Source organism: Rhodococcus rhodochrous (assembly GCF_900187265.1).
Classification (GTDB): Bacteria; Actinomycetota; Actinomycetes; order Mycobacteriales; family Mycobacteriaceae; genus Rhodococcus; species Rhodococcus rhodochrous.
The window spans coordinates 3099533-3214875 of record NZ_LT906450.1; the positions used below are offsets into that span (position 1 = coordinate 3099533).

General features: G+C 69.8%; 108 protein-coding genes (2 of these 108 running past the window's edge). 32 read left to right on the forward strand and 76 right to left on the reverse strand.

Annotated features, from left to right (window positions below; all coding sequences use genetic code 11):
- The 6 genes from trpA to CKW34_RS14235 all read right to left on the reverse strand — a co-directional run.
- Window positions 1-711 carry the 5' portion of a tryptophan synthase subunit alpha gene (trpA, locus tag CKW34_RS14210; RefSeq protein WP_059381019.1) on the reverse strand. Its footprint begins 93 nt before the window's first position, so 711 of the gene's 804 nt are visible here — the first part of the coding sequence; its start codon is at window positions 709-711; its stop codon lies beyond the left edge, outside the window.
- A complete protein-coding gene (trpB, locus tag CKW34_RS14215; RefSeq protein ID WP_059381018.1) occupies window positions 708-1982 on the reverse strand; it encodes a tryptophan synthase subunit beta in 1275 nt (424 codons plus the stop codon). Before trpB ends, trpA begins: the two co-directional genes overlap by 4 nt.
- 112 nt (window positions 1983-2094) lie before the next feature.
- Window positions 2095-2904 carry an indole-3-glycerol phosphate synthase TrpC gene (gene trpC, locus CKW34_RS14220; RefSeq protein ID WP_059381017.1) on the reverse strand — a complete coding sequence of 270 codons (810 nt, stop codon included), beginning with the start codon at window positions 2902-2904 and terminating at the stop codon, window positions 2095-2097.
- A gap of 91 nt (window positions 2905-2995) precedes the next feature.
- Complete coding sequence (locus tag CKW34_RS14225; protein ID WP_059381016.1) at window positions 2996-3661, reverse strand: TIGR02234 family membrane protein; 666 nt, start codon at window positions 3659-3661, stop codon at window positions 2996-2998.
- Window positions 3658-5241, reverse strand: coding sequence for an anthranilate synthase component I (locus tag CKW34_RS14230; RefSeq protein ID WP_176569465.1), 1584 nt, complete (start codon window positions 5239-5241; stop codon window positions 3658-3660). Before CKW34_RS14230 ends, CKW34_RS14225 begins: the two co-directional genes overlap by 4 nt.
- 44 nt (window positions 5242-5285) lie before the next feature.
- Window positions 5286-6074: a dioxygenase family protein gene (locus CKW34_RS14235; protein WP_059381014.1), complete on the reverse strand. Its 789-nt coding sequence runs from the start codon at window positions 6072-6074 to the stop codon at window positions 5286-5288.
- Window positions 6075-6183: 109 nt separating this feature from the next.
- Between CKW34_RS14235 and CKW34_RS14240 the strand changes: the two genes are divergently transcribed.
- On the forward strand, window positions 6184-6669 hold the full coding sequence (locus tag CKW34_RS14240; protein ID WP_059381013.1) for a MarR family winged helix-turn-helix transcriptional regulator: 486 nt from the start codon (window positions 6184-6186) through the stop codon (window positions 6667-6669).
- A 27-nt stretch (window positions 6670-6696) separates the two neighbouring features.
- Here CKW34_RS14240 and CKW34_RS14245 read toward each other — a convergent pair whose 3' ends face one another.
- The 9 genes from CKW34_RS14245 to CKW34_RS14285 all read right to left on the reverse strand — a co-directional run bounded on the left by CKW34_RS14245 (window position 6697) and on the right by CKW34_RS14285 (window position 15374).
- The gene (locus CKW34_RS14245; protein ID WP_059381012.1) at window positions 6697-7980 is read right to left on the reverse strand and encodes an acyl-CoA dehydrogenase family protein; all 1284 of its coding nucleotides are present in this window, start codon (window positions 7978-7980) and stop codon (window positions 6697-6699) included.
- Window positions 7980-9113, reverse strand: coding sequence for an acyl-CoA dehydrogenase family protein (locus CKW34_RS14250; RefSeq protein ID WP_059381011.1), 1134 nt, complete (start codon window positions 9111-9113; stop codon window positions 7980-7982). The genes CKW34_RS14245 and CKW34_RS14250 overlap by 1 nt, the downstream gene beginning before the upstream one ends.
- Window positions 9114-9225: 112 nt before the next feature.
- Window positions 9226-9405, reverse strand: coding sequence for a tautomerase family protein (locus CKW34_RS14255; RefSeq protein ID WP_016935788.1), 180 nt, complete (start codon window positions 9403-9405; stop codon window positions 9226-9228).
- 56 nt (window positions 9406-9461) lie between these two features.
- Entirely contained in the window at window positions 9462-10232 is a 771-nt protein-coding gene (locus CKW34_RS14260) for a cutinase family protein (protein ID WP_059381010.1), read from the reverse strand.
- A gap of 80 nt (window positions 10233-10312) precedes the next feature.
- Window positions 10313-10675, reverse strand: coding sequence for a phosphoribosyl-AMP cyclohydrolase (gene hisI, locus CKW34_RS14265; protein ID WP_059381009.1), 363 nt, complete (start codon window positions 10673-10675; stop codon window positions 10313-10315).
- On the reverse strand, window positions 10672-11445 hold the full coding sequence (hisF, locus tag CKW34_RS14270; protein WP_016696031.1) for an imidazole glycerol phosphate synthase subunit HisF: 774 nt from the start codon (window positions 11443-11445) through the stop codon (window positions 10672-10674). The genes hisI and hisF overlap by 4 nt, the downstream gene beginning before the upstream one ends.
- On the reverse strand, window positions 11442-12284 hold the full coding sequence (locus CKW34_RS14275; protein WP_059381008.1) for an inositol monophosphatase family protein: 843 nt from the start codon (window positions 12282-12284) through the stop codon (window positions 11442-11444). Before CKW34_RS14275 ends, hisF begins: the two co-directional genes overlap by 4 nt.
- A 3-nt stretch (window positions 12285-12287) precedes the next feature.
- On the reverse strand, window positions 12288-13022 hold the full coding sequence (priA, locus tag CKW34_RS14280) for a bifunctional 1-(5-phosphoribosyl)-5-((5-phosphoribosylamino)methylideneamino)imidazole-4-carboxamide isomerase/phosphoribosylanthranilate isomerase PriA (RefSeq protein WP_059381007.1): 735 nt from the start codon (window positions 13020-13022) through the stop codon (window positions 12288-12290).
- Between the two features lie 72 nt (window positions 13023-13094).
- Window positions 13095-15374 (reverse strand): ATP-binding cassette domain-containing protein, encoded by a 2280-nt coding sequence (locus tag CKW34_RS14285; RefSeq protein ID WP_059381006.1) that lies wholly within the window; start codon window positions 15372-15374, stop codon window positions 13095-13097.
- Window positions 15375-15436: 62 nt separating this feature from the next.
- On the opposite strand from CKW34_RS14285, the gene CKW34_RS14290 reads away from it, so the two are divergent.
- Complete coding sequence (locus CKW34_RS14290) at window positions 15437-16423, forward strand: helix-turn-helix transcriptional regulator (RefSeq protein WP_059381005.1); 987 nt, start codon at window positions 15437-15439, stop codon at window positions 16421-16423.
- A 1-nt stretch (window position 16424) separates the two neighbouring features.
- Here the strand turns inward: CKW34_RS14290 and CKW34_RS14295 are convergent, their stop codons facing one another.
- The 11 genes from CKW34_RS14295 to hisD form a co-directional block, all read right to left on the reverse strand.
- A complete protein-coding gene (locus CKW34_RS14295) occupies window positions 16425-17213 on the reverse strand; it encodes an ABC transporter ATP-binding protein (protein ID WP_059381004.1) in 789 nt (262 codons plus the stop codon).
- Between the two features lies 1 nt (window position 17214).
- Window positions 17215-18846, reverse strand: a complete 1632-nt coding sequence (locus CKW34_RS14300; RefSeq protein WP_059381003.1) for an ABC transporter permease — start codon at window positions 18844-18846, stop codon at window positions 17215-17217.
- Entirely contained in the window at window positions 18843-19919 is a 1077-nt protein-coding gene (locus tag CKW34_RS14305) for an ABC transporter substrate-binding protein (protein WP_064059960.1), read from the reverse strand. Before CKW34_RS14305 ends, CKW34_RS14300 begins: the two co-directional genes overlap by 4 nt.
- A 78-nt stretch (window positions 19920-19997) precedes the next feature.
- Window positions 19998-21077, reverse strand: coding sequence for an isopenicillin N synthase family dioxygenase (locus CKW34_RS14310; RefSeq protein ID WP_059381115.1), 1080 nt, complete (start codon window positions 21075-21077; stop codon window positions 19998-20000).
- A 158-nt stretch (window positions 21078-21235) separates the two neighbouring features.
- Complete coding sequence (locus CKW34_RS14315; protein ID WP_059381114.1) at window positions 21236-21430, reverse strand: hypothetical protein; 195 nt, start codon at window positions 21428-21430, stop codon at window positions 21236-21238.
- A gap of 56 nt (window positions 21431-21486) precedes the next feature.
- A complete protein-coding gene (hisH, locus tag CKW34_RS14320; RefSeq protein WP_024101217.1) occupies window positions 21487-22122 on the reverse strand; it encodes an imidazole glycerol phosphate synthase subunit HisH in 636 nt (211 codons plus the stop codon).
- A 10-nt stretch (window positions 22123-22132) separates the two neighbouring features.
- Complete coding sequence (locus CKW34_RS14325; RefSeq protein ID WP_016696020.1) at window positions 22133-23290, reverse strand: MFS transporter; 1158 nt, start codon at window positions 23288-23290, stop codon at window positions 22133-22135.
- Window position 23291: 1 nt separating this feature from the next.
- On the reverse strand, window positions 23292-23447 hold the full coding sequence (locus tag CKW34_RS24475) for a hypothetical protein (RefSeq protein WP_016696019.1): 156 nt from the start codon (window positions 23445-23447) through the stop codon (window positions 23292-23294).
- A gap of 3 nt (window positions 23448-23450) precedes the next feature.
- Window positions 23451-24065, reverse strand: coding sequence for an imidazoleglycerol-phosphate dehydratase HisB (hisB, locus tag CKW34_RS14330; protein ID WP_006554074.1), 615 nt, complete (start codon window positions 24063-24065; stop codon window positions 23451-23453).
- Window positions 24062-25189, reverse strand: coding sequence for a histidinol-phosphate transaminase (locus CKW34_RS14335; protein WP_059381002.1), 1128 nt, complete (start codon window positions 25187-25189; stop codon window positions 24062-24064). The genes hisB and CKW34_RS14335 overlap by 4 nt, the downstream gene beginning before the upstream one ends.
- Window positions 25186-26508, reverse strand: coding sequence for a histidinol dehydrogenase (hisD, locus tag CKW34_RS14340; RefSeq protein WP_059381001.1), 1323 nt, complete (start codon window positions 26506-26508; stop codon window positions 25186-25188). Before hisD ends, CKW34_RS14335 begins: the two co-directional genes overlap by 4 nt.
- 121 nt (window positions 26509-26629) lie before the next feature.
- On the opposite strand from hisD, the gene CKW34_RS14345 reads away from it, so the two are divergent.
- The 4 genes from CKW34_RS14345 (at window position 26630) to CKW34_RS14360 (ending at window position 30597) form a co-directional block, all read left to right on the forward strand.
- Window positions 26630-27013, forward strand: a complete 384-nt coding sequence (locus CKW34_RS14345) for a helix-turn-helix domain-containing protein (RefSeq protein ID WP_059381000.1) — start codon at window positions 26630-26632, stop codon at window positions 27011-27013.
- 111 nt (window positions 27014-27124) lie between these two features.
- Complete coding sequence (locus tag CKW34_RS14350) at window positions 27125-28879, forward strand: PHA/PHB synthase family protein (protein ID WP_229582082.1); 1755 nt, start codon at window positions 27125-27127, stop codon at window positions 28877-28879.
- 108 nt (window positions 28880-28987) lie between these two features.
- Entirely contained in the window at window positions 28988-29413 is a 426-nt protein-coding gene (locus tag CKW34_RS14355) for a hypothetical protein (protein ID WP_059380999.1), read from the forward strand.
- Between the two features lie 65 nt (window positions 29414-29478).
- Window positions 29479-30597, forward strand: a complete 1119-nt coding sequence (locus CKW34_RS14360; RefSeq protein WP_059380998.1) for an alpha/beta fold hydrolase — start codon at window positions 29479-29481, stop codon at window positions 30595-30597.
- A gap of 37 nt (window positions 30598-30634) precedes the next feature.
- Here the strand turns inward: CKW34_RS14360 and CKW34_RS14365 are convergent, their stop codons facing one another.
- From CKW34_RS14365 to nadA, 5 genes are all read right to left on the reverse strand, one after another.
- Window positions 30635-30928, reverse strand: coding sequence for a DUF2470 domain-containing protein (locus tag CKW34_RS14365; protein ID WP_016696012.1), 294 nt, complete (start codon window positions 30926-30928; stop codon window positions 30635-30637).
- 108 nt (window positions 30929-31036) lie between these two features.
- A complete protein-coding gene (locus CKW34_RS14370) occupies window positions 31037-32479 on the reverse strand; it encodes a WS/DGAT/MGAT family O-acyltransferase (RefSeq protein ID WP_059380997.1) in 1443 nt (480 codons plus the stop codon).
- Window positions 32480-32677: 198 nt separating this feature from the next.
- Window positions 32678-33544 (reverse strand): carboxylating nicotinate-nucleotide diphosphorylase, encoded by an 867-nt coding sequence (nadC, locus tag CKW34_RS14375; RefSeq protein ID WP_059380996.1) that lies wholly within the window; start codon window positions 33542-33544, stop codon window positions 32678-32680.
- Window position 33545: 1 nt separating this feature from the next.
- A complete protein-coding gene (locus CKW34_RS14380) occupies window positions 33546-35117 on the reverse strand; it encodes an L-aspartate oxidase (protein WP_059380995.1) in 1572 nt (523 codons plus the stop codon).
- Window positions 35114-36145: a quinolinate synthase NadA gene (gene nadA, locus CKW34_RS14385; RefSeq protein ID WP_019289717.1), complete on the reverse strand. Its 1032-nt coding sequence runs from the start codon at window positions 36143-36145 to the stop codon at window positions 35114-35116. Before nadA ends, CKW34_RS14380 begins: the two co-directional genes overlap by 4 nt.
- Before the next feature lie 82 nt (window positions 36146-36227).
- Between nadA and CKW34_RS14390 the strand changes: the two genes are divergently transcribed.
- Window positions 36228-36938: an NUDIX hydrolase gene (locus CKW34_RS14390; RefSeq protein WP_059380994.1), complete on the forward strand. Its 711-nt coding sequence runs from the start codon at window positions 36228-36230 to the stop codon at window positions 36936-36938.
- Between the two features lie 15 nt (window positions 36939-36953).
- On the opposite strand, the gene CKW34_RS24480 is transcribed toward CKW34_RS14390, so the two are convergent.
- Together CKW34_RS24480 and CKW34_RS14395 are read right to left on the reverse strand one after the other, a co-directional pair.
- Window positions 36954-37094: a hypothetical protein gene (locus tag CKW34_RS24480; RefSeq protein WP_006554085.1), complete on the reverse strand. Its 141-nt coding sequence runs from the start codon at window positions 37092-37094 to the stop codon at window positions 36954-36956.
- 62 nt (window positions 37095-37156) lie between these two features.
- Window positions 37157-37786 (reverse strand): TetR/AcrR family transcriptional regulator, encoded by a 630-nt coding sequence (locus CKW34_RS14395; RefSeq protein WP_059380993.1) that lies wholly within the window; start codon window positions 37784-37786, stop codon window positions 37157-37159.
- 110 nt (window positions 37787-37896) lie between these two features.
- Between CKW34_RS14395 and CKW34_RS14400 the strand changes: the two genes are divergently transcribed.
- Genes CKW34_RS14400 through CKW34_RS14410 form a run of 3 tightly spaced genes read left to right on the forward strand, consistent with a single transcriptional unit; the run spans window position 37897 to window position 40069 of the window.
- Window positions 37897-38793 (forward strand): SDR family NAD(P)-dependent oxidoreductase, encoded by an 897-nt coding sequence (locus CKW34_RS14400; RefSeq protein WP_059380992.1) that lies wholly within the window; start codon window positions 37897-37899, stop codon window positions 38791-38793.
- Window positions 38794-38838: 45 nt separating this feature from the next.
- Window positions 38839-39486, forward strand: coding sequence for a maleylpyruvate isomerase family mycothiol-dependent enzyme (locus CKW34_RS14405; RefSeq protein ID WP_059380991.1), 648 nt, complete (start codon window positions 38839-38841; stop codon window positions 39484-39486).
- 16 nt (window positions 39487-39502) lie between these two features.
- Window positions 39503-40069: a DUF488 domain-containing protein gene (locus tag CKW34_RS14410; RefSeq protein ID WP_059380990.1), complete on the forward strand. Its 567-nt coding sequence runs from the start codon at window positions 39503-39505 to the stop codon at window positions 40067-40069.
- 61 nt (window positions 40070-40130) lie between these two features.
- Here the strand turns inward: CKW34_RS14410 and CKW34_RS14415 are convergent, their stop codons facing one another.
- The 3 genes from CKW34_RS14415 to bioB all read right to left on the reverse strand — a co-directional run bounded on the left by CKW34_RS14415 (window position 40131) and on the right by bioB (window position 41966).
- Window positions 40131-40664 (reverse strand): GNAT family N-acetyltransferase, encoded by a 534-nt coding sequence (locus CKW34_RS14415; protein WP_059380989.1) that lies wholly within the window; start codon window positions 40662-40664, stop codon window positions 40131-40133.
- An 88-nt stretch (window positions 40665-40752) separates the two neighbouring features.
- A complete protein-coding gene (bsaP, locus tag CKW34_RS14420; RefSeq protein WP_059380988.1) occupies window positions 40753-40953 on the reverse strand; it encodes a biotin synthase auxiliary protein BsaP in 201 nt (66 codons plus the stop codon).
- Entirely contained in the window at window positions 40953-41966 is a 1014-nt protein-coding gene (gene bioB, locus CKW34_RS14425; RefSeq protein ID WP_059380987.1) for a biotin synthase BioB, read from the reverse strand. Before bioB ends, bsaP begins: the two co-directional genes overlap by 1 nt.
- 161 nt (window positions 41967-42127) lie before the next feature.
- Here bioB and CKW34_RS14430 point away from each other — a divergent pair, with 161 nt between their 5' ends.
- From CKW34_RS14430 to CKW34_RS14455, 6 genes are all read left to right on the forward strand, one after another.
- The gene (locus CKW34_RS14430) at window positions 42128-42754 is read left to right on the forward strand and encodes a TetR/AcrR family transcriptional regulator C-terminal domain-containing protein (RefSeq protein WP_059380986.1); all 627 of its coding nucleotides are present in this window, start codon (window positions 42128-42130) and stop codon (window positions 42752-42754) included.
- A 42-nt stretch (window positions 42755-42796) separates the two neighbouring features.
- The gene (locus CKW34_RS14435; RefSeq protein WP_059380985.1) at window positions 42797-44086 is read left to right on the forward strand and encodes an SWIM zinc finger family protein; all 1290 of its coding nucleotides are present in this window, start codon (window positions 42797-42799) and stop codon (window positions 44084-44086) included.
- Window positions 44083-45483 carry a DUF5691 domain-containing protein gene (locus CKW34_RS14440; RefSeq protein WP_059380984.1) on the forward strand — a complete coding sequence of 467 codons (1401 nt, stop codon included), beginning with the start codon at window positions 44083-44085 and terminating at the stop codon, window positions 45481-45483. Before CKW34_RS14435 ends, CKW34_RS14440 begins: the two co-directional genes overlap by 4 nt.
- A gap of 77 nt (window positions 45484-45560) precedes the next feature.
- On the forward strand, window positions 45561-46649 hold the full coding sequence (locus tag CKW34_RS14445; protein WP_059381112.1) for an ATP-binding protein: 1089 nt from the start codon (window positions 45561-45563) through the stop codon (window positions 46647-46649).
- Window positions 46646-48847, forward strand: coding sequence for a DUF5682 family protein (locus CKW34_RS14450; RefSeq protein WP_059380983.1), 2202 nt, complete (start codon window positions 46646-46648; stop codon window positions 48845-48847). Before CKW34_RS14445 ends, CKW34_RS14450 begins: the two co-directional genes overlap by 4 nt.
- Window positions 48844-50001 carry a VWA domain-containing protein gene (locus CKW34_RS14455; RefSeq protein WP_059380982.1) on the forward strand — a complete coding sequence of 386 codons (1158 nt, stop codon included), beginning with the start codon at window positions 48844-48846 and terminating at the stop codon, window positions 49999-50001. Before CKW34_RS14450 ends, CKW34_RS14455 begins: the two co-directional genes overlap by 4 nt.
- A 36-nt stretch (window positions 50002-50037) precedes the next feature.
- Here CKW34_RS14455 and CKW34_RS14460 read toward each other — a convergent pair whose 3' ends face one another.
- Entirely contained in the window at window positions 50038-51642 is a 1605-nt protein-coding gene (locus CKW34_RS14460; protein ID WP_059381111.1) for an MFS transporter, read from the reverse strand.
- Window positions 51643-51754: 112 nt separating this feature from the next.
- Here CKW34_RS14460 and CKW34_RS14465 point away from each other — a divergent pair, with 112 nt between their 5' ends.
- On the forward strand, window positions 51755-52750 hold the full coding sequence (locus CKW34_RS14465) for an iron-siderophore ABC transporter substrate-binding protein (protein WP_059380981.1): 996 nt from the start codon (window positions 51755-51757) through the stop codon (window positions 52748-52750).
- Between the two features lie 29 nt (window positions 52751-52779).
- On the opposite strand, the gene bioD is transcribed toward CKW34_RS14465, so the two are convergent.
- The 3 genes from bioD to CKW34_RS14480 form a co-directional block, all read right to left on the reverse strand.
- On the reverse strand, window positions 52780-53478 hold the full coding sequence (gene bioD / locus CKW34_RS14470; protein WP_059380980.1) for a dethiobiotin synthase: 699 nt from the start codon (window positions 53476-53478) through the stop codon (window positions 52780-52782).
- The gene (locus tag CKW34_RS14475; protein WP_059380979.1) at window positions 53475-54614 is read right to left on the reverse strand and encodes an 8-amino-7-oxononanoate synthase; all 1140 of its coding nucleotides are present in this window, start codon (window positions 54612-54614) and stop codon (window positions 53475-53477) included. Before CKW34_RS14475 ends, bioD begins: the two co-directional genes overlap by 4 nt.
- Window positions 54615-54758: 144 nt before the next feature.
- Window positions 54759-56048: an adenosylmethionine--8-amino-7-oxononanoate transaminase gene (locus CKW34_RS14480; protein ID WP_059380978.1), complete on the reverse strand. Its 1290-nt coding sequence runs from the start codon at window positions 56046-56048 to the stop codon at window positions 54759-54761.
- Between the two features lie 150 nt (window positions 56049-56198).
- Here CKW34_RS14480 and CKW34_RS14485 point away from each other — a divergent pair, with 150 nt between their 5' ends.
- From CKW34_RS14485 to treY, 3 genes are all read left to right on the forward strand, one after another.
- Window positions 56199-58301 carry an acyltransferase family protein gene (locus tag CKW34_RS14485; protein ID WP_059380977.1) on the forward strand — a complete coding sequence of 701 codons (2103 nt, stop codon included), beginning with the start codon at window positions 56199-56201 and terminating at the stop codon, window positions 58299-58301.
- Between the two features lie 47 nt (window positions 58302-58348).
- Window positions 58349-60637: a glycogen debranching protein GlgX gene (gene glgX, locus CKW34_RS14490; RefSeq protein ID WP_059380976.1), complete on the forward strand. Its 2289-nt coding sequence runs from the start codon at window positions 58349-58351 to the stop codon at window positions 60635-60637.
- A gap of 83 nt (window positions 60638-60720) precedes the next feature.
- Entirely contained in the window at window positions 60721-63027 is a 2307-nt protein-coding gene (gene treY, locus CKW34_RS14495; protein ID WP_059381109.1) for a malto-oligosyltrehalose synthase, read from the forward strand.
- On the opposite strand, the gene CKW34_RS14500 is transcribed toward treY, so the two are convergent.
- On the reverse strand, window positions 63024-63536 hold the full coding sequence (locus CKW34_RS14500; protein ID WP_059380975.1) for a hypothetical protein: 513 nt from the start codon (window positions 63534-63536) through the stop codon (window positions 63024-63026). The two genes, treY and CKW34_RS14500, sit on opposite strands and share 4 nt — an antisense overlap.
- Complete coding sequence (locus tag CKW34_RS14505) at window positions 63533-63754, reverse strand: helix-turn-helix transcriptional regulator (protein WP_059381110.1); 222 nt, start codon at window positions 63752-63754, stop codon at window positions 63533-63535. Before CKW34_RS14505 ends, CKW34_RS14500 begins: the two co-directional genes overlap by 4 nt.
- A gap of 368 nt (window positions 63755-64122) precedes the next feature.
- Between CKW34_RS14505 and CKW34_RS14510 the strand changes: the two genes are divergently transcribed.
- Window positions 64123-65400, forward strand: a complete 1278-nt coding sequence (locus tag CKW34_RS14510; RefSeq protein WP_059380974.1) for an amidohydrolase family protein — start codon at window positions 64123-64125, stop codon at window positions 65398-65400.
- Window positions 65401-65475: 75 nt separating this feature from the next.
- Here CKW34_RS14510 and CKW34_RS14515 read toward each other — a convergent pair whose 3' ends face one another.
- Window positions 65476-65961, reverse strand: a complete 486-nt coding sequence (locus CKW34_RS14515) for a TIGR00725 family protein (protein WP_059380973.1) — start codon at window positions 65959-65961, stop codon at window positions 65476-65478.
- Window positions 65962-66084: 123 nt separating this feature from the next.
- On the opposite strand from CKW34_RS14515, the gene CKW34_RS14520 reads away from it, so the two are divergent.
- Window positions 66085-66498: a YchJ family protein gene (locus tag CKW34_RS14520; protein WP_059380972.1), complete on the forward strand. Its 414-nt coding sequence runs from the start codon at window positions 66085-66087 to the stop codon at window positions 66496-66498.
- Between the two features lie 10 nt (window positions 66499-66508).
- Here CKW34_RS14520 and CKW34_RS14525 read toward each other — a convergent pair whose 3' ends face one another.
- Window positions 66509-67180, reverse strand: coding sequence for a TetR/AcrR family transcriptional regulator (locus CKW34_RS14525; RefSeq protein WP_059380971.1), 672 nt, complete (start codon window positions 67178-67180; stop codon window positions 66509-66511).
- Between the two features lie 110 nt (window positions 67181-67290).
- On the opposite strand from CKW34_RS14525, the gene treZ reads away from it, so the two are divergent.
- Both treZ and CKW34_RS14535 read left to right on the forward strand, forming a co-directional pair.
- Window positions 67291-69039: a malto-oligosyltrehalose trehalohydrolase gene (gene treZ, locus CKW34_RS14530; protein WP_059380970.1), complete on the forward strand. Its 1749-nt coding sequence runs from the start codon at window positions 67291-67293 to the stop codon at window positions 69037-69039.
- Between the two features lie 87 nt (window positions 69040-69126).
- Window positions 69127-69399: a hypothetical protein gene (locus CKW34_RS14535; protein ID WP_006554117.1), complete on the forward strand. Its 273-nt coding sequence runs from the start codon at window positions 69127-69129 to the stop codon at window positions 69397-69399.
- Window positions 69400-69408: 9 nt separating this feature from the next.
- Here CKW34_RS14535 and ilvA read toward each other — a convergent pair whose 3' ends face one another.
- Window positions 69409-70728, reverse strand: coding sequence for a threonine ammonia-lyase IlvA (gene ilvA / locus CKW34_RS14540; protein WP_059380969.1), 1320 nt, complete (start codon window positions 70726-70728; stop codon window positions 69409-69411).
- A gap of 155 nt (window positions 70729-70883) precedes the next feature.
- Window positions 70884-71327, reverse strand: a complete 444-nt coding sequence (locus CKW34_RS14545) for a nitroreductase family deazaflavin-dependent oxidoreductase (RefSeq protein ID WP_059380968.1) — start codon at window positions 71325-71327, stop codon at window positions 70884-70886.
- Between the two features lie 138 nt (window positions 71328-71465).
- On the opposite strand from CKW34_RS14545, the gene CKW34_RS14550 reads away from it, so the two are divergent.
- Entirely contained in the window at window positions 71466-71693 is a 228-nt protein-coding gene (locus CKW34_RS14550) for a hypothetical protein (RefSeq protein WP_059380967.1), read from the forward strand.
- Window positions 71694-71912: 219 nt separating this feature from the next.
- Here the strand turns inward: CKW34_RS14550 and dnaE are convergent, their stop codons facing one another.
- The 5 genes from dnaE to lspA form a co-directional block, all read right to left on the reverse strand.
- Entirely contained in the window at window positions 71913-75449 is a 3537-nt protein-coding gene (gene dnaE, locus CKW34_RS14555; RefSeq protein ID WP_059380966.1) for a DNA polymerase III subunit alpha, read from the reverse strand.
- Window positions 75450-75487: 38 nt separating this feature from the next.
- Window positions 75488-76429, reverse strand: a complete 942-nt coding sequence (gene rarD, locus CKW34_RS14560; RefSeq protein WP_370670833.1) for an EamA family transporter RarD — start codon at window positions 76427-76429, stop codon at window positions 75488-75490.
- A 108-nt stretch (window positions 76430-76537) separates the two neighbouring features.
- Complete coding sequence (locus CKW34_RS14565; protein WP_059380964.1) at window positions 76538-77185, reverse strand: hypothetical protein; 648 nt, start codon at window positions 77183-77185, stop codon at window positions 76538-76540.
- Between the two features lie 3 nt (window positions 77186-77188).
- Window positions 77189-78097 (reverse strand): RluA family pseudouridine synthase, encoded by a 909-nt coding sequence (locus tag CKW34_RS14570; protein WP_016691814.1) that lies wholly within the window; start codon window positions 78095-78097, stop codon window positions 77189-77191.
- Window positions 78098-78111: 14 nt separating this feature from the next.
- Window positions 78112-78786, reverse strand: a complete 675-nt coding sequence (lspA, locus tag CKW34_RS14575; RefSeq protein ID WP_059380963.1) for a signal peptidase II — start codon at window positions 78784-78786, stop codon at window positions 78112-78114.
- 66 nt (window positions 78787-78852) lie between these two features.
- On the opposite strand from lspA, the gene CKW34_RS14580 reads away from it, so the two are divergent.
- Complete coding sequence (locus CKW34_RS14580) at window positions 78853-79809, forward strand: hypothetical protein (RefSeq protein WP_064059915.1); 957 nt, start codon at window positions 78853-78855, stop codon at window positions 79807-79809.
- 78 nt (window positions 79810-79887) lie between these two features.
- On the opposite strand, the gene CKW34_RS14585 is transcribed toward CKW34_RS14580, so the two are convergent.
- The 24 genes from CKW34_RS14585 to CKW34_RS14700 form a co-directional block, all read right to left on the reverse strand.
- Window positions 79888-80394 (reverse strand): WKL family lipoprotein, encoded by a 507-nt coding sequence (locus CKW34_RS14585; protein WP_033097609.1) that lies wholly within the window; start codon window positions 80392-80394, stop codon window positions 79888-79890.
- Between the two features lie 123 nt (window positions 80395-80517).
- The gene (locus CKW34_RS14590; protein WP_059380961.1) at window positions 80518-81825 is read right to left on the reverse strand and encodes a DNA polymerase IV; all 1308 of its coding nucleotides are present in this window, start codon (window positions 81823-81825) and stop codon (window positions 80518-80520) included.
- A 124-nt stretch (window positions 81826-81949) separates the two neighbouring features.
- A complete protein-coding gene (gene ileS / locus CKW34_RS14595) occupies window positions 81950-85108 on the reverse strand; it encodes an isoleucine--tRNA ligase (protein ID WP_059380960.1) in 3159 nt (1052 codons plus the stop codon).
- A gap of 261 nt (window positions 85109-85369) precedes the next feature.
- On the reverse strand, window positions 85370-85642 hold the full coding sequence (locus tag CKW34_RS14600; RefSeq protein ID WP_059380959.1) for a hypothetical protein: 273 nt from the start codon (window positions 85640-85642) through the stop codon (window positions 85370-85372).
- A 63-nt stretch (window positions 85643-85705) separates the two neighbouring features.
- On the reverse strand, window positions 85706-86554 hold the full coding sequence (wag31, locus tag CKW34_RS14605) for a DivIVA-like cell division protein Wag31 (protein WP_059380958.1): 849 nt from the start codon (window positions 86552-86554) through the stop codon (window positions 85706-85708).
- A gap of 151 nt (window positions 86555-86705) precedes the next feature.
- Complete coding sequence (locus CKW34_RS14610) at window positions 86706-86996, reverse strand: YggT family protein (RefSeq protein ID WP_006554132.1); 291 nt, start codon at window positions 86994-86996, stop codon at window positions 86706-86708.
- A gap of 156 nt (window positions 86997-87152) precedes the next feature.
- On the reverse strand, window positions 87153-87815 hold the full coding sequence (locus CKW34_RS14615) for a cell division protein SepF (protein ID WP_059380957.1): 663 nt from the start codon (window positions 87813-87815) through the stop codon (window positions 87153-87155).
- A 32-nt stretch (window positions 87816-87847) separates the two neighbouring features.
- Window positions 87848-88582, reverse strand: coding sequence for a YggS family pyridoxal phosphate-dependent enzyme (locus CKW34_RS14620; protein ID WP_059380956.1), 735 nt, complete (start codon window positions 88580-88582; stop codon window positions 87848-87850).
- A complete protein-coding gene (gene pgeF / locus CKW34_RS14625; protein ID WP_059380955.1) occupies window positions 88579-89325 on the reverse strand; it encodes a peptidoglycan editing factor PgeF in 747 nt (248 codons plus the stop codon). The genes CKW34_RS14620 and pgeF overlap by 4 nt, the downstream gene beginning before the upstream one ends.
- Window positions 89322-90557 carry a cell division protein FtsZ gene (gene ftsZ / locus CKW34_RS14630; protein WP_059380954.1) on the reverse strand — a complete coding sequence of 412 codons (1236 nt, stop codon included), beginning with the start codon at window positions 90555-90557 and terminating at the stop codon, window positions 89322-89324. The genes pgeF and ftsZ overlap by 4 nt, the downstream gene beginning before the upstream one ends.
- Window positions 90558-90819: 262 nt before the next feature.
- Window positions 90820-91593: a cell division protein FtsQ/DivIB gene (locus tag CKW34_RS14635; RefSeq protein ID WP_370670832.1), complete on the reverse strand. Its 774-nt coding sequence runs from the start codon at window positions 91591-91593 to the stop codon at window positions 90820-90822.
- Entirely contained in the window at window positions 91590-93158 is a 1569-nt protein-coding gene (gene murC, locus CKW34_RS14640) for a UDP-N-acetylmuramate--L-alanine ligase (protein WP_059380953.1), read from the reverse strand. Before murC ends, CKW34_RS14635 begins: the two co-directional genes overlap by 4 nt.
- A complete protein-coding gene (murG, locus tag CKW34_RS14645) occupies window positions 93155-94309 on the reverse strand; it encodes an undecaprenyldiphospho-muramoylpentapeptide beta-N-acetylglucosaminyltransferase (protein ID WP_059380952.1) in 1155 nt (384 codons plus the stop codon). The genes murC and murG overlap by 4 nt, the downstream gene beginning before the upstream one ends.
- Entirely contained in the window at window positions 94306-95793 is a 1488-nt protein-coding gene (gene ftsW, locus CKW34_RS14650) for a putative lipid II flippase FtsW (protein WP_059380951.1), read from the reverse strand. Before ftsW ends, murG begins: the two co-directional genes overlap by 4 nt.
- An 80-nt stretch (window positions 95794-95873) precedes the next feature.
- The gene (gene murD, locus CKW34_RS14655) at window positions 95874-97364 is read right to left on the reverse strand and encodes a UDP-N-acetylmuramoyl-L-alanine--D-glutamate ligase (protein WP_080968143.1); all 1491 of its coding nucleotides are present in this window, start codon (window positions 97362-97364) and stop codon (window positions 95874-95876) included.
- A gap of 2 nt (window positions 97365-97366) precedes the next feature.
- Complete coding sequence (gene mraY, locus CKW34_RS14660; protein WP_016693810.1) at window positions 97367-98446, reverse strand: phospho-N-acetylmuramoyl-pentapeptide-transferase; 1080 nt, start codon at window positions 98444-98446, stop codon at window positions 97367-97369.
- The gene (locus tag CKW34_RS14665) at window positions 98443-99984 is read right to left on the reverse strand and encodes a UDP-N-acetylmuramoyl-tripeptide--D-alanyl-D-alanine ligase (RefSeq protein ID WP_059380950.1); all 1542 of its coding nucleotides are present in this window, start codon (window positions 99982-99984) and stop codon (window positions 98443-98445) included. The genes mraY and CKW34_RS14665 overlap by 4 nt, the downstream gene beginning before the upstream one ends.
- The gene (locus CKW34_RS14670; RefSeq protein ID WP_059380949.1) at window positions 99981-101660 is read right to left on the reverse strand and encodes a UDP-N-acetylmuramoyl-L-alanyl-D-glutamate--2,6-diaminopimelate ligase; all 1680 of its coding nucleotides are present in this window, start codon (window positions 101658-101660) and stop codon (window positions 99981-99983) included. The genes CKW34_RS14665 and CKW34_RS14670 overlap by 4 nt, the downstream gene beginning before the upstream one ends.
- A gap of 206 nt (window positions 101661-101866) precedes the next feature.
- Window positions 101867-103699: a peptidoglycan D,D-transpeptidase FtsI family protein gene (locus tag CKW34_RS14675; protein WP_059380948.1), complete on the reverse strand. Its 1833-nt coding sequence runs from the start codon at window positions 103697-103699 to the stop codon at window positions 101867-101869.
- Window positions 103700-103770: 71 nt separating this feature from the next.
- Window positions 103771-104619 carry a cell division protein FtsL gene (ftsL, locus tag CKW34_RS14680; RefSeq protein WP_059380947.1) on the reverse strand — a complete coding sequence of 283 codons (849 nt, stop codon included), beginning with the start codon at window positions 104617-104619 and terminating at the stop codon, window positions 103771-103773.
- A gap of 3 nt (window positions 104620-104622) precedes the next feature.
- Window positions 104623-105570: a 16S rRNA (cytosine(1402)-N(4))-methyltransferase RsmH gene (gene rsmH / locus CKW34_RS14685; RefSeq protein WP_230823529.1), complete on the reverse strand. Its 948-nt coding sequence runs from the start codon at window positions 105568-105570 to the stop codon at window positions 104623-104625.
- Window positions 105571-105952: 382 nt separating this feature from the next.
- The gene (gene mraZ, locus CKW34_RS14690; protein ID WP_059380945.1) at window positions 105953-106384 is read right to left on the reverse strand and encodes a division/cell wall cluster transcriptional repressor MraZ; all 432 of its coding nucleotides are present in this window, start codon (window positions 106382-106384) and stop codon (window positions 105953-105955) included.
- 439 nt (window positions 106385-106823) lie between these two features.
- Window positions 106824-107243 carry a DUF3040 domain-containing protein gene (locus CKW34_RS14695; protein WP_059380939.1) on the reverse strand — a complete coding sequence of 140 codons (420 nt, stop codon included), beginning with the start codon at window positions 107241-107243 and terminating at the stop codon, window positions 106824-106826.
- A 173-nt stretch (window positions 107244-107416) separates the two neighbouring features.
- On the reverse strand, window positions 107417-107902 hold the full coding sequence (locus CKW34_RS14700; protein ID WP_059380938.1) for an SAV_6107 family HEPN domain-containing protein: 486 nt from the start codon (window positions 107900-107902) through the stop codon (window positions 107417-107419).
- Window positions 107903-108224: 322 nt separating this feature from the next.
- Between CKW34_RS14700 and CKW34_RS14705 the strand changes: the two genes are divergently transcribed.
- Genes CKW34_RS14705 through CKW34_RS14725 form a run of 5 tightly spaced genes read left to right on the forward strand, consistent with a single transcriptional unit; the run spans window position 108225 to window position 113245 of the window.
- Window positions 108225-108872 (forward strand): GNAT family N-acetyltransferase, encoded by a 648-nt coding sequence (locus CKW34_RS14705; protein ID WP_059380937.1) that lies wholly within the window; start codon window positions 108225-108227, stop codon window positions 108870-108872.
- On the forward strand, window positions 108869-110464 hold the full coding sequence (locus CKW34_RS14710) for a phytoene desaturase family protein (protein WP_059380936.1): 1596 nt from the start codon (window positions 108869-108871) through the stop codon (window positions 110462-110464). Before CKW34_RS14705 ends, CKW34_RS14710 begins: the two co-directional genes overlap by 4 nt.
- Window positions 110461-111339, forward strand: coding sequence for a carotenoid biosynthesis protein (locus CKW34_RS14715; protein ID WP_059380935.1), 879 nt, complete (start codon window positions 110461-110463; stop codon window positions 111337-111339). Before CKW34_RS14710 ends, CKW34_RS14715 begins: the two co-directional genes overlap by 4 nt.
- On the forward strand, window positions 111336-112058 hold the full coding sequence (locus CKW34_RS14720) for an LppM family (lipo)protein (RefSeq protein ID WP_080968141.1): 723 nt from the start codon (window positions 111336-111338) through the stop codon (window positions 112056-112058). The genes CKW34_RS14715 and CKW34_RS14720 overlap by 4 nt, the downstream gene beginning before the upstream one ends.
- Window positions 112028-113245 (forward strand): glycosyltransferase family A protein, encoded by a 1218-nt coding sequence (locus tag CKW34_RS14725; RefSeq protein WP_059380934.1) that lies wholly within the window; start codon window positions 112028-112030, stop codon window positions 113243-113245. The genes CKW34_RS14720 and CKW34_RS14725 overlap by 31 nt, the downstream gene beginning before the upstream one ends.
- Before the next feature lie 21 nt (window positions 113246-113266).
- Here the strand turns inward: CKW34_RS14725 and metF are convergent, their stop codons facing one another.
- A complete protein-coding gene (gene metF / locus CKW34_RS14730) occupies window positions 113267-114211 on the reverse strand; it encodes a methylenetetrahydrofolate reductase [NAD(P)H] (RefSeq protein ID WP_174479566.1) in 945 nt (314 codons plus the stop codon).
- Window positions 114212-114430: 219 nt separating this feature from the next.
- Between metF and CKW34_RS14735 the strand changes: the two genes are divergently transcribed.
- Window positions 114431-115343 carry the 5' portion of a polyprenyl synthetase family protein gene (locus CKW34_RS14735; protein ID WP_059380932.1) on the forward strand. Its footprint extends 134 nt past the window's final position, so only the first 913 of its 1047 coding nucleotides appear in the window; the start codon lies at window positions 114431-114433; the stop codon falls past the right edge of the window.

The following is a 115343-nucleotide window of genomic DNA, read 5'->3' on the forward strand; positions in this document are numbered from 1 at the left end:
CGCCGAGCCGACGATGACACCGTCTGCGTAGCCCGCGATCTCCGCGGCCTGGGCACCGTTGCGCACACCGAGACCGACACCGACCGGGATGTCGGAATGCGTGCGCACCCGGGCGACGATCTCCGGCGCGCGGTTGTCGACGCTGTCGCGGGCACCGGTGACGCCCATGGTCGAGGTGGCGTAGACGAAGCCGCGGCACTTGTCGAGGGTGGTCGCGAGGCGCTCGTTGGTCGACGACGGTGCGACCAGGAAGATCCGGCCGAGTCCGTACTTGTCGGCTGCGGCGATCCATTCCTCCGCCTCGTCCGGGACGAGGTCGGGCGTGATGATGCCGAGTCCACCCGCGGCCGCGAGGTCGCGGGCGAAATTCTCGACGCCGTACTTGATCACGAGGTTCCAGTAGGTCATCACGACCGCGGCGCCACCGGCGGCCGTGATCGCTTCGACGGCCGGAAAGACGTCGCGGACTCGGACGCCGTTGGCGATCGCTTCGAACGCCGCGTTCTGGATGGTGGTGCCGTCCATCACCGGGTCGCTGTAGGGGATGCCGACCTCGATGAGATCGCAGCCACCCTCGACGAGGGTCTTCATCGCCTCGACGGAGCGCTCGACGGTGGGATAGCCGACCGGCAGGTAACCGACCAGTGCGGCGCGGTTCTCGGCGCGGCAGGTCGCGAAGATCTCGGTCAGGCGTTCGTGCGGGGCGCTCACTGGGCTGCTCCTTCGGTGCCGGTCCGCTCGGCGGACTCGGACTCGGACTCGTCGGTCGGCAGGTAGCCGAACCACTTGGCGGCGGTGTCGACGTCCTTGTCCCCGCGGCCGGAGAGGTTGACCAGGACGATGGCACCCTTGCCGAGTTCGGGACCGAGCTTCACGGCACCGGCGACGGCGTGGGCCGACTCGATCGCGGGGATGATGCCCTCGGTGCGGCACAGCAGCGCGAAGGCCTCCATGGCCTCGCTGTCGGTGACGGCGCGGTACTCGGCCCGGCCGGTGTCGGCGAGCCAGGCGTGTTCGGGGCCGACGCCGGGATAGTCGAGACCCGCGGAGATCGAGTGCGATTCGATGGTCTGGCCGTCCTCGTTCTGCAGCAGGTACGAGAACGCGCCGTGCAGAGCACCGTGGGTGCCGCCGCCGATGGTGGCGGCGTGCCGTCCGGTCTCCACGCCGTCTCCCCCGGCCTCGCAGCCGACGAGCTTGACGGACGGGTCGTCGATGAACGGGTGGAAGATGCCGATCGCGTTCGATCCGCCACCGACGCAGGCGACGACGGCGTCGGGCAGGCGACCGGTGAGCTCGCGGATCTGGACGCGCGCCTCGAGACCGATGATGCGCTGGAAGTCGCGGACCATCGCCGGGAAGGGGTGCGGGCCGGCGGCGGTGCCGAAGCAGTAGTAGGTGTTGTCGGCGTTGGTGACCCAGTCGCGCATCGCCTCGTTGATCGCATCCTTGAGGGTGCGCGAGCCGGTCTTGGCGGCTATGACCTCGGAGCCGAGCAGACGCATGCGCGCGACGTTGAGAGCCTGTCGTTCGGTGTCGACCTCGCCCATGTAGACGCGGCACTCGAGACCGAGCAGCGCGCACGCTGTGGCGGTGGCGACGCCGTGCTGGCCGGCACCGGTCTCGGCGATCACGCGGGTCTTGCCCATGCGCTTGGCGAGCAGTACCTGCCCGAGCACGTTGTTGATCTTGTGCGAGCCGGTGTGGTTGAGATCCTCGCGCTTGAGGAAGATGCGCGCTCCGCCGGCGTGTTCGCTCAGGCGGGTGGCCTCGTAGACCGGGGACGGGCGGCCGGTGTAGTCGCGCTGCAGGCGGTCGAGTTCGGCGAGGAAGCCGGGATCGACGCGTTCCTTCTCGTAGGCAGCGGTGACCTCCTCGATCACCGCCATGAGCGCCTCGGGCACATAGCGGCCACCGAAGACTCCGAAATGGCCGCGGACGTCGGGTTCGTGCGCGGTCGGAGTGGCGAGGGCTTCGCTCATCGAGGGAAGCCCTCGGCCCTTGGCGGAAAGTGCGGAATCGTCTGCAGTCACGCGTCCAGTCTGCCCCACCACGCGATGCGGATCACGTGGGGGTCCGGACCGGCCGGGACGGTCAGCGTGCGGGCTTGGGGCACGACGGATGCGTGCCCACCGTCACCAGTTCGGCGACTGCCTGGCGCGGATCCCCACTGGTCACCAGTCCCTCTCCGACGAGCACCGCGTCGGCGCCGGCACCCGCGTACGCGAGCAGATCGGCCGGGCCGCGGACACCGGATTCGGCGATCTTGAGCACGTTGCTGGGCAGGCCCGGCGCGATGCGCGAGAAGGTCGTCTTGTCGACCTCGAGGGTCTTGAGGTTGCGGGCGTTGATGCCGATGACGGTGGCGCCGGCCTCGAGGGCGCGATCGGCCTCCTCCTCGGTGTGCGCCTCGACCAGTGCGGTCATGCCGAGCGACTCGACACGGTCGATCAGCGCCGTCAGCACGGTCTGCTCGAGTGCCGCGACGATGAGGAGCACGATGTCGGCGCCGTGTGCCCGCGCCTCGTGGATCTGGTAGGGACCGACCACGAAGTCCTTGCGCAGCACGGGAATACGGACGACGCGACGTACGGCGTCGAGATCGGCGAGGCTGCCGTGGAATCGGCGTTCCTCGGTGAGAACGCTGATGGCGCGAGCGCCTCCGGACTCGTACGCTGCTGCGAGCTCGGCAGGATCGGCGATGTCGGCGAGAGCGCCCTTCGAGGGGCTGGCACGCTTCACTTCGGCGATGACCGCGATGCCCGGTTCGCGCAGCGCGGCCTTGGCGTCGATCGGTGGGGGCGCGGCCGCGGCGGCAGCCTTGACGGAGGCAAGATCGAGAGCCGCCTCACGGGCGGCGACGTCGGCTCGCACTCCTTCGAGAATCGAATCGAGAACTGTCATCGTGGCTCGAGTCCTTTCCCACCCTGCTCAATCCCGATGTGATCAAGCTCATCGGATCTGTCTAGAAGAGTAGTGAAGTGGTTTACAGCGGTCACCGGCGGGTGTCCGTATCACCTTCGCCACCGTCGTCGGTGGGATCCTCACCTGCGTCCAGCGCGTCCCACAGACCGCGTTCGGACAGGGGTTCGTCGTTCTCGGCGCGCCGGGCGGCCGCCTCGCGACGTGCGGCCGGGGCGTCGTACTTCGACGACAGTCCGGCCGCCTCGCGCGGGGTGCGCCACAACGTCACGGCCGCGGCGAGAGCCGCGACGGCGCCGACGATCGCGAGGACGGCCGGCAGCGGATAGGTCTCGAGGGCGGTCACGGTCGCGCGGTCCGGCAGCGCCGCGACACCGGCCGCGGTCTCGGGATCGGCGTCGCCGGTGAGCAACCGCACGGCGGGGATCGCGGCCGCGACGGCGACGACCGCGACCACGAGCGAGACGAGGCGCAGCGCGAATCCGCGTACCGCGAAGACGGCGGCGACCGCAGCGAGCAGCACGAGGGCGAGCGGGGTCAGCGCCGCCGCCCAGCGGCCGCCCTCGAGGTCGTCGACGCGGTCGATCCCGAGTCCGTCGGCCGAGACCGCGGTGACCCACGTCATCCGGCTCGACGCCCACAGCAGGGCCGCACCGATGCCGAGCAGCAGGGCGGCGATCACGGTCGGCCGGCGGCGGCGCCCGGTGGTGGCGCCGGCGTCCGGCGTCTCCGCGGTCACCGTGCGTCACCGCCGTAGGTGGTGAGGGTGGATGCTGCGGCCACGGCGGCGAGGGCGGACATGGCCTTGTTGCGGGCCTCGGTGTCCTCCGCCTCCGGATCGGAGTCGGCGACGATGCCGGCACCCGCCTGCACGTAGGCGACGCCGTCCTTGACGAGGGCGGACCGGATGGCGATGGCGGTGTCGGCGTCGCCCGCGAAATCGAGATAACCGACGATGCCGCCGTAGATGCCGCGGCGGGTGGGTTCGAGTTCCTCGATCAGTTCCATCGCACGCACCTTGGGCGCCCCCGACAGGGTTCCGGCGGGGAAACAGGCCGTGACGGCGTCGAGGGCGTGCTTGCCCTCCGCGAGTCGCCCGGTGACCGTGGAGACGAGGTGCATCACGTGGCTGTACCGCTCGATGTGGCGGTAGTCGTGCACCTCGACGGTGCCCGGCGTGCACACCCGGCCGAGATCGTTGCGGCCGAGATCGACGAGCATGAGGTGCTCGGCGTTCTCCTTCTCGTCGTGGACGAGGTCCTTCTCGAGCAGGATGTCCTCCTCCTCGTTCGCACCGCGCCACCGGGTCCCGGCGATGGGATGGGTGGTGGCCACCCCGTCCGAGACGGTCACGAGCGCCTCCGGGCTCGACCCGACGATCGAGAAGGCCGTCTCGCCGTCCGGGCCCGGGATGTGGAGCAGGAACATGTACGGGCTGGGATTGGACGCACGGAGCATCCGGTAGACGTCGATCGGCTCTGCGTCGCAGTCGATCTCGAAGCGTTGCGAGAGCACCACCTGGAAGGCCTCACCGGCCTCGATGTCGCCGATCAGTTTGCGGACGTCCGTGCAGAACGACTCGGTGGTGCGCTGACGGCGGTAGTCGGGTTCGGGTCGCGAGTAGGTCGCGACGGTGGCCGGTGCGGGGGCTGCGAGCGCCTCCGTCATCCGGTCGAGGCGGGCGACGGCGTCGTCGTAGGCCTCGTCGACGCGCTCGTCGGAGCCGTCCCAGTTCACGGCGTTGGCGATGAGCCAGATCATGCCCTCGTGGTGGTCGACGGCCGCGAGGTCGGTGGCCAGCAGCATCACCATCTCGGGGATCTGCAGATCGTCCTCGGCGAGCGTCGGCAGCTTCTCGAGATGGCGGACGACGTCGTAGCCGAGATAACCCACCATGCCGCTGGTGAGGGGCGGCAGTCCGTGGATGCGGTCGGTGTGGAGCAACTGGAGGGTCTCGCCGAGGACGTCGACGGGGTTGCCGCCCGTGGGCGCGCCGGCCGGGACGTTGCCGTACCAGGCGGCGTCGCCGTCGACGACGGTCAGCGCCGCCGGGCTCCCGGCACCGATGAACGACCACCGCGACCACGACCGGCCGTTCTCCGCCGACTCGAGCAGGAACGTCCCGGGGCGGTCGGCCGCGAGCTTGCGATAGGCCGACAGCGGGGTCTCCGCATCCGCGAGCACCTTGCGGGTCACCGGGACCACGCGGTGCTCGGCGGCCAGCTGGCGGAACTGCTCGCGGGTGGTCGTCGAATCGGAACGGCCGCCACCCGAGGAGTCGGTGGTGGCTGCGGGAATGGTGGTGGGCTCGCCGGACATGCGCCCCATCATCCCAGGGACCTCGTCCGGCCCTGCAGCCGCCGTCAGGCGACCTGGAACGAGCGCTTGGCCAGGCCCATCCAGAAGCCGTCGACGACCTGGTCGATGCCGCGACCGGGGGCATCGGAGGCACCGAGGGTGACGAACAGCGGAGCGAAGTGCTCGACCGTCGGATGCGCGTAGGGCATGCCCGGTGCGCGGTGCCGGAAGTCGAGCAGCGCGTCGACGTCGCCGCGCGCGAGTTGCTCGGCGGTCCAGTGGTCGAACTCCGCGGACCAGCCCGGTGCGGGCGCCTCGGGGCGCGGGTCGCGCAGGAAGGGCAGACCGTGTGTGGTGAACCCGGATCCGATGATGAGCACGCCCTGCTCGCGCAGCGGCCGCAGTCGTGCGCCCAGCTGCAGCAGGCGTTCCGGATCCAGTGTGGGCAGGGAGATCTGCAGCACGGGGATGTCGGCGTCCGGGTACATGACGGTCAGCGGCACGTAGGCGCCGTGGTCGAGTCCGCGGTGCGGTTGCTGCACGACCGGTTCGTCGTCGGGCATCAGCGCCGCGACCTGCCGGGCGAGTTCGGGGGCGCCGGGGCTGGTGTAGGTCACCTCGTAGAAGCGACGTGGGAAGCCCCCGAAGTCGTACACGAGCGGGGTTCCGGTGGTCGTCGAACCGATGGTCAGCGGAGCGGATTCCCAGTGCGCCGAGACCACGAGGATCGCCGTGGGGCGCGGCAGATCGGCCGCCCAGCGCTGCAGCTGCGACACCCACAGTTCGCTGTCGACGAGCGGCGGGGCGCCGTGACTGAGGAACAGGGCGGGCGTGGTCGCGGATTCGGTGGTCATGACATCCCCTCAAGTTGAAGCTTCAAGTATCATAGAGGAGAACCCGTCGCGCGGCCATTCCCGACCTCGGCCGGCTGCGACAGCGAGATCGAACGAGCGAGGAGCAGGTATGAGCAACGAGGACCCGCGGTGGCTCGATCCGACGCAGCAGAACGCCTGGCGGGCACTCGTCTCCGTCGTCACACGACTGCCGGCCGCGCTCGACACCCAGATGCAGCGCGACTCCGACATGACGCACTTCGAGTACTTCGTCCTCGCACTGCTCTCCGAGAACCCCGAGCGCCGGTTGCGTCTCAACGCTCTCGCCGCCGAGGCGAACGCGTCGCTGTCGCGGCTCTCGCACGTCGTCACGCGCCTCGAGAAGCGCGGCTGGGTGCAGCGGGAACCGGTTCCGGGCAGTCGCGGTTCGTACGCAGTGCTCACCGATGCCGGCTACGACACCGTCGTCGAGGCGGCACCGAGCCACGTCGAGGCGGTGCGCAGGCTCGTGTTCGACGGCCTCGACGACGACCAGGTGCGCGCGCTCGCGCGCCTGGGCTCCGCCCTGGTCGAGCAGATCGACGAGGGGATCGCCGGCGGTATCGGCAAGGCCTGAGCTATCACCCCACCCGCCGTGCGCCCGTCACGTGGCGGGGCGGCTCCTCGGCACGTCCCGGAACGGGATGCTCGGGTCGTGGCTGCGCTCACGCGGCATGCCGAGCACGCGTTCGCTGATGGCGTTGCGCGCCATCTCCGTCGTCCCGCCCGCGATGCACCACACCTGCCGCATCAGATGGTCGACGCCGCGCTGCGCGACCGCTCCGTCGGTCTCGTCCCAGGCGGCACCGTTGGCGTCGGTGAACTCGTAGCCGATGGTGACGAGGCGGCTCTCCACGACACCGGACATCAGGCGGGCGATGCTCGCGGCCTGGTCCGACATGGTCCGCGTCGCCACGCCCGTGGACACCCGCTGTTCGAGGGACTGCTTGACCAGTTCGAGCATCCGCGCCTCCCCGAGGAGGTCGCGGGCGAGCGGGTCGTCGAGCCGGCCGGCGTCGTGGGCCACGGCGAACAGCTCGGGCATCCGCGAGGCGCCGCGCGAGACCCCCGCCGGGATCGTCGTGTACGGCGAGTTCCGGTACATGCGCTCGTGGAACATCCAGCGGGTGCCCACGGTCCAGCCGTCGTCGACCTCGCCGAGCCGGTCGCTGTCGGGGACACGCACATCCGTCAGGAATTCCTGGCAGAACTCCTTCGAGCCGCTGAGCATCTCGATGCGGTGCACCTCGACCGAGGGTTGCTTCAGCGGAATCATGAAGACGGTCAGTCCCCGGTTCTTCGGGACGTCCCAGTCGGTGCGGGCCAGGCACAGCGCCCAGTCCGACCACCACGCACCGGTGGTCCAGATCTTCGATCCGTTGAGGATCCAGTCCTCACCGTCGCGGACCGCGGTGGTGACGGCGGCGGCGACGTCGGATCCGCCGCTGGGTTCGGAGAGCATCTGCATCCACAGTTCCTCGCCCTTCAGGATGGCGGGGATGTGGCGGCGTTTCTGTTCCTCGGTCCCGAATTCGAGCAGCACCGCCGCGCACGGCACGAAGGTGGGCACCTGCAGACGGGATGGATACTCGTAGCCGGCGAGTTCCTCGTCGAACACCTGCTGGTAGGCGCGCGGCAGCCCCTGCCCGCCGTACTCGCGGGGAAAGCAGATGCCGGCGAAGCCCGCGTCGAACATCGCCCGCTGGATGTCGCGCTCGCGCCGGACGAGGGCCAGTTCCTCCTCGTCGGATGCCTCAGGGCGGAGCACCCCGATGTAGGCCGCGGAGTCGGAGCGTTCCAGGTTGGCGTCGATCCACGCCCGCGCCCGTGCCCGGAACTCGTCGAGCGTCTCGGTCACGTCGGCCCTGTCCGAGGTGTCGAGGGCCATCAGGATGCCTCCCGGAGTTCGACGATGTCGGCGAGACGGGCACGATGTTCGGCCGGGGTGCCGAAGCCGGAGCGGTTCGCGGCCGCGCGTCGCGCATAGAGGTGCAGATCGTGTTCGTAGGTCACGCCGATCCCGCCGTGGATCTGGATGCAGTCCTGCACCAGCTCGCTGCCGTACTGGCCTATGTAGGCCTTTGCGGCGCAGACGAGTTCGTCCGCATCGGAGCTCGATGTCGCGACCGCTCCGGCCGCGCGGTCGGCAATCGCGTGACTCGCCTCGATCCAGGTCTTCATGTCGGCGAACCGGTGCTTGAGTTCCTGATAGGAGGCGAGCGGGCGACCGAAGGAGTAGCGGTCGAACGCCCATGCGACGGTGAGATCGAAGACCGCCTGCAGCGCCCCGACGGATTCGGCGCAGGAGATCACGATCGCGGTCCGCCGCGCGCGGGCGGCGTCGTCCGCTCCCCCGCCGGGTCCACCGACGACGGAGCTCAGCGGCACGCGCACCTCGTCGAAGTGGACCGCGGCGTAGCGCCGCGTGACGTCGATCGACCGAAGCGGCGTGATGTTCACTCCCTGCGCGTCGCGGGGTACGAGCACGTTGGTCACGTCCTGCCCGGTCCGACCGGTCACGAGCAGGAGATCGGCGGTGATGACGGCCTCGACGGGGCGTTTGGTGCCGGTGACGACCACCTCGTCGCCGTCGATCCGGATCTCCACAGGCGCGGTGGCGGTCCGGCTGCCGGCGCGCGGTTCGTCCAGGCACCAGGCTGCGGTGGCGCGGCCGGCGAGCAGCGCCGCCAGCGTCTCCTCGTGGTCTTTCCCGTACCGGCCGAGCATCTCCGCCGCGATGTTCGTGGGGCACAGCGGCCCGGGGGCGGCGTGGCGCCCGAACTCGTGGGCGACCAGCGTGAGATCGACGAGTCCGAGACCGCTCAGCGATCCTCCGCCGTGGTCCTCGTCGACGAGCAGGCCGGTCCAGCCGAGTTCGGCCCCGGCACGCCAGTAGTCGGCTGCGAAGCCGTCCGGATCGTCGCGGAGGCGGCGGATCCCGTCCGGCGGCACCCTCTCCGCGAGGAACCGTGCCGTGGTGTCGCGGAAGAACTCCTGATCCGGACTCGGATCCAGCAACATGCGTGCCCCTTCACCCCGTCGTCAGAACATAACGCTCTCAATACAGAGAACACTATTCTCATCGGATACGAAAGGGGTGCGCGAAGACGGACTCGGGGTGAACCGGGTCGGGTCAGCCGAGCGGAGTTCCGCCCACGCCCCAGTTCTCGCGGGGCACCTCGGTGATCGTCACCCACACCGACGACGGATTCTTGCCCGAGGCCTCGGCGTACGCGCGGGTGACCGCGGAGATCACCTCGGCCTTCTGCTCGTCGGACAGGCCCGGCGTCTGACTGATCTGGATGAGAGGCATGCGGGCATTGTCGCAGCCCGTCGCACGACCCGCCGATCGGTCCTGCGCCGTGTCCGTCACGGCACGATCCGGACCTCCGTCGTCCGCGGATGCTCGACGAGCGCGACCATCACATCGACGAACGGGACACCGTCGACCACCAGCGTCGAATAGTGCTGGTGCAGAGCGAAATAGCCCTCGATCCGGCCCGCGGCACCCGCGGGGTCCGCCAGCGGATCGACCATGTCGCACACGGCATCGCCGGCAGCGCAGACGGTGGCCACCGGAACGTCCCCGAAGCCCGCCCGCGCCCCGGTCGGTGAGATACCGGGCAGGGCTGCGGGCACCACGACCTCCGCGCCGGTCCCGGACGTCCGCGGATCGGCGATGAGCAGACCGGCGAGATCGGCCGGTCGGTCGACGGCGCGCGCCAGGTCGGCGAGGACGTCACCGGCGACAGCGGCCCCCTGCGAGAAACCGACGATGCGCACCGCGGCCCCGGGGCACTCCGTGTGCGCCCGCGCGACCTGCCGGTGGAGTTCGGCGACCCCGAGTTCCTTCGACCCGTCGTAGGTGTGGGTACCGAGCGGGCTGATCTCCCCGGGATAGTCGATCCGTATCGTGCGCGCGCCGCGAGCCGCCAGGCGCTCGAGGATCGGATGGACCGTCGACGTTTCCTTGCCCACCTTGAGGGTGCCGTCCACGCCGAGAGCGATCATCGGCGGGCAGTGTGCGAGTGCATCCGACGACGCGAGATCCGGCGCGGCCGCGGCGGGCGAGCCTACGAGGCCCGCGAGCGCGATCGCCGCTCCGAGGATCGCACCGACCCGCGTCGTCACCGCGCGCATCTGTCCCCTTCCGGATCGTCGCGCGGCGACGCTATCAGGGGCGGGGAACGAGCGATGTCGTGCGAACGGACGACATCCGGCTACTCGGCGATCTGCGGTGCCTCGAGCAGGACGTCGGTGTCGAAGCAGGTGTGCGTGCCGGTGTGGCAGGCGGCGCCGACCTGGTCGACGACGAGCAGCACCGTGTCGCCGTCGCAGTCGAGGCGCACCTCGTGCACGTACTGGGTGTGTCCGGACGTCTCGCCCTTGACCCAGTACTGCTGCCGCGACCGCGAGTAGTAGGTGGCCTTGCGGGTCGCGAGGGTACGGGCGAGCGCCTCGTCGTCCATCCACGCCATCATCAGCACGGCGCCGGTGGCCCGCTCCTGCACGACGGCAGCGAACAGGCCGTCGTCGTTGCGCTTGAGCCGGGCGGCGATCTCCGGATTCAGGATGTCGCTCATCGGACCGTGATCCCTTCCGCGCGCATCGCATCCTTGACCTGACCGATGGTCAGCTCCCGGAAGTGGAAGACGCTCGCGGCGAGCACCGCATCGGCACCGGCCTGCACGGCGGGTGCGAAGTGCTCGACTGCGCCGGCACCACCGGAGGCGATGACCGGCACGTGCACGGCCTTGCGCACGGCCTCGATCATCTTCAGGTCGAAACCGTTCTTGGTGCCGTCGGCGTCCATCGAGTTGAGGAGGATCTCGCCGACGCCGAGTTCCTCGCCGCGCCGGGCCCACTCGACCGCGTCGATGCCGGTCCCGCGACGACCACCGTGTGTGGTGACCTCCCAGCCGCTCGGCGTGGGTTCCTGCCCTGCAGGGACGGTGCGCGCGTCGACCGACAGCACGATGCACTGCGACCCGAACCGCTCGGACATCTCGCGCAGCACCTCGGGCCGGGCGATGGCCGCGGTGTTGACCGAGACCTTGTCGGCGCCGGCGCGCAACAGGCGGTCGACGTCCTCGACGGTGCGGACGCCGCCTCCGACCGTGAGCGGGATGAACACCTGCTCGGCGGTGCGCGTGACGACGTCGAGCATGGTGCCGCGGTCGCCGCTCGACGCGGTGACGTCGAGGAAGGTCAGTTCGTCGGCGCCCTGTTCGTTGTAGAGGGCGGCGAGCTCGACCGGATCACCCGCATCGCGCAGGTTCTCGAAGTTGACACCCTTGACCACCCGCCCCGCATCCACGTCGAGGCACGGGATGACCCGCACGGCCAGCGTCATGTTCGATCTCCTTCGGAACCCAACTGCTCGGCCACGGACTGTTCCGTCGCCGACTGCACAATCTCCAGTATCTCGCCGTGCACTCCGGGCGCTGCAGCGACCACCGATCCGGACCCGATCCGCCAGGGGCTGCCCGCGAAGTCGGTGGCGATGCCACCGGCGGCCCGCACGAGTGCGACACCGGCAGCGTTGTCCCAGGGGTGATGGCCGAACACGACGGCACCGCCGATCGCGCCTCCGGCGGTGTACGCGAGGTCGGCGCCGGTGGAGCCGTGCATGCGCAGCCGGGCGACGCGCCGGCTCAGCTCGGTGATCACGGCGAGGCGCCGGGTGCCGGGCACGCGGCCGCGACTGTCGATGTCGAAACTGCCGACGGCGATCATCACGTCCTCGAGCCGCGCAGGTTGCAGCGGGTCGGTGGGTTTGCCGTTCACGAGCAGCGGCCCGTCGGCGATTCCCGCGAAGCGCTGATTCGTCAGCGGCAGCCACGTGAGGCCGAGGATCGGTTCGCCGTCCTCGACGAGTGCGAGGAGGATCCCGGCCATCGGCAGCCCGGCGGAGTAGTTGATGGTGCCGTCGATCGGGTCGAGCAACCAGACGGTGCCCTCCCCCGCGGACGGGCCGCCGAACTCCTCACCGTGCACGGCGATACCGGTGCGCTCGGCGAGCGCACCGGAGATCCGCCGTTCGAGTTCGAGATCGAGATCGGTCGCGAAGTCGTTCGGTCCCTTGTCGACGGAGCGCGGCGCACCGTGCCCGGCGACGAACCGTTCCGCGACCTCGTCGAGTACACCGCTCGCGACGGCGAGCAGCCGGTTCAGGTCTGCGGGGTCGGTCATCGGTCAGCGCGAGACGGCGTCGAGCGCCTCGGTCAGTGTGAATCGGCCCGCGTAGAGCGCCTTTCCGATGATGGCGCCTTCGACGCCTTCGTCGGTGAGCGTCGCGATGGCACGTAGGTCGTCGACGGTCGAGACGCCGCCGGACGCGACGACCGGAGAGTCGGTGGCCGCGCACACCTCACGGAGGAGGTCGAGGTTGGGGCCGGAGAGGGTGCCGTCCTTGGTGACGTCGGTGACGACGTAGCGCGAGCAGCCGTCGCGTTCGAGACGTTCGAGCACCTCCCACAGGTCACCGCCGTCGGAGACCCAGCCGCGGCCGCGCAGCCGCCACCGGCCATCGAGGAGCTTGACGTCGAGACCCACGGCGATGCGGTCGCCGAACTCGCCGATGACGCGCGAGCACCACTCGGGATTCTCGATCGCGGCGGTGCCGAGGTTGACGCGGGCGCAGCCGGTCGCGAGGGCCGCGGCGAGGGTCTCGTCGTCGCGGATGCCGCCCGACAGCTCGACCTTCACGTCGAGTTCGCCGATGACCTCGGCGAGGAGGGCGCGGTTGTCGCCGCGACCGAACGCCGCGTCGAGGTCGACCATGTGCACCCATTCGGCTCCGGCGTTCTGCCATTCGAGGGCGGCGTCGCGGGGCGAACCGTAGCCGGTCTCGCTGCCCGCCTCTCCCTGAACGAGGCGAACTGCTTCACCGTTGACGACGTCGACTGCGGGCAAAAGGACCAGGCTCACTGCGTACACATTAGTGCCTGTACCTGTGACATCGCCAAACGCGTGGCCGGGGCGCCGGGAAAGCGCCGTGCGTCATGCCGACCGTGCCGCGTCGAGGGCCCGGCAGGTCGGGGTCGGACGGCCGGTGTACTCGTCGACGGGCCCCTCGTACAGCACGGTTCCGCCGTGCCGTCCCGGTCCCGGTCCGAGGTCGACGATGTGGTCGGCGTGGCGGATCACCTCGAGGTGGTGCTCGATGACGACGACCGTGTGCCCTCGGTCGACGAGGTCGTCGAAAACGCGCAGGAGGGTGCCGATGTCCTCGGCGTGCAGGCCGGTGGTCGGTTCGTCGAGGACGTAGAGGGTCGGTGTCCTGGCTCGTCCGAGTTCCTTGGCGATCTTGACCCGTTGACACTCGCCGCCCGAGAGCGTGTCGAGCGACTGCCCGAGGCGGAGGTAGTCGAGACCCACCCCGGCGAGTGCACTCAGTCGGCGCGTGATCTCCGGGTGCGGCAGTTCCTCGAGGGCACGACCGACGGTGAGGTCGTCGACGTCGGCGATCGACAGGCCGTTCACGGTGTGCCCGAGCACCTCGGCGGTGAACCGGCGACCGTGGCAGGTGTCGCAGACGACCTCGTGTCCGTCCATGAAGGCGAGGTCGATGTACACGACACCGGCCCCCGTGCAGGTCGGGCACGCACCTGCCGAGTTCGCGCTGAACAGGCTCGCCGGCACACCGTTGTGTTCGGCGAACATCCGCCGCAGGGCAGGTGCGATGCCGGTGTAGGTGATCGGGGTGGAGCGGCGGTTGGTGCTCACCGGCCGCTGGTCGATCACCGTGGCGTCGTGTTGGTCGACGAGTTCGGCTGCGAGACTGGACTTTCCCGATCCGGCGACGCCGGTGGACACGGTGAGCACCCCGGTGGGGATCTGCACCGTCAGGTCGCGGAGGTTGTTGCGACATGCACCGGCGATCGTGAGATTGCCGGTCGCCTCGCGAGCGGGGCGACCGCCGCCGATGTCGCGCCGCAGCGATCGGCCGGTGGGGGTGTCGGCCTGCCGCAATCGGTCGAAGGTGCCCTGGAAGACGAGGCGACCACCGGACGAACCCGCACCGGGACCGATCTCGATCACCTCGTCGGCACGGGCCATGACGGCCGGATCGTGCTCGACGACGAGGACGGTGTTGCCGCTGTCACGGAGCCGTTCGAGGAGCTCGATCATCGACTCCACGTCGGCGGGATGCAGACCGACCGTCGGTTCGTCGACGACATAGGTCATCTCCGTCAGGCTCGACCCGAGGTGACGGACCATCTTGATCCGTTGCGATTCGCCGCCCGAGAGCGTGGTGGTCGTCCGGGCGAGCGCGAGATAGCCGAGGCCGATCGTCACCATCGCCTCGAGCCGGCCCACCAGTGCGGATACCACGGGAGCGGCGCGCTCGTCGTCGATCGTGCGCACGAACTCGAGCAGTTCGGCGATCTCGAGGCGGGACAGCTCCCCGATCGTGCGGCCGCGCACTGTGACCGCCCGCGCGGCCGCGTTCAGCCGTTCCCCGCCGCAGTCCGGGCACGTCTCGGCGCGGGTGAAGCGCCGGATGACGTCCTGCTTGCGTTCGGAGAGGTTGTCGGAGGTGTGCAGGTGGATGCGCTCGAACCTTTCGACGACGCCCTCGTAACCGTCCGGCGGTTTGTGGCCCAGCGCCGCTGCGGCCTCGCCACCGTGGAGCAGTGCCTCGCGCTCGGCGGGCCTCCACTCGCGTAGGGGTGTGTCCGCGTCGAAGGACCCGATGTCGGCGTACTGGGAGTACCAGTACCCGCCGTTGCCGAATCCGGGCACCAGGATCGCGCCCTCGGCGAGGGACCGGTCGAGATCGAGGAACCGCTCGACGGCACTGACGACGATCTCGCCGAGCCCGGAGCAGGTCGGGCACATTCCCGTGGGGTCGTTGAACGAGAAGCGGTTCGACTCGCCGAGGACGGGTGTGCCCGCGCGGGAGTACAGCAGCCGCAGATAGGTCCAGGTGTCGGTGATGGTGCCGACCGTCGAGCGGGCGTTGCCGCCGAGCCGACGCTGGTCGACGACGATCACCGGCGTCAGACCGTCGATGTGGTCGACGTCGGGTCGCGTCCATTTCGGGAGCCGGTTGCGCGTGAACGGCGGGTACGTCTCGTTGAGCTGGAAGCCGGCCTCCGCCGCGATCGTGTCGAAGATCAGCGACGACTTGCCGGAGCCGGACACCCCGACGATCACCACGAGCCGGTTGCGCGGAACGGTCAGATCGATGTCGGCCAGGTTGTGGGTGCGGGCGCGGCGGATCGTGATGGCGCGGTCTCGCACTGCCGCCTCGGTTGTCGTGACGGTGGTGGTCATGGGTTCGACGCTACGACCGGTTGCGGCCGGATCCTGGCCGCAACCGATGGGAGTATGGCGCCATGGCGGACGTCACCGAGCGGATGCTCGCGTTGTTGTCGATCCTGCAGACCGGACGCGCGATCGGCGGGGACGAGCTGGCCCGGCGGCTGCAGGTGAGCCGCCGGACGCTCCGCCGCGACGTCGACCGTCTGCGCGGCTACGGGTATCCCGTCGAAACCCGTTCCGGGCCCGGCGGTTTCTATCGCCTCGCGTCGGGACGCTCGATGCCGCCGCTGGTACTCGACGACGACGAGGCCGTCGCGGTGCTGCTGGGACTCGGCGCCCTCGCTGCGACCGGGCCGGCCGAAGGAGGGCTGGACGACGCCGCGACCCGTGCCTACGGCAAGCTCGACCAGTTCCTGCCCGCGCGGCTGCGCCCGCGGGTCGCGGCCGTCCGCAGCGCGGTGGAGACGAGTGCGCTGCAGGCGCCCAGCGTGTCGGCGGAGCTGCTCGGCACCGTGGCAGAGGCGATCGCGCGGTGCGACACACTCACCTTCGACTACGTCGACGCGCAGGGCTCGCCCACCTCTCGCCGGGTCGAGCCGTACCGGCAGGTGCACCACCTGGTGCGGTGGTACCTCCTCGGATGGGACGTCGATCGTGAGGACTGGCGGGTCTTCCGTCTCGACCGTGTGCGCGACCTGCTCCGCACCGGCCGCCCATTCGCACCGCGCCCGCTTCCCGCCGGGTCCGCCACGGAATACCTGCGGCAAGGACTCCGGCAGGGGCGGACACCGGTGCACCTGGACGTGGCGGCCTCGGCCACCCGGGTGGCCGACGCGCTGAAGTACCAGGACGCCGAGATCCGCCCGACGGGTGACGATCGGACCGAAGTGGACCTCGCGGTCGAGTCGTGGCAGTGGCTCGTCCTCGCGCTCGCCGCCCTCGACGCCGACGTCCGGATGCGCGCGGCCCCGGAGATCGTGCGGTCCTGCACGGTGTTCGCCGATCGTCTGCGCGCGACGGCGCAGAACGCCGTCATCCCTTCCGAGGAGCGTGCGAGGTGAATCAGAGCGCGGCCGGAGCGAGAAGATCGTCGGACGAGAACAACGCGTCCGAGATCTCGTCGCACAGGCGGTGGAACTCGGGGCTGCGCTTGATCTCCGGCAGACGCGGGCGCGGCAGGTCGATCTCGAAATCCGCGCGGATGCGGCCCGGCCGCGCCGACATCAGCAGCACCCGGTCGGCGAGGAAGACGGCCTCCTCGATCGAGTGCGTGATGAGCAGGGTGGTCGTCGCGCGGCGGGTCCAGATCTCCTGGAGCAGACCGTTGAGGTTCTGCCGGGTCATGTCGTCGAGTGCCCCGAACGGCTCGTCGAGCAGCAGGATGTCCGGCTCCGAGACGAGTGCCCGCGCGATGGAGGCGCGCTGACGCATACCGCCCGACAGGTGGGCGGGGCGGGCGTCGGCGAAGTCGCCGAGCCCGACGAGCCGCACGAGTTCGGCGACGAGTTCGGGGTCCGAACGGCCGGCCGCCGCGAGGGGCAGCGCGACGTTCGCGGCGACCGACCGCCACGGCAGCAGCGCCGGGTCCTGGAAGGCGATACCCACACCGTGACGGCGGCGCACGACATCGGGGTCCTCTCCCGCGACCTTCACACTCCCGGTGGTGGGGGTGTCGAGGCCGGCGAGCATCCGCAGCAGGGTGGACTTGCCGCAGCCGGACGGGCCGACGATCGCGGTGAACGAGCCGGGTGGGGCGTCGAACGAGACGTCGGTGAGGGCTTCGACGCGGCCGGTGCGGCCGTCGAAGAACTTGTGGACCGCCGAGACGGAGATGCCCGGGGTGCTCTGCATGTCAATCTCCCATCCGTGCCAGCACCCAGGACTCCAGGGCGGTCACGATCGTGTAGGCGGCGATCATCGTCAGGGTGCACACCACGACCGCCGCCCACAGCTGGTCGTAGGCGAAGGTGGTGGTCGAACGCAGCATCAGGTATCCGAGACCGGTTCCGGTGGCGAGCCATTCGACGAGCAGGGCGCCGACGACCGCGGCCGGAACCGCGATCCGCGCGGCGGCGAGCAGCGCGGGCAGGGCGGCGGGGATCTGGGCGCACAGGAAAGTGCGGGTCGCGCTCGCGCCGCTCGCCCGGAAGACGTCGGTGACGCTGCTCGGCACCGCGCGCACGGCGGCCAGCGTCATGACGAGCGTCGGGAAGAAGGTGACGGCGCCGCAGATCGCCGCGGCGGTGAACAGCCCGCGCCCGAAGACGATCATGAAGATCGGGGTGAACACTCCGAGGGGCACCGACTGCAGCACGATCGCCGGAGGCATCGCGACGTATTCGAGGGCCGGGAAGCGCACCAGCACTGCGACCAGCAGCAACGCCGCGACGGTGCCGGCGAGATAACCGACCGCCGCGAACGACAGGGTCTGCCCGAGCGCGTCGAACACCACCGCGCGGTGGTCCGCGGCGCGATCGCCGGCGAAGAGGAACCGTGCGACGTCCGCGGGCGTCTTGGCCACCATCGGGCTCGGTTGCAGCAGTTCGACGGCCGCCCACCACACCGCGAGGGTCACCGTGACGGCGGCGACGAGTCCCCCGACCATTCCGAGGAGGCGTCGCCATCCCGTCACGGCCGGGGTGGCCGGGCCGAAGGTGACCGAGCCGGTGGACACGGTCGCGGCCCACGGTGAGGTCCACCGGTTCACCAGCGCCGGGACGGCGTAGGCGATGCCGGCCACGGCGGTCGCGGCGAGCGCCAGCGCCCACGTCAGCGGCACGTTCAGCTGCTGCTGGGCAGTCATCATGGCGGGCCCGAGACCTTCGGAGCCGCCGAGATATTCGCCGATGATCGCGCCGAGCACCGCCGCAGGGCCGGCGATGCGCAGGCTCGCGAGCAGGCTCGGCAGACCGGCGCGGATACGGGCGAAGCGCAGTTCGGCGCCGAGCCCACCGCCGGTCGCGCGGACGACGTCGAGCACCGTCGGGCTCACCGCGCGCAGACCGACGACCGTGCCCACGACGGTGGTGAGGACCACCCCGAGCGCGGAGATCACGATCTTCGGGGTGTCGCCGTCGAGGAGCACGTACAGCACGGGCCCGATCGCGAGAGCGGGCAGGAACGACACGACGGCGGCCAGTCGCAGGACGGATGCCTCGAGTCGCGGCACAACGAGCACGAACACCCCCAGCGCCACCGCGATCGCGTTGCCGGCGAGCCAGCCGAGCGCGGCGACGCGTGTGGTCGACAGGGTGTTGGCCGCGATGAGATCGCCGTTGTCGACGAAGGCGCCGAGTACGGCCACCGGCGTCGGGATCAGCGCCGGACGGGCCACGGCGAGCAGGGTCCACACGAGCAGCAGACCCGCGAAACCGAGCGCGCCGGACACCAGCCGACGGTCGGGACGGAAGCGGACGACTCGCCGGACGGGCGGCGCGCTCGGGAGGCGCGCCGGTGTCACCGGACCGGCGACGACGGTGCTCATCCGTCGATCGCGACGTCGGCGAGCGCCGTCGCGAGGTCGGGTCGCGCGTCGTAGACCTCGGCCAGCACCGACAGGTCGAACAGCTCGTCGGCGGAGATGTCGAGGCCGGAGGCGGCGAGGGTCGCGAGGTTCTGGGCGACGAGATCGTCGGTGACGGTCATCAGGCCGGAACTGCGGGTGTCGTCGGTGACGATCAGGTCGTTCTGGATGCGGGCGATCTCCGTCTGGACGGCGAGGTCGAGACCGAGATCGGGCGCGTAGGAATCGATCGTGATCGATGCGGCGCGTTCGGGATCGGTGATCGCGGCGATCCACCCTTCGATCTCGGCGGTGAGGCACTTGACGAGGTCGGCGCGCCGATCTCCCGACAGGGTCGACTCGTCGGCGACGTACACCTGCGCGACGAGCGGATAGCCGTTGTCGGCGAGGAGCAGCGTCTCGACGTCGTAACCGGCGGCAGCGAGTGTGACGGGTTCGTTGGTGACGAAGGAGAACCAGCCGTCGACCTCCCCCTGGGTCAACGGCGAAGGGTCGAACTGGACGGGCACGGTGGTCACCGACGCCGGATCGATGCCGGCTCCTTCGAGGAAGGCCGTCCACACCGTCTCGTTGACGGCCTGCACACCGATGGTGCGTCCGACGAGATCCTGCGGAGTCCGGATCGGTGCGCTCGCCAGGGACGTCACGGCGTACGGGTTCTTCTGGTAGAGCGCGCCGACGATCTTCACCGCCGCTCCCCCGTTGAGCCGGGCGGTGGCGACCTGGTCCGGTGTCGAGGCGACACCGAGCAGTGCCTTGCCGACCCCGACGTCGAGGGGTGTGGGTGTCGCGGTCGGGCCGCCTTCGAGCAGCTCCACCGTCTCGATGCCCTGGGCGGCGTAGAAACCGTCGGCGATCGCGAGGTAGGTGCCGGCGAAGGACACCGAGTGGGTGTAGGACAGCCGGAACGCGACGGATCCCTCGCTGCCGGTGGCGCTGTCGCCGTCGCCGGAGCAGGCGGTGAGCAGTGTGGATCCGGCGCCGAGCAGGATCAGTCCGCCGAGGGAACGGGCAAGGAACGCACGTCGGGGCATGGTCGTCACGGGATGGACTCCTGGGGAGAACCGCCGGCGGGGGGACCGGCGGTGGGACGGGGGTGGGGTGAGGACAGCTCAGGCGGTGAGACCGACGACCTTGTACTCGAGATATTCACCGGAGTGCACCGGTTCGTGGGCGGGCGGGGTGGCGGCGTCGGTGCACGAGGGCAGGCACTCGATGACCGCGGACCAGTTGGGGGTGTGGAAGAACGGCATCGAGATGCGTTCGCGGTCCCACTTCTCCGGCGGCGGGGGCAGGATCCGGTGGTGGGTGGAGACCCAGCGGTTGTTGGTCCAGATCGCCATGAGGTCACCGATGTTCACGACGAACGAGTTCTCGATGAACGGCACGTCCACCCATTCACCGGTGGAGCGGTCGACGACCTGCAGGCCGCCCTCCTCGTCCTGGTACAGGATCGTGAGGGTGCCGGAGTCGGTGTGCGGGAACTTGCGGAACTGCCCGTCCACCGGGGGCGTGGTGATGGGCGGGTAGTAGTTGGCGCACAGGTTGGTGAGGTGGTTGTCGAACAGTCCGTCGAAGTAGTGCTCGTCGAGTTCGAGGCCGAGCGCGAAGAAGCGCATGACCTCGAGGGCGAGGTGTTCGAGTTCGCCGTAGTACTCGAGCCAGGCCGGGCGGAAGTCCTCGAGGCCGGCGAGGTCGGGCCAGCGGTTGGGGCGCGTCCACACCGCGGCGCCCTCGGCGAGTTCGGCGGTGTCGGGCACGCCGGGCTCCCCCGCCCGGTTCATGGTGAACAGCTCGCACAGGTCGGGCGGCGAGTCGAGGCCGGTCGCGAGACCGTCGGCGCTGGCACCGTCGCGCCCCTTCGTGCTGACGCGGCCCTCGTGGAACAGGCGCAGGCCGCGCAGGGTCACGTCGCCGGGAGGTGCGACGAGATGGCGTCGCTGCTCGAGGGGCACGTGGAAGAAGCGGCGGGTGGCGTCGAGGACCCGGTCGATGAGGCCGCGGTCGATGCCGTGGCCGGAGAGCACGAAGAATCCCGATGTGCGGCAGGCCTTGTCGAGGGCACGGCCGACGGCGGCGCGGGCGTCGGGGTCTCCTGTCAGGGCGAGCGACAGGTCGATCTGGGGGATGTATCCGTCGAGGAGGACCGGGGAGTCGACGACGGATGCGGAGGTGGGGCTGGCTTGGGTCACCCGTTCATCGTTGGGCACGTCGATGACGAATATTGTTGCGTAGATTAACTACAGGTAACCGGTTTGTCCGATTTCGTAGCGGCTGCGTTACGAAGCTCCTCGCGCACCCAACCGAGGTTCGCTACCGCAACACGCCGAGCGAAACCCGGTTCGGCGCGTCAGCTTTCGGGACGGTCGTCCTCGGCGGGACCGAAGGCGCGGCGGGCCGACCGCGTCGACACGACACCCATCGCAACGACGGCCGCCACGATGCCGACGAGTGCGATGACGAGACCGACGACCGGCGTGGGCCGGACCGCCACCACGACGATCGCGGTGACGAGCAGGACGACGGTCGCTGTGCCGACAGACATCAGCGCGTGACGGCCGAAGGAGAACTCTCCGCCCGGCCGACCGCGCCGCGGCCCGGTCACAACGAGCTGACCCAGTTCTGCAGCAACTGTGCGCCGGCGTCGCCGGACTTCTCCGGGTGGAACTGGGTGGCCGAGAGCGGACCGTTCTCGACGGCAGCGACGAAGCGGCTGCCGTGCTCGGCCCAGGTCACCTTCGGCGGCGCGAGACGCTCGGGAGCGTCGAGCTCCCACTTGCGGGCGGCGTAGGTGTGGACGAAGTAGAAGCGGGTGTCGGCGTCCATGCCGGCGAAGAGCACCGAATCGGCGGGGGCCTCGACGGTGTTCCAGCCCATGTGCGGGAGCACCGGCGCGTCCAGGCGCTCGACCGTGCCCGGCCACTCGCCGCAGCCCTCGGTCTCGATGCCGTGCTCGACGCCGCGTTCGAACAGGATCTGCATGCCGACGCAGATGCCGAGCACCGGGCGTCCGCCGGCGAGGCGGGTGCCGATGATCTTGTCTCCGCCGACGCTGCGCAGGCCCTTCATGCACGCGTCGAAGGCACCGACGCCGGGGACGACGAGTCCGTCGGCGGCGAGCGCGATCTTCGGGTCGGCGGTGACCTCCACATGCACGCCGGTGCGGGCGACTGCCCGCGTGGCGGAGTGGAGATTGCCCGAGCCGTAGTCGAGGACGGCGACCGTGGTTGCGCTCATGATGTCGATTCTATGTGGTGGGACGGGGACGTTCCGACGGCCCGGCCAGTCGGGCCAGCAACGGCAGCGCCGGGACCAGGACGGCGGCCGCGGCGAAGGCCGCGGGATATCCGGCCGCGGCGGCCACCGCGCCGAGGGCGAACGAACCGGCGCCGGTGCCCGCGTCGAAGCCGATGTTCCATGCAGCGCTCGCCGAGCCGGTGTTGCCCGCGCCGGCGCGACGGAAGGCGACGAGCAGCGCCTCGTTCTGCACGACACCGAAGCCGAATCCGAAGGCGATCGCGGCGACGATCAGCAGTACCGCTCCCCCGCGGTCGTCGGCGACGAGCGCGAAGGGAATCATCGCCAGGCCCGCCAGTCCGAGACCGACGGGCAGCAACTTGCCGGCGCCGACCCGGTCCGCGACGGAACCTGCCGCGTACCGCCCGATCAGCGAAGACGCGCTGAGCACGGCCAACGCCGCCGCGACGGGCAGGCCGGCGACCGCGATGCGCAACAGCGAGGTGAGACCGCCGTAGGCGATCGCCCCCGCGCCCACCGCAACCAGCGGGAACAGCAGCACGACCGGCGGTACCCGTCGCGCCGTCCGGGACTGTTTCGCGGTCAGCCGTGGCAGACGGCTCGCGGCGAGCAGACCGGCGGACGAGATGATCGCGCCGAGCACGAACACCGGCGTGGTGGAGAACCGCTCGGCGATCGCCAGGCCTGCGGGCAGGCCGATCGTCTGGGACGCGGCGATGGCGATGCCGAGCATGCCGGTGGCCCGGCCGAGCAATCGCGGCGGCGCGAGTTCGCCGACGAGGGCGGCCGCCGCCACGGTGATCATGCCGAAGCCGATACCGCGCAGCGCGGAGATCCCGAGCACGGCCGCCGGGGCCATCGACACGAGGAACAGCAGCGACGGCGGCCCGAGGAACAGGCAACCGGCCGCGAGCGTCGCGCGGTGACCGAACGCGCGCAGCAGTCGCGGCATCGCGAGCTGGGTGAGGACGGTGGTGAACATGAACACCGCCGTCACCGACCCGGCGAGCGTGTCGCTACCGCCGGCCTCGGCGATCGCCCACGGCACGACGGGCAGCAGCAGCGAGAACCCGCCGAAGGCCGCCGCGGACGTCGACCACGCCGGGATCAGACCACGAACGGTGAACAGTCCTTGTTGTTCCGCCACGTCAGAGCAACCGGAAGACGCCCGCGGCGGCCGCCAGAACGGTCAGAGCCAGCAGCACACCCGCGAACAACGTGTTGCGCGCCTTCCACATCGACCACGTTCCGCCCGCGGCGAATCCGGCCACGATGAAGCACAGGTAGGTGAGGACGACATCCATATGTCAGAGACTGCCCTTCGTCGACGGGATGCCGGTCACACGCGGGTCGGGTTCGACGGCCTCGCGCAGCGCGCGGGCGACCGCCTTGAACTCGGCCTCGGTGATGTGGTGCGGGTCGCGGCCGTAGAGCACCCGCACGTGCAGTGCGATGCGGGCGTGGAAGGCGAACGACTCGAACACGTGCCGGTTGATCACCGTCGAGTAGGGCACGCCGGGATATCCCCCGATCACCGAGTGCACCATGTAGTCGGGCTCACCGGTGAACACGCAGTAGGGACGGCCGGAGACGTCGACCGACGCGTGCGCGAGGGTCTCGTCCATCGGGATGAAGCAGTCGCCGAAGCGCCGGATACCGCGCTTGTCGCCGAGGGCCTGACCGAAGGCCTGGCCGAGGACGATGGCGGTGTCCTCGACGGTGTGGTGGGCCTCGATCTCGATGTCGCCCTGCGCCTGCACGGTGAGGTCGAACGAACCGTGCTGGCCGAGCGCGGTGAGCATGTGGTCGTAGAACGGGATCCCCGTGGAGATCTCGGTGCGACCGGTGCCGTCGAGGTCGATCTCGACGGTGATGCTCGATTCCTTGGTGGTGCGTTCGACGCGCGCGATGCGGTCGCTCATCGGGTTTCCTCGATTTCCGTGGCCGCGAGTTTCTCGCTCACTCGCAGCAACTCGTCGTTCTCGTGGGTCAGGCCGATCGTGGTGCGCAGGTAGCCGGGGATCCCGACGTCGCGGATGAGCACACCCTCGTCGAGATACCGCTGCCAGGTGGCGGGGGCATCCGCGAAGCGGCCGAACAGGATGAAGTTGGCGTCGGAGGGGATCACGTCGTAGCCGAACCGGGCAAGTTCGGCGGCGACGCGGTCGCGCTGGGCGGCCAGTTCGGCGACCGACGCGAGGGTTTCGTCGGCGTGCCGCAGGGCCGCACGCGCGGCAGCCTGGGTGACGACCGACAGGTGATAGGGCAGGCGCACGAGCAGCAGCGCCTCGATCATCGCGGGGGCGGCGGCGAGATAGCCGAGCCGTCCACCGGCGAAGGCGAACGCCTTGCTCATCGTCCGCGAGACGACGATCTTCGTCGGGTACTCGTCGATCAGCGACAGAGCGCTCGGCTGCGAGGAGAACTCGACGTACGCCTCGTCGACGATCACGATGCCGGGGGCGGCGTCGAGGATCACCCGCAACTCGTCGAGCGGGATGCTGTGCCCCGTCGGGTTGTTGGGACTGGTGACGAAGACGACGTCGGGCCGGCGCTCCCGCACGGCCGCGGCGGATGCCTCGACGTCGAGAGTGAAGTCGTCGCGGCGATAGGTGGCCAGCCACTCGGTCTGGGTGCCGTCGGCGATGATCGGGTGCATCGAGTAGGACGGCACGAAGCCCATCGCGCTGCGCCCGGGACCACCGAAGGCCTGGAGGAGCTGCTGCAGGATCTCGTTGGAACCGTTCGCGGCCCAGACGTTCTCGACACCGAGGGGCACGCCGGACGCCTTCGTGAGATAGGCGGCGAGGTCGGTGCGCAACGCGACCGCGTCGCGGTCGGGATAGCGGTGCAGTTGCGTCGCCGCCTCACGCACGGCCTCGGCGACGTCGTCGACGAGCGCCTGCGTGGGTGGGTGCGGGTTCTCGTTCGTGTTGAGCTGGACGGGCACCGTCAGCTGCGGCGCACCGTAGGGCGACTTGCCGCGCAGGTTCTCGCGCAGCGGCAGATCGGCGAGGGTGATGCGGGAGCCAGGGATCTGGGTCACTTCAGCGCCTCGAATCGCAGACGGACGGCTTCGCCGTGGGCGGGCAGGTCCTCGGCGTCGGCGAGGGTGATGACGTGACCGGAGACGTCCTTCAGGGCCGCCTCGGTGTATTCGACGACGTGGATGCCGCGCAGGAAGGTCTGCACGCTCAGACCCGACGAGTGCCGGGCGCAGCCGGCGGTGGGCAGCACGTGGTTCGATCCGGCGCAGTAGTCACCGAGGGAGACCGGCGCCCACGGCCCGACGAAGATCGCACCGGCCGAGCGGACGCGCGCGGCGACCTCGGAGGCGTTCTCGGTCTGGATCTCGAGGTGCTCGGCGGCGTAGGCGTTGACGACCTTCAGACCCTGGTCGATGTCGTCGACGAGGACGATCCCGGACTGGCTGCCGGACAGCGCGTTGGTGACGCGCTCGCGGTGCTTGGTGAGCTCGAGCTGCGCGGCGAGGGCGGTGTCGACGGCGTCGGCGAGGTCGGTGCTGGTGGTGACGAGCACCGAGGCAGCCATGACGTCGTGCTCGGCCTGACTGATCAGGTCGGCGGCGACATGCACCGCGTCGGCGGTGTGGTCGGCGAGGATCGCGATCTCGGTGGGGCCGGCCTCGGCGTCGATACCGACGACCGCGCGGCACAGCCGCTTGGCGGCGGTGACGTAGATGTTGCCGGGGCCGGTGATCATGTCGACCGGGGCGAGTTCGGCGCCGTCGGTGTCGGTGCCGCCGTAGGACAGCAGTGCGACACCCTGTGCGCCGCCGACGGCCCACACCTCGTCGACGCCGAGCAGGGCCGCGGCGGCGAGGATGGTCGGGTGCGGCAGTCCGCCGAAGTTCTTCTGCGGCGGCGAGGCGATGACGAGCGATTCGACGCCGGCGGCCTGCGCCGGGACGACGTTCATCACGACCGACGACGGATAGACCGCGTTGCCACCGGGCACGTAGAGGCCGACGCGCTCGACCGGCACCCAGCGTTCGGTGACGGTGCCGCCGGGGACGACCTCGGTGGTGACGTCGGTGCGACGCTGGGCTGCGTGCACGACGCGCGTGCGCGCGATGGCCTCCTCGAGGGCGGCACGGACCGCGGGGTCGAGTTCGGCGAGCGCGCGATCGAGTTCCGCGGCGGGAACACGCACGGAGGCGGGGCGGACCCCGTCGAACTTCTCGCAGTAGTCGAGTGCGGCCTCGGCGCCGCGGTCGCGGATGTCGTCGACGACGGGACGGACCTGATGGAGCACCGCGTCCACGTCCACTCCGCCGCGGGGCAGCGCGCCCCTGAGCTCCGCAGTGGTGGGAGTACGACCGCGCAGGTCGGTGCGGGCAAGCATGAGGTGTCCTCTCTCGTCGAACAGGGGTCACCCTCTACTATCCCGCATCCCCTGATGACGTTCGAAGTCGCGCCCGCGTGAGGAACCTCTCGGCACGGATCACCGTGCTTATGCTGTCGGCATGGACGAGGACGAGTCGCGCCCGAGCACGTTGGGCGAGTTGATCCGCCGCCAGCGTGAGCTCGCAGAACTGCCCATGCGTCAACTCGCGGCGATGGTGGGCATCTCGAATCCGTACCTGTCGCAGATCGAGCGGAACCTGCGGGCGCCGAGCGAGCGTGTGCTGCAAGCGATCGCCGAACAGTTGCACCTGTCCGCGGACACCCTGGCGGCCCACGCGCAGACCGACGACGGAGCGGAGTCCGCGGTCCTGCGGGCGATTCGCGAGGATCCCGACCTGACCAATCCCCAGCGGCGTTCGCTGGAGGAGATGTACGAGGCGTTCCGCGAGGTCACCGTCGCGCGCCGTCGGCGTGGTGGAGGACGCGAACCCGACGAGGAGTGAGCATTCTCACAATCGGTACCGGGTGAGTTCGTGCGTCACGCAGCATCCGAGGTCAGCCCGATTTCGTCGCCTCGTCGACGAACATGCAGGTAGCACGTACCTGGGGGTAAGGTGCGCGCCTCCGTCGGCGACGTCACCATCGGCTCCGGACCATTCACCCAGTTCTGGAGTTGCTCGGTGCTCAACCATCTGCAGAAGAAGCTCACCTCCTCCCTCGACCCGATCGGGTGGGGACCGGCCGTCGCATCCGTCGCCGGCCGTGCAGTGAAGAATCCGCGGGCCGTGGCCGGCGCGACCACGGAGTACGCCGGCCGTCTGGCGAACATCCCGGCGGCGGCGACACGCGTGTGGAACGCCGCCGATCCGCAGCCCCCGGTGCCGCTGGATCCGAAGGACCGCCGGTTCTCCGATGCCGCCTGGAAGGAGAACCCGGCCTACTTCTCGCTGCTGCAGAGCTATCTCGCCACCCGCGAGTACGTCGAGGATCTCGCCGACGCCGGCTCGGGCGATCCCGTGCAGGACGGCAAGGCCCGCCAGTTCGCGAACCTGATGTTCGACGCGCTCGCCCCGTCGAACTTCCTCATCAACCCGGGTGTGCTCGTGCGCGCACTCGATACCGGTGGCGCTAGCCTGTTCCGCGGCGCGAAGTACGCCATCGAGGACGTCGTGCACCGGAAGGGCCTGCCGCTCAAGGTCGATCGCGAGGCGTTCACCCTCGGCGAGAACATGGCCGCGACCCCCGGCAAGGTCGTCTTCCGCAACGACCTCATCGAGGTCATCCAGTACGCCCCGCAGACCGGTGAGGTGCACGAGATCCCGATCCTGGCGGCGCCGCCGTGGATCAACAAGTACTACATCCTCGATCTCGCGCCGCAGCGCAGCCTCATCGAGTGGGCCGTGCAGCACAACCGCACCGTGTTCGCGATCTCGTACCGCAACCCGGACGAGTCGATGCACGAGATCACGATGGACGACTACTACCGCCAGGGAGTCTCCGCGGCGCTCGACGTCGTCGAGGAGGTCACCGGCTCGTCGCGCATCGAGGTGCTGTCGATCTGCCTGGGCGGCGCGATGGCGGCCATGGCCGCGGCTCGCATGGGCAAGCTGGGCGACAAGCGCATCAGCGCGTTCACGATGCTCAACACGCTCCTGGACTACAGCGAGGTCGGCGAGCTCGCGCTGCTGACCGACCCGGCGACGCTCGACCGTGTCGAGTTCCGGATGAGCAAGCAGGGCTTCCTCTCGGGCAACGAGATGGCCGGCAGCTTCGACATGATCCGTGCGCGCGATCTGATCTTCAACTACTGGGTGTCGCGGTGGATGAAGGGCGAGAAGCCCGCCGCCTTCGACATCCTGGCGTGGAACGAGGACAGCACCCGCATGCCGGCGAAGATGCACTCGCACTACCTGCGGTCGCTGTACGGCCGCAACGAGCTCGCGCGCGGCGTGTACGAACTCGACGGCGAGGTCCTCGACCTGTCGGACATCACGTGCGACACCTACGTGGTGGGCGCCATCAACGACCACATCGTGCCGTGGACCTCGTCGTACAAGGCGACGGGCCTGCTCGGCGGGTCGGTCCGGTACGTCCTGACCAGCGGTGGCCACGTGGCCGGCGCGGTCAATCCCCCCAACCCGAAGGCCTGGTTCGAGGCCGTCGGTGCGCCCGACTCCGAGAAGCTCCCGAAGCTGCCCGAGGACCCGAAGGCGTGGTCGGAGAAGGCCACTCGCACCGCAGGGTCGTGGTGGGAGGACTGGACCGCATGGTCGACGAAGCGGGCCGGTGAGCTCGTCGCTCCCCCGGCGATGGGCAGCGCGCAGCATCCGCCGCTGTGCGATGCCCCGGGAACGTATGTCTTCGGGTGACATTGCGTGTTAGCTATCATTTTGCTAACCTGCTAACAGCGCTGATCCGAGCGCACCCCACAGGGGAAGCCCCGCTCCTGTCACGAGCGCCCACGGAAGGTACACACCATGACCGCACCGACCAAGACCACCGCCGCCAACGCCAAGGCCACCGATGCCGCGGCCAAGGCGACCGAAGCCGCCACGAAGGCCGCCGCCGAGGCCACCGCAACGGCCCAGCAGTCGGCCGAGAAGCTGACCTCGACGGCCGCTGCGGTTGCCGACAAGGCCGCGACCGAGTTCACCAAGACCGTCGACGAGGCCACCGAACGCTTCCAGGAGTTCAACGCGAAGTTCGTCGACGCCGCGAAGCAGAGCGGAAACCTCGGTGTCGACACCTACGAGAAGGCCGTCTCGAGCCTCCTGGATCTGCAGGAGAAGGTCGCCGACGCCACCCCCGTCGAGTGGGTCGCCGATCTCGCCAAGGCGCAGGTCTCCTTCGCTCGCGAGCTCACCACCACCGTCACGAGCACCGCTCGCGACCTGCTGAAGTAATCGTCGACTCACTCGATGCAGTCGATACCGAACACCGCATCAGCGGACGTTCTCCGGTGCAGTGCATGCTGACACCGACACCAGCCCGGATCGCCGCGGCCCCGTTTCGTCTCGGGACCGCGGCGATCGCGGGCTGGAGCGGCTATCTCGCCGGCCTCGTACGACGCGGCGCCACGCCGTGCACACTGGTCTCCGACGCGAACCGGTACAGCCGCGCCCTGACCTCGGCCACGCCGCCGCGCTGGACCACGGACTGGCCGGTCGTGTGCCGGTGGTCGCTCGGAGCTCTGCGTGATTGCAGCACCCCCGATCCCGCACGCGACGAGATACCCACGCTGTTGCTGCCGCCGCAGGCCGGCACCCACTCGTGCATCGTCGACCATTCCGCCGACCGCAGCCAGGTCGAAGCCCTCAGGGCCGGTGGCCTTACCCGCCTGCACTGCCTCGACTGGGCACCCGCGACTCCCGCGACGGACGACTGCTCGATCGATGAGCACCTGGCGGTCGTCGCCGAGGCCGTCGACCATCTCGGTGGCCGGGTGAACCTGATCGGCGACAGCCAGGGCGGGTGGCTCGGCACGATCTACGCGGCACTGCATCCCGAGCGCGTGCACTCGCTGACCGTGGCGGGAGCACCCATCGACTTCCACGTCGACCAGCCGGCGCTGTCGGTGCTCGCCCACGCGCCCCGCGGGGCCGCGGCCACAACGATCGACTTCTGGTACGGGGCGGCGCGGGCCGTCGGAGTGCCGACCACCGATCCGATCGGTGAGATCGAACGAGCGATGACACTGCTCGGCCTGCTCCACGATCCCGACGAAGTGGCGCGCTGGGAGGCCGAACGGCACTGGTTCACCTGGAAACAGGAGATCCCTTCGGCCTTCCGCGAATGGATCATGCGGCACCTGTTCGTGGGCAACGAACTCGTCGCCGGCACGCTGAAGGCCGAAGGACGCGTCGTCGACCTCTCGGCCGTCGAGTGCCCGGTCCACCTCATCGCCGGGTCCGCCGATCCGATCGCAACTCCCCGGCAGGTCACCGCGCTGGCCGAGCACGTGTCGACCCCTCCGGAGAGGATCACCACCACGATCGCCGATGCCGGCCACATCGGGCTGTTCATCGGCCGCCGTGCGCTCACGGAGGTGTGGACGCCGCACGCCCGTCGCGTCGCGGCGTCGGCGTGATCGTGCTGTCCCGGCCGCAGCGCGGTCGGGACAGCGATCAGGACGGGGTGTCGACCCCGAGGCGCGTACACGCCGCCTTGTAGAGGTCGACGACGGCCGTGCGGAGTCCCGCCCGGTCGGTCACCGGCTCGAGCCACGGGATACGCACGGTGTGATCGCGACCGTCGATGACGACGACCCACTCCCCCGCCTCGCGGTCGACGCCGGTCATCCGAGCCTCGACGGCACCGGGCTCGGCGAAGGCACGCACGATGAGCAGGCTGTCGGCCGCGTGGTCGTCGTTCATGTGGGCGGTCACAGCCGCCACCACCTGGCTGTCGAAGTCGGTCACGGGCGCTCAGCGTAGCCAATCGGGGCGGGTGACGGGCGTGTCGGTCCCGTTCGCGACCCCACCCTGTCCGTTCGGTGATGCGCCGCAACGATTCTCGAAACGCCGCGGTCAGCCGTGTTCGGCGTCGCTCTCGCCGCTCACCTCGTCGTCGACCTCGACCCGGACGCCGAGGGCGGATTCCAGCGCCTCGAGTTCCTCGTCGAAGTGATCGAGCAGCCGGACGAGATCCGGGACCGTGCGACCGCAGGCCGTGAGACCGAAGGCGATCTCGTCGTCGGTGCTCGTGCACGTGATGTTCAGCGCCTGCCCGTCGACGGGCACCGACAGCGGATACAACGCGTCGACGCGCGCACCGTTCCAGTACAACGGCGCATCAGGGCCCGGCACGTTCGAGACGATCACGTTGAACGGCGGCCGCGGCAGCGCCCGGTTGCCGGTGAGTACTCCCACCGCCAGGGGCGCCACACCCACCGCGCTCGTCGCGAGACGACCGAGCTTCGACATCGAGTTCATTGCGTGCTTGCCCTCGATCATCGAACCGCGCACGCGCGCAAGACGTTCCACCGGGTCGGCGCACTGCGTCCCGAGTGTGCACATGAGGATGCCGATCTCGTTGCCCGACGAGCTCCCGCTCCGACGCAACGAGACCGGGACCATCGCCACCAGCGAATCCTCCGGCAGCGCATCGTGTTCGGAGAGATACGCCCGCAGCGCCCCACCGGACAGTTCGAGGACGACGTCGTTGAGCGTCGCGTCGGCCGCCTTGGCCACCATCCGCAGTCGCTCGATCGGCCAGGACCGGGCCGCGAATCTGCGCGATCCGGAGATCTGCCGGTTGAGGATCGTGTTCGGAGCGCCCAGCGACAACGAACCACCGCGATTGTGCAAAGCACGGTCGACGGTGCCGACGAGCGCCGGAACCAGAGCGACCGCCTCGGACACGACGTTCACTGCATCGTTCACCGCACCGGTCGCCGCGCGGACGACGGCGCCGGGGAACCCGATCGCGGTACCCATCGCCGAGCGGCTCGACGACTGCGCGTCGGCGACCGCCCACGGGGCCGGCATGTCGGTGCGGTCCGGGTCGGTGCTGAGCGCACGGCGCAGCAGGCGCATCGCCCCCACCCCGTCGGCGACCGCGTGGTGGATCTTCACGTAGAGGGCGTAGCGACCGTCGGACAGCCCTTCGATCAGGTGCATCTCCCACAACGGGCGGGTGCGGTCGAGCAGCGACGCGTGCAGGCGGGAGACGAGTTCCCACAGATCGTCCATCGTGCCCGGGGACGGCAACGCGTTGAACCGGACGTGGTAGTCGATCGAGAAGCGCGGATCGTCCTCCCATGCCCACTGCCCGAGGGTGAACAGCGAGCGGGTGGGCCGCTTGCGCCACAGCGGCCCGGCGGGTTCCTCCCGGGCGAGCGCCTCGGCGAACATCGACTTCAGGTCGCTCGCGTCCTTGCCCTCCGGCGGCTGGAACAGCAGCAGACCGCCGACATGCATCGGGTGGTCGCGCGACTCGCCGAGCAGGAACATCGAGTCGGTCGGTGACATCGGTAACCGCATCGTGTTCTGTCTTCCTCCCCCACCCGGCACCGGCGACAACCGGAGCACCGCCCCTACGTGACCGGTACCGGCACGTCGATGTGCTGTCAGTTCTACCCCAGAAAGCGCACGTGCGGGACCGTCTCACCGACGGATGTTCCGGTGGCGCGTCCGATTCGTCCCTGCCGTGACCTGCGACCTACACGCTCACATGTCGAGGCCGAAGTCCAGGACGGTCACAGAGTGGGTGAGCGCACCCACCGCGAGGAAGTCGACGCCCGTGCGCGCGTAGTCGGCGGCGACGTCGAGGGACAGGCCGCCGGAGGATTCGAGTCGTGTCTGCGGCGCATGGGTGTTGCGCCGCTGCACCGCGATCTGAGTCTGCCACAGCGGGAAGTTGTCGAGCAGGATCAATTCCACGTTCTCGGCGAGCACCTCGTCGAACTGCTCGAGGGTGTCGACCTCCACCTCGCACGCGATATCGGGAGCGTGCTCCCGGACGGCGCGCAGCGCCGCGACCACCGAACCGGCCGCGGCGACGTGGTTGTCCTTGATCAGCGCCTCGTCGCCGAGTCCCATGCGGTGGTTGACGCCGCCGCCCATCCGCACCGCGTACTTCTGCAGTGCGCGCATCCCCGGCAGGGTCTTGCGGCTGTCGCGGATCTTCGCCTCGGTGCCGGTCACGGCGTCGACCCAGTGCGAGGTCGCCGTGGCGATGCCCGACAGATGGCACAGCAGGTTGAGCATCGTGCGCTCGGCGGTGAGCAGGCCGCGGGTCGGCGCCTCGACGGTCAGGACCGAATCCCCGGGCAGCACGCGCGTGCCGTCGGACCTGCGATCGAGCACGCGGTAATGATCGGCACCGATGACCTCGTCGAGGACGAGCAGACCGACATCGAGACCGGCGAGGGTGCCGGCCTGCCGCGCGACCACCGAGGCAGTGGCGACGGCGTCGGCGGGCACGGTGGCGTCGGTGGTGACGTCCGGTCCGTAGCGCAGGTCCTCGTCGAGCGCCTTCCGGACCAGCTCGCGGGTCTCGGCGAGGTCGAGTCCGTCGGGCAGCGCGGTGGTCATCTCAGTTGACTCCTGTCAGTTCCGGGGTGGTGAAGGACAACTCGCCGTCGTCGTCGATGCGCAGTTCGAGGCTGCGTGCCTGCGTCGGGTCGGTGTCCGGACGGTCGCTGCGGGTGTGGCATCCCCGCGATTCGGTGCGGCGCTGCGCCGCGAGCAGCAGGGCCCGCGCGGTGACGGTGAGGGCCGAGTCCTCGAGTCGATCGGCGTCGGTACAGGTTGCAGCGACGCTCATCCTGTCGAGTTCGACTGCGGCAGCGGCCAGTCCGTCCGCGTCGCGCACGACCAGCGCGTGCCGGGTCATGAGCTGCTGCAGCACCGTCCGATCACAGACGGTCGAGGCGACGGCGGGAATGCCGTCCGTCCCGACACGCGTTCCGGCCCGTTCGATCGCCGCGGCCGTCCCCGCGCGCTCGCCGAGGACGAGCCCTTCGAGAAGACTGTTGGAGGCGAGCCGGTTCGCGCCGTGCAGGCCGGTACGTGCCACCTCACCTGCCGCGTACAGACCGGGGATGCGGGTGCGGCCGTGCACATCGGTGACGACACCGCCGCACGAATAGTGCGCGGCGGGAGCAACCGGCAGCAGATCACGGGCCGGATCGAGACCGGCGTCGGCACACATCGCCATGATGGTCGGAAAACGCGTGGCGAAGCCGTCGAGGCGACGGGCGTCGAGGTACACGTGATCCTCACCGAGTGCAGTGAGTCGCTCGGCGATGGCCCGCGAGACGACGTCGCGGGGTGCGAGGTCGCCGAGCGGATGCACACCCTCGGTGATCGATCGGCCGCGGGAGTCGACCAGTCGTGCTCCCTCCCCGCGCACCGCTTCGCTGATGAGCGGCCGACGTCCGGTGCCGCCTTCCGCGAACAGCACGGTCGGGTGGAACTGGACGAATTCGAGGTCGGCGACACCGGCGCCGGCGGCCAGGGCCAGCGCGATGCCGTCGGCCGTGGCGCCGGGCGGATTCGTGCTGCACGCGTACAGCTGCCCGAGACCACCGGTCGCGAGCAACACGGCCGGGGTGTGGACGACGCCGAACCCGCGCTCGTCGAGGACGAGCAGTCCGGTGACGCCCCGCGCATCGGTGAGGATCCGGGCGGCAGCGGCGCCGAACAGGACGGGCAGACCCGCCGCGCCGAGGGCTCGCTGAACCTCGGCGCCGGTCGCGTCACCACCGGCGTGGATGATGCGGCGGGTACTGTGCCCACCCTCGCGGGTGCGGGCGATGTCGCCGTCTCCGGCGGTGTCGAACACCGCTCCGAGGTCACGCAGGGCGGTGACGGCGTCGGGGCCGGCGGTGACGATCGAGCGCACCGCGTCCTCGTCGCACAGTCCTCCGCCCGCGGCGAGGGTGTCGGCGACGTGGGCGTCGACGCTGTCGCCCACCGGCGCCACCACGGCGATGCCGCCCTGGGCGTACTGGGTGGCCGTGTCGGTGGGGCCCCCCTTGCTCACCGTGAGCACCCGTGCGCCGCGCCGGGAGGCCGCGCGCGCGGCCGTGAGACCGGCGACGCCACCTCCGACGACCACCAGGTCGGCGTGGTCCTCCCACGCGACCGTGATGGCGGTGGTCACTCGCCGCTGCCCGGGTTGCCGATGGCGATCATGCGCTGCACCGACAGGCGGGCCCGCTCGGCGACGTCGGCTGCGACGTGGACCTCGTCGCGTCCCTCCTGCAGGCAGCGCAGCAGCGCGGCGGGCGTGATCATCTTCATGTAGGGGCACGACGCCCGGTCGTTGACCGCCTGGAAATCGATGCCGGGCGCGGCCTTGCGGAGCTGGTGCAGCATGCCGACCTCGGTGGCGACGAGGACCTGCTTGGCGCCGGTCTCCCGGGCGGCGTCGATCATGCCGCCGGTGGACAGGATTCTGACCTTGTCGTCGGGCACGAAGCCCTCCCCGGCGAGATACAGCGCCGAGGTGGCGCAACCGCACTCGGGGTGGACGAACAGGTCGGCGTCGGGGTGCGCCTTGGCCTGCGCGGCGAGCTCGTCGCCGTTGATGCCGGCGTGCACGTGGCACTCCCCGGCCCAGATGTGCATGTTCTCGCGACCGGTGACGCGCTTGACGTGGGCGCCGAGGAACTGGTCGGGCAGGAACAGCACCTCGCGGTCGGGGTCGATGGACGCGACGACGTCGACGGCGTTCGAGGACGTGCAGCAGATGTCGGTCAGGCCTTTGACCTCGGCGGTGGTGTTGACGTACGAGACCACCACGGCGTCGGGGTGGTCGGCCTTCCACTCGCGCAGCTGGTCTGCGGTGATCGAGTCGGCGAGCGAGCAGCCGGCGCGCTCGTCGGGGATGAGCACCGTCTTGTTCGGGCTGAGGATCTTCGCGGTCTCGGCCATGAAGTGCACGCCGCAGAAGACGATGGTGTCCTCCTCGGCTTCGGCGGCGATACGCGAGAGCGCGAGCGAGTCGCCGACGTGGTCGGCGACGTCCTGGATCGCGGGAAGCTGGTAGTTGTGCGCGAGCAGCGTGGCGTTGCGCTCACGGGCCAACCGGCGGACCTCCTCGGCCCACTCCGGCGTCGCCTCGACGCCCGTGTATCCGCCGGGGCCGTCGACGATGGTGGCGGCTCCCGCCCACTCGGTCGTGGTCATGGCCTAGCTCCTTCGAGGGTGTCATCCCGGCGGGTTCTACCGGAATTGCCGTATTCGAGGTTTTCGACTTAGGATCGAAAACATGCCACATGGTAACACCCGTCACGAAGTGCTCATCGCCGTGTTCCAGGTTCGCCGCTTCCCGGACGCCTCGGGAGTCCTCCGCGAGGAGCCCGAACTCGGGGTGCTGCTGTGGCAGCGGGCCCTCGATCCGCAGGTCGGCACGTGGTCGCTCCCCGGCGGCCAACTGCGCAACGACGAGGACCTCACGACGTCGGCAAGGCGGCAACTGGCGGAGAAGGTCGATGTCCGCAAGGTCGCGCACCTCGAACAGCTGTCGGTCTTCTCCGACCCGGATCGGGTGCCGGGACCGCGCACGATCGCGTCGACCTATCTCGGCCTGATCCCCCTCACCTCGGATCCCCAGCTGCCGTCCGATACGGCCTGGCATCCGGTCTCGGACCTTCCCGCGATGTCCTTCGACCACGGGGTGATGGTGGCGAACGCCCATGCGCGCCTTGCCGCGAAGCTGTCGTACACGAACATCGCGTTCGGCCTCGCGCCGGCGGAGTTCTCGATGTCGACGCTGCGCGACATCTATTGCGCTGCATTGGGTTACGAGGTGGATGCCACCAATCTCCAACGGGTGCTGGCGCGCCGGAACGTGCTCACCCGCACCGGCAACACCGCACCGTCCGGCAAAGCGGGAGGTCGCCCCCCGGCGCTCTACCGCTTCACCGATTCCCGGCTGCGCGTGACGGACGAATTCGCCGCCCTGCGACCGCCGGTGTGAACCTCCCGGAGGAGATCAGAAAGGCCGCCCCATGATGACCTCGAGCAACTGCAGCGGCATCGTCAGGAAGGCCGACCCGACGAACAGCGCCGAGCGCAGCGGGTCGCCCGCCAGATAACCCTCGCGGATCCATTCCAGAACATCGACCGAACCCATGCTGTCCCTCCCCTGATCGTCATGTGATTCCGACGTGTGTGTCGGACAGGAGGAGTCGTACGTTACAGACCGGCGGACGGGTCGCCCTCGGACGGACGCGTCAGGCCGGAGAGGACGGTCTCGACCAGAGTGCGGACGTAGTCGTCCGACGGGGGTTCGCCGGCGGTCGACCATTTCTGGGCGACAGGCGCGAACAACATGTCCACGGCGACATCGAGATCGAGGTCGTCCGGCAGTTGCCCCGCACTCTGCGCGGCGCGGAGCCTGGCCTTCTTCATCTCCCGCATCGGCGCGTCGAGGCGGTGTTCGTATTCCGCTGCGAGCCCGGGGTCTTCGAGTACCGCCACGGTCAACGCGCGCAGCGGGACGGCGAACTTCGGATCACGCAGCTCCGCCACGGTGGCCTGCAGCACCGCAACGAGGTCCGCGCGGAGGTCGCCGGTGTCGGGCAGCGCGGCCTCGTCCCCGGCATCGCCCTGCGTGTGCGCCAGATACGCGTCGAGGAGGACGGCTCCTTTCGACGGCCACCAGCGATAGATCGTCTGCTTCCCCACGCCGGCCCGGGCGGCGATCGCCTCGATACCGAGTTTCGAGTAGCCGACCTCGGCGACCAGGTCGAAAGCGGCATCGAGGATCGCTTTCCGCGAGGCGGGGTTCCGCCGGGAGTTGCCGGGTCCGGGGCGTGCAGACATGGGACGACGATATCGCATCGAGACGAGACGTTGCGTCTTGACAGGCGGCGCCCGGAGGGTCATCCTCAGTTGAACGAGACGAACCGTCTCGTCTCACACAGGAGGTATGCATGCGAACCCAACCGACCGCGTCCCCCGCCACCCCCGGCGTCCGTCCTCGCACGTGGTTGATCACCGGCGCGAGCCGCGGCCTGGGCAGGGAGTTCGTCCGAGCGGCACTCTCGAGAGGTGACAACGTCGTAGCCGTCTCACGGTCGATCGGATCGGCCGATCTCCCCCGGGATCCGGAGCGTCTCCTCCGACTCCCGGCCGACGTCACCGAACGCACAGCGGTGTTCGCCGCTTTCGACACCGCCCGAAAACATTTCGGAGGCATCGACATCGTCGTCGACAACGCGGGCACCATGGCCTACGGATTCGTCGAGGAGTTCACCGAGGAGCAGGCGCGCGCACAGTTCGAGACGAACTTCTTCGGGGCGATGTGGGTCAGCCAGGCAGCCATGGCGGCCTTTCGCAGTCGAGGACGCGGGCATCTCGTGCAGATCTCGAGCATCGGGGGCGTGCTGAGCGGGCCCGGCACAGGGCTGTACAGCGCAAGCAAGTTCGCCCTCGAAGGACTCAGTGAAGCACTGGCCGTCGAGGCCGCCCATTTCGGCATCGACGTGACGATCGTCGAGCCGGGTGGCTACTGGACCGACCTCTACACCACCATGACGGTGAGCACTCCGCGATCGGACTACGACGCGCTGCGAGCCGAGATCGAGGAGCAGAGCGCGTCCACGAGCATCGACAGCCACCCCGCTCTGGCCGCGCGGGCACTGCTCGAGGTCGTCGACGCCGACCGGCCACCGCGCCGCATCGTGCTGGGCAACGCCGTCCTGGATGCGGCCGTGGCCGCCACCCGGGAGAAGATTGCCACCTGGCTCGAGTGGGAGTCGGTGAGCCGTGCCGCGGAGGACGCCGTACCGGCATTGGAATCCGGGGGTGGGGAGCGATCCGCGATCTAGAATGGGTGGATCGTGTGTCCGGCGGAGCACAGGTCGGGTGATTCCATGAACGTCGACGACATCTGGAACGCGATCGACGAGCAGCGCGCACGAACTGCCGATCTGCTGGAGCAACTGACCGACGACGAGTGGAGCCGGCCGTCGCTGTGCGAGGGCTGGACCGTGCGCGACGTCGCGGCCCACCTCACGCTCCAGCAGCTCACCGTGGTCGACCTCGTCCGGATGGCGCTGCGTCATCCCGGTGGTGTGAACACGATCATCCGTGAGTCCTCCCGGCACCGCGCCCGACAGCCGACGGCCGAGTTGATCACCGACCTCCGGGGAATGATCGGCTCCCGCCGGCACAACGTGGGCATCACCCCGCTCGAGACGATGATCGATCTGCTCGTCCACGGCCAGGACATCGCGATACCCCTGCAGCGCGACCTGCCGATGCCGCCGGACGCCGCAACAGCGGGCGCCACTCGGTTGTGGTCCACCCGCGGCACCGGGAAGGCCCGGGTCTTCGCCGACGTCCCGCTCGACGGATTCCGTTTCACCGCAACCGATGCCGAGTGGTCCTCCGGTTCCGGACCCGAGGTGCGGGGACCGATCTCCGCGATCCTGCTGCTGTTTTCGGGCCGTCGCGCGGGGTTGTCCCGATTGGAGGGCGACGGCGCCGGGGAACTGCGCCGCCGGCTGGCACACGCGTGATGGCACGATGGGAGGCATGAGTGCCGACGCCCGCGTCCTGTGGACCATCGGCCACTGGACGTGCCCGCAGTCGGTCCTGCTCGACACGCTGACCTCGGCCGACATCGAACTCGTCGTCGACGTGCGGAAGATGCCCGGTTCGCGCCGCAGCCCGCAGTTCGACGCCGACGAGATGCCGTCCTGGCTCGACAGCGCCGGGATCGGCTACGTGCACCTCACCGAACTCGGCGGCAGGCGGCCGAAGCAGAAGGACATCGATCCGACCGTCAATGCAGGCTGGAAGAACGCGAGTTTCAAGAACTACGCCGACTACACCCTCACCGGCGACTTCGAGGCCGGACTGAAGCGACTCACCGATCTGGCCGAGCACCGGCACGTCGCCATCATGTGCGGCGAGCCGATGCCGTGGCGCTGCCACCGGTTGTTGATCGCGAACACCCTCGCCGCGCGGGGGTGGACCGTCGTGCATCTCGTCAACAACGCGAACCCGCGACGGCACGAGCTGGGACAGTGGGGTGCGACTCCGTCGGTGGGTTCCGACGGAGTCGTGACCTATCCCGCCGAAGAACGCGGGCTCCCGTAGCGTTCCGGGCCTCGCAGGGGCCCGCGTGCTCACCCTGCCCGGGAGGCAGCGGCAACGCGGATCACCCGAGGTCCCGCGAGTAGTGGACCGCGAGCGCATCCGCCCCCGACGGAGTGACGGTCCGGGTTCGGGCACCGCGGATGTAGCCGCACCGCTCGAGCACGCGCTGGGATGCTTCGTTCTCGGGGAGGGTGCGCGCGGTCAGGCGGAGTAGTCCGCTCCGCCGAGCGAATTCGGCCGCGAGATCGAGTGCGTCGGCAGCGAGCCCTCTCCCACGACCGAGCGGATGCAACCAGAATCCGACTTCTGCTTCCTCGGCGGTGATGCCGAACAACACGAGACTGCCGGCGAAGCGGTCGGTCTCCGGTTCGGCGATCGTCAGTACGGCCAGATCTCCGCGCTCCAGCCCTTGCCGGATCTCGCCGTCGATCAGGGCTGCGACGGACGCTTCCGTGTACCCCGGTTCGGGCAGATGTGCGTACCGGCGCACCAGTGGATCTGCGGTCCCGGCGGCATAGGTAGCCGCGTCGTCACCGCGCATCGCCCGCAGCTGTACTCGGTCGTTGCGTAAGGGCAGCAGTCGGGTATTCAGCATGCATACGACGCTACATCGTTCGGTCGCCGTAACTTTCGCTGGTTGTCGACGCGGCCTGCCCGGCACGATCCGGGACGCGCACGGTCGGTCAACGCTGTTCGCTCATCACCGAGTCGACGCTTCCGTGGCGCGAACACCGCGCCCACCACCCGTCCGGCGCGATCTGGACGATCATCCGGCGACCGCACTGCGCGCAGAAGCGCGGCGGTTCGAGTCCGAGTTGCACTGCCGCGGGGGGGATTCGGATCGTCCCGTCGACGATCTCTTCGCCGGTGAACGGATCGAACATCAGATCGTCTCGCCGAGGGCCTTGATCGGCATCTTCAGTTCGCCGAGCAGATCGAGGTCGGTCTCCGCAGGCCGGCCGAGCGTGGTGAGGTAGTTGCCGACGATGACGGCGTTGATCCCGCCGAGGATCCCCTTCCGCGCGCCGAGGTCGCCGAGTGTGATCTCGCGGCCACCGGCGAACCGGAGGATGGTGCGCGGCAACGCCAATCGGAAGGCCGCCACCGCCTTGAGCGCCTCGGTGGCGGGCAGCACCTCGAGGTCGCCGAAAGGGGTGCCGGGGCGCGGATTGAGGAAGTTCAGCGGCACCTCGTCGGGTTCGAGCGCCGCGAGGTCGGCTGCGAATTCTGCTCGCTGCTCGATGGTTTCCCCCATTCCGAGGATGCCTCCGCAGCACACCTCCATACCCGCTTCGCGCACCATGCGCAGCGTCTCGAAGCGCTCCTCCCAGGTGTGGGTGGTGACGACGTTCGGGAAGTGCGAGCGCGCGGTCTCGAGGTTGTGGTTGTAGCGGTGCACACCCATCGCGACGAGTCGGTCGACCTGTTCCTGGGTGAGCATGCCGAGCGAGCACGCGATCTGGATGTCGACCTCGTTGCGGATCGCCTCGATACCGGCCGCGACCTGCGCGAGGAGGCGTTCGTCGGGTCCGCGCACGGCCGCGACGATGCAGAACTCGGTCGCTCCGGTCTTGGCGGTCTGCTTCGCGGCCTCGACGAGCGACGGGATGTCGAGCCGGGCGGCTCGCACCGGGGAGGCGAACAGGCCGGACTGCGAGCAGAAATGGCAGTCCTCGGGGCAGCCACCGGTCTTGAGGCTGATGATCCCCTCGACCTCGACCTCCGGTCCGCACCACGCCATGCGCACGTCGTGGGCGACCGCCAGCAGGTCGTCGATGCGATCGTCCGGCAGCTGCAGGACCTCGAGGGTCTGGTCGCGGTCGAAACCGATGCCGCGACGGAGCACCTGGTCGCGAGCTATTTCGAGGATGTCGGTGCGGGCGGGCGCCTGGGTCACTGCCGTCTCCTGGGGTGGCGAGAACTTGAACATCGTTCAATTGAACAGCGTTCAGGTTAGGGCGAAGCGTCCGATAGTGTCAAAGGCACGAATCCTTCGGTTCGGATCCCCGGCGGCGCGGTACCGCCGCGGGCAGTGGGAGAAGCGGGAGCAGAGAAGCAGTGCAGTTGCGACGCGGCGACGTCCTCGACGGCGCCATGGCGATCCTCGACGAGTACGGGCTCGGCGACCTGACGATGCGCAAGCTCGCGTCGTCGCTCGGCGTCCAGCCCGGCGCGTTGTACTGGCACTTCCCGAACAAGCAGACCCTGCTCGGCGCCATGGCGGACCGCATCCTCGACGGTGTCGACGAGCCGCCCGCGAGCGATGCCTGGGACGACGCCCTCTCCGAGCTGGCGCACCGTTTCCGCGCCGCGCTGCTCGCCCATCGCGACGGCGCCGAACTCGTCGCCTCGAGCTACGCCTCCCGGCTGACCACTTCCCGGGCGCGCGACGCCTTCGTGGCCACCGCCGAACGCGCGGGTCTGTCCCGGGCGTACGCCGAACTGACCGGCTACGCGCTGCTGCACTACGTGCTCGGCCACACCGTCGACGAGCAGTCCCGCGCGCAGCTCGAGGAACTCGGCGCGCTCACCCGCGCTCCCCTCTCCCCCGATGTCGCGACCGAACAGCCGACCGAGACCGACGACGAACTGCTCGACGGCGATCCCGCCGTCCGGTTCGAGTTCGGCCTGCGGTTGTTCGTCGACGGCATCCGCGCACGTCTGGAGACCCGTGCGACATCCTGACCCCGCCGTTCCTGTCGGACCCGTCTCCTACCTTCGACGCTCGTGACCGCCCCCTGGACCCTCCAGCAGATCAACGCCGTCGCACCCGATCCGTCCTCGCTGACGGCTGCGCGCGGCGTCGCCTCCGCATGGCTCGAGACCGGTCACGACACCACCGCCCTGTGGGGACTGTGCCGCGGACGCGGCACCACGCCGTATCGCACGGCGATCCACCCGAGCGCTCCCGCCTACACGTGCACGTGCCCGAGCCGGAAGCTGCCCTGCAAGCACGCCCTGTCGCTGCTCGTGCGCTGGTCCGAGGGCGCCGTACCCACGGGGCAGGCACCCGACTTCGTCACCGGATGGCTCGCCGCCCGCGCCGCGTCCACCGCACCGCCCGCCCCGGCGGACGAGCCGGTCAAGGCACCCGATCCGGCGACCGCCCAGCGCCGCGCCGAGCGGGTCGCGGCAGGACTCGACGACCTCGACCGCTGGCTGACCGACCGCATCCGGCACGGCCTCGGGGCGGTGGATCACGGCTACGACACCTACGAGGCGATCGCTGCCCGCATGGTGGATGCCCAGGCTCCCGGCGTGGCGTCGGCACTGCGCGCCCTGGCCGCCGTCGTGAACGACGAAACCGATTGGCCCGCCAGGCTGCTCGAAGAGTATGCGCGCCTGCACCTCATGGCCGTGGCGTACCGGCAGCGCGACGAACTGCCGAGGCCGCTCCTGCGTTCGCTGCAGACCCATCTCGGTTTCGGCACCCGCAGCGAGGAGGTCCGCGCCGAACCGGCCGTGCGCGACCGCTGGCAGGTCCTCGCCGTCCGCGTCACCGAGGAGAGCCGGATGTTCACCCGCAAGACGTGGTTGCGGGGACGGTCGAGCGGACGCTGGGCGATCCTGCTCGACTTCGCACACGGCACAGCACGTTTCGCCGCGCCGCTCCCCTTCCCCGGGTCGCTCGTCGATGCCGATCTGCACTTCTACCCCGGTGCGGCCCCACTACGGGCGGTGCTCGGCCGGCAGCACGGGGAGACGGAGCCGTTCACAACCCTGCCCGCCACCGGACTCGACGCCGCACTGGACGAGTACGCCCGCATGCGCGGAGCAGATCCGTGGTTGCGCACCTGGCCCGTCCTGCTCGACGCGGTCACTCCCACCGACAGTGAAGACGGATGGTACGTCGTCGACCCGTCCGGACGGGCACTGCCGCTCGCCGGAGACGACGACAGCCGCTGGCGGCTGCACGCTGTCGCAGGGGGCCGTCCCGTGACGGTCTGCGGCGACTGGGACGGAACCGCTCTCGCCCCGGTCTCCCTGTTCACCGGAGGACAGGTGATGACCTGGTGAGCACACTGCCCGAATCGCTGACGACCGCAGCACTTCTCGGAACGGCACGCTCCGCTCCGGAGTTCGGCGCGCTGCACACGGCCGGTGCCGCGGGCGAACTCGCCGGAGACCCCGCCGCGACACTGCTCGCCGCTGCCGCCCTGGAGGCGACCTTCCTCACCGCCGCGACCGTGCCGGTGGTCCGCGAACGGCCGTCGCCGGCCCCGGACGACGACCGTCCCGTCCTTCCCGGCGCGGCTGCCGAACGCCTGCGCGCGCTGCTCGCCGTCCGCTCCCCGCTGCTCGACGAGTGGTTCGAGGTGGCGGCCCGGTTCCGCGCGTCGCACGACATCGTGGTCGACCTGTTGATCGTCGCGACCACCGACGCGGTGCACCGCGACCGGCTGGTCGCACTCACCGGTGCCCGTGGGCGCTGGGTGGCCGCGCGCCACCCGGAATGGGCCGATCTGCTGCCACCCGACCCGCTCGACGACACGCCCTGGCACGTCGGTCCGCCCGCCCGGCGACGCCGATGGTTCGAGGTGCTCCGCGCGCACGATCCGGCCGCGGCGACAGCCACGCTCGCGGCGTCATGGGGTGCGCAGACCGCCGCCCAGCGGGCCGAACTCGTCGCCCTGCTCGCGGTCGGTCTCGGTCCGCACGACGAAGACCTGCTCGAGCGCGCCCTCGACGACCGTAGCCGCAAGGTTCGCGCCGTCGCGCTCGACCTTCTTCCCCGCCTCCACGACTCCGCGTTCGCGCGACGCATGGCCGAACGAGTGCGGCAATGGCTGCTCGTCGACGGCTCGACCGTCACCCTCGCCGTCCCCGAACGGCCGGACGAGAGCGCACTCCGCGACGGTCTCTCCGACGGTCCGGCCCGCGATCTGCTGGTGGCGGCAGTCGCGGCCGCTCCGCTGTCGGTGTGGCGCGAGCACGCCGGAGACGGGGTGCTGCCGGAGTTCGACGTCGACGACGCCATCCGCACGGCACTGACGGACGCGTGGGGCCGCGCGGCGGTCCGGCAACGCGACAGCGGATGGGCCGCGGCGTTGCTGCGACGCGACGGCACCGTCGACACGTCGGTCGCCCGGGTCGTACCTCGCGACATCCTGCTCGCGCACCTGCGCGAGACGTCGCCGCCCGCGGTTCTCGACGACGCGTTGCTCGCCGCGCTCCCGGCGCCGTGGCCGCGAGATGTCGCCGAGAAGGTGCTCACCGCGCTGTACACGAAGCTGACGACCACCCGTGTGGTGCGCGACGTCCTGACGCTGCTCGCCCACCGGGCACCGTTCGAGCTGGCCGATCTGCTGGCCGACGCCGCGAACCGCACCGACGATCTCGGTCGCCTGCACCTGTTCGCGAGCGCAGCCGACACCCTGACCCTCCGCAAGACGATCCACGAGGAGCTGAGTTGACCGACTTCGAGTCGACCCCTGCAGTTGTCGGTACCGACGAGGCCGCGACGCCCGAGACGGGCACGTCCGAGACCGCCGTGACCGGCACCGACCTGCTGCGCCCGCACGCCGAGCAGCAGTACGCGCACGAACTCGCGGCGCTCGCGCGACTCGACGACCGGCCGCGCCCGCCGTCGTGGCAACTGTCCCCGTGGGCGGTGGTGACCTATCTGCTCGGCGGCGAACTGTCCGACGGCACCGTGATCACCCCGAAGTACGTCGGCCCGCGCCGATTGATCGAGGTTGCCGTGGCGACCCTGGCGACCGACCGGGCACTGCTGCTGCTCGGTGTGCCGGGTACCGCGAAGACCTGGGTGTCGGAGCATCTCGCCGCCGCGATCAGCGGTTCGTCGACCCGGCTCGTGCAGGGAACGGCGGGTACGACCGAGGAGTCGGTGCGCTACGGCTGGAACTACGCGCGGCTGCTCGCCGAAGGGCCGAGCGCCGACGCGCTGGTGGCCTCCCCGGTCATGACCGCGATGCGCGACGGCGCCGTGGCACGCATCGAGGAACTCACCCGCATTCCCGCCGACGTGCAGGACGCGCTGATCACCATCCTGTCGGAGAAGACGCTTCCCGTCCCCGAACTCGGCATCGAGGTGCAGGCGACGAAAGGGTTCAACGTCATCGCCACCGCCAACGACCGCGACCGCGGGGTCAACGACCTGTCGTCCGCGCTGCGTCGACGGTTCAACACCGTCGTATTGCCGTTGCCGGCGAGCGAGGAGGACGAGGTCTCGATCGTCACCCGCCGCGTCGAACAACTCGGCGCCGCACTCGAACTGCCCGCCGTGCCCGCGGCCGCGGAGGAGATCCGCCGCGTCGTGACGGTGTTCCGGGAACTGCGCAGCGGAGTCACCACCGACGGCCGGACCAAGCTGAAGTCCCCGTCGGGCACGCTGTCCACCGCCGAGGCGATCTCGGTGGTCACGGGCGGTCTGGCGCTGTCGGCGCACTTCGGCGACGGGGTGCTGCGTCCCTCCGACGTCGCCGCCGGAATCCTCGGGTCGGTCGTCAAGGACCCCGTCTCCGATCGCGTGGTCTGGAACGAATATCTCGAGGCCGTCGTCCGCGAACGCGGCGACTGGACCGACTTCTACCGGGCGTGCCGGGAGATCACCGGGTGACCGACGCTCTCTTCGACCGCGCGGATGCGCCCGCGGAGATCCGGGTCTTCGGGATCCGGCACCACGGACCGGGTTCGGCGCGCGCGGTCCTGCAGGCACTCGCCGAGTTCGAACCCGACACCGTCCTCATCGAGGGTCCGTCGGACGCCGATCCGGTGCTCGCGCTCGCCGCGGCCGACGACATGGTCCCCCCGGTCGCATTGCTGGCCTACGCCCGCGACGAACCGGCGCGGGCGGCGTTCTGGCCGTTCGCGGCCTTCTCGCCCGAGTGGCAGGCCCTGCGCTGGGCGTACCTGCACGATGCCGACGTGCGGTTCTGCGACCTTCCGGCGGCGATGTCGCTCGCCGCCGAACGCGAGGTCGGCGACCGCGCGACCGACGACCTGCTCGGCATGCTCGCCCGCGCCGGCGGCTACGCCGACTTCGAGCAGTGGTGGGACGCGGTGGTCGAGCACGGCACCGCACAGGCCTTCGACGAGATCACCGACGCGATGCGCGTGCTGCGCGAAGATGTCGGGATCGACGACCACACCGCGCGACGCGAGGCGCACATGCGGCAGGTGCTGCGCGCAACGGTCAAGGCCGGGGCCCGCGCGATCGCCGTGGTGTGCGGGGCGATGCACGCGCCCGCACTGACCGGCCGACTCGGACCGGCCGCCCCCGACGCGCGTCTGCTCAAGGGCATTCCCAAGGTGAAGACCACTCTCACATGGGTGCCGTGGAGCCACTCCCGGTTGTCGCTGTCGTCGGGCTACGGCGCCGGCATCACCTCACCCGGCTGGTACCACCATCTGTTCACACAGCCCGCGGACACGACCGCACGCTGGTTCACCCGCGTGGCCCGTGTCCTGCGCGAGGAGGATCTTCCCGTCTCGAGCGCCCACGTCATCGAGGCGACGCGCCTCGCCGACACGCTCGCGGCGCTGCGCGGTCGCGCTGCGGCCGGACTCGACGAGGTCGTCGAGGCGACCCGATCGGTGCTGTGCGACGGCGACGACGTCCTGCTCGACCTCGTCACGCGGCGGCTCGTCGTCGGCGAGGCACTCGGTTCCGTCTCCGAGGACACCCCCACCGTCCCGCTCGACACCGACCTGCAGCGGAATGCGAAGTCGTTGCGCCTCAAGCGGTCCGCCGAAGCGAAGAACCTCGATCTGGACCTGCGCCGCGAGATCGACGTCGCGCGGTCGCGACTGCTGCACCGCCTGGCTCTGCTCGGGATCGACTGGGGCACGCCCACGGAGAGCGAGGTGCGCTCGACCGGTACGTTCCGCGAGACCTGGACGCTGCGGTGGGAACCCGAGTTGTCGGTGGCGATCGTCGAGGCGTCCCGGTGGGGCACGACGGTGGAATCCGCGGCGGCCGCCACGGTGGCCGACCGTGCCGCACGCTCCGGGATCGCGCTCGCCGACCTCACCGAACTCCTCGAACGGGCGTTGCTCGCCGACCTGCGGACCACGATCACGTCGCTGGTGACGGCGATCGACGCGGCGGCCGCACTCGATCACGATGTGCTGCACCTGATGAGCGCACTGCCGACCCTCGTGCGCACCGTCCGTTACGGCGATGTGCGGGGCACCGATCTGTCCTCCCTGGAACACGTCTGCGACGCCCTGCTCGCGCGTGTCTGCGCCGGTCTCCCGGCGGCGGTCACCGGTCTCGACCACGACGCCGCCGATGCGCTGCGCACCGCGATCGACGACGTGCATCTCGCTCTCGCGCTGCGTGAGGACCCGACCGCGACCGGCCGGTGGCTCGACACTCTGACGTCGGTGAGCGAGCGTGACGACGTCGACGGTCTGCTCCTCGGCCGCACCACCCGGATGCTGCGCGACACCGGCCGACTCGGCGAGTACGAGGCGTCCGTGCGGGTCGCGCGAGCGTTGTCGGTGGGGTCATCGGCACCCGTGAAGGCGCGCTGGATCGACGGATTCCTCGGCGGGGGCGGGCTCCTGCTCGTTCACGACAGCGCACTGTTCGACCTCGTCGACGAGTGGATCAGCAACCTCACCGACGACGACTTCGTCGACGTCCTGCCCGTCCTCCGACGCACCTTCGGGTCGTTCGCCTTCGGTGAGCGACGCCTGCTCGGGCAGACCGTGCGCGGCGAACGCACCCGCCGCACGGAGGCACCACCCGCCGTGGATCGCGGCCGGATCGCCCTGACAGCCACCGCGTCGATCCTGGGAGTGTCGGCATGACAACCGAATCCGGAGACACCGAACGCCTGCGCCGCTGGCGGCTCGCACTCGGCGAGGCCGCCGAGGACTCCACGGGCTCCCTGTCCTCGGCCGACGACAACGCCATGGACGCCGCGCTCGCCGCGCTGTACGACACCGCACCCGGCGACGGCACCGCACCGCGCACGGCAGGTCTCGGCGCGTCCGCGCCACGGGTGGCGCGCTGGCTCGGCGACATCCGCACCTACTTCCCGACGTCCGTCGTCCAGGTGATGCAACGCGATGCGGTGGATCGACTCGGACTGACCCGGCTGCTCCTCGAACCCGAGATGCTCGAAGCCGTCGAACCGGACGTACACCTGGTGGGCACGTTGCTGAGCCTGAACCGCGTGATGCCGGAGACCACCAAGGCGACGGCCCGGACGGTCGTCGAGAAGGTCGTGCGCGAGATCGAGGAACGCATCGCCCAGCACACCCGCACCGCCGTCACGGGCGCACTCGACCGGTCGTCGCGGACGTCGAATCCGAAGCTGCGCGACATCGACTGGGATCGCACGATCCGCGCGAACCTCGCCCACTACCTGCCGGAGCATCGCACGGTGGTGCCCGAGAAGCTGGTGGGCTACGGGCGCCGGTCGCAGGTGGTGAAACGCGACGTAGTGCTCGCGGTGGACCAGTCCGGATCGATGGCATCGAGCGTGGTGTACGCGTCGGTGTTCGCGGCGGTCCTGGCGTCGATGCGGGCACTGCGGACCTCGCTGGTCGTCTTCGACACCGCGGTGGTGGACCTGACCGACAAGCTCACCGATCCGGTGGACGTGCTGTTCGGCACCCAGCTCGGCGGCGGCACCGACATCAATCGGGCGATCGCCTACAGCAGGTCGCTGATCACGCGCCCGGCCGATTCGCTGTTCGTGCTCATCTCGGATCTGTACGAGGGCGGTATCCGCGCCGAGATGCTCTCCCGCATCCGGGAGATGCTCGCCGCAGGTGTGCAGGTCGTGGTGCTGCTCGCGCTGTCCGACGACGGGGCGCCGTCCTTCGATCGCGACAACGCGGCGGCGCTCGCCGAACTCGGAGTCCCCGCCTTCGCGTGCACGCCCGACCGGTTCCCGGAACTGCTCGCCGTCGCGCTCGAACGAGGTGACATCGGACGCTGGTCGCAGACCGGATGAGGGCCGACCGATCCCGAACGGCGTGAAGATCGGGGTTCAGTGGGCCGGTTCCCCGGGGAAGTCGACCGCCGCGTCACCGTCCTCCTCGGCGTACCGCTCGAGCAGCGCGATCTCGCCCGTGCGTGAGGGGAACGCGAAGGCCACCAACGCCGCTCCGACCAGCACGATCGCGATCGCGGCCGTGTAGGCGCGGGTGTCGCCGTCGAGGAAGGCCGACCGGGCGGCCTCGACGATCTGCGGCGCGTACTGCGGATAGTGTTCGGCGATCCCGACGGCACCCGCGAACGACTTCTCCAATGCGGTCTCGGTCTGCTCGTCGACGGCCGCGGCCTGCGGACTCGCCGCGATCGTCGCGGCGAGGGAGGCCGAGTACCCGGCCGTGAGCAGGGCACCGAGGATCGACTGGACGATCGCGCCGCCGAGATCACGTTGCAGATCGGCCGTGCCGGAGGCCATTCCGGCGCGGGAGACCGGCACCGACCCCGTGAGCGAATGCGAGGCCGGGGTACCGGCGAGACCGACACCGGCTCCCAGGCACATGTATCCGAGGGCGATCACCCAGTAGTGCGCGTCCTCGTCCCACAGCATCAGTGCGACGACGAGTCCGGCCACGATCGCGACGTAACCCGACAGCAGGGTGAAGCGGGAGCCGCGCGACCCGACCAGTTTCGCCGACTGCGGTGCCACCAGCACCATCACGAATGCGGCGGGCAGCGCCGCCGATCCGGCCGCGAGCGTGGAGTATCCGAGCACGTTCTGCAGGTACTGCTGGCTGATGTACATCGTGCCCATGAGGGTGCCGAACACGATGATGCCCGCCACGGCCGCGACCCAGAACACCCGGCGCCGCGCGACGCGCAGGTCGAACAGGGGATTCGCCGCGCGCAGCTGGCGCATCACGAAGAGGATCACCGCGACGAGAGCGATCACGAGGGCGGACACCGCGATGGTCTTCATCCCGTCGACGGGCACGAAGTTGATGCCCAGGACGAGCGAGCCGACGAGCACGACCGAGACGATGCCACCGAGATGATCGACCGGGTCGGTCGACTCGTTGACGTGGCTCGGCACGAACACCCAGGTAAGGGCCAGCGCGATGAGCGCGAGCGGGATGGTCACGAGGAAGACCGATCCCCAGAAGAACTGTTCGAGCAACATGCCGGCGACGAGCGGGCCGAGCGCGGTCAGGCCGCCACCGATCGACGACCACAGCGCGATCGCGCGCGTGCGCGCTGCGCCCGACCACAGTGCGGTGATCAGGGCCAGGGTGGTGGGGAACGCCAGACCGGCGGAGACGCCGCCGAGCACCCGTGCCGCGAACAGCACCTCGGTGCTCGGCGCGAATCCGGCGACCGCGGAGGCGGGAACCGACAAGGCCATGCCGAGCAGCAGCATCGTCTTGCGTCCGTAGCGGTCGCCGACGGCCCCGAGGTAGAGCACCGACGCGGCGAGACCGACGGAATAACCGACCGCGACGAGGTTCAGTTCGGTCTGGCTCGCGTCGAACGCCTTCCCGATGTCGGGCAGTGCCACGTTCGCGACGGCGAGGTTCAGGTTCGCCACGGCGGCGACGAGGATCAGCGAGGCCAGCACCAGCTTCGCGCGTGCCGGCCGACCGTCGTCAGGTGGGGTCACGGACACATAGTGCGCGCCAGAGCCGCTGTTCTGCGTGGTTTCCGGCCGGTTTTCACCTCCGGTCACCCCGCCGGGTTAGGATCACCTCACTTGTTGATCGACAGACTCGAGGCCAGTCATGACACGCCGTTCCGCCGCGCTGCTCCGTTCCGCCGCTCTGTTCACGGCCACCGCGATCGCGCTGACCGCGTGCGGATCGGCCGACACGGAATCCGACTCCGGTCCGGCACCGGCCGACGGTGCCTTCCCCGTCACCGTCGACACGAAGTTCGGGGAGGTCACCATCGAATCCGCCCCGGAACGCGTCGCGGCACTGGGCTGGGGCGACGCCGAAACCGCACTGGCGCTCGGGGTTCAGCCGGTGGCCGCGAGCGACTGGCTCGCCTTCGGTGGCGACGGTGTGGGCCCGTGGGCGCAGGGGCTGTACGACTCGCCGCCGGAGCTCATCGGCACGATCGAGCCGTCCTTCGAGCTGCTCGCGGCGCAGACGCCCGATCTGATCCTCGACACCAAGAGCTCCGGTGAGCAGGCCCGCTACGAGACGCTGTCGGGGATCGCTCCGACGGTCGCTGGTCCGGAGGGCAGCGACGCCTATCTCACGTCGCTCGACGACCAGGTGACCTCCGTGGCAGCGGCTCTCGGTGTCCCGGACAAGGGTGCCGAATTGTTGTCGCAGATCGATGCGGACTTCGAGCAGGCCGCTGCCGACAATCCCGGGTTCGCGGGCAAGACCGTCACCGTCGCCTCCTACACGTCGGAGGGGTGGGGTGCCTACGTGGTCGGTGACTCGCGCGTCGACTTCATGACCGAGCTCGGTTTCGTGAACAATCCGCAGGTGCAGGCCGCGGCGACGGACGACTTCTTCATCACCGTCTCCGACGAGAACCTGGACATGCTCGACGCCGACCTGCTGATCGTGCTGCCGATCTACGTGCCGGCCGCGGAGGTGACCGACAATCCGGTCTTCCAGCAGCTCCCGGCGGTGCGCGACGGCCGGTTCCTCGTGCTCGACAGCGATTCCGACATCTCCGCGGCGTTCTCGACGAATTCGGTGCTGTCGGTGCCGTTCGCACTCGACGAGTTGGTTCCGCTGGTCGCCGAACGCGTGAACTGAGCCCGCCCCGCGGCGTATCTCGACTTCCGCTATGCGTATGTGGCGGCGGGGGCGGGCGGAGGCAGATCCGACCATCGGGAGGCACGGGCAGCAAAGCTGTGGGCGTCGAGTGCGCCGCTGCCGGCCGGGATCCGGCCGACGACCGGGACGCCGGTGACGTCGGGAAGGTCGTCCAGATTGCATTGCTCCGCCAGATCCGGTGCAGCAGGCCAGGACCCGATGATCACCCCCGGGCATTCGACCCCCGCCGCGCGGAGCGCCGCCACGGTGAGCGCGGTGTGGTTGAGCGTGCCCAGTCCCGCGGCGGCGACGATCACCGCCGGTGCTCCGAGCGCGGCTGCGACGTCGGCGAGGGTGAAGCCGCCCGCACCGAGCCGGACGAGCAGACCTCCCGCCCCTTCGACCAGGGTGAGGTCGTGCTCGGCGTCGAGTCTCCGGACGGTGTCGATGATCTCGTCGAGAGTGAGCGGCGGACGTCCACTGCGCCGCGCGGCGGTGTCGGGCGCGAGCGGATCGGGATACCGCGCGAGTTCGACGACCCGGACGGAGTCTCCGGTCAGTCGCAGGATCTCGTGCAGGTCGCCCGGTCCGTCGTCGGTCACGCCCGTCTGGGCGGGTTTGCACACCGCGACCCGTAGCCCCGCGGTCACGGCGTTCACGGCGAGCGCCGCGGTCGCGACGGTCTTGCCCACATCGGTCGATGTACCGGTGACGACGAGAACGCTCATGCCCGGGCTCCCGCGAGGATGTCGGTGAGCACCTCGTCGACGAGGGTGCGTTCGTCGTCGGTGAGGTTCGCGCGGGCCGTCAGGCGCAGCCGCGAGGTGCCCGCCGGCACCGAGGGCGGCCGGAAGCAGCCGACGTGCACACCGCGCTCGCGACACCGCGCCGCGGCGTCGGCCGCGACGTGCGGGTCACCGAGGATCACCGACACCACGGCGGACGGCGGCGCCTCGACACCCGTGACCCGGGCGAGGTGCGCGGCCTGATCGAGCACGGCCGCCGCGCGGGCGGGTTCGGCGCGCAGCACCTTCAACGCGCCCCGGGCGGCACCGACGGCGGCCGGGGCGAGCCCGGTGTCGAAGATGAAGGTGCGGGCGGTATCCACGAGGTGTTCCCGCACGCGCCCGTCGGCGAGGACGACTCCGCCCTGGGAGGCAAGGGATTTCGACAGCGTCGCCGTGACGACCACATCGGGCTCGCCGGCGAGACCCATTTCGTGGACGAGTCCGCGGCCCCCCGCGCCGCGGACCCCCACTCCGTGGGCCTCGTCGACGAGCAGCAACGCGCCGTGCGCTCGGCAGACGCGATGCAGTTCCCGCAGCGGCGCGAGGTCGCCGTCGGTACTGAACACCGAGTCGGTCAGGACGAGCGCGCGGGCCTCGGTGCGCGTCGCGAGGGCGTGCGCGACCGCGTCGACGTCGTTGTGCGGGGTGACGACGATCCTCGAGCGGGACAACCGGCACGCGTCGACGAGCGAGGCGTGGCTGCCGGCGTCCGACACGATCAGTGCGTCCCTGCCACCGAGGGCGGCGACGGCACCGAGGTTGGCGGCGTATCCGCTCGAGAACACCAGGCCGCTGTCGGCCCCGACGAAGTCGGCGAGTTCGCGTTCGAGGAGCTCGTGTTCGGCGGTGGTGCCGGTGACCAGGCGCGATCCGGTGGAACCGGCTCCCCATCGCCGCAGGGCGGCGGTGGCCCCCGCGAGGACCTCGGGATGGCGGGTCAGGCCGAGATAGTCGTTGGAGGCGAGGTCGACGACGGTCGAGCCGGGGGTCCGGACGACGGGGTCGCGGTGCAGGCCCGCTGCGCGTCGCGCCGCCGCGGTGCCGTCGAGCCACGCCAGGGCGGGATGTGCGGTCATGAGCGGTGACCTTACTTGAACACCGTTCAAGTCGCTACGTCGGTGGCCTCGGGTCGCAGGCCGGATGCCTGGATCGCCGGACGTTCCTACGGCGCACCGCGCGCCCTGAGGGCCGTCGGCGCGAATGTCGGCCGACTCCTTCGATCAGCGGATGTTCGCGCCGACGGCGGCGATCATCCCCGAGGTGATCGCCGCGAGATCGTCGGCCGAGCAGATGTAGGGCGGCATCGCGTAGACGAGATTGCGGAACGGCCGCAGCCACACGCCGGCCGCCACGGCGGCATCGGTCGTCGCGCGCATGTCCACCGGTTCGGTGAGTTCGATCACGCCGATGCCTCCGAGGACGCGGACGTCCACAACCCCCGGCACCTCGCGTGCGGGGGCGAGTCCTTCGGTCAGACCGGTGTTCACCGCCGCCACCTCGGCACGCCAGTCGCGGGAGAGCAGCAGTTCGACCGCCGCGACGGCGACGGCGCACGCGAGCGGGTTGCCCATGAAGGTCGGGCCGTGCATCACACCGCCGCCCTCCCCCGCGCTGATCGCCTCGGCGACGGCCCGCGTACACAGCGTCGCGGCGAGGGTCATGTATCCGCCGGTGAGTGCCTTGCCCACGCACATCACGTCCGGGCTCACCTGCGCGTGATCGGCGGCGAAGAGTTCGCCGGTGCGCCCGAACCCGGTCGCGATCTCGTCGAAGATCAGCACCAGTCCGTGCTCGTCGCACATCCTGCGCAGCTCGCGCAGATACCGCGGGTCGTGGAAACGCATGCCGCCGGCGCCCTGGACGACCGGCTCGACGACGATCGCGGCGAGCTCGTCGACGTGCTCGAGCAGGACCGCCTCGAACTGCGCGACGTAGTCGGGATCGAACCGGTCCGGTGGGGCGGGGGCGAAGACCTGTCGCGCGAGCATGTCGGTCCACAGCGCGTGCATGCCGCCGTCCGGGTCGCACACGCTCATCGGGGCGAAGGTGTCGCCGTGGTAGCCGCCGCGCCAGGTGAGCAGACGACGCCGTCCCGGTCGGCCGACGGCACGCTGGTACTGCACCGCCATCTTCACGGCCACTTCCACCGACACCGAACCCGAGTCGGCGAGGAAGACCGTGTCGAGACCGTCGGGCGTGATGTCGACGAGCAGTTCCGCGAGCCGCGCGGCGGGCTCGTGGGTGAGGCCGCCGAACATCACGTGGCTCATCCGGCCGAGCTGGTCGCGGACGGCGGCGTCGAGGACCGGATGCCCGTATCCGTGCACCGCGGCCCACCACGAACTCATGCCGTCGACCAGCTCACGACCGTCGGCGAGGACGATCCGGGTACCGTGGGCACGGTCGACCACCAACGATTCGGTGGTCGCCGGGAACGCGCCGTAGGGGTGCCAGAGGTGCCGAGCGTCGAGGGTGCGGATCCGCTCGACCGGGAGAGGAGAGTTGTCCACGCCCAGACTGTAGGCGGTTGGAAGTTGCCGCCCGCAGCCGCGTAGTCTGCCCCAGTTGCCGTGAACAGACGCTCACGGCAACCGACCGGCGCGCTCGTCGCCCGGTCGGCAGCACAGCCGAACACGTAAGACACCGGGGGTATCCGTCACATGTCCGTCCACACCTCGGGACCGGAACTCGAGAGTGGCGCGCGGACAGCAGGCACCCGCCCCGCGCGCCGTGCCGACATCGACGGACTGCGCGGTCTCGCGATCGCGCTCGTGGTGATCTTCCACGTCTGGTTCGGTCGCGTCTCCGGTGGTGTCGACGTCTTCCTGGCGCTCTCCGGATTCTTCTTCGTGGGCACGCTCCTGCGGACGGCCGACTCCTCGGCCCCGCTCGATCCGCGTCCCGTCCTGCGGCGGATCGGCCGGCGTCTGCTGCCACCGCTCGTCGTCGTACTCACCGCCGTCGCGGCCGCCACGGTCGTGCTGCGGCCGTTCACACAGTGGCTCGATGTGGCCGACCAGACCGGGGCGTCGCTGCTGTTCTTCCAGAACTGGCACCTCGCCCGCACAGCGAGCGACTATCTGGCCGCGGACCCGATGGTCAGCCCGCTCCAGCACCTGTGGTCGATCGCCGTACAGGGCCAGTTCTACATCGCGGCCCTCGTGGTGGTGTTCGGCCTCGCGTGGCTGTTGCGGCGGATGTCGGTGCCTGTCCGTCTGCCCCTGACGGTGCTGCTGGCCGTGCTCACCGCGGCGTCGCTCGCGTATGCGGTGCTCGCCGACCGTCCGCAGTCGTGGCTCTACTACGACAGCGCCGCCCGTACGTGGGAGTTGACCCTCGGTGGTCTGCTGATGTGCCTGTCGCCGTGGCTGCGGGTTCCGCGCGCCCTGCGGATCGTACTCGGCGCCCTCGGACTCGCGGTGCTCCTCGCGTGCGGCTTCGTCCTCGACGGCAACTCCCTCTTCCCCGGCCCGTGGGCCCTCGTCCCCGTCGGTGCGGCGATGGCACTCGTCGTCGCGGGCATCCGCTCCGGCTCCGGTCCTGACTCCGACTCCGGCGCCGAGCACGACACGCCGTCGGCGCGACTGCTGGCGTCCGCGCCCATGGTGCGCCTCGGGGCGATCGCCTACGCGCTGTACCTGTGGCACTGGCCGGTCCTCATCGGCTACCTGATCGTGCGCGGACACCCATCGGTCGGCCTGGTGGGCGGGCTCGTCGTGATCGCCCTGTCGCTGCTGCTCGCCGAAGCGTCGACCCGGTGGTTCGAGGACCCCATCCGTCGCGTCGACCCCCCTCGGCCGTCCCGCACCGCGCTCGTGGGTCTCGTCACGGTCCTGGCCGTCGCCCTCGTCGGGGCCGCGAACCTCTGGCACACCCACGTCGACCGCTCGACGGAGGCCCTCGACGGCATCGCCGCCCTGCCGACGGAGCTGTATCCCGGCGCCGCGGTGTTCGATCCCGCCGTCTCCACCGAGGCGCAACCGGTGCAACCGCCGCTGCTCGTCGCCCATCGCGACCTGCCGCCCGCGACGCTCGACAACTGCATCGCCCAGCACACCAACCGCACACCGTTGACCTGCACCTACGGCGATCCCCTCGCAACGCGCCGCATGGTGGTCGTCGGGGGGTCGCACTCGGAGCACTGGCTCGCCGCGCTCGACGCGCTCGGCATCGAACACGGCTTCCGCCTCGACACCTATCTCAAGGTCGGGTGCCCGCTCTCCGATCCCCTCGCCCCGCTCGTCGAGGAGTCCCCGACGGTCGAGTGCGACACGTGGTCGACCGCCGTCCTCGCGGAACTGCGCGCCGATCCGCCCGACTACGTGTTCACGACGTCGACGCGCACCAAGGACCAGGGCGAGGGACCGGGCGACTTCGTCCCGTTCTGGTACGTCGACCTGTGGGAGACGCTCGCCGATTACGGCATCCCGGTGGTGGCGATCCGCGACAACCCGTGGCTGTTCCGCGGCGACGTCGCCTATCGGGCCGCCGACTGCCTCGCCGGGGGCGGCACCGCGGAGACGTGTGGGGTGCCCCGTGAGGAGGCGCTGGACCCGATCGACCCGGCCGTCGCCGCGTCCGCGCACCTGCCCACCGTGTCGCTGCTCGACCTGTCCGACAAGTTCTGCCGGCAGGATCTGTGCCGGGCGGTGGAAGGCAACATCCTCATCTACCGCGACGAGAACCACCTCACCACGACCTACGTCCGGACGCTGACGCCCGAGCTCGGCCGACAACTCGGCCCCGCCACCGGTTGGTGGTGACGCGCTCACCCGGTGCCCGGACCGCCGGAAGGCTACTGTTGGCGGACATGGAGCCCACCGAAGCGAGCGCTAACGACGAGATGCCCGAGCCCCTGGAAGTGTGGCCGGGATCCCCGTACCCCCTCGGCGCGACCTACGACGGGGCGGGCACGAACTTCGCACTGTTCTCCGAGATCGCCGAGAAGGTCGAATTGTGCCTCATCTCCCGCGACGGGAGCGAGACCCGCGTTCCCCTCGAGGAGGTGGACGGTTACGTCTGGCACGCCTATCTTCCGACGGTCTCCCCCGGTCAGCGTTACGGCTACCGCGTACACGGGCCGTTCGATCCGGAGAACGGTCACCGGTGCGATCCGAGCAAGCTGCTCCTCGACCCGTACGGGAAGGCGTTCGACGGTTCGTTCGACGGCGACCCGTCACTGTTCTCCTACCCGCTGCCCGGTGCCGAGCCCGAGGCCGAGGCCGACAGCGCCGCCGACGAGAACACGGACGTCGCCGACACCGAGGACACCGGCGAGCCCGCGCCTGCCGACGACGCCGAGCCCGAGGCGATCGCGACGGGACAGACCTCCGACGCCGCCGCGGAGTTGCCCGGCCTCGATTCGCTGGGGCACACCATGACGACCGTGGTGATCAACCCGTTCTTCGACTGGGCGATGGATCGCCAGCCCCGGCGCCCCTACAACGAGACGGTCATCTACGAGGCCCATGTCAAGGGCATGACGGCCACGCATCCGGACGTCCCCGAACACATGCGGGGCACCTACGCCGGTCTCGCGCACCCGGCGATCATCGACCATCTTCTCGGGCTCGGCGTCACCGCCATCGAGCTGATGCCCGTGCACCAGTTCATGCACGACCAGGTGCTGATCGACCAGGGACTGCGGAACTACTGGGGTTACAACACCTTCGGGTTCTTCGCGCCACACGCCGAGTACTCGTCGTCGACCAAACCCAGTGCCGTGGTCGCCGAGTTCAAGGCGATGGTGCGGGCCTTCCACGAGGCCGGCATCGAAGTGATCCTCGACGTGGTCTACAACCACACCGCCGAGGGGAACCATCTCGGTCCCACCATCTGCTTCCGCGGCATCGACAACGCCGCCTACTACCGCCTCGTCGACGACGACAAGGCCTACTACATGGACTACACGGGAACGGGCAACAGCCTCAACGCCCGTCACCCCCACACCCTGCAGCTGATCATGGACTCGCTGCGCTACTGGGTGACCGAGATGCACGTCGACGGCTTCCGGTTCGATCTCGCATCGACCCTGGCGCGCGAACTGCACGACGTCGACCGCCTGTCGGCCTTCTTCGATCTCGTCCAGCAGGACCCGGTCGTCTCGCAGGTCAAGCTCATCGCCGAACCGTGGGACATCGGTGAGGGCGGCTACCAGGTGGGCAACTTCCCCGGCCAGTGGACGGAATGGAACGGCAAGTTCCGCGACACGGTCCGCGACTACTGGCGCGGCGAACCGGCCACTCTCGGCGAGTTCGCGTCGCGCCTGACCGGCTCGTCGGACCTGTACGAGGACACCGGGCGTCGCCCCGGCGCGTCGGTCAACTTCGTCACCGCCCACGACGGGTTCACCCTCGCGGATCTGGTGTCGTACAACGAGAAGCACAACGACGCAAACGGCGAGGACAATCGCGACGGCGAATCGCACAACCGGTCGTGGAACTGCGGGGTCGAAGGCCCCACGGACGATCCCGAGGTTCTTGCACTGCGCGGGCGCCAGCAGCGCAACATGCTCGCGACGCTGATCCTGTCGCAGGGCACGCCGATGCTCGCCCACGGCGACGAGTTCGGTCGCACCCAGCAGGGCAACAACAACGTGTACTGCCAGGACAACGAGCTGTCGTGGGTGGACTGGTCGCTCGCCGAGTCCAACGCCGACCTGGTCGCGTTCACCCGCAACGTGATCGCATTGCGCACCGAGCATCCGGTCTTCCGGCGTCGCAGGTTCTTCGAGGGCCGGCCGATCCGCAGCGGCGATCAGTCCCGCGACATCGCGTGGCGCACACCGGCCGGCGACGAGATGATGCCCGAGGACTGGGACAGCGGTTTCGGCAAGTCGCTCGCGGTCTTCCTCAACGGCGAGGGCATCCCCGAACCCGATCAGCGGGGGCAGCGCGTCGTCGACGACTCGTTCCTGATGTGCTTCAACGCCCATCACGAGCCGATCGAGTTCGTCACCCCCGACGGCCCGCACGCCGAGGAGTGGACGGTCGCGCTCGACACCGACGTTCCGGACGGTCTGCGCGAGGAGGTCGTCGTCGCCGGTAAGCCGGTCCGGGTGCAGGCACGCTCGGTGCTGGTGCTCCGGAAGACCCGGTGACGACCGGCGGTACGGAGTCGGCAGGTGTGAGCGACGCCGGCGCGGGGAATACTGCGCCGGTGTTGTCCACCTACCGCCTCCAGATGCGCGGCGACGAATGCACCTTCGCCGACGCCGTCGCCCTGCTCGACTATCTCGACGCCCTGGGTGTCTCGCACGTCTACCTCTCCCCCGTCCTCAGCGCGACGACCGGGTCCACCCACGGATACGACGTGGTCGATCCCGGCACGGTCTCCGAATCGCTCGGGGGACGCGAGGGCCTGGAACGGTTGTCGCGGGAGGCACGCGCACGGGGCATGGGGCTGGTCGTCGACATCGTCCCCAACCACGTCGGGGTGGCCGACCCACGCCAGAACGCGTGGTGGTGGGATGTCCTGAAGCACGGCTCCGGGTCCCGCTACGCGTCGTTCTTCGATCTCGACCTCGCCGACGACAACGGTGCGGACGGGCGGATCGCTCTGCCGGTGCTCGGATCGGACGACGCCGTGCGGGAGCTGACCGTCGACCGCTCGGGCGACGAACCGATGCTCGCCTACTACGACAAGCGATTCCCGATCGCTCCCGGAACCGACGAGGGCACCGGCGAGGAGGTCCACGCGCGGCAGGCCTACCGACTCGTGGCGTGGAACTCCGGGTTGATCGGATACCGCCGCTTCTTCACCGTCGACGATCTCGCCGCGGTGCGGGTGGAGGATCCCGCAGTGTTCGACGCCACGCACGAGCAGGTCGCGTCGTGGATCGCCGACGACCTGGTCGACGGGATCCGCGTCGACCATCCGGACGGTCTCGCCGATCCGGCCGGCTATCTCGCGCGCCTGCGCGAGGTGATCGGCCCCGATCGGTGGCTCGTGATCGAGAAGATCCTCGGCGACGCCGAACCGCTGGATGCGACGCTGCCGGTGGACGGCACCACCGGCTACGACGCACTCGGCGAACTGTCGTCGGTGTTCGTCGATCCGTCCGGCGAGACCGAGCTGAACGCCCTGTCGCGCAGGTTCACCGGCGCCGAGGGCGACGCGCCGTGGCTGCACGCCCGCGAACACGACCTCAAACGAGCGGTGCTCGGCGGCGGGCTCGCACCGGAGGTGCGCCGTCTCGTGCGGGCGATCCGACGCGAGACCGGCGACACCGGGTGCGACGACGCGGCACTGCGCGAGGCCGTGATCGCCGTCGCCGCACAGCTTCCCGTCTACCGCGCCGACTACGCGCCGCTCGCGACCCTGGTGCCGCGCATCGTCGGCGACCTCGCGCGGACGCAACCCGCACTCGATCCCGCCCTCGCAGTGTTCGCCCGGGCGATGGCCCTCGGCGGTGAGGCAGCGGCCCGCTTCGGCCAGGTCTGCGGCGCGGCGACCGCCAAGGCGGTCGAGGACTGCCTGTTCTATCGGGCGGCGCGGCTGATCTCGCTGCAGGAGGTGGGCGGGCAACCCGGCCGTTTCTCGGCCACCCCGGCCGAGTTCCACCTCGCGTGGACCCAGCGGGCACGGCACTGGCCGCGGGCGATGACCACCCTGTCGACCCACGACACCAAACGCAGCGAGGACGTCCGGGCTCGGATCGGCGTGCTCTCGCAGGTCGCCGACGAGTGGTCCCGCCGGCTCGGGTCGTGGAACGAATCGGCACCCGCACCGGATCCGGCGATCGGACTGTTCCTGTGGCAGACCCTCTTCGGAGTCTGGCCGCTCGACGGAGCAGTGACCGACGAACTGCGCGAACGGGTACATGCCTACGCGCAGAAGGCGCTGCGCGAGAACGGGACCCGCACCACGTGGACCGAGGTCGACGAGGAGTTCGAGACCGCGGTCGACAACTGGCTGGACGCGGTGATCGACGGACCGGTCGCGGGTGAGCTCACCGCCTTCGTCACCGAGGTCGAACCGCACGTCGCGGCCGTCTCGTGCGGCCAGAAACTGTTGCAACTGCTGGGCCCGGGCGTTCCCGACGTCTATCAGGGCACCGAACTGTGGGACGACTCCCTCGTCGATCCGGACAACCGGCGGCCGGTGGATTTCGACGCCCGACGGCGGCTGCTCGACGCCCCCGATTCGGCGCCGGCGAAGTTCACGATCGTGCGCACCGCGCTCCGGCTGCGCCGCGAACGTCCGGCGAGCTTCGTCGGTGGCGCGTACGTTCCGGTCCTCGCCACCGGTCCGGCTGCCGAGCACCTGCTCGCGTTCGGCCGCGGGCCGGCGACGGACGACCTCGACGTTCTCGCGGTGGCGTCCCGTCGCACCGTGGCGCTGTCGCGCTCGGGCTGGAAGGACACGGCCGTCGACCTGCCCGACGGCAACTGGTCGGACGTGCTGACCGGACGCTCCTTCACCGGTCGGATGCGGGTCGCCGATCTGCTCGACTCCCTGCCGGTCGCGGCACTCGTCCGCGCGCGTTAGTCCTCGAGCGCGTCGAGCGCTTCCTCCGCGTCGAGCCGGCGCTGGGTACGGCGCCGGCTCCACGTGAGGACCAGTCCCGCGAGGACGATCACGGTGGCCGCACCGACGATGCGTCCGGCCCAGGTCGCGGCATCGTTCTCGAACGGCTGACCCTCGTAGCGCAGGCGGAGGAAGATGCCGGCGACGCCGACGAGATAGAGCGCGGCGGCGGCGGCACTGCGGGGTCGCCACAGTTTCGCGGTGGCGTACAGGTCGACGTCGCGTTGCCGCACGTACAACTGGGTCACGATCGACACGACGAACCAGGCCACGAGGAGGCCCAGCGCCGTCCACGCCCCGGGTCGGCCGACGAGCCACGGGAGCAACGCCGCCGCGACCAGCGCGATCCACTGGGACAACTGGAATCCCACCGCCGAGGCTTCGTTCCAGACGTCGCGCTGGCGCTCGTCGCGGTAGAAGTCGTCGTCGAGATCGCCGATGAAACGCGCGGTTTTCAGGAAGACGGTCATGAGGACTCCTTGGTGGTGAGCGGGAACAGTTCCTCGACCGTGGTGTCGAGTCTGAGGGCGAGACGAAGGGCGAGGTAGACGCTGGGCGCGTAGTCGCCCTTCTCGGTCGAGACGATGCTCTGCCTGCTGACGCCGACCGCGTCGCCGAGCGCGGCCTGGGTGAGTCCCGCTTGCTTGCGGAATTCGCGGACCCTGTTGCTCCTCGGTGTGTCGGTCACGGCCAGAAGTAAACCCTGCTTGTCATTCTGTGTCAAGCATTCTTGTCATTTTCGATCATCGAACCACCACGGCACACCTGTCGAGCCGGACATCCGACCACCCCTCGACACAGTCGATCACGGAATCGAGAATTACATTCTCGCGATCGAAGGTTCCGACAACACTCCGGTCTTCGACGAATCGTGCGACAATGCGCCGATTTCCGAGTAGATCCCCATCTCGGCGAGGCATGGATTCGACACCTCCACCCACGAAATCCACCCGATACGCAACACTCCTTGATTTATGTTCTCGAATACGGAAATCTAGTTCTCATCGCGAGCGCCGACGCCGGCAGGACTTTTGCGCAGCCCAGGGAGAGGATTCGATGAAGACCGAAGACATGGTGATGATCAGCATCGACGACCACGTCGTCGAACCCGCGGACATCTTCGAGAAGCACTTCCCCAAGAGCCTGATGGACCAGGCTCCCAAACTCACCGCCCATCCCCGCAACCCCAATGTGCAGGCCTGGCAGTTCCAGGGCACCGTCGTCGGCAGCTCCGGCCTCAACGCCGTCGTCTCCTGGCCCAAGCACGAATGGGGCATGGACCCCACCGGCTACGCCGAGATGCGACCGGGTGTCTACGACATGGACCTGCGCGTGCGCGACATGGACGCCAACGGAACCCTCGCCGCGACCCTGTTCGCCACCTTCCCCGGCTTCGCCGGCACCCACCTGGCGAGCCTGCCCGACAAGAAGCTCTCCCTCGCCGCACTGAAAGCGTTCAACGACTGGGTCGTCGGCGAGGTCCCGGACGCCCACCCGGGCCGGTTCATTCCCATCGGCATCATCCCGTTCTACGATGCCGAAGAATCGGTGAAGGAAATCGAGCGCATCGCCGCCATGGGATGCCGGTCGATCAGCATCCCGGAGACGCCCTACGGCGTCGGCGAGGGTTATCCCGACTTCAAGTCCGGGCACTGGGATCCGATCTTCGAGGCATGCGTCGAGCACAACATCGTGTTGTCCCTGCACATCGGCGGCGGTATCAACCTCGTCAAGCGCCCGGCCGGTTTCAACATCGACGACATGATGATCCTCACGCCGCTCATCTCGACCATCGCGGCCACCGACATCATGCTCAGTGGCGCCTTCCAGAAGTTCCCCGATCTGAAGGTCGCGATGAGCGAGGGCGGTGTCGGCTGGGTCGCGCCGTGGCTCGACCGCCTCGACCGGCACATCGTCAACCAGTCGTGGACCGGCACCAGCTTCCTGCCGGCCGGGATGAGCCCGACGGACGTGTGGCGCAAGAACTTCCTCGCCTGCTACATCACCGAGCCGAGCGGACTGAACAACCGTCACCGGCTCGGCGTCGACACCATTGCGTGGGAATGCGACTACCCCCACTCCGACTCGACGTGGCCGAACTCCCCCGAGATGCTCAAGGAGGAACTCGACGCGTGCGAGTGCACGGACGAGGAGATCGACAAGATCACCTTCGCCAACGCCGCGAAGTTCTTCGACTGGGATCCTTTCGAGCACATCCCGCGTGAGGAGGCCACCGTCGGCGCCCTGCGCGCCCGCGCCGGCGACGTCGACATCAGCGAGACGTCCAAAGAGGAGTACCGCCGCCGCTACGAGCTCGCCAACTCCGGCTCGTAGAGCCTGCTCCACAGGAGCCCACAGCAGACGATGCCCGCCGATCCGGATCGGCGGGCATCGTCAGTCTAAGTCGGCTCACACCGGGTCCTTGCGCCACAACAGCGCGTGCAAGCACTCGACGGCCTCGGCGGGCGATTCGACGTCGAGCACTCCCGCTGCGGGCATCCGCCAGCCCCCGATCGAGATGACCGGGACACCGATGCGGACCGCGAGCGCGATCTCGCTCATCGTGCCCCAGCTTCCACCCACCGCGATCAGCGCGTCACTGCTGCGCACGAGCAGCGCGTTGCGCATCTCTCCGAGCCCGGTGGGAACGGCCACCGTCAGATAGGGATTGCCCTCGGCACGGTCGTCTCCGGGCAGCAGGCCGAGGGTCGTCCCACCGGCTTCCACAGCGCCCCGGCAGGCTGCCGCCATCACCCCACCCAGACCGCCGGTGACCACGACGGCCCGGCGTCCGGCGAGGAGTCCCCCGACCTGGCGGGCGAGGCGTCGCTGTTCGGGCGTGGCTTCACCCGGCCCCACGACCCCGACATAGCGCTGCGCATTCATGTTCGGCATTCTGCATCATGGAGCGCTCCGGAGCGCGCGGTCCGAGAACATCATTCACGCCCGGTGATCGTCCGCTCCTGCAGGCACCGCCCCGAGGTCGGGCGATCGAGCCCCTCGGGGGAGACTGTGGCCATGAGCAGAGCCGACCGCAGCGCCGACATCAGCCCGGACTCCCCGTGCCCGTGCGGTCGCGGCGTTCCCCTGTCCGAATGCTGCGGGCCGCTGCTGGCCGGCGCGAGCGCGCCCACCGCCGAACGGCTGATGCGTTCGCGGTACACGGCCTTCGCGACGCGCGACGCGGCGCACCTGCTGCGCACCTGGCACCCGTCCACGCGTCCGCGCTCGATCGAGTTCGACCCCGGTCAGCGCTGGACGGGGCTCGAGGTGCTGCACACCACCGGAGGCGGATTCCTGCACACCACCGGCACGGTGGACTTCCGCGCGCACTGGAGGGCGGGCGGGGTGCCCGACTCGATGCGCGAGCACAGCCGGTTCGTGCGGGAGGACGGCGAGTGGCTCTACCTCGACGACCGGGGCGACGACTGAGTCGAATCCGTCACGGTGCAGGTGGCCGCAACAGCGTCGCGCGCAGCGTCCCCGAGAGCCACTGACGGTACTGGTCGACGTCCCATCCGCGATCCCGCCTCAGCAGCGCGTGCACCTGTGGGGAACTCAGGGTGAACAGGACATCTGCCGCGTGTTCGACGGTGACGTCCTCACGCAGCCAACCGGCGTGTTCGAGTCCTTCCGCGAGAGTGCGGGCGTTCTCGGCCGTCGCCTTCGCGTCGTCCGCGGCGAAACGACGCATATCGGGATCCGCCCCCGATGATTCCACGGAGGTCATGAGCAGCCCGCCCGCGCGTTCGAGCATCGCGGTGCCGTAGCGGACCACCTGCTCGACCACCAGATCGACGTGCGAGACCGCGCCGCCGGCGTGGGACGGTTCCGGTTCCGCCGCCGCGGTCGCGCGCGGATCGCCGTCACCGGCCACCGCGTGATCGAGCGCCTCGCGGAAGATCTCCGCCTTGCCGCCGGGGAATGCGGTGAACACCGTCCGCACCGCCACACCCGCTTCGTCCGCGATGTTCTTGACGGTTGTGCTGACGTAGCCGTCGCGAACGAACAACCGTGCCGCGGCGTCGCGGATCGTCTCGCGGGTCCGGCGGGCCGCTTCCTCGCGCAACGGTGAGGTGTACCGTCGGCGGGCTCGCTCGGGATTCGGGTTCACTCCCCCAGTATCGAGTGCATTGCAGCTGCAACAAAATTGACGCGCGGCAGGTGGGTCGTCCGTCGGCGCCATCCCCTGCACCGGCGCCGCCGACGCGGCATGCTGGTCGAGTGCACACCTTCGAGGTCTGGGCTCCGATCCCGTCGTCCGTCCGACTGTTCGCCGACGGACGGCTCCACGACATGCAACGCGACGACGACGGCTGGTGGCGTACCACCGTCGATGTCGCTCCCGACACCCGATACGGTTTCGTGCTCGACGACGACACCGGGACGGTCCTTCCCGACCCGCGCTCTCCACGTCAGCCGGAGGGCGTGCACGAGCCATCGCAATTGCACGTGCTCGACGAGTCGAAGTGGACCGACCGCAACTGGACCGGCCGGCAACTGACGGGAAGCATCATCTACGAGATGCACGTCGGGACCTTCACCCCCGAGGGCACTCTCGACTCGGCGATCGACCGTCTCGACGAACTCGTGGACCTCGGCGTCGAGTTCGTCGAACCCATGCCGCTCAACGCGTTCAACGGCACCCACGGGTGGGGCTACGACGGCGTGCTCTGGTACGCGGTGCACGAACCCTACGGCGGCCCCGATGCCCTGCAGCGTTTCGTCGACGCCGCTCACGCGCGCGGTCTGGCCGTGGTGCTCGACGTCGTCTACAACCATCTCGGTCCGTCGGGGAACTATCTGGGTCGCTTCGGCCCCTATCTCTCCGCCGCCCCGGGAATCTGGGGCGACAACATCAACCTCGACGGTCCCGGATCCGGGGAAGTGCGGCGGTACATCCTCGACAACGCGCTGCGTTGGTTCCGCGAGTTCCACATCGACGCCCTCCGGCTCGACGCCGTGCACGCGCTGATCGACCACACGGCCACCCACCTCCTCGAGGAACTGTCGGTCGAGACGTTCCGCCTGTCCGCTCATCTCGGCCGTCCCCTGTCGTTGATCGCCGAATCGGACCTCAACGATCCAAAACTGATCACTCCCCGGCCCGGCGGTGGATACGGACTGCACGCGCAGTGGGCCGACGACGTCCACCACGCGATCCACGCAGCGGTGTCCGGTGAACGACAGGGCTACTACGGCGACTTCGGTTCCCTGGACTGCCTCGCGTACACGCTCGGGCACGGCTTCTTCCACGCCGGGACGTACTCGAGTTTCCGCGGCCGGGTCCACGGGCGCCCGCTCGACACCCGGCGCACACCGGCGAGCGGTCTGGTCGCCTACACCTGCACGCACGATCAGGTCGGCAACCGGGCGCTCGGCGACCGGCCCGGGGCCTATCTCGAACCCGGTCAGCTGGCCGTCAAGGCAGCGCTCGTACTCGCTTCCCCGTACACCCCGATGCTGTTCATGGGCGAGGAGTGGGGCGCGAGCACACCCTTCCGCTACTTCACGTCGCATCCCGAACCGGAACTCGCCGCGGCGGTCGTCGAGGGTCGCCGGCGCGAGTTCGCCGAACACGGCTGGGACGCCGACGACGTACCCGACCCGCAGGCTTCGGAGACCTTCACCGGCTCGAAGCTGCGCTGGGACGAACGCGACGAGGACGGGCACGCCCGGCTGCTGGAGTGTTATCGCGCACTCATTGCGCTCCGGCGGGATCGGGCCGAGCTCACCGATCCCTGGCTCGAGCACGTGCACGTGACATACGACGAGGACGAGAAGTGGCTCGTCGTGCACCGCGGTGCGCTGCGCGTGGCGTGCAATCTCGGACCCGATCCCGTCACCGTGCCGGTCGGCGGGAGGCCTCTGCTCTGGTGGGACGAACCGGTGGTCAACCGCACCGAGTCCGCGGTGCTGATCCCGGGCTGGTCCTTCGCGATCCTGGAGGCTCCCGAGACGCCCCGCCGATAACGTTCGTCAGGCGAAAAAAGTCGTTGATTATGCCACGAGTGGGCGAGTACCGTCTCAGGTACCGTCGAATTCTCGAGGTGGATCACCATGAAACCCAAGAAGATTCTGGCGAGCGTATTCCTCAGCACCGCCCTCGTCCTCGCCCCCGCAGGGGTTGCCTCGGCGTCACCGGTGGTCGACACGTCCCCCGGCGTCGTCGCCGTCAACCACGACCACCACGGCAACCATCACAACAATCACTGGAAGGATCGCGACCACCACGGCAAGAACCACAGGAACGACTGGGATCGCCGTTGGGACAATCCGTGGCGTCCCGACTGCTTCTGGTTCGGCCCGTGGCTGGTGTGCTCGCCCTGGTAGCGACTCCGACTAGGTGAGATAACGGTAGGCCGGCGACCCCGGCTCGAGTCGCTGCGCGTCGATCGGCGACGCGTCCATGCGATTGAGCAGGGCCGAAAGGTCTTCTGCAGCACCCAGTTCGATACCGACGAGGGCAGCACCGGTCTCCCGGTTGTTGCGCTTGACGTACTCGAACAGGGTGATGTCGTCGTCCGGTCCGAGGACCTCGTCCAGGAACCGGCGCAGCGCGCCGGGCTCCTGGGGGAAGTCCACGAGGAAATAGTGTTTGAGCCCGCGGTGGACGAGCGACCGCTCGATGATCTCGCCGTAGCGCGAGACGTCGTTGTTGCCGCCCGACACCAGGCACACCACGTTCGCTCCGGGCTGCACCGAGATCGACCCGAGGGCAGCGACGGACAGTGCGCCGGCGGGCTCGGCGATGATGCCCTCGTTCTGGTACAGATCGAGCATCGTGGTGCACAGCGCACCCTCGTCGATCTGGGTCATGCCGAACGGGGCCCGACCGAGCCCCTCGCGGCGCAGCGTGGCCACGAGCGGCAGGCTCGAATGGGACACGACCTCCGCACCGAGTTCGGAGACGACAGCGTAGGGGACGTCGCCGATCCGCTTGACCGCAGCGCCGTCGACGAACGGCTCGACCTCCGGCAGCGTGACGGGACCACCCGCGACCAGCGCGGCGGTCATCGATGCTGCGCCGGCCGGCTCGACGCCGACGATCGACGTGCGTGGGGACCGCTCGCGCAGATAAGCGGCGACACCGGCGATGAGGCCGCCCCCACCGACGGGGACGAGCACGACGTCGAGATCACCGTCGAGCTGTTCGAGGATCTCGCGGGCGATGGTGCCCTGGCCCGCGGCGGTGCGGGCGTCGTCGAAGGGCGGGATCATCGTCGCACCGGTGCGGATCGCATCGTCGGCCGCCGCCGCGGCCGCGGCGTCGAAGGTGTCGCCGACGCCGATGAGTTCGACGCTGTCGCCACCGTGGACGCGGATCCGGTCGCGCTTCTGCTTGGGAGTGCGGGTTGGCACGTAGATGCGTCCCTGGATTCCCATCACCCGGCACGCGTAGGCGACGCCCTGCGCGTGGTTGCCGGCGCTCGCCGTGACGACACCCGCGGCACGCTCGGCCGCGTCGAGCTGCGCCATGGCGTTGTACGCCCCGCGGAGCTTGAAGGACCGCACCCGGGTGAGGTCCTCACGCTTGAGGTACACGTTGGCACCCACGAGCGCCGAGAGCCGGGGGCTGCGCTCGAGCGGCGTCGGGGCGACCGCCTCCGAAATTCGCTCGGCAGCCGCATCGATGTCGGCCGCGCGGGGCACGGCGGTCACAGTCGTCGGTTCTGCTGTTCGCGAAGTGGAGGTCACCCGTCAATGCTGCCACTCCCCCGAATCGCCCACCACGGCGGGACCTGCATCGAGGGAGTGGCAGGACCTTCCGGACAGTGCCCGGAACGCTGTCGGCTCTTCGTCGGAGCGCGTTCCGTCTACGAACTCTCGATCGGTTCGAGAACGAAGACGGGGATCTCGCGGTCGGTCTTCTCCTGGTACTCCGCGTAGGGCGGGAACGCCTCGACGGCACGCTCCCACCACTGCGCCTTCTCCTCGCCGTGGACCTCGCGGGCGATCATGTCCCATACCTCGGTGCGGTCCCTCACCTCGACGTGCGGATTCGCGAGGACGTTGTGGTACCAGACAGGATGCTTCGGTGCACCGCCGAGCGAGGCGACGGCGGCATACTTTCCCTCGTGCTCGACCCGCATGAGAGGGATCTTGCGGAGCTTGCCGGACTTGGCGCCGACCGTGGTGAGGATGATCACCGGCCGGCCCTGGAGGGTCGTGCCGCGGGTTCCGCCCGACGACTCGTACTCCTCGACCTGCTTGGCACTCCATTCGACGGGACTCGGTTCGTACTCTCCGTGCAGTGGCATACCCACCAGTCAACACAATCGTTGTGACAGTCGCCGCCCGATCGCCGAGTTCGGTGGCCCGAACTCTTCCCTGCGCCTATCCTGAAGAAAGAATTCCGCTCGGCCTACAGCCGCTCTGCCTACAGGAGGTGCACCGAGATGTCCGTGCTCGATACCCGGGTACACCGTGAGCGCACCGACGGCGTGGACATCGCCGGCACGATCTGGCCCCTGTACAAGCTCGAAGCACTCGCCGCCGGTCTCCTCACCCTGCTCGTGGTCCTCGTCGTCACGACCAACGCCCAGAGCGCCGTCCTCGGTGCCGCTGGGGTCACCGTCGTCGTGTGGTGGGTCCGCAGGATCCAGCGGCACGCACTCCGTTCCTAGACGAGACACACCGCTCGCCGTCGCGGCCGACCCCATCCCGGTCGAGGGACGCCTTCCGCGTGCCCCTCTGCTCGGAGCCCGGTCGGGTGCCGTCCGGGCGCATCCCACCCGCACCGCCGCTCTGACGGCACACGAACGGCAGATCGCCGAACTCGCAGCCACCCGGATTCGCAACCGCGCGACGCTCGCCGGAGCACTCGCGTCGCGCGGCGGGACCGGCTAGGTGGCCAGGCAGCCCGGGCCGAGCAGGGCCTTGAGGTCGCCCATGAGCGCGGACGACGGTTCGACCCGCAGGCTGTCGTCGAGCTTGAGGACGGTGACCTTGCTGCCGGTGATGAGCCGCACGTGCACGTCGGACGAGCCGGGATGGCGGGTGAGGACGTTCTTGAGGGCACCGACCTTGTCGGGGGTGCACAGGCGGGTGGGCATCGACACCGACACCGGCTTCGCGACCCCGATCTGCGACAGGTCGGGGACGGCGAGATCGTTGGCGATCAGGGAGATCCGGTCGTCGCGGATCGACACCCGCGCCTTGACCAGCACCACCGAGTCCTCCACGACATCCATGCCGTAGACGGCGTAGGACTGCGGGAAGAACAGCACCTCGATGCCACCGGTGAGGTCCTCGAGCTGCGCGGACGCCCAGGCCAGACCGTTCTTGTTGATGCGCCGGTTCACCGAGGCGAGGATGCCGCCGACGGTGACCTGACTGCCGTCCTTGAGCGCGCCTTCGAGGATCGCCGGGATCTGGGTGTCGGCCTGCGACGCGAGCACGTGCTCGACGCCGTTGAGCGGGTGCCCGGAGACGTAGAGGCCGAGCATCTCCCGTTCGAGGGCGAGGCGGTGCTTGGTGTCCCATTCCTCCTCGGGGATGCGGACGTTGAACACCGCGGCGACGGACTCGTCGGCGTCGTCGCCGCCGAACAGGTCGAACTGACCGATCGCCTCGGCCTTCTTCGTGCTCATCACCGCGTCGATCGCATCGGCGTGGACGAGCATCAAGCCCTTGCGCGGGTGCCCGAGCGAGTCGAATGCGCCTGCCTTGATGAGGGATTCGGTGACCTTCTTCGAACACGCGACGGTGTCGATCTTGTTGAGATAGTCGGAGAAGTCGGTGTAGCGGCCCTTCTCCTCCCGACCCTTGATGATCGAGGCAACGACGTTCGTGCCGACGTTGCGAACGGCGCCGAGGCCGAACCGGATGTCCTCGCCCACCGACATGAAGTTGGTGTGCGACTCGTTGACGTCCGGCGGCAGCACCGTGATGCCCATCTTGCGGCAGTCGGACAGGTAGACCGCGGCCTTGTCCTTGTCGTCGCCCACGGAGGTGAGCAGACCGGCCATGTACTCGGCCGGGTAGTTCGCCTTGAGGTAGGCGGTCCAGAACGAGACGAGGCCGTAGCCGGCGGCGTGCGACTTGTTGAACGCGTAACCGGCGAAGGGCAGAACGGTGTCCCACAGCGCGGTGATCGCCGCCTGCGAGAAGCCGTTGTCCTTCATGCCTTGCGCGAAGCCGTCGTAGGCCTCGTCGAGGATCTCCTTCTTCTTCTTACCCATCGCGCGGCGCAGCAGGTCTGCCTGTCCGAGCGAGTAACCGGCCACCTTCTGAGCGATCTGCATGATCTGCTCCTGGTAGACGATCAGGCCGTAGGTGTCGGCGAGGATCTCCTTCAGCGGTTCCTCGAGCTCGGGATGGATCGGCTTGACCTCTTGCCGCCCGTTCTTGCGGTCGGCGTAGTCGTTGTGCGCGTTCATGCCCATCGGACCGGGGCGGTACAGCGCGAGCACGGCGACGATGTCCTCGAAGCCGGTGGGCTGCATACGGCGCAGCAGGTCGCGCATGGCGCTGCCGTCGAGCTGGAACACGCCGAGCGTGTCGCCGCGGGCGAGCAGTTCGTAGGTCGCGGGATCCTCCAGCGGGAGGGTGTCGAGGTCGAGATCGATCCCGCGGTTGACCTTGATGTTCTCGATCGCGTCGCCGATGACGGTGAGGTTGCGCAGACCGAGGAAGTCCATCTTCAGCAGGCCGATGGCCTCGCAGGACGGATAGTCCCACCCGGTGATGATCGCGCCGTCCTGCGCACGCTTCCACAGCGGGATCGCGTCCATGAGCGGCTCGGACGACATGATCACCGCGCAGGCGTGGACGCCGGCGTTGCGGATCAGGCCCTCGAGTCCGAGGGCGGTGTCGTAGATCTTCTTGATGTCCGGGTTGGACTCGATCAGCTGGCGGACCTCGGCGGCTTCCTTGTACCGCTCGTGGCTCGGGTCGGTGATACCCGAGACCGGGATGTCCTTCGCCATGATCGGCGGCGGCAGGGCCTTGGTGATCTGGTCGGCGATCGCGAATCCGGGCTGGCCGAACTGCACTCGCGCGGAGTCCTTGATCGCGGCCTTCGTCTTGATGGTGCCGAACGTGATGACCTGGGCGACCTTGTCGTTGCCCCACCGCTCGGTGGCGTAGCGCACCATTTCACCGCGGCGGCGATCGTCGAAGTCGATATCGATATCGGGCATCGACACGCGCTCGGGGTTGAGGAACCGCTCGAACAGCAGGCCGTGCGGGATCGGGTCGATGTTGGTGATGCCCATCGCGTAGGCGACGAGCGAACCGGCAGCCGAACCACGGCCGGGGCCGACACGGATGCCGACCTCGCGGGCGTGGTTGATGAGGTCGCCGACGACGAGGAAGTAGGCGGGGAAGCCCATCTGGTTGATGACGCTGATCTCGTACTCGGCGCGCTCGACGTACTCGCGGGGCGGGCCGTCGGGGAAGCGCCGGTCGAGACCGCGCATGACCTCCTTGTGCAGCCAGCTCGCCTGCGTCTCCCCTTCCGGTACCGGGAAGACCGGCATCCGGTCGCGGTGGGTCCACACGTCCTCGTAGGACTGCACGCGCTCGGCGATGAGCAGCGTGTTGTCGCAGGCCCCCGGCACCTCGCGGTCCCACTGCTCGCGCATCTCCTGCGCCGACTTGAGGTAGTAGCCGTCGCCGTCGAACTTGAACCGGGTGGGGTCGGAGAGGGTCTTACCGGTCTGGATGCACAGCAGCGCCTCGTGGTTCGCGGCCGCATCCTTGGTGACGTAGTGGCAGTCGTTGGTCACCAGTGGCGGGATGTCGAGCTTGCGGCCGATCTCGATCAGACCCTCGCGAACCCGGCGCTCGATGGACAGGCCGTGGTCCATGAGTTCGAGGAAGAAGTTGTCCTTGCCCCAGATCTCCTGCCACTTCGCGGCGGCCTCGAGCGCCTCGCGCTCGTGACCGAGGCGCAGGCGCGTCTGGATCTCGCCCGACGGGCAACCGGTCGTGGCGATGATGCCCTCGTGGTGGTGGGCGATGAGGTCTTCGTCCATACGCGCCCACTTGCCGAGCTGCCCCTCGATCGATGCGAGCGAGGACAGCTTGAACAGGTTCCGCAGGCCCGTCGAGTTCTCGGCGACCATCGTCATGTGGGTGTAGGCACCCGAGCCGGAGACGTCGTCGGACTTCTGGCCGGGATCGCCCCACTGCACACGCTTGGTGGAGAATCGCGACTCCGGCGCGACGTACGCCTCGATGCCGATGATCGGCTTGATGCCGAACTTCTTGGCGACGTTGTAGAACTCGCTGGCGCCGTACATGTTTCCGTGGTCGGTCATGCCCACGGCCGGCATCCCCAGCCGTTCGGCCTCCTTGAACAACGGTCCGACCTTCGCGGCACCGTCGAGCATCGAGTACTCGGTGTGGGTGTGCAGATGAACGAACGAGTCAGCCACGCGTGCCTCTCCCGGGATGTCTGTGGGCAGAGACGAGTCTAAGCCGCGCGAGGGTCCGCGGTGACCACGGCACGCTGACGACGGGCCCGCACGAGGGCGTCCGTGCTGTACACCGCCAGTGCGACCCAGATCAGGACGAAACCGATCCATCGCGAGGCGGGCATGTCCTCTCCGAGCACCACCACACCCCACGTCATCTGCAGGCTCGGCGTGAGGTACTGCAGCATGCCGAGTGTCGCGAGAGGGACCCGTTGCGCGGCCGCGCCGAAGAGCAGCAGCGGCACAGCGGTCACCAGCCCCGCCGACACGAGCAGCGCGGTGTGATCCATGCCGTACCCGAGGAAGGTGCCGGTGCCGGTCACCGCGAGGAAGATCACGTACCCGAGCGCGAACGGGGCCGCGACGATCCCCTCCCCCGTCAGGGACGTGCGCGGATCGAGCGGCACGATCTTCTTGATCACCCCGTAGGACGCGAACGACAGCGCCAGGGTCAGGGCGATGATCGGCGGTCTTCCGTAGTCGACGGTGATCACCACCACCGCGCATATCGCGAGCACCAGCGCCGCGATCTGCGCCGGCCGCAGTCGTTCCCGGAAGAACAGGACTCCGAACACCACGCTGACGAGCGGGTTGATGAAGTAGCCCAGTGCGGTCTCCACGACCCGGCCCGAGACGACGCCGTAGATGTAGACGCCCCAGTTGACCGCGATCGCGGTGGACGCCGCGGCGACCAGACCCCACGTGCGGGCCGACAGGCCACGCAGGGCGCCGAGGCGTCCCATGACGCCCAGCACGATCAGCATGAGCACGAGGGTCCACAGCACGCGGTGCGCGAGGATCTCGACGGCGCCGGCAGGTTCGAGCAGACCGAAGTAGGCGGGGAACAGTCCCCACAATCCGTAGGCACCCAGGCCGCACAGCACCCCCGTGCGCGCGACGCTCCGCTGCCCCGAATCGTTCCCTTCCCCCGAGTCGCTCACCGGCTCACCCTACGGCGCCGCCGGTGCACTGTCGTTCCGAAACACTGTCGTTTCGAGACACTGTCGTTTCGAGACACGCTCGTTCCGAGACGGGGTCGCACCGCACCGTCACGCCTCCCCGTCGTCGGGGCCGGGCACGACCGTCTCGACGTGCGTGGGGAGCAGCGGCGTCACCGCGAAGCGTCCCGCGATCGCGTCGGCGGGCAGGACCTCCACGGCCCGCACGTCCGAGGCGTCGGCGACGGCCCGGAACTGCTCGGGAGTGCCACGGAGCACCGCCGCCACCACGCAGTCGCAACCGCCGGCGAGCCGCTGCGCGGAGACCGCCCCGACCCGTGCGGCGCGTTCGGTCCCGAACTCCATCAGGCTCAGCCTGCCCGCGGCGACCGAGGGAGCACGACGGACCGCCTCCGCGTTCTCCGGCACCGCGACCGGCACCAGCGGTGTCTGGACGCGGTCGATCGGGACGCGCAGCAGCACCTGCGCCACGCGCACCTCGCCGGTGAGTTCGACGACCCGGTCGATGCCGACGGTGTCGGCGAACGACACCAGTCCCCAGTGCTCGAGATCTCCGTCCGCTTCGGCCTCGGTCAGGCTGTCCGCGGCCCGCGTCAGATAGTCGGCGACCACTTCCCCGTTGTCGGGGCCGAGGGTGTCGCTGCCCACGGGGGCCGGCCGCGGCGGTGAGGTCCACCCGGCGACGAGCACGGCGACGACGAGAACGACGACCGCCGCCCAGGGCAGGACGCGTCCCATCGGTCAGGCGTTGCGCAACACGGCGAGCGCGTGTTCGAGATCCGGCGGGTACTTGCTGGTGATCTCGACCCAGTGTCCGCGCGTGGGGTGCGAGAACCCGAGGGTGCACGCGTGCAACCACTGCCGTTCGAGACCGAGACGCGCCGCGAGACGCGGGTCGGCTCCGTAGGTGAGGTCGCCGCAACAGGGGTGACGCAGCGCCGAGAAGTGCACCCGGATCTGATGGGTGCGCCCGGTCTCGAGGTGGATGTCGAGCAGGCTCGCCGCCTGGAACGCCTCGATCGTGTCGTAGTGCGTCACGCTGGGCTTGCCGTCGGCGGTGACCGTGAACTTCCAGTCGCTGCTGCGATGACGGCCGATCGGTGCGTCGATTGTGCCGCTGCTCGGGTCGGGATGCCCCTGGACGAGCGCGTGGTACCGCTTCTCGACCGTGCGTTCCTTGAACGCGCGCTTGAGCACGGTGTAGGCGCGTTCGGACGTCGCGACCACCATGACGCCGGAGGTGCCCACGTCGAGCCGGTGCACGATGCCCTGGCGCTCGTGGGCCCCGGACGTGGAGATCCGGTAGCCGGCGGCGGCGAGACCACCGATCACGGTCGGTCCGGTCCAGCCGACGCTCGCGTGGGCGGCGACACCCACGGGCTTGTCGACAGCGACGATGTCGTCGTCGGCGTAGAGGATCTCCATACCCTCGACGGGCTGGGCCTCGATGGTCAGGGGGCGGGGCGGCTCGGGCAGTTCCACCTCGAGCCAGGAGCCGGCGGACAGTCGGTCGGACTTGCCCACGGCCGCGCCGTCGACCACGACGGCGCCCTCCTCGGTGAGCGTGGCGACCACGGTCCGGGACAGACCGAGCAGGCGCGCGAGGCCTGCATCGACACGCATCCCGTCGAGCCCGTCGGGTACGGGCATCGCGCGGGTTTCCCTCACTGGTGTGATTCCTTTCTCGTGTCGTCCGCATCCGGCGCTGCGTCCCGGCCCTTCGAGGCACCGCCGTCGGGTTCGACGCCGAAGACGGTCAGGGCCACGAGCAGGATCGCCCCGCACACGATGGCCGAGTCGGCGACGTTGAACACCGGCCACCATCCGACCGACACGAAGTCGACGACGTGGCCCTGCAGCGGTCCGGGCGAGCGGAACAGACGGTCGGTGAGATTGCCGAGGGCTCCCCCGAGGACGAGGGCGAGGCCGAGTGCCCACCATCCCGATCTCAGGGTCCGGCCGATCTTCACGACACCGACGACGACGGCGATCGCGACCAGCGTGAGCAGCCAGGTCATGCCCGTGGCCATGGAGAACGCGGCACCGGGATTGCGGACGAGTGTCAGGGTGACCGTGTCGCCGACGATCGAGATCGGGTCGGCGGGGTCGATGTAGTGGACGGCGAGCACCTTCGTCACCAGATCGGCGACATAGACGACGAGCGCCACGAGCAGCAGCGGTCGCAGCATGCGCCGGCCGATGGACGGGGACGGCTCGTCGGCACGACCGGGAACCGGAGTTGGCTCGTCGACGCGACCGGGAACCGGCGTCGGCTCGTCGACGCGACCGGGAACCGGCGTCTCCGCGTCGCGGTCGGGTCGGGAAGCTTCGTTCGTCACCTCTCCATCATCCCCTACCGGACGACCGCGGCGGTTCCCCCACCCGTCGTGGCTACCCTGGGTGGCGTGCCTGCGCTGTCCAGATTCCCCCGCTCGGGGCCGTGTGCCCTCGCGGCCGTGCTGTCCCTCTCCGCTCTCGTCGCCGGTTGCGGTGGTCCTTCGGACGGCGCGCCCGCCGTCACGGCGGCGACATCGACGGAGGTGACGGTGCCGGTATCGGCGGTGACCACGACGGTGCTCGACCCCGGCGCCGAACCCCGATCGGTGGTGCGTCTCGCCCCGGAGGCCGGGGTGCAGCAGGGCGTCGTCCTCACCACCCGCTCCGAGGTCTTCCAGCGCGTCGGCGACGACCCGCAGCAGGACTTCTCCACTCCCGAACTGACCCTTCCGCTCTCGGCCACGGTCGAGCAGGCGGTCTCCGACGAGGACCCGAGCACCGTGGTCGACATCACCGTCGGATCGGCGACGTCACCGGACGAGACGCTCGGATCCGCGTTGTCCGACGCCGAGGGTTCCGGGGCCGGACTGACCATCGGGCCGACCGGCGCGATCAGTGCGCTGCGCCTCGAGCCCGCTCCCGATGCGGCGAACATCGCACGATCGGCGATCGAGCAGGCGTTCTACCAGGCCGTCTATCGCATCGTCTCGTTCCCGGAGGAAGCCGTCGGGGTGGGCGCCGTGTGGGAGATCCACCAGCAGGTGATGAGCGCGGGCATCACCCTCGACCAGGTCGGGACGGCGACACTCGTCGAGCGGGAGGACGACCGTCTCACGGTCGACGTGAAGGTCGAACAGACACCGCGCGAGTCCACCTGGGTGTTGCCGAACGGGCAGGGCCGTCTCGACATCGAGCAGTACACGATGGCCGGGGAGGGGTCGATGACGATCGACGCGTCGCTCCCCCTGCCCGTCGGCGGAGAACTGACGGTGCGGGGCGATCAGACCTACGTCGAGCCGGACGGCGGAACGCGCCTGTCGCAGTCGCAGGTCGACCGGGTGGGCTGGAACACCCCGGATCGGTAGTCCGGAAGATATACGAACGCCGACGGCCGGCGCGGAAGTTCCGCGCCGGCCGTCGGGTCGTTCGGGACGAGTACTACATCACACGCAGGCCGGGGACTGCAGCTGCGCCATATTGATGACGATGGAGCACGCGTAGTCCTTCGACACCTTCCAGGTGTCGTCCTCGGCGACGAAGTCGACCGTGCCGAAGGACGGCTGGTCGCTGCCCGCGAGCGCCATCTCGACACCGGCGGTGATCGTGCCGTTCTCGTTGTCGGTCACGTCGACGACGTTGACCTGCACACCGGCATCGTTGGCCGCCTGGGCGACCATGTTGATCAGCTCCGGATCCTCCTCGGCGCCCTGGACCAGGTCGGTCTTCTCGGCGGCCGGGACGCTCAGGTCGAAGGCGCGCGCGAGGTCGGCGTTGAGCTCCTCGACGGTGGGCACCGGCGGGTAGTCGACGGCCGGAGCCGCGGCGGTCGTGGTCGTGCTGGTCTTCGCGGTCGTCTCGGAGGAGCTACCGCCGTCGTCCGAGCTGCAGGCGGACATCGTGAGGGCGGCGGCGAGCGCCACGGTGGCGACGGTGATCTTGCGAAGCTTCAACTTCTCGTCCTTCTCGTTCGGTCGTGCACGATGTGATTCGTCGTGTTCGGTCATCCGGCAGCGGATCGCCCGCAAGAGTACCCGGCGGTAGTAAGAAGACCATGAGGGCGCCGGGAACATGTTTCAGTTCAGGCTCGCGAGCGGGTCGGCGACGGTGAGGTCGGGATCGTTCTCGTCGAGCGTCCGCGCTGGTCCCGGACCCGTGCTGCGTGTCTCGAAGCGGACGGTGACCACACCGTGTCCCGCACCCTGCACCCATCCGTGCCCGAATTCCGGATGGCAGACGTCGGCGCCCGGCGTCCACCGCGTGGCCGGTCCGCTCGCCGCGACGAACTCCTCGTCCTCCTCGGCCGGCCCGGTCTCCTCGGTCGTCGTCCGGTCCAGTTCGGGGAACAGGGTGTCCTGCGCGATCGCGGACAGACCCGCATAGCCCACCCCGACGAGCCGGACGGGACCGATCTCGAGGGGATCGAGCGCGAGGCGCTGGGCAGCGGCGGTGAGCACCTGCACGTCCTCGGTGGCGTAGGGCAGGGTCGACGACCGGGTGAGCACCGACATGTCGGCCTTACGCAGCTTGAGCACCACCGTGCGGGCGGCACGCCCGTCCTTGCGCAGGCGTGTGTGCGCGGCGGTCGCGGACGCGGCGATCGCCCGCCGCAGTCCGGGCATCGCGACGATGTCCGTGGGGAAGGTGGTCTCGGCGCTGACCTGTTTCGCCTCGGCGCGTTCGGCGACGGGCCGGTCGTCGAATCCGTTGGCGAGCCGGTGCAGTCCCGGTCCGATGGTGCCGCCGAGGATCGACGCGGCCTCGGCGACGGGCAGCGCCGCGAGATCTCCGATGGTCTCGATGCCGAGTCGCCGCAACCGGTCCTCGGCCACCGGACCGATCCCCCACAGCTTGCGAACCGGCAGGCTGTGCAGCAACGGGAGTTCGCCTTCGGGCCGGACGACGAGCAGCCCGTCCGGTTTCGCGAGACCGGACCCGATCTTCGCGATCTGCTTACCCGATCCGGCGCCGATGGAGGCGACGAGACCCGTTTTCTCCCTGACGTGTTCGCGTAGCTCCGAACAGAAGCGTTCGACCTCGTCGGCGTCGGCGCCGGCGAGTTCGAGAGGTTCGGCGAACGCCTCGTCGAGCGAGAGGGTCTCGAGGATCGGGATCCGGGCGCGCAGGGTGTCGAAGACGAGTCCGCTCAGTTCGCGGTAGAGGATTCCGCGCGGAGGCAGCACGACCGCCGCCGGTCCGACGAGGCGCCGTGCCCGGCTCATCGGCATGGCCGAGCGCGCACCGTAGACGCGGGCCTCGTAGCTCGCGCCGGCCACCACCCCGCGGGCACCGAGCCCACCGACGAGGACCGGCCGGCCCCGCAGGGTCGGCCGGGTCAACTGCTCGGCGGACGCGAAGAACGCGTCGAGATCCAGGTGCAACACCCAGCGCCGACTCACGGAAGCGGGCACGTGTCGAGACTAGTGCGCCGCACCCACACGTCCGGTGGGAGGCCACGGGTCGGTGCTTCCGGAAGGACGCTCGGCCCTTCCGGAAGCACCGGCCCGGTCACGCCTTGACGATGGACGCGCGGGTTCCTTCGCCGAGTTCGATCGCCTCGCCCTCGGGGGCGCCGAGCTCGAAGGTCGTGGCGAGGATCTCGCCGGCGATCAGATCCCGGTGGCGTGCAGCCCATTCGGCGCGTTCGGCGGGAACCTCGAACCGCACCGAGATGCGGTCGGAGACCTCCAGGCCGAGGTTGCGGCGCGCGTCCTGGAACTCGCGGATGCGGTCCTTGGCCCAGCCCTCGGCCTCGAGTTCCTCGGTGACGGTCGTGTCGAGGACCACCAGGCCGTTGCCACCCGGCAGCGCGGCGGTGGATTCCGGCTCGGCCGCGACGAGACGGCTGGTGTACTCCTCGGGCAGCAGGGCGATTCCGGCCGCGGTGACCGTGCCGTCCTCCGCCTGCGTCCAGTCGCCCGCCTTGACCGCCTTGATGACCTTCTGCACGTCCTTGCCGAGACGCGGACCGGCGGCACGCGCGTTGACGACCACCTCGAACCGGCCGTGGGCCTCGACGTCGTCGGTGGTCACGACCCGCTTGACGTTGACCTCGTCCTTGATGAGGTCGACGAACGGATCGAGATGCGACGAACCCGGCGTCGCCACCGTGACCTCGGGCAGCGGGAGTCGCACGCGCAGCTTCTGGGCCTTGCGCAGCGACAGCACGGTCGAGCACACCCCGCGCACCTCGTCCATCGCCGCGACGAGCGCGGGATCCGAGGGCAGGTCGTCGGACGCCGGCCAGTCCGCCAGGTGCACCGACCGGCCACCGGTCAGACCCCGCCAGATCACCTCGGACGCCATCGGCAGCAACGGCGCGGCCAGGCGCGTGACGACTTCGAGCACCGTGTGGAGGGTGTCGATCGCGTCGGTGTCCTCGTCCCAGAACCGGTTCCGCGAGCGGCGCACGTACCAGTTGGTCAGCGCGTCGCAGAAGGTGCGCAGCTCGTCGCACGCCCCGGCGATGTCGACGGCCTCGAGCGCCTCGGTGATGACGTCGCGGGTCTGCGCGAGCTTGGCGAGGATGTACCGGTCGAGCACGTTCGTCGAATCGGTCCGCCAGGTGCCCGGCTTCGACGCGTACAACTGCAGGAAGCTCCATGCGTTCCACAGCGGCAGCAGCGCCTGTCGCACACCCTCCCGGATGCCCTGTTCGGTGACGACGAGGTTGCCGCCGCGCAGGATCGGCGAAGACATGAGGAACCAGCGCATCGCGTCGGAGCCGTCGCGGGCGAAGACCTCGTTGACGTCGGGGTAGTTGCCCTTCGACTTGCTCATCTTCAGACCGTCGTCGCCGAGGACGATGCCGTGCGCGGCAACGCATTTGAAGGCGGGACGGTCGAACAGCGCGGTGGCCAGGACGTGCAGCGTGTAGAACCAGCCGCGGGTCTGGCCGTTGTACTCGACGATGAAGTCGCCTGGGTAGTGCGTGTCGAACCAGTCGCGGTTCTCGAAGGGATAGTGCACCTGGGCGAACGGCATCGAGCCGGACTCGAACCAGCAGTCGAGGACCTCGGGGACGCGACGCATGGTCGACTTCCCGGTCGGGTCGTCGGGATTCGGCCGGGTGAGTTCGTCGATCATCGGCCGGTGCAGGTCGGTGGGCCGCACGCCGAAGTCGCGTTCGAGTTCGTCGAGCGAACCGTAGACGTCGACACGCGGGTACTCCGGGTCGTCCGAGATCCACACCGGGATCGGACTGCCCCAGTAGCGGTTACGGCTGATGTTCCAGTCGCGGGCGCCTTCGAGCCACTTGCCGAACTGACCGTCGCGGATATGCTCGGGCACCCATGTGATCTGCTGATTGAGCTCGACCATGCGGTCGCGGAAACGGGTGACGGCGACGAACCACGACGGCACCGCCATGTAGATCAGCGGCTGGCCCGACCGCCACGAGTGCGGGTAGGAGTGCTCGATGGTCTCGTGCCGCAACAGCTTTCCGGCGGCCTTGAGGTCCTTGATGATGACCGGGTTGGCGTCGAAGACCTGCAGGCCCTCGTACGGCGGCACCATCGAGGTGAACTTGCCGCCCGGATCGAGCGGCTGCACGAGCTCGATGCCGTTGCGCTGGCAGTACTCCATGTCCTCTTCACCGAAAGCCGGTGCGAGGTGGACGATTCCGGTACCGGACTCGGTGGTCACGTAGTCGGCGGCGATCACCCGGTGCGCGTTCTCGCGGCCGGTGAAGAAGTCGAAGGGCGGCTCGTAGGCGAGGCCGACGAGGTCGGTGCCGCGGTAACGGCCGAGCACCTCGGGCTCCTCGCCGAGTTCGCGGGCGTAGTGGCCGAGACGATCCTGCGCGAGCACGTAGGTCTTGTCGTCGGCGCCGCGCACGGCGACGTACTCGATCTCGGGGTGCACCGCGATCGCGAGGTTGGACGGCAGGGTCCACGGCGTGGTGGTCCAGATGAGCGCGCACGCGCCGTCGAGTTCGGAGCCGGGGGCGCGCAGCACCATGTCGACGGTGACCGCCGGGTCCTGACGCATCTTGTAGGCGTCGTCGAGACGGGTCTCCTGGTTCGACAGCGGCGTCTGCTCGTACCAGCTGTAGGGCAGCACGCGGAAGCCCTGGTAGATCAGGCCCTTCTCGTACAGCGACTTGAACGCCCACATGACCGACTCCATGAAGTCGAGGTCGAGGGTCTTGTAGTCGTTGTCGAAGTCGACCCAGCGGGCCTGACGGGTGACGTAGTCGCGCCACTCACCGGTGTAGCGCAACACCGACTGCTTGCAGTAGGCGTTGAACTCGGCCAGACCCATCGAGTCGATCTCGGACTTGTCCTTGATGCCGAGCTGCTTCTCCGCCTCGAGCTCGGCGGGCAGGCCGTGGCAGTCCCAGCCGAAGCGGCGGTCGACCTTCTTGCCGAGCATGGTCTGGAAACGCGGGACGACGTCCTTGACGTAGCCGGTGAGCAGGTGCCCGTAATGCGGGAGACCGTTCGCGAAGGGCGGGCCGTCGTAGAAGACGAACTCGTCGGCGCCGTCGCGGTTGCGCAGCGAGGCCTCGAAGGTTCCGTCGGAGGCCCACTGAGCGAGCACACGTTCTTCGAGGGCCGGGAAGTCGACACCCGAATCGCGCGGCAGGCCGTAGTCGACGCGCGGATATCCGGCAGTACTGCCGGCGGTTGCTGCGGTGGGATCCGGTGCAGCGTGGTTCTCGGTCACAGCGTGGCTCCTCCGTGCCTGGATACGTCTCGGCACGGGGACGATCGCCGTGCGCATGCACGGCCACCGCGGTACCACCCCGCTTGCACGTCCCCGAGGGACGGCCACTCGTTCGGGCTGTGACGGGCCCACCCGTCCGGTTCTACTGGGCGACCGGCAAGGTCGCCGTTCTTCCGGAGGCTCCCCGGTGATGGCCGGATCGACGCCACCCGCGATCGCGGGATCGAGCTTCACACTCGGTGATGCATATTGTAGGACGCTTCATCGATCCGACGAATTCCGGTCGCCGGGACGCCGGCGCGGTGCGCGCCGACCGGAACGTCCGCCCGAGGTTCCGGCCTGCCCGACGGAACGGGGATCGGCCCACTCACCTTCGGCCGAACTCCGTCCGCCGAGTGCGCTCGCCAGCAGGAGCACTGCTCCCACGACGCACACCGCGATACAACCCCATGCCCAGACCACCGAACCGGTCATCAACGCGATCACGAGAAGACCGAATCCGACAGCTGCGAGTACCAGCGTGACGACGAGCACGACGCTCCTCCTCTACCGAGGTACAGCACCAGGCCGTACAGCACGAGCCGGAGAGACCGTCGGTCAGCTGTTGCCCTTCGCGAAGGACGACGATCCGAACGACGACGACGAGTTGGACTGGTTGAACACTTCCTGTCCACCGTCCACCGGAACCGCGGAACCGCGCTGCTCGAGCTCTTCGAGCTGCGACTCCAGGTAGGACTTCAGGCGCACCCGGTACTCGCGCTCGAACGTCTTGAGCCGCTCGATACGCTCCTCCAGCACCGAACGCTGCTGGTTGATCGTGGCCATGATCTCGGTGTGCTTCTTCTCCGCGTCCGCCTGCAGCGCATCGGCCTTCTCCTTGGCCTGACGCAGCTGGGTCTCCGAACGGGTGCGCGCATCGGCGAGCATCGCGTCGGACTTCTGCCGCGCGTCGGCGATCATCGCCTCGCTGCGGGTACGTGCATCGGAGACGAGCTGCTCGGAGTTGGTCCGGGCGTTGCGCACGAGCTCCTCGGCCTCGGCCTTGGCGTCGCCGGTGAGGCGGTCGGCCATCTCCTGCGCGAGTCCGAGGACCTTGGCGGCCTGCATGCTCGCATCGCCGCTCGACGGCGCAGCGGCGACCGGGGCGGGTGCCGGCGCCGGAGCGGGCTCCGGCTTCGGTGTCTCGACGACGCGCGCGGGTTCGGGTTTGGACGGGGCCGCCGGCGCGGACGACGACGCGGCGCGCGGTGCCTTCTTGGCCTCGGCGAGCTCCTGGTCGAGTTCGGCCACCCGCTGACGCAGGTCGGCGTTCTCCTCGATGAGGTTCGTCAACTCCTGCTCGACGAGATCGAGGAAGGCGTCGACCTCGTCCTCGTTGTAACCACGCTTCCCGATCGGAGGCTTGCTGAACGCGACATTGTGCACATCAGCTGGTGTCAGCGGCATGGAAGGATCCCTTCACGCGTCGAGTAAGCGGTCAAGCAGGCGTTCTGAGTAATCGACAGTGCGTTACGCGTATCAAAACCCACTGTATACGGCACTCCATTGTGGCACACGGCAGCTCCGGGACGGCCCGACACGGCGTCGGATGCAGGCATCATGCTGCGCCGCCCCTGGGCAGGAATGCCATGAGGAAATACACGATGAACAGCAAGACCATGATGGACAGATCGAGCCGTACACCACCGAGATTGAGCGGCGGAATCAGTCTCCGCAGCAGCTTCACCGGCGGATCCGTGACCGTGAAGATCGCCTCGAGAACGACGACCACGAAGCCGGACGGCTTCCACTCCCGCGCGAAGGTTCTGATGAACTCGACGATGATCCGTCCGATCAGCAGAAGCCAGAAGATGAACAGCAGGAACCACAGCACCTCGAAAACGGCCACCTGCCCACAATGCCCGACGATGACGGGTCGATCAAAACCGAAACGCCCGGCCTGCAGTGATCTGCATGATGGCCGGGCGTATCGGAACGCTCGAGGGACGGCGACGGGCATGCCACGACGGACGTGCTGTGTGCACGCCCGCGCAGCGCGCGTCGACTACTGCTGGTTGTAGAAGCCGGTCTCGGCGATACGTCGCCGTTCCTCGGCGGAGACGTCGATGTCGGCGGGCGAGAGCAGGAAGACCTTCGTGGCCACCTTGTCGAACGAACCGCGCAGCGCGAAGGCGAGCCCGGCCGCGAAGTCGACGAGGCGCTTGGCGTCGGCGTTGCTCATCTCGACGAGGTCCATGATGACCGGCGTTCCGTCGCGGAAACGCTCACCGATCGTGCGCGCCTCGCTGTAGTCGCGGGGGCGCAACGTGGTGATCTTGGACAACGGACCTCCCTCGTCGAAGAGCGCACCACGCCGGGGCTCGGCACGCTCGAGTCGGCTCTCCGCCGTCAGTGGTGCGCGGCTGGGAACCGCGCGGGCCGGGGTGGGCGCCGGACGAGGGCTGCGGGCCGTGATGGGCTCGACCCGCGGACGCGGCGCCGGCTCGTACCGGTCGAATTCGTCGTGCTCGAACTCGCGGACCGGTTCCTCGCGGTGCGACGGGGCGTACTCGTCGCGGTGCGACGGGGCGTAGCCGCCGTAGGGCGCGTCGCCGTAGTCGCGATCGCGGTCACGGCGGCCACTCGCCGGATCGTCGAGGTACTCGTCCTCGTAATCCTCGAGCGGCACCATCCCGAAGTACGCCTTGAACTTGTGGAGTGTGCTCATCGATCGCCTTTCCCTCGCGCGGCGGATGTCATTCAGGCTAACGGTCGATACCCCAAGACCGCCGTTCCGACACGCACGCACGTCGAACCCCATCGAACCGCGTGCTCGAGGTCACCCGACATGCCCGCGGACAGCTCCACCGCCGCCGGGTGGTCCTGCAGCAACCGTGCATGCATGCCGTGCAGCAGCTCGAATGCCCGCTCGGGCTCCCACCCGAGCGGCGGCACCCCCATCAGGCCTCCGAGTTCGAGGACCTCGGACGCGGCGACCGCCTCCGCGAGGGCGGGCAGATCCTCGGCCACCACGCCACCACGCTCACGGTCGCCGTCGAGGCTGACCTGCAGCAGCGCCCGGAGCGGTGCGGTGCGTTCGCCGGCGTCGAGGGCCGCCCGCACCCCCTTCTCGAAGGCCTGCACGAGACGGAGACTGTCGACCGAGTGCACCGTATGCGCCCAGCGGACGACCGCGCGGGCCTTGTTGCGCTGCACCCGCCCGATCATGTGCCACTCGACCGGCGCGGTGACGCTCTCCCGGAACTCGGCGATCTTCGCGCTCGCCTCCTGCTCGCGGGACTCGCCGAAACGTTCGCATCCCAGCTCGTGGAGAAGCACGGCGTCGGACGCGGGAAAGAACTTGGTGACCGTCAGCAAGGCGACGTCCGACGGATCACGGCCGGCGGCGCGTGCCGCGGCGTCGAGTCGCTCGCGGACGGCGGCGAGACGCCCGGCGAGTTCGTCGCGCCGGTTCTCGGAGGTAGGGGCGCTCACGCCGTTCCCTCCTCGCCGGCCTCCTCGAGCCAGACGACCGAGGCGAAGCGGCCCGTAGGTGCCGAGCGCCGGTGGCTGAACAGCGAGGTGTCCTCGATCGTGCAGCGCGGATCCTCCACCACGGCGGTCACGCCGTGGTCGGCGAGTTGGCGGCGCAGTCCGGCACGCAGGTCGAGTCCCGGAGTACCGCGGTTCGTGCGGGTCGCGCTGCCGGGCAGGTGAGCCTCGACATCGGCCCTCATCGCCGCGGGCACCTCGTACTGTCGTCCGCTCGCAGCGGGCCCGAGCAACGCGCCGATGCGATCGGGGCGGGCGCCGAGATCGACCATGACGTCGAGCACGCGCGGGAGGATCCCGATGCGCGCCCCCACCCGGCCGGCGTGCACGGCGGCGATCACCCCGGCCACCTCGTCGGACAGCAGGATCGACACGCAGTCGGCGCTGAGGGTCACGAGCGCGAGCCCGGTCTCGCGCGTGACGAGCGCATCGGTGGCGGGAACGGGTTCGGACACCGGCCCGTCGACCACGGTGACGTTGCGGCTGTGGATCTGTTCCATCCAGACGAACCGCTCCGGCGGCAGCCCGAGGACGGACGCGAGCCGCCGCCGGTTGGCGGCGACTGCGGCCGGGTCGTCACCGACGTGGTCGGCGAGGTTGAAACTGTCGTACGGAGGTGCGGAGACCCCGCCGGCTCGTGTGGTCACGACCCGGCGGGCGCGCAGCAGGCGGTGCGGAGCCGTCAACGGCGCATGAAGATCGGCACGTCGACGTCGTCGTCGCCGTCGTCGTCGATGTCCACGCTGCGGGGTGCGTGGCCGCCTCCGGCCGGCGGCTGGTTGCCGACGGGGGGCTGGTCGCGCACCGGGGTGGGTTCGACCGTCTCGCGCTCGGGACGGCCGAGCTCGCCGGCACGCGCGACGCCGATCGCACCGGGCCGACCGGCCGGCTGTTGCTGCTGCGGCTGCTGCCCCTGGCCCGACTGCTGACCCGGTTGCTGCTGGCCCACCTCGACGGGACGGCGGGCGGGCGTTCCGCCCTCGAAGCCGGCGGCGATGACGGTCACGCGGACCTCGTCGCCGAGCGAGTCGTCGATGACCGTGCCGAAGATGATGTTGGCATCGATGTGCGCTGCCTCCTGCACGAGCGAGGCGGCCTCGTTGATCTCGAACAGGCCGAGATCGGATCCGCCGGCGATCGACAGCAGCACGCCGCGCGCGCCTTCCATCGACGCCTCGAGCAGCGGCGAGTTGATCGCGGCCTCCGCGGCCTTGATCGCACGACCCTCACCGCGCGAGGAGCCGATGCCCATCAATGCGGAGCCGGCACCCGACATGACGCCCTTGACGTCGGCGAAGTCGACGTTGATCAGACCCGGGGTGGTGATGAGGTCGGTGATGCCCTGGACACCGTTGAGGAGCACCTCGTCGGCGGAGCGGAAGGCGTCCATGAGGCTGACGGCGGCATCGCCGAGCTGGAGGAGCCGGTCGTTGGGGATGACGATGAGCGTGTCGCAGGACTCGCGCAGCGTCTGGATGCCGGTGTCGGCCTGGCTGCCGCGGCGCTTGCCCTCGAACGAGAACGGACGCGTGACGACACCGACGGTGAGCGCGCCGAGCTTGCGGGCGATGCTCGCGACGACGGGAGCGCCGCCGGTACCGGTTCCACCACCCTCGCCTGCGGTCACGAAGACCATGTCGGCGCCCTTGAGCACCTCTTCGATCTCGTCCTTGTGATCCTCGGCGGCCTTGCGGCCGACCTCCGGGTCTGCGCCGGCGCCGAGTCCGCGGGTCAGTTCGCGGCCGACGTCGAGCTTGACGTCGGCATCCGACATGAGCAGAGCTTGCGCGTCGGTGTTGACGGCAATGAACTCGACTCCCTTGAGTCCCTGCTCGATCATGCGGTTGACCGCGTTCACGCCGCCACCGCCGATACCGACGACCTTGATTACGGCGAGGTAGTTGTGCGGGGGCGTCATGTGCTCTCGCCTTCCTGAAGTTCCGGGTGGTGCATGGTGTCCGGGTGGTGCTCGGGTCTGGGTGGTGCTGGGTCTGGGTCTGGCTCGATGTCGGTCACGTCCGCCGGTCGGGCGGACGGCTCCGCAGCGCGCTGCCCCGACAAACCCTCAACCACAGCTTGAAGGTTATGTCAAGTAACGCGACTGTCCGAAACGCTATGGCACGGGTACCGGGATTAGCCAGTAGACGCGCCGGACACGCCGGACGAATTTCGTCGATCCCTCACCTCACCGTCGGCAGGTCGGGACTCGCCACGTCGAACCGCTCCCCCGGCTGCGTCAGCAGCGGGCCGACGACCGCCGCCTTCCGCTCGGAACGATCGGTCCCACCCCACACCACGACACGCCCGTCGGTGAGGACGATCGAGATGTCGGACGAGGAGGGCGCTTCGACCGTCTCCACCTGCACGCGCAGGTCGGGCGGCAACTTGTCGAGCACCTCCACGGCGGCGCGGGTCGCGGGATCGCCGGTGCCCGGCGTCGGGGTGACGAGGCGGGGCGTGAACATCGGGGGCGGTTCGACCGCGAAGTCCACTCCCTCGATATCGACCGAATGGGTGCCGTCGGGGGCGTCGAAGAAGACCATCGCCTCGCGCTCGGTCACCGTCACCCGAACGGTGGAGGGATAGACCCGCTGGACCCGGGCCGACGCCGCGCGCGGAATCGTGGCGACCCGCTGGGCCGCCGCGGCCGTGTCGACCCGGAGCAGCGGCGTGCCCTCGGCGACCGCGAGCGCGTCGACCACCTCGTCGTAGGTGACGACCTCGATCCCGTCCACCTCGATCACCCGCACGGACAACAACGGCGACAGCCAGGCCACCGCGATGGCACCGAGGAGCACCGCGACGACAGCCGCCCCGACGAGCACGGTCCGCAAGCGCACCGACCGCCCGGACGGGCGCCGGGCGGTACTGCGTTCGCGGGCTTCATCGGGATCACGGGATTCGCGTGACGGTCGCCCGCGGCGGCGGCGTGACGAGACGGCGGCGGGCGTCACGAGCCGATCGGCCCCGGTCCGGAACCGCCGGGTGCGCGGAATCCGCCGGGCTCGGGAACCGCCCCGGCCGGACGGAAACGACCCGGTTTGCTGTGCAGCGCGTCGAGGATCTGCCGGCCCAGCATCGTGACGTCACCGGCACCCATCGTGATCACGACATCACCCGGCCGGGTCAGACGCGCGACCTGCCGCGGCACCGCGGACAGATTCGGCTGGTAGTGCACAGGCTTGCTCACCGCCCGCGCGACCAGCGCACCGCTGACACCGGGGATCGGTTCCTCGCGGGCGCCGTAGACGTCGAGCACCACGACCTCGTCGGCGAGGTCGAGCGCCTGCCCGAACTCGGTGGCGAACGCCTCGGTGCGCGAGTAGAGATGCGGCTGGAAGACGACGATCACGCGGGGTCGTTCGGTGCCGGTCTCGGTGTAGCGCAGCGGCTCTCCCGCGACGAGTTCGGCCGCGGCCGCGAGGACCGCGCGGACCTCGGTGGGATGGTGGGCGTAGTCGTCGAACACCCGCACGCCGTGTTCGCGGCCGGTGTACTGGAACCTCCTGTGGACACCACCGAAGCCGGCGAGGCCCTCCAGCGCCTCGTCGACCTGCGCTCCCGCTTCGAGCGCCGCAAGCAGCGCGGCGAGAGCATTGAGCGCCATGTGCCGGCCGGGGACGGACAGTCGCACGGTGCGCGGCGAATCCTCACCCGCGAGGTGGAACTCGGCGACGCCGCCGACGTCCTTGGCCTCCCAGCCGAGCAGCCGCACCCCGACGGGAACGCCGCGGTGGTCGCCCGCGGTGCCGATGACGTCGGCGGTGCCGTAACCCTGCACCCGCAGGTCGTCGCGGCCGAGGGCGACGACGCGTTCGGCGAGGGCCGCCGAGCCGGGATCGTCGAGGCAGACGACGAGCAGGCCGCCGGGGGCGATGCGGGCGACGAACTCGTCGAAGACCGCCGTGTACGCCTCCGGCGTGCCGAAGTAGTCGAGGTGGTCGGCCTCGATGTTCGTGACGATCACGGTGTTCGGGTCGTACTGCAACAGCGAGCCGTCGCTCTCGTCGGCTTCGGCGACGAAGACGTCCCCGCTGCCGTGGTGGGCGTTGGTCCCGGATTCGTTGAGTTCACCGCCGACCGCGAAGGACGGATCGAAGCCGCAGTGCTGCAGCGCGACGACGAGCATCGACGTCGTGGAGGTCTTGCCGTGGGTGCCGGAGACCAGGAACGTGCGGTTCCCTCGCATCAGCGAGGCGAGGACCGCGGGGCGCAACAGGATCGGGATGCCCCGCTCGCGGGCGGCGACCAGTTCGGGATTGTCCTTCGGGATGGCCGCGAACGTCGTGACCAGGGCGGTGGGACCACCCTCGAGCAGGTCGAGAGCCTCGGCGGCGTGGCCGATGCGGACCTGCGCGCCGCGGGCCCGCAGCGCGAGCACACCGCGGCTCTCCTTCGCGTCGGAACCCGATACCTGTCCCCCACGGGCGAGCAGGATCCGGGCGATGCCCGACATCCCGGCACCGCCGATACCGACCATGTGCACCCGCTCGAGCTCGGCGGGCAACTGCGCACTCATCGTTCACTCCTGTTCGGTTCCACTCCGGCAACCTCGAGCACTATGCGCGCCATCTCGTCCGCGGCACTGCGGTGGCCGGCGGCCGCGGCGCTGCGCCCCATCTCCACGAGTCTCCGCTCGTCGCCGAGCAGCGACACCACTTCCGTGGCGACATAGTCCGAACTCAGGTCGCCGTCGGCGACGATCCTGCCACCGCCGGCCTCGACGACGGGGCGGGCGTTGAGTTCCTGTTCACCGTTCCCGTGCGGGAGCGGCACGTACACGGCGGGCAGACCCACCGCCGAGACCTCCGCGACCGTCATGGCCCCGGACCGGCACACCACCGCGTCGGCGGCGGAGTACGCGAGGTCCATCCGTTCGAGATAGGGCACGGCGACGTACGGCGCGCGGGCGTGTCCGGGGTGAGCGGGAATGTCCACGGTGTTCTTCGGTCCGTGCGCGTGCAGCACGGCGATGCCGGCCTCCGCGAGCGCCGAGGACGCACCGGACACGGCCTCGTTCAGCGAGCGTGCACCCTGCGACCCGCCGAAGACGAGCAGCACGGGCACGTCGTCGGGCAGACCGAAGTGCCGTCGTGCCTCCGCGCGCAGCCCGGCGCGGTCGAGACCGGTGATCGACGAGCGGACCGGGATCCCCACGATCTGCGCGTCGCCACGCCGGACGATTCCCGAGCGCGGGACGGCGGCGAGCACACGCTCGGCCCGCAGGGCACCGATCCGGTTGGCGATGCCCGCGCTCGCATTGGCCTCGTGGACGACGACCGGGATGCGCCGGCGTCGACGCAACGGACCGGCCCCGGCCGCGAGATAGGCGGGCAGCGCCACGTACCCGCCGAAACCGACGACGACGTCGGCGTCGACCTCGTCGAGGATCTGCCGGGTGCGGCGCACCGACGAGACGACCCGCCCCGGTAGCTTCAGCAGGTCCATCGTCGGCTTACGGGGCAGCGGCACCGGTGGGATGAGTTCGAGGGGATACCCGCGGCGGGGCACCAGCGTCGTCTCGAGTCCCCGTTCGGTGCCGAGCGCGGTGATCCGCGCGTCGGGCACGAGCGCGCGGACGGCGTCGGCCACCGCGAGTGCCGGTTCGATATGACCGGCCGTGCCGCCTCCGGCCACCACTACCGACAGTGCCGGCCTCTCCCCACTCACCTACGGTTCCCTCTCTCTCCGCTTCGTCCGTTCGATCCGCGTGTCGTGCGGTTCGTCTGCTGCCGGCCCCGAGCCGGTTCGCGCGCAGGTTGTGCACGCCGGGCCCGGCCGGTCCCCTCCCGGGGTTCCGTCCGGCCCGCCGATCCCCGGCGGTCCTGCGCGGCTCTCCGTTGCCGCTCGTTCGGCACCTGGGGCTTCCGCGTGCGCGATCCCCCACCACCCGACGCGGGGCGGGCACTGCGCTCGGGTGCCGCGGCCCGCGCTCGCGGCTGTCGTGCTGCGACCGTACGCGCCGCCGAGGAGCGACCGGCCCGGTAGGCCTCCGGCTTGCGCAGACGCAGCAGTCGCGCGAACCGGCCGTCCTGCCCCGCGTGTAGCGCGGCGATCGCCTCGGGTTCGTGTCTGGCCGCGTTCGCGATCAAACCGAACATCAGCAGGGTGGTGGCCGTGGAAGTGCCACCGGCCGACACGAGCGGCAACTGCAGGCCGGTCACGGGCAGCAGTCCCACGACGTAACCGATGTTGATGAAGGCCTGGCCGATGATCCACGTCGTCGCCGTCGCGGTGAACAGGCGCAGGAAGGGGTCGGCCGAGCGCATCGCGATCCGCAGTCCGACATAGGCGAACAGACCGAACAGGCCGATGACGGCCACTCCACCGAGGAAGCCGAGTTCCTCACCGATGATCGCGAAGATGAAGTCGTTGTGGGCGTTGGGCAGATAGCTCCACTTCGCGCGGCTCTGACCGAGCCCACGCCCCCACAGGCCGCCGTCCGCGAGCGAGAACTTCGCCTGTCGCGCCTGGTAACCGGCACCCTGCGGGTCGTCGCCGGGGTTGAAGAAGGCCCGCACACGCTGCGAGCGGTAGCCGGCCGTCAGGGCCAGGATCACCGCGAGTGTGGCGGCCGTGCCGACGATCCCGAGGAACACCTTGAGCGGCAGTCCCGCGAACCACAACAGGGCGATCACGATGATCACGATCGAGACGGTGGTGCCGAGGTCGGGCTGGAGCACGATCAGGCCGGTCACGAGCAGGGCGGCCGGGACGAGCGGGACGAGCATCTCGCGGAGCGTCGAGTTCTCGCCGCGCCGGGAGGCGAGCAGGTGCGCACCCCACACGGCAAGGGTGATCTTGGCGATCTCCGCCGGCTGCAACGAGATACCGGCGATGACGAACCAGCCACGGGTGCCCTGCGAGACCGTACCGATGCCCGGTATGAGCACGAGCACGAGCAGTACCACCGAGAACGCGAACGCCGGGAAGGCGAAGCGTCGCATCAGACGGACCGGGATCTGCAGCGCGATGTAGAAGATCACCATGCCGAGGACGGCGAAGATCACCTGCGAGGTGAACAGTCCGTAGGCCGATCCTGCCGCGGCCACCGCGCCGACGCTCGACGACGACAGCACCATGACGAGTCCGAGCACGGTGAGCAGGACGGCGATCGTCACCACGAGGTGGAAGGACGCAAGCGGTCGCGCCATCCAGGCCCCGAAGCGCCCGCGTACTCCGACCACCGGTTCGTCGGTGGTCGCCCCTGTTCGGGTCGCTCCTGCCCGAGGGGTCACGGTTGCGTCCCGCCCCCGCGGAGTTCCTCGACCGCGGACGCGAAGCTCCTGCCGCGTTCGGCGTAATCGGCGAACATGTCGAGCGATGCCGCGGCCGGCGCGAGCAGCACCGTCTCCCCCGGCGAGGCGAGAGCGGCCGCTTCCCGGACCGCCACGCGCATAGCGGCGGGGCCGTCGGCGCCCGGCGCCGCGACCCTCCTCACCGAGGCGGTGTCGGTCTCGCTCGTCGCATCGGTCATCGCTTCATCGTCGCCCGTGTCCACGACGACGACCGGGACCTGCGGGGCGTGTCGCGCCAGCGCGTCGGCGATTTCGCCGGCGTCGCGGCCGAGCAGCACGGCTCCGGACAGTCGCGGTGCCACCTCGGCGACCAGGTCGTCCACCCGGGCGCCCTTGAGCAGACCACCGGCGATCCACACCACGCGGTCGCGGGCGAGCAGCGAACTGCGGGCCGCGTGCGGATTGGTCGCCTTCGAGTCGTCGATGTACTCGACGCCGTCGACCTGCCCCACGGGCGCGGCGCGGTGCGGGCCCACGCGGTGCCGTCGCAGGCCGTCGTGCACCGCCGAGGCGGGCACGTCGATGGCCCGGGCGAGGGCGGCGGCCGCGAGTGCATCGGACAGTCCGGCGGGGCCGGGCGGCGTCACGTCGTCCACCCGGGCGAGCACGGCGGAATCGGCGAACGCCCGATCCACGAGCAGTTCGCCACTGATCCCGAGTTCGCCTTCCTGCGGATAGCCCAGGGTGAAGCCCACGGTGACCACGGCACGGGACCGGTCGCCGAGACCACCGGCGATCGGGTCGTCGAGACCGATGACCCCGACGGCTCCGGTGAGGGCACCGAGTTTGGCCTCGATGTAGTTCTCGATGCCGCCGTGCCAGTCGAGATGGTCCTCGGCGATGTTGAGCACGACACCGGCCTCGGGCCGAACCGAGGGCGCCCAGTGCAGCTGGAAGGACGACAACTCCACGGCGAGGACGTCGGCCCGCGGTTCGTCGCGGCGCAGGGCGTCGAGCACGGAAAGACCGATGTTGCCGCACGCGACGCTGCCGAGACCGGCGGCCTCGAGGATCGCTTGCAGCATCATGGTCGTGGTGGTCTTGCCGTTCGTCCCGGTGACGACCAGCCACCGACGGGCCGGTCCGTAGACCTCGGCGCGGTCGATGCGCCAGGACAGTTCGATGTCGCCCCAGATGGGGATCGCCGCGCCGGCCGCGCGCGAGAGCAGCGGGGCGTCGGGCGGGAATCCGGGACTCGTGACCACCAGGGCGAACTCGCGCAGCGCAGCGGGGTCGTCGACGAGGCTGTCGAGGTCGACCGTCCGGGCGCCGAGCGCCGCGCACTCGGCCAGTGCGCGCTCGTTGCGGTCGGTGACGGTGACGTGGGCGCCGAGATCGGTGAGGGGTTCGATCGTCGCGCGGCCGGAGACCCCTGCCCCGGCGACGAGCACCGCCCGTCCTCTGAGCCGTTCGAGTTCGTCGTTCACGGTCAGTCCCCGATCGCCGCGAGGTATTCGCTGTAGAAGAGGGCCAGACCGATCGCCGAGGCGATGGCGGCGAGCAACCAGAACCGGATGATCACCGTGGTCTCGGCCCATCCGCCGAGTTCGAAGTGGTGGTGGAAGGGTGCCATCCGGAACACCCGCCTGCGGCTGGACCGGAAGACCGCGACCTGGATGACCACCGAGGCGGCCTCCGCGACGAACAGCGCGCCGATGACCACCATGAGCAGCTCGGTGCGGGTCGTGATGGACAGACCGGCGAGCATGCCGCCGAGGGCGAGCGAGCCCGTGTCGCCCATGAAGATCTTGGCCGGTGCGGCGTTCCACCACAGGAAGCCGATGCAGGCGGCAGCGCCGGCGGCGCACAGCAACGCGAGGTCGAGCGGGTCGCGGACGTCGTAGCACCCGGCGGTCGGCTCCACGGCGCACGCGTTGCGGTACTGCCAGAAGGTGATGATGACGTAAGCGCCGAGCACCAGCGCCATCGAACCGGCAGCGAGACCGTCGAGGCCGTCGGTGAGGTTCACCGCGTTCGACCATGCGCTGACCAGCAGGTAGACGAACAGGATGAACACGATCGAGCCCATCGAGACCGTGGCGATGTCGCGCACGTAGGACAGGTCGGTGCTGGCCGGGGTGAGACCGTCCGCATTGCGGAACTGCAGCGCGAGGATGCCGAAACCCACCGCGACGACCAGCTGGCCGACCAGCTTGGCCGTCTTGTTCAGGCCGAGATTGCGCTGCTTGCGGATCTTGATGAAGTCGTCGAGGAAGCCGACGCCGCCGAGCGCCGTCGTCAGGCCGAGCACGAGCAGACCCGAGGCCGTGGGACCTTCCGCGTCGTATCCCATACCGATGAGATGCGACCCCCAGTAACCGGCCCACAGACCGGCGAGGATCGCGACGCCGCCCATGGTCGGGGTGCCGCGCTTGGACTGGTGGCTCTGCGGGCCCTCGACCCGGATCTCCTGCCCGAAACCCTGCCGGGAGAACATCTTGATCAGGACGGGGGTGAGCAGGATCGAGACTGCGAGCGCGATGCCCGCCGCGAACAGGATCTGTCTCACCGGGCGTCCTCCGTCCCCACAGCAGCGTCGTTGTCTCCGGCACCGGGATCGTCCGCGAGGACGGCCTCGGCGACGGTCCACAGTCCCACGGACTGCGATGCCTTCACGAGCACGATGTCGCCCGGTTGCAGTTCGTCGCGCAACAACGCGATCGCGGCGTCGGCATCGGGTACGTGGCTCGCTTCCTCACCCCACGATCCTTCCATCACGGCGCCCTGGAACAGACCCCGGACCGGCCGGGTGGCACCGACGGCGATGATGCGGGTGACGTCGAGGCGCACGGCGAGACGTCCGATGGCGTCGTGGGCGACGACGGCGTCGTCCCCGAGCTCGGCCATCTCCCCCAGCACCGCGAAGGTGCGCCGGCGATCCGGACCGGACCGCGCCATGGTGACCAGGGCCTTCACGGCTGCGCGCATGGAATCGGGATTGGCGTTGTAGGCGTCGTCGATGACGGTCACCCCGTCGGATCGGGTCTGCACCGCCATGCGGTGCGCCGAGACGGGACCCGCCGTCGCGAGCGCCTCGGCGGCCTGCTCGACCGTCGCACCGCATTCCACGGCGACGGCGATCGCCGACAGGGCGTTGCCGATCTGGTGTTCGCCGTGCACGGCCAGGCGCACCGGCACGCGCCGCTCCTGTCCGTCGGCCCCGGGGACAACGGCGGTGAAGGACGCACGCGCCTGATCGTCGAGGTGGATGTCCTCGGCGCGATAGGCGGCACCGGACCCGGTCCCGACGGTCACCACGCGACCGGTGGTGCGCGTCGCCATCTTCGACACGAGGGTGTCGTCGGCGTTGAGGATCGCCACTCCCCCGTCGGCGGCGCTGGGCAGCGCCTCGACGAGTTCGCCCTTCGTCTTGGCGATGACCTCCTGCGAACCGAACTCGCCGAGGTGGGCGGTACCGACGTTGAGCACGACACCGATCCGCGGCGGGGCGATGCGGGTCAGGGTCGCGATGTGCCCGGGGCCCCGCGCCGACTTCTCGAGGACGAGGAACCGGGTGGATTCGGTGGCGCGCAGCGCGGTCCAGGGGTGGCCGAGTTCGTTGTTGAACGAGCCGGGCGGTGCGACGACCTGCCCGAGCGGTGCGAGCACGGCGGCGATCATGTCCTTCGTGGACGTCTTGCCCGCCGAACCGGTGACACCGACGACGGTGAGGCCGGCGTCGGTGAGCGTGTCCACCACGGTGCGGGCGAGCTTCGCGAGGCCGGCGAGCACGGCCGCGCCGGATCCGTCGCTGTCGTGTTCGAGCGCGAGGGCGTTGGTCTCGGTCGGCGGGATCGGCGGCACCACGATGGCGGGCACACCCACCGGCCGTGCGGCCAGGACAGCGACCGCACCGGCGGCGACGGCGGCCGCGGCGTGATCGTGCCCGTCCGAGCGCGCACCGGGCAGCGCCAGGAACAGGCCGCCGGGACCGATCCGTCGCGAGTCGAACTCGACGGAACCGGTCACCTCGGCGGACGGATCGTCGACGTCGTGCAGGGTGCCCCCGACGACCTCCGCGATCCGAGCCAGTGTCATCGGGATCATGCCTTGCCTCCGTGATGCGAACCGCCCGCAGCAGGCGGATGGTCACCGTCGGGTCCTGCGGTCCGGTACTTGTCGAGAGCTGCACCGAGGACCTCGCGGTCGTCGAAGGGGTGCTTCACTCCGTCGATCTCCTGCCCCGTCTCGTGGCCCTTGCCGGCGACGAGGACGACGTCGCCCGGGCGGGCCCACGCGACCGCGGCGTCGATCGCCGCGGCGCGGTCGCCGATCTCGAGGATCTCGCCACGTTCGGCCGGCGGCACGGAGTGCGCACCGTCGAGGACGGCCGCGCGGATGGCGGCGGGGTTCTCGGTTCGTGGGTTGTCGTCGGTCACGACCACCAGATCGGCGGCTCGCGCCGCGACCTCGCCCATGATCGGCCGCTTCGTCCGGTCGCGGTCGCCGCCCGCACCGACGACGACGGCGACGCGTCCCTCGGTCGCGGCGCGCAGGGTTCCGATGACCGCTTCGAGCGCCGCGGGCTTGTGGGCGTAGTCGACGACGGCGAGGAAGTCCTGTCCGCGCTCGACCCGTTCGACCCGGCCGGGCACCGCGACATCGGCGATACCGCGGATCGCGGCGTCGATGTCGGCGCCCACCTCGGCGCAGAGCGCCACGGCGAGGGCGGCGTTGGTGACGTTGTAGCGGCCCGGCAGGCCGACGGTGGCGCGGCGGGCGATCCCGTCCGGACCGGTCAGGGTGAACTGCTGCACGCCCGTCTCTTCGGGGACGTCGTCGGTGACCGTCCAGTCGGCACCGGCGGCACCGACGCCACCTGCGGCACCGACGCCACCGGCGTCACCTGCGGCACTGTCGTCACCTGTGGCACTGTCGCCACCTGTGGTGACCGTGCGGACTGCGGTCGCGTCGTCGCGGCCGGCGCGAGCGACCTCGGCCATGCGGCGTCCCCACGCGTCGTCGGTGCACACCACCGCGCGCTGGGCCCGGACCGGCGAGTCCTCGGCGAACAGCCGGGCCTTCGCGCCGAAGTAGTCGTCGAGGTCCTTGTGGAAGTCGAGATGGTCCTGGGACAGGTTGGTGAACCCGCCGACGGCGAACTCGGTGGCGTCCACGCGACCGAGCGCGAGGGCGTGGCTGGAGACCTCCATCACGACCGTGTCGACACCGCGTTCGCGCATGACGGCGAACAGTGCGTGCAGCTGCGGCGCCTCGGGGGTCGTGAGGGTGCTCGGCACGCGGATCCCCTCGATCCGGGTCTCCACCGTGCCGACGAGACCCACGACGCGTCCGGCCGCGACCAGGCCGGCCTCGACGAGATAGGAGGTCGTGGTCTTACCGGACGTGCCCGTGATGCCGATGACCTGCATGCTCCGGGAGGGGTGTCCGTAGACGGTGGCCGACGCCGCCCCCAGCGCGGCACGCGGCTCGGGATGGACGAGGACCGCGACCGGATCCGAGGTGGCCTCGGCGACGAGATCGCGACCGGCCTCGTCGGTCAGCACGGCGACCGCTCCGCGCTCGAGCGCGGTGCCCGCGAAGGAGGCGCCGTGGGCGCGCGCGCCGGGCAGCGCGGCGAAGACGTCGCCGGGGCGGATGCCCTGGGCGCGCAGGTCGATGCCGGTGACCGCGGCCGCACGGGCCGCATCATCTCCGGCGGCTGCATTGACGATCTCGACGCGCGCCCCGATGGCGTCGGCGAGAACCGAGATCTGCGTCATCGGTGGGTGCTCGGGTCTCCGCCCCTCCTCCGGAGGAGCCGGATCCGGACTCGATGGCACAGGCACCAGTTTCCTCTCGCTTCGCTGCAGCTCGTCTGCAGGCACTCCGACGGATGTTCCCGGGTTCGTTCCCGATGCGGTCTCGGCGACGATCGTCGTGTCACGTTACCGACGTGTCAGCCTACCGAGGCGCCACGGTCACCTCGTCAGTCGACCTGGAGGATCAACTTGCTCTCCGGTTCGGCCGACAGCGGCACGCCGTCGCGCTGCAGCAACCACGACGCGATGTTGCGGAACAGCGGCGCGGCCGATTGGCCACCGCTGCCGTCGGAGCTGCGGGTCGGGGCGTCGAGCATGATGCCCACGACGTAGCGCGGATCGTCGGACGGCGCGATGCCGGCGAAGGTGATCCAGTAGTCGGAGTTCGAGTAGCACTTGCAGTTCTGGTCGATCTGCTGGGCGGTGCCCGTCTTGCCCGAGATCTGATAGCCCTCGATGGCGGCGCCCGCGCCGGTGCCCTGCTGGTTGCCGGTATCGGACTGGACGACGGAGCGGAACATGTCGCGCACCGTCGCGGCGGTCTGCGGGCTCACCACCCGCACCGGATCGGGGCGGGGCGTCTCGGTGCGTGTGCCGTCCGGCGCGACGGTGGCCCGCACGACCCGCGGCGGGACACGCTCGCCGTCGTTCGCGATGGTCTGGTAGATCGCAGTCATCTGCAGCAGCGTCATCGACAGACCCTGGCCGATGGGAAGGTTCGCGAAGGTGCCACCCGACCACTGCTCCCGGCTGGGCAGCAGACCCGCCGACTCGCCGGGCAGGCCGACATCGGTGCGCTGACCGAGACCGAACAGTCGCAGCATCTCGGCGAAGCGGTCCTCACCGATCCGCTCCGCGAGCATGAGCGTGCCGACGTTCGACGACTTCCCGAACACACCCGTCGTGGTGTACGGCACGACCCCGTGATCCCAGGCGTCCTTGACGGTCGCGCCGGCCATGGTGATCGTGCCGGGGACCTGCAGAACCTCGTCGGGGCGGGTCAGACCGTCCTCGATCGCCGCGGCCGCAGTGATGATCTTGTTCACGGATCCGGGCTCGAACGGCGAACTGACCGCGAGATTGCCCTGTTCGGCGTCGGGCGGGTTGTTCGCGACACCGATCGACGGGTCGAAGGTGCTGTCGTTCGACATGGCGAGCACTTCGCCGGTGTGCGCGTCGAGCACCACGGCGGAGGCGTTCTTCGCCCCGGACAGGTCCTTGGCGCGCTGCACCTCCTGCTGCACGTGGTACTGCAGGTCGTTGTCGATCGTGAGCTCGACGGAGGAACCGTCGACGGCGGGCTGGCGGTCGCGCCAGCTGCCCGGGATGACGGCGCCGTCGGACCCGCGGTCGTAGGTGGACGACCCGTCGGTACCCGCCAGCACGGCGTCCATCGACGCTTCGAGCCCGATCAGGCCGTGTCCGTCCCAGCCGGTCGCGCCGACGAGATTGGCGGCGAGCGATCCGCCCGGATACAGACGGATGTCCTGGCGTTCGGTGCCGACCTTGTCGTACTCGTCGACGATCTCCGCCGCGACGCCGGGATCGACACCGCGAGCGAGGTACACGAAGGTCTCGTCGCTCTCGAGCATCTCGAGCACGTCCTTCTCGGGCGCCGCAGCGCCGAGCGCGTCGTGGATCGCCGACGCGACGCCCTCGAGATATTCCGAGACCTCGGGCCGGGACGGATCCTTGGCGCGTTCCTCCTCGAGTTCCTTGCGCACCCGCACGGGTTGGAAGGTCAGTGCCTTCGCCTCCATGGTGTAGGCGAGTGGTTCGCCGTTGCGATCGGCGATGGTGCCGCGGGTCGCGGGTTCGACGAGTCGGGTGGTGCGCTGGCTGGCCGCCTCGGCGGACAGGGTCGGGGCCTGGACGAGCTGCACGGACAGCAACTGCGCGACGGCTACGCCCAGAGCGCCGAACATGCCGATCCGGCCCCATTTGTTGCGAAAGGTGAAACTCGTCCGGTCGCGGTGCTTGCGATCGCGCGGCGCGGGCATTCGAGCCCGCCCGCCGCGCGTCGCAGGGGTGGAACGTCGCTGCGGTGCACGCCGGGGGGTGGAGCGGTTGTTCACCGAGGCCCACCCTCGGGTTCCGTCGGCACGGCCTGGACAGGTGCTTCGGGCGCCGCCTCACGGGGCGCCTCGGATTGCGGCAGCTCGCTCACGGGTACCGATTGTCCCGCCGCGGGCGGAACAGGTGCGGCACCCTCGACGTCCGGCGTGGCGCCCGCAGGAGCCTCCGCCACGGACGCGGGCACGGGAGCCGGTGCCGGATCCTCGCCCACAGGGCGGCCGTCGGACGACGGCGCCGCCCGGCGCGCGTCCTCGGTGTCGGTGCGCGGCCGGGGTCCCTCGCTCACGTCACCGAGCGGCCGCGGTGTCTCCGCCCCGGCACTGCCGGCCAGCGGGGTCTGGACGCGGGCGTCCTCCCGGGCCGGCGGATCCAGCGGGGCCGGCGGGGCGCCCTGAGCCGGAACCGGATCGCCCACCACCTGCACCGAACCGTCCGGAGCGACGACGATCCGCGCGACCTGCCCGGTAGGAATCATGCCCAGCTCCGCCGCGGCGACGGCGAGCGCGGGAGCCGATTCGGCCGTGGCGACGTCGCGCTGGAGCACCGCGCGCTTCTGGGCGAGTTCCTCGTTGAGGGAACGCGCCGCGCTCAGCTCGTAGGAATCCTCGGTCGCCCGGGTGGTCAGCAGCAGCGTCACGGCCATGCCCACGCCCAGGAGCCCGATGATGGTGGCGACGAACGGGATCCGGGTGCGGACACGTCCGGCACCCGTCGTGCGCCCGCGGGTCTCGACCTGCTCGACCCCGAGCTGTGCTGCGCGCTGCGACCGTCGCTGATAGGCACGCTGCGCTGCGGTCGATCGCCCCGGGTTCCGGCGCTGCGGGGGTGCCACCTGTACGGTCATCGGTTACCTCCTGGCGATTCGTTCTGCAGCACGCAGGCGGACGGGCGCCGAACGTGGGTTGGCCTCGATCTCGTCGTCCGTCGCCCGCTCCGCACCGCGGGTGAGGATGCGCAGCTCCGGTCCCATCCCGGGCAGTTCGACCGGAAGCCCTTCGGGACTGCGGGACTTCGCTCGCGGGGTCAGTTCCTGCTTGACGACCTTGTCCTCGAGCGACTGGTAGGACATGAAGACGATCCGGCCACCCACCGCGAGAGCATCGATAGCGTCCGGTATCGCGTTGCGCAACGAGTCGAGCTCCGCATTCACCTCGACCCGCAGCGCCTGGAAGGTGCGCTTGGCCGGGTGACCACCGGTACGGCGGGTCGCAGCAGGGATCGTGCGGTACAGCAGTTCGACGAGTTCGCCGCTCGTCCGGAACGGGGCCTTGGCCCGGGTCCGGACGATCTCGGAGGCGATCCTGCCGGCGAAACGCTCCTCGCCGTAGGTGCTCAGGATGCGGGCGAGGTCGCCGTGGCTGTAGGTGTTGAGGACGTCGGCCGCGGTGATGCCGGTGGTGGGATCCATCCGCATGTCGAGCGGTGCGTCCTTGGAATAGGCGAAGCCGCGCTCCGCCTCGTCGAGCTGCATCGAGGACACGCCGAGATCGAACAGGGCGGCATGGACCGAGCCGTGCCGGTCGAGGCCGACACTCTCGAGTGCATCGGCGATCCCGTCGTAGCGGGTGTGGACGAAGTCGGTGCGATCGGAGAACCGTGCGAGTCGCTCGCGGGCGATCGCCAGTGCGTCGGGATCGCGGTCGAGGCCGACGAGCCGCAGCTTGGGGTAGATCGTCAGGAAGTGTTCGGAGTGCCCACCGAGACCGAGGGTCGCGTCGACGTAGACCGCGCCCTCGCCGTCGGGAGCGACGCTCTCGATGGCCGGGCCGAGCAGGTCGACGGCCCGCTGGAGCATGACAGGCACGTGGCCGAACTCCACCGCAGATGCCACATCGGCACCGGTGGCCTCATCCGTACCATCGACGGATTCGTGCTCGCCGTCCACCATGTGTCCTCCGGAATCCTGCTCGGGCCGCTTACGGTCTGTGGGGTACTCGTCGGGTGGACGGTGGTGTGCCTCGTGCCTGCCTGTCGCTCGTCTCGATACCGTGCTCGCCGCCACGGGGTGGATACGGAAGACGGCGAATGCCTCGAGGTCTCTGTCCGAGTCCGAAGAGACCTGACGCCGGGGAAGTGCGTCAGGGCCCTTCGGTCCGTACCTGGCGCTGGGGAAGTGCGTCAGGGCCGGCACATCGGGCAGAGGCCTCGCGGCACTCGCCGCGCAGCCCGAGCCGTGGTTACAAGATGTCGCGTAGTGCTTCGTCTCTCGCTTCCGAGAAGTCTTCTTCGTGCTCGGCGAGGTAGCTCTCCCATGCCGTCGCGTCCCAGATCTCGAGGTACCTGACCGAACCGATCACCACGCAGTCCTTGGTGAGACCGGCGTACTTGCGGTGGGCCGACGACAGCGTGATCCGGCCTTGTGAGTCGGGTCGCTGCTCCTCCGTTCCCGACGCGAGGCTCCGCAGGAACGCACGTGCCTGAGGGTTGCTCCGTGAGGCACTCGCAGCGCGTTCGGCCAGAGCGGCGAACTCGTCACGAGGGAACACGGTGAGGCTGTGATCCTGTCCCTTCGTGATCATCAACCCTCCCGCCAGCTCGTCTCGGTACTTCGCCGGCAGCGTGAGCCGGCCCTTGTCGTCCAACTTCGGGGTGTAGGTACCGAGGAACACTCGGCGCCTCCCCGCTGCCGGACGGATGCTTCGCGCGACAGGACACCTTGTCCCGCCGCGCCCCACATTACCCCACTTTGCCCCACCGGAAACGGATTACCGCCGCCCGGTCACGCGTGTTGTCGTCACATTCCCAGCTCAGAGTGGGTGGCGAAAAATGGGGACACACCCTCTCGTGACTACGGCGGATCCACCGACGTCGGCGCCCCGACGATCCGCCCCACCGGCGGAGCGAGGTTCGAGCGATGGGCGACCAGGGGAAACACTGCGCCCGGGGCCGGGGTGGGAGGCAGTGGGGGGACGGGGAACGCGCGAGTGGGGCGCGGTGGTGGAGCGACAGGAGGGATGGAGGGAGGTCGCTGGGCAGGCCGACGGAGAAACGACGACGGCGCGACCCGTTGGGTCGCGCCGTCGTCGATACACCTGATGGTCGAGGAGGTCAGTCCTGCTCGAAACGCCTCCGGAACCGCTCTTCCATGCGGTTGGTGAAGCCACCACCCGAGGACTTCTTGCCGCCGCGGGAACTTCGACCGGTCTTTCCGCAACCGGAACTACCGCCCGTCGCCCCTGGAGTCGACGGCCGACGACCGCCGAGGAGCAACAGGACTCCGGCGGCGAACATCACGAGGAACCCGAGCAGACTGATGATCGGGAAGCCGCCCGGCTTGAGCGGCAGGGCAACGCCGGCGATCAACAGCGTCAGGCCCAACACGAACAAGGCGCCGGCCTGTAGCCGCCGCCGGTTCGACGCCATCCCCAACCGGCTGCCACGCACGGTCGAGGCGAACTTGGGATCCTCAGCATAGAGCGCGCTCTCGATTTGATCGAGCATGCGCTGCTCGTGCTCGGAGAGTGGCACGGTACCTCCCCCGGCACTAAACGGTGGCCACCGGATCCGTGGGGCGAATCCGGCGGGGGGCCGTCCGTACGGCCGCCTGAGTCAATAATACGAGCAGATGTCGCTGTGGACCACAAACTCCACACGTGAGTTCGATCCCCTCTTCGGCGAAGACCCTCGTGAGGGGGCGAAAGTCACCCACCGACACCGACCTCCGGCTCTGCTTCGGCGTCGAGATAGCCCTCCACATCGTGCAGGAAGTGACCCACCTCGTCGTAGAACGCCCCGGATTCGTCGGCGCCCACCGCATGCACTACCCCCGCCTCGACTGCGGCGCGGGTGGCTGAGCGATCGGCGAAGTAGTCGGCCCAGACGGCGAAGGACTCGTCGGCGCGCGCCATGAGCGCCCACGCGTTGCGCGTGGCGGGCCGGCGGGGGCGGATCCCGGAACGCAGCTCCGCGGCGGCGACCACCGCGCCCGCGCCGCGCAGCGCCGCCAGATAGGCGAGGCGGAACCGCTCGCCAGGATCGCCGGCACCGGCGGCACCCGAGAGCAGATCGTCGGCCTTGCGCAGCAGCGTCGCCGCGCGCGCCGAGGTGGCATGGTCGATGCATGCGGACGGCCCGAGCGTGGGAGACGTTCGGCGCGGGCCTCGACTCGCGACCTGACCGTTGGCCATGTTCACGCACCTCCTCGGCGTGGTCTCACCACTCGTTACGACGAGCGGTATCCGGTGGCATTCCCGCCGAAACGCCGAGGAACGGAGATCACTGTCCTCGAGTGAGGCCGACACGGACGCCGAGCGGGAGACCCCAGGGTGATCCGGGGATGTTCGCTTCCCTCGAACATCCCCGGATCACCGGTGTCGAACATGCGTTCGACGTATTCAATATAGCTGGACCCACCGACAACCCGTCAAGAGAAAGTGGCCACGTCATCCCGAACGATCAGCGAGACCCGAGCACCTCCGACGCAGCGCGAGCCACCCGAACGAGTCACGCATGACCACCGATCCCCGCCAGGACGCCCCGATCCTCACCGAGCTCTCCCCCGCGGACTTCCGTGCGCGCCTGCCCGAGCTGCTGGCCGTCTACGTCGCGGCGATGCGGTATCCCCGCGGCACGGAGTACCACCGCGCGCCGATGTGGTCCGAGCATTCGGCCCGCGAGGGATGGCAGGCGTTCGCTGCGAGTCTCCCCGACGATCCGGACACCGCCGTCGGGATCGCGTACGGCTACCGGGGCGACACCCGCCAGTGGTGGAACCAGCAGGTGCGCGCCGGGATGCGCCATTCCGGACGGTCCCCCGAGGAGATCGATCGCATCCTCTCCGACTACTTCGAGCTCACCGAACTGCACGTCCGCCCCGACATGCAGGGACGCCGCATCGGTGAACTGCTCCTGTCGGCGCTGCTGCGGGAACGCACCGAAGCGGCCGTACTGCTGTCGACACCCGAAGTGCCGGGCGAGGACAACCGGGCGTGGCGGCTGTACCGTCGGTTCGGATTCCAGGACGTCGTCCGCCGGTTCGTCTTCACCGGCGACGCCCGCCCGTTCGCGGTCCTCGGCAGGAGCCTGCCTCTGGAGCCGGACCTCGTTCCGTACCACCATCACACGATCGACGATCCGGACGGAAGCGGTACCCCATGAACTCCACACTCGACGTCGTCGTCGTCGGCTCGGGCCACAACGCCCTGGTCTCGGCGTGTTATCTCGCCCGCGACGGATGGTCGGTGGAGGTCCTCGAACGCGACACCGTGCCGGGCGGCGCCGTCTCCACCGTCGAACGGTTCCCCGGATACGCCGTCGACCGCGGTTCCTCGGCGCACATCATGGTGCGCCACTCCGGGATCGTCGAGGAACTCGATCTCGCTGCCCACGGCCTGCGCTACATCGACTGCGACCCGTGGGCATACGCGCCGCCGCCGACGGACTCCGACCGCCCCGGCATCGTCTTCCACCGCGATCTCGACCGGACCTGCGCCTCCGTCGAAGCAGCCTGCGGACGCCGCGAGGCCGACGCGTACCGCCGCTTCGTGCAGGACTGGGGTCCGCGCAGCGCCGCGGTGATGAAGTCGTTCACCCACCCCCCGACCGGCCGGCACCTGCTGTCCTCGTTCTGGGGACTCGACGCCGGGGAGGGCGGCAGCGCCCTGTCCCGCCGGTTCCTCACCACCGGCGACAGCCTGCTCGACGAGTACTTCGACGACGAACCCCTCAAGGCGGCACTCGCCTGGTTCGGCGCGCAGTCCGGCCCGCCCATGTCCGAGCCCGGCACCGCCGCGATGGTGGGCTTCGCGGCCCTCATGCACACCCTGCCCCCGGGGCGCGCGATCGGCGGGAGCGGCGCGCTCACCCAGGCCCTGCTGTCGCGGCTGCGGTCCGACGGCGGCACGGTGACCTGCGGCGACGCCGCCACCGAGATCCGCCGGACCGGCGATGTGTGGACCGTGCGCACCGAATCGGGACGCTCCCTGCGGGCCCGGAGGGTCGTCGCCGGATGCCACGTACTGACCACGCTGGATCTGCTCGACCGCGGCGGATACGACCGCGACCGGCTCGAGCGCTGGCGCCGCAGCATGCGGGTCGGCCCCGGTATCGGCATGGTCCTGCGGCTCGGCACCGACTCGCTGCCCCGCTACCGCGGCTGCGACGAGCCCGAACTGACGACCGCCGGCCTGCAACTGCTCGTCGACGACCGCGCCCACCTGCGCGCCGCGCACGGTGCGGCGATGGCGGGAGACCTGCCCCCGCGACCGGCCGTCCTCGCGATGAGCTTCTCCGCCCTCGACCCAACGATCGCACCCGACGGCAAGCACCAGATCACCCTGTGGTCCCAGTGGCATCCGTACGCGCTGCGCGACGGGCGTCGCTGGGAGGACATCGCCGGCGCCGAGACCGACCGCATCCTCGCCGAGATGGAGACGCGCTCTCCCGGATTCACCGCAAGCGTGGAGCACTGCCACGTGCAGACCCCCGCGGACATCGAGAGCGAACTCGGCCTGCTCGGCGGGAACGTCATGCACGTGGAGATGTCGCTGGACCAGATGTTCCTGTGGCGCCCGCTGCCGGAACTGTCCGGCTATCGGGTGCCCGACGCGCCCGGCCTCTATCTCACCGGCGCCTCGACCCATCCCGGCGGTGGAGTCTCCGGTGCGAGCGGCCGCAACGCCGCCCGGGTCGCCCTCGCCGACGCCAAGGGAACTCTCGTGGACCGCGTGAAGGGCTGGGTGTCGCGGTGACCGACACCCGCGTCCCCGCACCGCCCCGACCGGCCCGCTGGCAGACGATCCTTCCGATCGTCCCGGCCGTCGCCGCGGTCCTGGCCCAGATCGCCTACCCCCTCACCGAGGGTGGCGCCCGGGACGCCGCGACCGTCGCGGTCGTCACGCTGCTCACCGCCGCATGTCTCGTCCACGCCGCGCTGAACCGCGGCCTCACCTTCGCCGTCGTCCTGATCGTCAGCTCGGTGGGCATCGGATATCTGTCCGAGGTGGTCGGCACGACGACCGGCTATCCCTACGGCTGCTACAGCTATGTCACCGATCGGCTCGGACCGGCCGCCTTCGACGTCCCGCTGGTGGTGCCGCTGGCGTGGTCGGCGGGTCTGTACCCCGTCTGGTGCGTGGCCTCCCGCCTCGTCCGCAACGGTCCCGGCCGGGTCGCGGCGGTCACCGTCGGCATGCTGGGCTGGGATCTGTATCTCGACCCCCAGATGGTGGCGGACGGGCACTGGTCGTGGTGCAACGCCGGCGGACTGCCCGGGATCGAGCACATCCCACTCACCAACTACGCGGGCTGGCTTCTCGTCGCCGCGATCATGGCGACCGTGCTCGTGCTCGTCGACTCCCGTTCGGATCGCACCGACACGTCCCGGCACGACGCCGTGCCCGTCGTACTGTTCCTGTGGACGTGGCTCGGTTCGGCGCTCGCCCACAGTGTCTTCCTCGACGCTCCCGAACTCCGCTACTCCGCGGTGTACGGACTGGTCGTCATGGGGGTACTGGGTGTTCCCCTGCTGTTCTCGCTCGTCCGGTCGTGGCGCGGAAGCAAGCCCGGTCCCGGGCGGGACGAGACACGACTCGCCGCGAGCGACCCGAACAACCGACGAGGATGACCGTGCCTGGCACCATGTTCTCCGTGCAGTCGTCCATCCTGTCCGTCCGCCGTCGTGTCGTCGCGGTCGTGGGGCTCGTGCTCCTCGGCCTCCCGCTCCTCACCGGCTGCCTGCGTGTGCAGGCGACGATGGGGATCTCCTCCGATGACCGTGTGTCGGGGCAGATCGTCGCCGCGACCATCCCCGCCGACGAGAACGATCCCGGTCCCGAACTCACCCCTCCCTCGGCCCTGGCCGGCAAGGTGCGGGTGCAGGAGTACTCGCAGGACGGCTACGTCGGGAGCCAGGTCTTCTTCAACGACCTCACCTTCGGCGACGTCCAGCAGCTCGCCACGATGTCCGACCAGAGCGCCGGCATGTTCCAGCTCAACCTGCAGCGCTCGGGCGACCTGGTCGCCCTGAACGGACGCGTCGATCTCGAGTCCGCTCCCACCCAGGGCACCGACGTGCAGTTCACCATCGCATTCCCCGCCCGGGTGGCGACCACCAACGGCACCCGCGAGTCGGATTCGGTCGTGACCTGGAAGCTTCCGGCCGGTGAGGTGAGCACCCTCCGCGCGGAGGTGCGCTACGCCGATCCCAACACGCGCGGTTTCGCGGGCTGGGCCGGAATCATGGCCGGCGGCGCCTTCGGTGTCACGCTGATCATCGCCGGCGCGGCCTGGTTCACCCGCAATCCCACGCCGCAGTGGTCGTCGGCGAACGGGACGCGGTCCTGACCCCCCTGCCGCGCGACCTGTCCCCCGGTCTCGCGCGGCTCGTCGCCGGTGGTGCTCTCGTCGCCTCCTACGGTGCGGCCGTCGCCGTCGCGAACCGCGTCGCGCTCCCTTGTCTCGTTCCGGGACCGGTGGTCGACGAGCAGGTCACCGTCGTCGTGCCGGCCCGTGACGAAGCTCCTCGCATCGGTGCGATCGTCTCCGATCTGCGCGCACAGAGAGGCCTGCGCGCCCTGCGCGTGGTGATCCTCGACGACGACTCGTCCGACGGCACCTGCGATCTGGCCACGGCCGCGGCCGCGGACGACGAGCGCATCACCGTCGTCCGATCGACCCAGCCACCTCCCGAAGGATGGACCGGGAAGGCAGCGGCGTGTGCCGCAGCCGTCGCCCACGCCGGGCCGGCAGCCGACAGCGGCGTCGTGGTCTTCGTCGACGCGGACGTCCGGCTCACGCCCGACGCACTCTCCGCCGCCATCGCTCTGCTGCGCCGCCAGGATGCCGCGCTCGTCTCGCCGTTCCCGTACCAGCTCACCGGGTCGGCGCTCGAACGGCTCGTGCAGCCACTGCTGTTCTGGTCGTGGTTCTCGCTGCTGCCCGTCGCGGTCTCGCACCGCACCCACCGGCCGTCGATGGCGGTGGCGTGCGGGCAGTTCCTCGTCTTCGACGCGCACGCCTACGGGGCGATCGGCGGGCACGCCGCGGTCGCGGCGAGTCCCACGGAGGATCTGGATCTGGCCCGGGCACTACGTCGCGCCGGACGACGTACGACGGTCGCGGCCGCGGGCGGGCTGTCGTCGTGCCGGATGTACGACGGGCCCCGCCCGTTGATCGGCGGATACACCCGCTGGCTGTGGTCGGCGTTCGGCTCCCCCGCCGGCGCGGCCGCGGTGGTCGCGCTGTATCTCCTCGCCTACCTCCTGCCCCCGGCAGCGGCGCTTCTCGGCGAGGGCCGGACACGACGCTGGGGTCTGGTCGGAACCGCCGCGGGCATGGCGTCACGACTCCTCGCCCGCGTCACCGAACGGGGAGGACGCACACACCCGGATGCTCCGGACCGTCCCGCCGACGACCTGCTCGAGGCCGTGGCACACCCGGCATCGGTCCTGGCCTTCGGCGCGCTCACGGCGTCGTCGATCCGGGCCCGGCGCAGCGGACGCGCGGCATGGAAGGCCCGCGTCCTGCCCTGACCCCGAACCGGGGCACGGATGTCAGGCCGGCTGCACCGCGGCGGGAGCTTCGAGTTCGTAGCCGAGGCGGTCGAGCACCTCGCCGGTCGCGCGGGCGAAGTTCAGCGTGATGAAGTGCAGGCACGGCGCGCCCTCGGAGATCAGCCGCTCGCACATCTCCGTGGCCACCTCGATGCCCACCTCGCGCACGGCGGCGCGGTTCTCCTCCGGGCCGTCGCCCGCCGCGCGCCGCAGCCGCTCCTCGAGCACGGGCGGCAGGTGCGAACCCGACAGTTCGAGGCTGCGCCGCGCCGAGCGCAGCGACGTGATCGGCATGATCTCGGGGATGATCGGCTTGAGCCCCTGCTCGGCGTCGCACGCCACGACCCGGTCGCGCAGACGCAGGTAGTGCTCGACGTCGAAGAACATCTGGGTGATCGAGTACTCGGCGCCCGCACGCAGCTTCTGCACGAGATAGCGGGTGTCGTGGTCGAGGTCCGGGGACCGGTGGTGTCCTTCCGGGAACGATGCGACGCCCACGTGGAAGTCGCCGAGATCGCGCACCAGACGTACGAGTTCGTCGGCGTATTCGAGACCCTCCGGGTGCTTCTCCCACTCGCCGAGGGGGTTGCCCGGCGGGTCGCCGCGCAGGGCGAGGATGTTGGTGATGCCGCGGTCGGCATAGGCACCGACCATCGCGCGCAGTTCGTCGATGCTGTGCCCGACGGCCGTGAGGTGCGCGACCGGCAGGAGGGTGGTCTCCTCGGCGAGACGTCCGGTGATCCGGACCGTACGGTCGCGGGTGGATCCCCCGGCGCCGTAGGTCATCGATACGAAGGCCGGACCGAGGCGTTCGAACGTCCGCACGGCACGCCACAGTCGTCCCTCGGCCTCGGCATCGCGAGGTGGGGAGAACTCGACGGAGAACGGAATGCGGCCCGAACGCGCGGATCCGAGACGGTCCACGATCGACGGGGTCCGAGAAATCCCGTCGTCCTCGGTTGCCCTGACGAAGTCGCTTGTCACCGGTCCAGCATAGGTGGCGCCACCGGGCCGGTCGCTACCGGCGACGACCCGAGTGTGCGGATAGGCTGGTCGCGGCGCCTCCGGCTCTCCCCCCGCCGAGGTGCCGTCACCCATCGACCTGGAGGTTTCGTCCTGTCTACCGGCGCCGATCACTTGTCTGCCGAGCAGCTCCCCCATCGTGTGGAGGACTCCCTCCGGCAGTTCTTCACCTCACGTTCCGATCTGGTCGACTCGGTGGGCGGTGGATACCGGCAGGCCGTCGACACGCTCGAGGCGTTCGTGCTGCGCGGGGGCAAGCGGGTACGTCCGCGCTTCGCCTGGACGGGCTGGCTCGGCGCCGGCGGTGATCCGACCGGGCCGGACGCCGCGGCCGTCCTGCAGGCGTGCTCGGCGCTCGAGCTCGTGCAGGCCGCGGCCCTCGTCCACGACGACATCATCGATGCCTCAACCACGCGCCGCGGGTTCCCCACCGTGCACGTCGAGTTCACCGAGCAGCACCGCAGCGCCGGCTGGCACGGTAGGTCGGAGCAGTTCGGCGAGTCGGTCGCGATCCTGCTCGGCGACCTCGCCCTGGTGTGGGCGGACGACATGCTGCACTCGGCCGGGCTCGACCCCGCGACGGTCGCGCGCGTGGTCCCGGCCTGGGCCGCGATGCGCACCGAGGTGCTCGGCGGGCAGTACCTCGACATCGCCAACGAGGTGGCGGCGGACGAATCGGTGGAGGCCGCCACGCGGGTCAACCGGTTCAAGACCGCGGCGTACACGATCGAACGCCCGCTGCACATCGGCGCCGCTCTCGCCGGCGCCGACGACGACCTCATCGACGCCTACCGCCGCTTCGGCACCGACATCGGTCTGGCGTTCCAGCTGCGCGACGATCTGCTCGGCGTCTTCGGCGACCCCGAGATCACCGGCAAGCCCTCCGGCGACGACCTGCGCTCGGGCAAGAGGACGGTCCTGTACGCGCTGGCACTCGAGACGGCCGACGCCTCCGATCCGGCCGCGGCCGAGCTGTTGCGCACCTCGATCGGGACCGATCTGTCCGACGCGCAGGTCGAACAGCTCCGCTCGCTGCTCGTCGACCTCGGCGCGG

Bases quoted from the DNA above. Each gene is read 5' to 3' on its own strand.
- trpB (WP_059381018.1), bottom strand. From the start codon at position 1,982: ATGAGCGAAGCCCTCGCCACTCCGACCGCGCACGAACCCGACGTCCGC.
- trpC (WP_059381017.1), bottom strand. From the start codon at position 2,904: ATGACAGTTCTCGATTCGATTCTCGAAGGAGTGCGAGCCGACGTCGCC.
- CKW34_RS14230 (WP_176569465.1), bottom strand. From the start codon at position 5,241: ATGTCCGGCGAGCCCACCACCATTCCCGCAGCCACCACCGACTCCTCG.
- CKW34_RS14235 (WP_059381014.1), bottom strand. From the start codon at position 6,074: ATGACCACCGAATCCGCGACCACGCCCGCCCTGTTCCTCAGTCACGGC.
- CKW34_RS14240 (WP_059381013.1), top strand. From the start codon at position 6,184: ATGAGCAACGAGGACCCGCGGTGGCTCGATCCGACGCAGCAGAACGCC.
- CKW34_RS14245 (WP_059381012.1), bottom strand. From the start codon at position 7,980: ATGGCCCTCGACACCTCGGACAGGGCCGACGTGACCGAGACGCTCGAC.
- CKW34_RS14250 (WP_059381011.1), bottom strand. From the start codon at position 9,113: ATGTTGCTGGATCCGAGTCCGGATCAGGAGTTCTTCCGCGACACCACG.
- CKW34_RS14255 (WP_016935788.1), bottom strand. From the start codon at position 9,405: ATGCCTCTCATCCAGATCAGTCAGACGCCGGGCCTGTCCGACGAGCAG.
- CKW34_RS14260 (WP_059381010.1), bottom strand. From the start codon at position 10,232: ATGCGCGCGGTGACGACGCGGGTCGGTGCGATCCTCGGAGCGGCGATC.
- hisI (WP_059381009.1), bottom strand. From the start codon at position 10,675: ATGAGCGACATCCTGAATCCGGAGATCGCCGCCCGGCTCAAGCGCAAC.
- hisF (WP_016696031.1), bottom strand. From the start codon at position 11,445: ATGACGCTGGCCGTGCGGGTCATCCCGTGCCTCGACGTGGATGCGGGG.
- CKW34_RS14275 (WP_059381008.1), bottom strand. From the start codon at position 12,284: ATGACCGACCCCGCAGACCTGAACCGGCTGCTCGCCGTCGCGAGCGGT.
- CKW34_RS14285 (WP_059381006.1), bottom strand. From the start codon at position 15,374: ATGACCACCACCGTCACGACAACCGAGGCGGCAGTGCGAGACCGCGCC.
- CKW34_RS14290 (WP_059381005.1), top strand. From the start codon at position 15,437: ATGGCGGACGTCACCGAGCGGATGCTCGCGTTGTTGTCGATCCTGCAG.
- CKW34_RS14295 (WP_059381004.1), bottom strand. From the start codon at position 17,213: ATGCAGAGCACCCCGGGCATCTCCGTCTCGGCGGTCCACAAGTTCTTC.
- CKW34_RS14300 (WP_059381003.1), bottom strand. From the start codon at position 18,846: ATGAGCACCGTCGTCGCCGGTCCGGTGACACCGGCGCGCCTCCCGAGC.
- CKW34_RS14305 (WP_064059960.1), bottom strand. From the start codon at position 19,919: ATGCCCCGACGTGCGTTCCTTGCCCGTTCCCTCGGCGGACTGATCCTG.
- CKW34_RS14315 (WP_059381114.1), bottom strand. From the start codon at position 21,430: ATGTCTGTCGGCACAGCGACCGTCGTCCTGCTCGTCACCGCGATCGTC.
- hisH (WP_024101217.1), bottom strand. From the start codon at position 22,122: ATGAGCGCAACCACGGTCGCCGTCCTCGACTACGGCTCGGGCAATCTC.
- CKW34_RS24475 (WP_016696019.1), bottom strand. From the start codon at position 23,447: ATGGATGTCGTCCTCACCTACCTGTGCTTCATCGTGGCCGGATTCGCC.
- hisB (WP_006554074.1), bottom strand. From the start codon at position 24,065: ATGAGCGACCGCATCGCGCGCGTCGAACGCACCACCAAGGAATCGAGC.
- hisD (WP_059381001.1), bottom strand. From the start codon at position 26,508: ATGCTTGCCCGCACCGACCTGCGCGGTCGTACTCCCACCACTGCGGAG.
- CKW34_RS14345 (WP_059381000.1), top strand. From the start codon at position 26,630: ATGGACGAGGACGAGTCGCGCCCGAGCACGTTGGGCGAGTTGATCCGC.
- CKW34_RS14355 (WP_059380999.1), top strand. From the start codon at position 28,988: ATGACCGCACCGACCAAGACCACCGCCGCCAACGCCAAGGCCACCGAT.
- CKW34_RS14360 (WP_059380998.1), top strand. From the start codon at position 29,479: ATGCTGACACCGACACCAGCCCGGATCGCCGCGGCCCCGTTTCGTCTC.
- CKW34_RS14370 (WP_059380997.1), bottom strand. From the start codon at position 32,479: ATGTCACCGACCGACTCGATGTTCCTGCTCGGCGAGTCGCGCGACCAC.
- nadC (WP_059380996.1), bottom strand. From the start codon at position 33,544: ATGACCACCGCGCTGCCCGACGGACTCGACCTCGCCGAGACCCGCGAG.
- nadA (WP_019289717.1), bottom strand. From the start codon at position 36,145: ATGACCACGACCGAGTGGGCGGGAGCCGCCACCATCGTCGACGGCCCC.
- CKW34_RS14390 (WP_059380994.1), top strand. From the start codon at position 36,228: ATGCCACATGGTAACACCCGTCACGAAGTGCTCATCGCCGTGTTCCAG.
- CKW34_RS24480 (WP_006554085.1), bottom strand. From the start codon at position 37,094: ATGGGTTCGGTCGATGTTCTGGAATGGATCCGCGAGGGTTATCTGGCG.
- CKW34_RS14395 (WP_059380993.1), bottom strand. From the start codon at position 37,786: ATGTCTGCACGCCCCGGACCCGGCAACTCCCGGCGGAACCCCGCCTCG.
- CKW34_RS14400 (WP_059380992.1), top strand. From the start codon at position 37,897: ATGCGAACCCAACCGACCGCGTCCCCCGCCACCCCCGGCGTCCGTCCT.
- CKW34_RS14405 (WP_059380991.1), top strand. From the start codon at position 38,839: ATGAACGTCGACGACATCTGGAACGCGATCGACGAGCAGCGCGCACGA.
- CKW34_RS14410 (WP_059380990.1), top strand. From the start codon at position 39,503: ATGAGTGCCGACGCCCGCGTCCTGTGGACCATCGGCCACTGGACGTGC.
- CKW34_RS14415 (WP_059380989.1), bottom strand. From the start codon at position 40,664: ATGCTGAATACCCGACTGCTGCCCTTACGCAACGACCGAGTACAGCTG.
- bsaP (WP_059380988.1), bottom strand. From the start codon at position 40,953: ATGTTCGATCCGTTCACCGGCGAAGAGATCGTCGACGGGACGATCCGA.
- CKW34_RS14455 (WP_059380982.1), top strand. From the start codon at position 48,844: ATGACAACCGAATCCGGAGACACCGAACGCCTGCGCCGCTGGCGGCTC.
- CKW34_RS14465 (WP_059380981.1), top strand. From the start codon at position 51,755: ATGACACGCCGTTCCGCCGCGCTGCTCCGTTCCGCCGCTCTGTTCACG.
- bioD (WP_059380980.1), bottom strand. From the start codon at position 53,478: ATGAGCGTTCTCGTCGTCACCGGTACATCGACCGATGTGGGCAAGACC.
- CKW34_RS14475 (WP_059380979.1), bottom strand. From the start codon at position 54,614: ATGACCGCACATCCCGCCCTGGCGTGGCTCGACGGCACCGCGGCGGCG.
- CKW34_RS14485 (WP_059380977.1), top strand. From the start codon at position 56,199: ATGTCCGTCCACACCTCGGGACCGGAACTCGAGAGTGGCGCGCGGACA.
- glgX (WP_059380976.1), top strand. From the start codon at position 58,349: ATGGAGCCCACCGAAGCGAGCGCTAACGACGAGATGCCCGAGCCCCTG.
- treY (WP_059381109.1), top strand. From the start codon at position 60,721: ATGCGCGGCGACGAATGCACCTTCGCCGACGCCGTCGCCCTGCTCGAC.
- CKW34_RS14500 (WP_059380975.1), bottom strand. From the start codon at position 63,536: ATGACCGTCTTCCTGAAAACCGCGCGTTTCATCGGCGATCTCGACGAC.
- CKW34_RS14510 (WP_059380974.1), top strand. From the start codon at position 64,123: ATGAAGACCGAAGACATGGTGATGATCAGCATCGACGACCACGTCGTC.
- CKW34_RS14515 (WP_059380973.1), bottom strand. From the start codon at position 65,961: ATGCCGAACATGAATGCGCAGCGCTATGTCGGGGTCGTGGGGCCGGGT.
- CKW34_RS14520 (WP_059380972.1), top strand. From the start codon at position 66,085: ATGAGCAGAGCCGACCGCAGCGCCGACATCAGCCCGGACTCCCCGTGC.
- CKW34_RS14535 (WP_006554117.1), top strand. From the start codon at position 69,127: ATGAAACCCAAGAAGATTCTGGCGAGCGTATTCCTCAGCACCGCCCTC.
- CKW34_RS14545 (WP_059380968.1), bottom strand. From the start codon at position 71,327: ATGCCACTGCACGGAGAGTACGAACCGAGTCCCGTCGAATGGAGTGCC.
- CKW34_RS14550 (WP_059380967.1), top strand. From the start codon at position 71,466: ATGTCCGTGCTCGATACCCGGGTACACCGTGAGCGCACCGACGGCGTG.
- CKW34_RS14565 (WP_059380964.1), bottom strand. From the start codon at position 77,185: ATGGGACGCGTCCTGCCCTGGGCGGCGGTCGTCGTTCTCGTCGTCGCC.
- CKW34_RS14570 (WP_016691814.1), bottom strand. From the start codon at position 78,097: ATGCCCGTACCCGACGGGCTCGACGGGATGCGTGTCGATGCAGGCCTC.
- wag31 (WP_059380958.1), bottom strand. From the start codon at position 86,554: ATGCCGCTGACACCAGCTGATGTGCACAATGTCGCGTTCAGCAAGCCT.
- CKW34_RS14615 (WP_059380957.1), bottom strand. From the start codon at position 87,815: ATGAGCACACTCCACAAGTTCAAGGCGTACTTCGGGATGGTGCCGCTC.
- ftsZ (WP_059380954.1), bottom strand. From the start codon at position 90,557: ATGACGCCCCCGCACAACTACCTCGCCGTAATCAAGGTCGTCGGTATC.
- murC (WP_059380953.1), bottom strand. From the start codon at position 93,158: ATGAGTGCGCAGTTGCCCGCCGAGCTCGAGCGGGTGCACATGGTCGGT.
- ftsW (WP_059380951.1), bottom strand. From the start codon at position 95,793: ATGGCGCGACCGCTTGCGTCCTTCCACCTCGTGGTGACGATCGCCGTC.
- CKW34_RS14665 (WP_059380950.1), bottom strand. From the start codon at position 99,984: ATGATCCCGATGACACTGGCTCGGATCGCGGAGGTCGTCGGGGGCACC.
- CKW34_RS14670 (WP_059380949.1), bottom strand. From the start codon at position 101,660: ATGACGCAGATCTCGGTTCTCGCCGACGCCATCGGGGCGCGCGTCGAG.
- CKW34_RS14675 (WP_059380948.1), bottom strand. From the start codon at position 103,699: ATGCCCGCGCCGCGCGATCGCAAGCACCGCGACCGGACGAGTTTCACC.
- ftsL (WP_059380947.1), bottom strand. From the start codon at position 104,619: ATGACCGTACAGGTGGCACCCCCGCAGCGCCGGAACCCGGGGCGATCG.
- rsmH (WP_230823529.1), bottom strand. From the start codon at position 105,570: ATGCTCCAGCGGGCCGTCGACCTGCTCGGCCCGGCCATCGAGAGCGTC.
- CKW34_RS14700 (WP_059380938.1), bottom strand. From the start codon at position 107,902: ATGGCCAACGGTCAGGTCGCGAGTCGAGGCCCGCGCCGAACGTCTCCC.
- CKW34_RS14705 (WP_059380937.1), top strand. From the start codon at position 108,225: ATGACCACCGATCCCCGCCAGGACGCCCCGATCCTCACCGAGCTCTCC.
- CKW34_RS14710 (WP_059380936.1), top strand. From the start codon at position 108,869: ATGAACTCCACACTCGACGTCGTCGTCGTCGGCTCGGGCCACAACGCC.
- CKW34_RS14720 (WP_080968141.1), top strand. From the start codon at position 111,336: ATGACCGTGCCTGGCACCATGTTCTCCGTGCAGTCGTCCATCCTGTCC.